Origin of the sequence: Streptomyces sp. NPDC094147, from assembly GCF_044764265.1 — a bacterium.
GTDB lineage: Bacteria > Actinomycetota > Actinomycetes > Streptomycetales > Streptomycetaceae > Streptomyces.
This window is the reverse complement of sequence record NZ_JBIWHT010000004.1, coordinates 742-113,325: the sequence shown is the minus strand read 5'-3', so window position 1 is coordinate 113,325 and position 112,584 is coordinate 742. Positions and strand designations below refer to the sequence as shown.

98 protein-coding genes and 4 pseudogenes (1 of these 102 only partly in view) are annotated in these 112,584 nt (G+C 72.2%); 35 read left to right on the top strand and 67 right to left on the bottom strand.

Annotated elements, in window-relative coordinates:
• On the top strand, positions 1 to 29 hold the 3' portion of the coding sequence (locus tag ACIQ8J_RS09585) for a DMT family transporter (protein ID WP_403265733.1). It extends 970 nt beyond the left edge of the window; only the last 29 of its 999 coding nucleotides appear in the window; its start codon lies off the left edge, out of view; it ends in the stop codon at positions 27 to 29.
• Between the two features lie 22 nt (positions 30 to 51).
• Here the strand turns inward: ACIQ8J_RS09585 and ACIQ8J_RS09580 are convergent, their stop codons facing one another.
• On the bottom strand, positions 52 to 1,131 hold the full coding sequence (locus tag ACIQ8J_RS09580) for a Zn-dependent alcohol dehydrogenase (protein WP_403265731.1): 1,080 nt from the start codon (positions 1,129 to 1,131) through the stop codon (positions 52 to 54).
• Positions 1,132 to 1,217: 86 nt separating this feature from the next.
• Positions 1,218 to 2,612: an aldehyde dehydrogenase family protein gene (locus ACIQ8J_RS09575; RefSeq protein WP_403265728.1), complete on the bottom strand. Its 1,395-nt coding sequence runs from the start codon at positions 2,610 to 2,612 to the stop codon at positions 1,218 to 1,220.
• A gap of 251 nt (positions 2,613 to 2,863) precedes the next feature.
• On the opposite strand from ACIQ8J_RS09575, the gene ACIQ8J_RS09570 reads away from it, so the two are divergent.
• Positions 2,864 to 5,740 (top strand): FG-GAP-like repeat-containing protein, encoded by a 2,877-nt coding sequence (locus ACIQ8J_RS09570; RefSeq protein ID WP_403265726.1) that lies wholly within the window; start codon positions 2,864 to 2,866, stop codon positions 5,738 to 5,740.
• 125 nt (positions 5,741 to 5,865) lie between these two features.
• Positions 5,866 to 8,946, top strand: a complete 3,081-nt coding sequence (locus tag ACIQ8J_RS09565) for an ATP-binding protein (protein ID WP_403265724.1) — start codon at positions 5,866 to 5,868, stop codon at positions 8,944 to 8,946.
• Positions 8,947 to 9,003: 57 nt separating this feature from the next.
• Here ACIQ8J_RS09565 and ACIQ8J_RS09560 read toward each other — a convergent pair whose 3' ends face one another.
• Positions 9,004 to 11,229 (bottom strand): molybdopterin oxidoreductase family protein, encoded by a 2,226-nt coding sequence (locus ACIQ8J_RS09560; RefSeq protein WP_403265721.1) that lies wholly within the window; start codon positions 11,227 to 11,229, stop codon positions 9,004 to 9,006.
• A 77-nt stretch (positions 11,230 to 11,306) separates the two neighbouring features.
• Positions 11,307 to 11,927 (bottom strand): TetR family transcriptional regulator, encoded by a 621-nt coding sequence (locus ACIQ8J_RS09555; protein ID WP_403265718.1) that lies wholly within the window; start codon positions 11,925 to 11,927, stop codon positions 11,307 to 11,309.
• A 103-nt stretch (positions 11,928 to 12,030) separates the two neighbouring features.
• On the opposite strand from ACIQ8J_RS09555, the gene hmgA reads away from it, so the two are divergent.
• Genes hmgA through ACIQ8J_RS09540 form a run of 3 tightly spaced genes read left to right on the top strand, consistent with a single transcriptional unit; the run spans position 12,031 to position 15,365 of the window.
• Positions 12,031 to 13,365: a homogentisate 1,2-dioxygenase gene (gene hmgA / locus ACIQ8J_RS09550; RefSeq protein WP_403265715.1), complete on the top strand. Its 1,335-nt coding sequence runs from the start codon at positions 12,031 to 12,033 to the stop codon at positions 13,363 to 13,365.
• A 23-nt stretch (positions 13,366 to 13,388) separates the two neighbouring features.
• Complete coding sequence (locus ACIQ8J_RS09545) at positions 13,389 to 14,141, top strand: GntR family transcriptional regulator (protein ID WP_403265712.1); 753 nt, start codon at positions 13,389 to 13,391, stop codon at positions 14,139 to 14,141.
• Between the two features lie 24 nt (positions 14,142 to 14,165).
• Positions 14,166 to 15,365 (top strand): type ISP restriction/modification enzyme, encoded by a 1,200-nt coding sequence (locus ACIQ8J_RS09540; RefSeq protein WP_403265709.1) that lies wholly within the window; start codon positions 14,166 to 14,168, stop codon positions 15,363 to 15,365.
• Between the two features lie 7 nt (positions 15,366 to 15,372).
• Here the strand turns inward: ACIQ8J_RS09540 and ACIQ8J_RS09535 are convergent, their stop codons facing one another.
• Together ACIQ8J_RS09535 and ACIQ8J_RS09530 are read right to left on the bottom strand one after the other, a co-directional pair.
• Entirely contained in the window at positions 15,373 to 15,906 is a 534-nt protein-coding gene (locus ACIQ8J_RS09535; protein WP_403265706.1) for a GNAT family N-acetyltransferase, read from the bottom strand.
• A gap of 65 nt (positions 15,907 to 15,971) precedes the next feature.
• Entirely contained in the window at positions 15,972 to 16,694 is a 723-nt protein-coding gene (locus tag ACIQ8J_RS09530; RefSeq protein WP_403265704.1) for a TetR/AcrR family transcriptional regulator C-terminal domain-containing protein, read from the bottom strand.
• 64 nt (positions 16,695 to 16,758) lie between these two features.
• On the opposite strand from ACIQ8J_RS09530, the gene ACIQ8J_RS09525 reads away from it, so the two are divergent.
• Genes ACIQ8J_RS09525 through ACIQ8J_RS09515 form a run of 3 tightly spaced genes read left to right on the top strand, consistent with a single transcriptional unit; the run spans position 16,759 to position 19,748 of the window.
• Positions 16,759 to 17,721, top strand: a complete 963-nt coding sequence (locus tag ACIQ8J_RS09525) for an ATP-binding cassette domain-containing protein (protein ID WP_403265701.1) — start codon at positions 16,759 to 16,761, stop codon at positions 17,719 to 17,721.
• The gene (locus ACIQ8J_RS09520; RefSeq protein WP_403265698.1) at positions 17,718 to 18,500 is read left to right on the top strand and encodes an ABC transporter permease; all 783 of its coding nucleotides are present in this window, start codon (positions 17,718 to 17,720) and stop codon (positions 18,498 to 18,500) included. The genes ACIQ8J_RS09525 and ACIQ8J_RS09520 overlap by 4 nt, the downstream gene beginning before the upstream one ends.
• A 51-nt stretch (positions 18,501 to 18,551) precedes the next feature.
• Positions 18,552 to 19,748 carry a CaiB/BaiF CoA transferase family protein gene (locus ACIQ8J_RS09515; protein ID WP_403265695.1) on the top strand — a complete coding sequence of 399 codons (1,197 nt, stop codon included), beginning with the start codon at positions 18,552 to 18,554 and terminating at the stop codon, positions 19,746 to 19,748.
• Between the two features lie 29 nt (positions 19,749 to 19,777).
• Here ACIQ8J_RS09515 and ACIQ8J_RS09510 read toward each other — a convergent pair whose 3' ends face one another.
• Positions 19,778 to 20,041 (bottom strand): hypothetical protein, encoded by a 264-nt coding sequence (locus tag ACIQ8J_RS09510; protein ID WP_189962000.1) that lies wholly within the window; start codon positions 20,039 to 20,041, stop codon positions 19,778 to 19,780.
• A 291-nt stretch (positions 20,042 to 20,332) separates the two neighbouring features.
• On the opposite strand from ACIQ8J_RS09510, the gene ACIQ8J_RS09505 reads away from it, so the two are divergent.
• Positions 20,333 to 21,943 carry a serine/threonine-protein kinase gene (locus tag ACIQ8J_RS09505; RefSeq protein WP_403265691.1) on the top strand — a complete coding sequence of 537 codons (1,611 nt, stop codon included), beginning with the start codon at positions 20,333 to 20,335 and terminating at the stop codon, positions 21,941 to 21,943.
• Positions 21,944 to 21,949: 6 nt separating this feature from the next.
• Here the strand turns inward: ACIQ8J_RS09505 and ACIQ8J_RS09500 are convergent, their stop codons facing one another.
• Positions 21,950 to 22,759: an SGNH/GDSL hydrolase family protein gene (locus ACIQ8J_RS09500; protein ID WP_403265688.1), complete on the bottom strand. Its 810-nt coding sequence runs from the start codon at positions 22,757 to 22,759 to the stop codon at positions 21,950 to 21,952.
• 269 nt (positions 22,760 to 23,028) lie between these two features.
• Between ACIQ8J_RS09500 and ACIQ8J_RS09495 the strand changes: the two genes are divergently transcribed.
• The 5 genes and pseudogenes from ACIQ8J_RS09495 to ACIQ8J_RS09475 all read left to right on the top strand — a co-directional run.
• Positions 23,029 to 23,457: a hypothetical protein gene (locus tag ACIQ8J_RS09495; RefSeq protein ID WP_403265685.1), complete on the top strand. Its 429-nt coding sequence runs from the start codon at positions 23,029 to 23,031 to the stop codon at positions 23,455 to 23,457.
• Between the two features lie 461 nt (positions 23,458 to 23,918).
• Complete coding sequence (locus tag ACIQ8J_RS09490) at positions 23,919 to 24,638, top strand: glycosyltransferase family 2 protein (RefSeq protein WP_403265682.1); 720 nt, start codon at positions 23,919 to 23,921, stop codon at positions 24,636 to 24,638.
• Positions 24,635 to 25,660, top strand: a complete 1,026-nt coding sequence (locus ACIQ8J_RS09485; RefSeq protein WP_403265679.1) for a glycosyltransferase family 2 protein — start codon at positions 24,635 to 24,637, stop codon at positions 25,658 to 25,660. The genes ACIQ8J_RS09490 and ACIQ8J_RS09485 overlap by 4 nt, the downstream gene beginning before the upstream one ends.
• On the top strand, positions 25,657 to 26,466 hold the full coding sequence (locus tag ACIQ8J_RS09480; protein ID WP_403265677.1) for a polysaccharide deacetylase family protein: 810 nt from the start codon (positions 25,657 to 25,659) through the stop codon (positions 26,464 to 26,466). The genes ACIQ8J_RS09485 and ACIQ8J_RS09480 overlap by 4 nt, the downstream gene beginning before the upstream one ends.
• 41 nt (positions 26,467 to 26,507) lie before the next feature.
• Positions 26,508 to 27,800 (top strand): annotated as a pseudogene (locus tag ACIQ8J_RS09475) (lipopolysaccharide biosynthesis protein); the annotation flags it as partial.
• Between the two features lie 5 nt (positions 27,801 to 27,805).
• Here the strand turns inward: ACIQ8J_RS09475 and ACIQ8J_RS09470 are convergent.
• On the bottom strand, positions 27,806 to 29,179 hold the full coding sequence (locus tag ACIQ8J_RS09470; protein WP_403265674.1) for a xylan 1,4-beta-xylosidase: 1,374 nt from the start codon (positions 29,177 to 29,179) through the stop codon (positions 27,806 to 27,808).
• Between the two features lie 128 nt (positions 29,180 to 29,307).
• Here ACIQ8J_RS09470 and ACIQ8J_RS09465 point away from each other — a divergent pair, with 128 nt between their 5' ends.
• Entirely contained in the window at positions 29,308 to 30,399 is a 1,092-nt protein-coding gene (locus tag ACIQ8J_RS09465) for a DUF5925 domain-containing protein (protein WP_403265671.1), read from the top strand.
• An 18-nt stretch (positions 30,400 to 30,417) separates the two neighbouring features.
• Here ACIQ8J_RS09465 and ACIQ8J_RS09460 read toward each other — a convergent pair whose 3' ends face one another.
• Complete coding sequence (locus ACIQ8J_RS09460; RefSeq protein ID WP_403265668.1) at positions 30,418 to 30,792, bottom strand: GntR family transcriptional regulator; 375 nt, start codon at positions 30,790 to 30,792, stop codon at positions 30,418 to 30,420.
• 77 nt (positions 30,793 to 30,869) lie between these two features.
• Between ACIQ8J_RS09460 and ACIQ8J_RS09455 the strand changes: the two genes are divergently transcribed.
• Positions 30,870 to 31,379 (top strand): DUF402 domain-containing protein, encoded by a 510-nt coding sequence (locus ACIQ8J_RS09455; protein WP_403265665.1) that lies wholly within the window; start codon positions 30,870 to 30,872, stop codon positions 31,377 to 31,379.
• Between the two features lie 61 nt (positions 31,380 to 31,440).
• Here the strand turns inward: ACIQ8J_RS09455 and ACIQ8J_RS09450 are convergent.
• Both ACIQ8J_RS09450 and ACIQ8J_RS09445 read right to left on the bottom strand, forming a co-directional pair.
• Positions 31,441 to 32,016 (bottom strand): annotated as a pseudogene (locus tag ACIQ8J_RS09450) (class I SAM-dependent methyltransferase); the annotation flags it as partial.
• A 30-nt stretch (positions 32,017 to 32,046) separates the two neighbouring features.
• Entirely contained in the window at positions 32,047 to 32,523 is a 477-nt protein-coding gene (locus ACIQ8J_RS09445) for a GNAT family N-acetyltransferase (RefSeq protein WP_403265662.1), read from the bottom strand.
• A 205-nt stretch (positions 32,524 to 32,728) separates the two neighbouring features.
• Here ACIQ8J_RS09445 and ACIQ8J_RS09440 point away from each other — a divergent pair, with 205 nt between their 5' ends.
• A complete protein-coding gene (locus tag ACIQ8J_RS09440; protein ID WP_403265659.1) occupies positions 32,729 to 33,748 on the top strand; it encodes a lytic polysaccharide monooxygenase in 1,020 nt (339 codons plus the stop codon).
• Positions 33,749 to 33,805: 57 nt separating this feature from the next.
• Here ACIQ8J_RS09440 and ACIQ8J_RS09435 read toward each other — a convergent pair whose 3' ends face one another.
• Positions 33,806 to 34,666 (bottom strand): esterase/lipase family protein, encoded by an 861-nt coding sequence (locus tag ACIQ8J_RS09435; RefSeq protein ID WP_403265657.1) that lies wholly within the window; start codon positions 34,664 to 34,666, stop codon positions 33,806 to 33,808.
• 199 nt (positions 34,667 to 34,865) lie between these two features.
• Positions 34,866 to 35,516, bottom strand: a complete 651-nt coding sequence (locus ACIQ8J_RS09430) for a TetR/AcrR family transcriptional regulator (protein WP_403265655.1) — start codon at positions 35,514 to 35,516, stop codon at positions 34,866 to 34,868.
• A gap of 101 nt (positions 35,517 to 35,617) precedes the next feature.
• Here ACIQ8J_RS09430 and ACIQ8J_RS09425 point away from each other — a divergent pair, with 101 nt between their 5' ends.
• Positions 35,618 to 36,355 (top strand): SDR family oxidoreductase, encoded by a 738-nt coding sequence (locus ACIQ8J_RS09425; RefSeq protein ID WP_403265653.1) that lies wholly within the window; start codon positions 35,618 to 35,620, stop codon positions 36,353 to 36,355.
• Between the two features lie 114 nt (positions 36,356 to 36,469).
• Here the strand turns inward: ACIQ8J_RS09425 and ACIQ8J_RS09420 are convergent, their stop codons facing one another.
• The 3 genes from ACIQ8J_RS09420 to ACIQ8J_RS09410 form a co-directional block, all read right to left on the bottom strand.
• The gene (locus tag ACIQ8J_RS09420) at positions 36,470 to 37,438 is read right to left on the bottom strand and encodes a hypothetical protein (RefSeq protein WP_403265650.1); all 969 of its coding nucleotides are present in this window, start codon (positions 37,436 to 37,438) and stop codon (positions 36,470 to 36,472) included.
• Complete coding sequence (locus tag ACIQ8J_RS09415) at positions 37,435 to 40,881, bottom strand: DNA polymerase III subunit alpha (protein WP_403265647.1); 3,447 nt, start codon at positions 40,879 to 40,881, stop codon at positions 37,435 to 37,437. The genes ACIQ8J_RS09420 and ACIQ8J_RS09415 overlap by 4 nt, the downstream gene beginning before the upstream one ends.
• 122 nt (positions 40,882 to 41,003) lie before the next feature.
• Entirely contained in the window at positions 41,004 to 41,792 is a 789-nt protein-coding gene (locus ACIQ8J_RS09410) for a VOC family protein (RefSeq protein WP_403265644.1), read from the bottom strand.
• Between the two features lie 166 nt (positions 41,793 to 41,958).
• Here ACIQ8J_RS09410 and ACIQ8J_RS09405 point away from each other — a divergent pair, with 166 nt between their 5' ends.
• Positions 41,959 to 42,975, top strand: coding sequence for a DUF3533 domain-containing protein (locus ACIQ8J_RS09405; protein WP_403265642.1), 1,017 nt, complete (start codon positions 41,959 to 41,961; stop codon positions 42,973 to 42,975).
• Positions 42,972 to 43,391, top strand: a complete 420-nt coding sequence (locus ACIQ8J_RS09400) for a GPR1/FUN34/YaaH family transporter (RefSeq protein WP_403265639.1) — start codon at positions 42,972 to 42,974, stop codon at positions 43,389 to 43,391. The genes ACIQ8J_RS09405 and ACIQ8J_RS09400 overlap by 4 nt, the downstream gene beginning before the upstream one ends.
• A gap of 66 nt (positions 43,392 to 43,457) precedes the next feature.
• Here the strand turns inward: ACIQ8J_RS09400 and adhE are convergent, their stop codons facing one another.
• Both adhE and ACIQ8J_RS09390 read right to left on the bottom strand, forming a co-directional pair.
• A complete protein-coding gene (adhE, locus tag ACIQ8J_RS09395; RefSeq protein WP_403265636.1) occupies positions 43,458 to 46,088 on the bottom strand; it encodes a bifunctional acetaldehyde-CoA/alcohol dehydrogenase in 2,631 nt (876 codons plus the stop codon).
• Positions 46,089 to 46,315: 227 nt separating this feature from the next.
• Entirely contained in the window at positions 46,316 to 47,233 is a 918-nt protein-coding gene (locus ACIQ8J_RS09390; RefSeq protein WP_403266585.1) for a slipin family protein, read from the bottom strand.
• A gap of 27 nt (positions 47,234 to 47,260) precedes the next feature.
• Between ACIQ8J_RS09390 and ACIQ8J_RS09385 the strand changes: the two are divergent.
• A pseudogene (locus ACIQ8J_RS09385) lies at positions 47,261 to 47,443 on the top strand (alpha/beta fold hydrolase); the annotation flags it as partial.
• A 70-nt stretch (positions 47,444 to 47,513) separates the two neighbouring features.
• On the opposite strand, the gene ACIQ8J_RS09380 reads toward ACIQ8J_RS09385, so the two are convergent.
• From ACIQ8J_RS09380 to ACIQ8J_RS09370, 3 genes are all read right to left on the bottom strand, one after another.
• Positions 47,514 to 48,308, bottom strand: a complete 795-nt coding sequence (locus tag ACIQ8J_RS09380) for an aminoglycoside N(3)-acetyltransferase (RefSeq protein ID WP_403265633.1) — start codon at positions 48,306 to 48,308, stop codon at positions 47,514 to 47,516.
• Positions 48,289 to 50,490 carry a radical SAM/SPASM protein FxsBH, inactivated beta-hydroxylase extension form gene (gene fxsBH / locus ACIQ8J_RS09375; protein ID WP_403265631.1) on the bottom strand — a complete coding sequence of 734 codons (2,202 nt, stop codon included), beginning with the start codon at positions 50,488 to 50,490 and terminating at the stop codon, positions 48,289 to 48,291. The genes ACIQ8J_RS09380 and fxsBH overlap by 20 nt, the downstream gene beginning before the upstream one ends.
• Before the next feature lie 140 nt (positions 50,491 to 50,630).
• A complete protein-coding gene (locus tag ACIQ8J_RS09370; RefSeq protein WP_403265628.1) occupies positions 50,631 to 50,807 on the bottom strand; it encodes an FXSXX-COOH protein in 177 nt (58 codons plus the stop codon).
• A gap of 206 nt (positions 50,808 to 51,013) precedes the next feature.
• Between ACIQ8J_RS09370 and ACIQ8J_RS09365 the strand changes: the two genes are divergently transcribed.
• Positions 51,014 to 51,910 (top strand): DUF4231 domain-containing protein, encoded by an 897-nt coding sequence (locus ACIQ8J_RS09365; RefSeq protein WP_403265626.1) that lies wholly within the window; start codon positions 51,014 to 51,016, stop codon positions 51,908 to 51,910.
• A gap of 11 nt (positions 51,911 to 51,921) precedes the next feature.
• Here the strand turns inward: ACIQ8J_RS09365 and ACIQ8J_RS09360 are convergent, their stop codons facing one another.
• From ACIQ8J_RS09360 to ACIQ8J_RS09325, 8 genes are all read right to left on the bottom strand, one after another.
• Entirely contained in the window at positions 51,922 to 52,401 is a 480-nt protein-coding gene (locus ACIQ8J_RS09360; protein WP_403265624.1) for a hypothetical protein, read from the bottom strand.
• 164 nt (positions 52,402 to 52,565) lie between these two features.
• Positions 52,566 to 53,471, bottom strand: a complete 906-nt coding sequence (locus tag ACIQ8J_RS09355) for a S1 family peptidase (RefSeq protein WP_403265621.1) — start codon at positions 53,469 to 53,471, stop codon at positions 52,566 to 52,568.
• A gap of 194 nt (positions 53,472 to 53,665) precedes the next feature.
• A complete protein-coding gene (locus ACIQ8J_RS09350) occupies positions 53,666 to 54,487 on the bottom strand; it encodes a DUF1684 domain-containing protein (RefSeq protein ID WP_403265619.1) in 822 nt (273 codons plus the stop codon).
• Between the two features lie 4 nt (positions 54,488 to 54,491).
• On the bottom strand, positions 54,492 to 55,793 hold the full coding sequence (locus ACIQ8J_RS09345; protein ID WP_403265616.1) for an LLM class flavin-dependent oxidoreductase: 1,302 nt from the start codon (positions 55,791 to 55,793) through the stop codon (positions 54,492 to 54,494).
• Positions 55,780 to 56,802, bottom strand: coding sequence for an LLM class flavin-dependent oxidoreductase (locus ACIQ8J_RS09340; protein WP_403265613.1), 1,023 nt, complete (start codon positions 56,800 to 56,802; stop codon positions 55,780 to 55,782). Before ACIQ8J_RS09340 ends, ACIQ8J_RS09345 begins: the two co-directional genes overlap by 14 nt.
• A 100-nt stretch (positions 56,803 to 56,902) precedes the next feature.
• Positions 56,903 to 57,667, bottom strand: a complete 765-nt coding sequence (locus ACIQ8J_RS09335) for an amino acid ABC transporter ATP-binding protein (protein ID WP_403265610.1) — start codon at positions 57,665 to 57,667, stop codon at positions 56,903 to 56,905.
• The gene (locus ACIQ8J_RS09330) at positions 57,664 to 59,445 is read right to left on the bottom strand and encodes an FAD/NAD(P)-binding protein (protein WP_403265607.1); all 1,782 of its coding nucleotides are present in this window, start codon (positions 59,443 to 59,445) and stop codon (positions 57,664 to 57,666) included. Before ACIQ8J_RS09330 ends, ACIQ8J_RS09335 begins: the two co-directional genes overlap by 4 nt.
• Positions 59,442 to 60,296 (bottom strand): amino acid ABC transporter permease, encoded by an 855-nt coding sequence (locus ACIQ8J_RS09325; RefSeq protein WP_403265604.1) that lies wholly within the window; start codon positions 60,294 to 60,296, stop codon positions 59,442 to 59,444. The genes ACIQ8J_RS09330 and ACIQ8J_RS09325 overlap by 4 nt, the downstream gene beginning before the upstream one ends.
• Before the next feature lie 446 nt (positions 60,297 to 60,742).
• Between ACIQ8J_RS09325 and ACIQ8J_RS09320 the strand changes: the two genes are divergently transcribed.
• Entirely contained in the window at positions 60,743 to 61,678 is a 936-nt protein-coding gene (locus ACIQ8J_RS09320; protein ID WP_403266582.1) for an ABC transporter substrate-binding protein, read from the top strand.
• Between the two features lie 14 nt (positions 61,679 to 61,692).
• On the opposite strand, the gene ACIQ8J_RS09315 is transcribed toward ACIQ8J_RS09320, so the two are convergent.
• Positions 61,693 to 62,967 (bottom strand): DUF5685 family protein, encoded by a 1,275-nt coding sequence (locus ACIQ8J_RS09315; RefSeq protein WP_403266579.1) that lies wholly within the window; start codon positions 62,965 to 62,967, stop codon positions 61,693 to 61,695.
• 323 nt (positions 62,968 to 63,290) lie between these two features.
• Between ACIQ8J_RS09315 and ACIQ8J_RS09310 the strand changes: the two genes are divergently transcribed.
• Entirely contained in the window at positions 63,291 to 63,728 is a 438-nt protein-coding gene (locus ACIQ8J_RS09310; protein WP_403265602.1) for a cell division protein SepF, read from the top strand.
• 60 nt (positions 63,729 to 63,788) lie between these two features.
• Here ACIQ8J_RS09310 and ACIQ8J_RS09305 read toward each other — a convergent pair whose 3' ends face one another.
• Both ACIQ8J_RS09305 and ACIQ8J_RS09300 read right to left on the bottom strand, forming a co-directional pair.
• Entirely contained in the window at positions 63,789 to 64,982 is a 1,194-nt protein-coding gene (locus ACIQ8J_RS09305) for an acyl-CoA dehydrogenase family protein (protein ID WP_403265599.1), read from the bottom strand.
• 73 nt (positions 64,983 to 65,055) lie between these two features.
• Positions 65,056 to 66,717 (bottom strand): MFS transporter, encoded by a 1,662-nt coding sequence (locus tag ACIQ8J_RS09300; protein ID WP_403265597.1) that lies wholly within the window; start codon positions 66,715 to 66,717, stop codon positions 65,056 to 65,058.
• Between the two features lie 508 nt (positions 66,718 to 67,225).
• On the opposite strand from ACIQ8J_RS09300, the gene ACIQ8J_RS09295 reads away from it, so the two are divergent.
• Positions 67,226 to 68,227, top strand: a complete 1,002-nt coding sequence (locus ACIQ8J_RS09295; RefSeq protein WP_403265594.1) for a phosphatase PAP2 family protein — start codon at positions 67,226 to 67,228, stop codon at positions 68,225 to 68,227.
• Between the two features lie 103 nt (positions 68,228 to 68,330).
• Here the strand turns inward: ACIQ8J_RS09295 and ACIQ8J_RS09290 are convergent, their stop codons facing one another.
• Positions 68,331 to 68,546 (bottom strand): I78 family peptidase inhibitor, encoded by a 216-nt coding sequence (locus tag ACIQ8J_RS09290; RefSeq protein WP_403265591.1) that lies wholly within the window; start codon positions 68,544 to 68,546, stop codon positions 68,331 to 68,333.
• Positions 68,547 to 69,003: 457 nt separating this feature from the next.
• Here ACIQ8J_RS09290 and ctaD point away from each other — a divergent pair, with 457 nt between their 5' ends.
• Positions 69,004 to 70,686, top strand: a complete 1,683-nt coding sequence (gene ctaD / locus ACIQ8J_RS09285; protein ID WP_403265588.1) for a cytochrome c oxidase subunit I — start codon at positions 69,004 to 69,006, stop codon at positions 70,684 to 70,686.
• A 4-nt stretch (positions 70,687 to 70,690) separates the two neighbouring features.
• On the opposite strand, the gene ACIQ8J_RS09280 is transcribed toward ctaD, so the two are convergent.
• The 3 genes from ACIQ8J_RS09280 to ACIQ8J_RS09270 form a co-directional block, all read right to left on the bottom strand.
• Complete coding sequence (locus tag ACIQ8J_RS09280; RefSeq protein ID WP_403265585.1) at positions 70,691 to 71,512, bottom strand: transferase; 822 nt, start codon at positions 71,510 to 71,512, stop codon at positions 70,691 to 70,693.
• On the bottom strand, positions 71,509 to 72,789 hold the full coding sequence (locus ACIQ8J_RS09275) for a glycosyltransferase family 4 protein (RefSeq protein ID WP_403265583.1): 1,281 nt from the start codon (positions 72,787 to 72,789) through the stop codon (positions 71,509 to 71,511). The genes ACIQ8J_RS09280 and ACIQ8J_RS09275 overlap by 4 nt, the downstream gene beginning before the upstream one ends.
• 223 nt (positions 72,790 to 73,012) lie before the next feature.
• Positions 73,013 to 73,669, bottom strand: a complete 657-nt coding sequence (locus ACIQ8J_RS09270; RefSeq protein ID WP_403265580.1) for a transglycosylase family protein — start codon at positions 73,667 to 73,669, stop codon at positions 73,013 to 73,015.
• Positions 73,670 to 74,174: 505 nt separating this feature from the next.
• Here ACIQ8J_RS09270 and ACIQ8J_RS09265 point away from each other — a divergent pair.
• Complete coding sequence (locus ACIQ8J_RS09265; RefSeq protein WP_403265578.1) at positions 74,175 to 74,951, top strand: hypothetical protein; 777 nt, start codon at positions 74,175 to 74,177, stop codon at positions 74,949 to 74,951.
• 221 nt (positions 74,952 to 75,172) lie between these two features.
• Positions 75,173 to 75,514, top strand: a complete 342-nt coding sequence (locus ACIQ8J_RS09260) for a hypothetical protein (protein WP_403265575.1) — start codon at positions 75,173 to 75,175, stop codon at positions 75,512 to 75,514.
• A 24-nt stretch (positions 75,515 to 75,538) separates the two neighbouring features.
• Here ACIQ8J_RS09260 and der read toward each other — a convergent pair whose 3' ends face one another.
• From der to ACIQ8J_RS09230, 6 genes are all read right to left on the bottom strand, one after another.
• Positions 75,539 to 76,987, bottom strand: a complete 1,449-nt coding sequence (der, locus tag ACIQ8J_RS09255) for a ribosome biogenesis GTPase Der (protein ID WP_403265573.1) — start codon at positions 76,985 to 76,987, stop codon at positions 75,539 to 75,541.
• A 70-nt stretch (positions 76,988 to 77,057) separates the two neighbouring features.
• Positions 77,058 to 77,795 carry a lysophospholipid acyltransferase family protein gene (locus ACIQ8J_RS09250; protein WP_403265572.1) on the bottom strand — a complete coding sequence of 246 codons (738 nt, stop codon included), beginning with the start codon at positions 77,793 to 77,795 and terminating at the stop codon, positions 77,058 to 77,060.
• Positions 77,753 to 78,460, bottom strand: coding sequence for a (d)CMP kinase (gene cmk / locus ACIQ8J_RS09245; protein WP_403265570.1), 708 nt, complete (start codon positions 78,458 to 78,460; stop codon positions 77,753 to 77,755). The genes ACIQ8J_RS09250 and cmk overlap by 43 nt, the downstream gene beginning before the upstream one ends.
• 121 nt (positions 78,461 to 78,581) lie before the next feature.
• Positions 78,582 to 79,667 carry a prephenate dehydrogenase gene (locus ACIQ8J_RS09240; protein WP_403265568.1) on the bottom strand — a complete coding sequence of 362 codons (1,086 nt, stop codon included), beginning with the start codon at positions 79,665 to 79,667 and terminating at the stop codon, positions 78,582 to 78,584.
• On the bottom strand, positions 79,664 to 80,026 hold the full coding sequence (gene aroH / locus ACIQ8J_RS09235) for a chorismate mutase (RefSeq protein WP_403265566.1): 363 nt from the start codon (positions 80,024 to 80,026) through the stop codon (positions 79,664 to 79,666). Before aroH ends, ACIQ8J_RS09240 begins: the two co-directional genes overlap by 4 nt.
• A gap of 180 nt (positions 80,027 to 80,206) precedes the next feature.
• Entirely contained in the window at positions 80,207 to 80,332 is a 126-nt protein-coding gene (locus tag ACIQ8J_RS09230) for a hypothetical protein (protein WP_403265565.1), read from the bottom strand.
• 43 nt (positions 80,333 to 80,375) lie between these two features.
• On the opposite strand from ACIQ8J_RS09230, the gene ACIQ8J_RS09225 reads away from it, so the two are divergent.
• Together ACIQ8J_RS09225 and ACIQ8J_RS09220 are read left to right on the top strand one after the other, a co-directional pair.
• Positions 80,376 to 80,711, top strand: a complete 336-nt coding sequence (locus ACIQ8J_RS09225) for a DUF952 domain-containing protein (RefSeq protein WP_403265563.1) — start codon at positions 80,376 to 80,378, stop codon at positions 80,709 to 80,711.
• A gap of 75 nt (positions 80,712 to 80,786) precedes the next feature.
• Positions 80,787 to 81,593: a DNA polymerase beta superfamily protein gene (locus ACIQ8J_RS09220; protein ID WP_403265561.1), complete on the top strand. Its 807-nt coding sequence runs from the start codon at positions 80,787 to 80,789 to the stop codon at positions 81,591 to 81,593.
• A gap of 24 nt (positions 81,594 to 81,617) precedes the next feature.
• Here the strand turns inward: ACIQ8J_RS09220 and ACIQ8J_RS09215 are convergent, their stop codons facing one another.
• The 12 genes from ACIQ8J_RS09215 to ACIQ8J_RS09160 all read right to left on the bottom strand — a co-directional run bounded on the left by ACIQ8J_RS09215 (position 81,618) and on the right by ACIQ8J_RS09160 (position 94,512).
• Entirely contained in the window at positions 81,618 to 82,631 is a 1,014-nt protein-coding gene (locus tag ACIQ8J_RS09215; RefSeq protein WP_403265558.1) for an ADP-ribosylglycohydrolase family protein, read from the bottom strand.
• A complete protein-coding gene (locus ACIQ8J_RS09210) occupies positions 82,628 to 83,455 on the bottom strand; it encodes an NUDIX hydrolase (RefSeq protein ID WP_403265555.1) in 828 nt (275 codons plus the stop codon). Before ACIQ8J_RS09210 ends, ACIQ8J_RS09215 begins: the two co-directional genes overlap by 4 nt.
• Positions 83,452 to 83,613, bottom strand: coding sequence for a hypothetical protein (locus ACIQ8J_RS09205; RefSeq protein WP_403265552.1), 162 nt, complete (start codon positions 83,611 to 83,613; stop codon positions 83,452 to 83,454). The genes ACIQ8J_RS09210 and ACIQ8J_RS09205 overlap by 4 nt, the downstream gene beginning before the upstream one ends.
• Before the next feature lie 120 nt (positions 83,614 to 83,733).
• Positions 83,734 to 84,885: a pseudouridine synthase gene (locus ACIQ8J_RS09200; RefSeq protein ID WP_403265550.1), complete on the bottom strand. Its 1,152-nt coding sequence runs from the start codon at positions 84,883 to 84,885 to the stop codon at positions 83,734 to 83,736.
• A complete protein-coding gene (scpB, locus tag ACIQ8J_RS09195; RefSeq protein ID WP_403266576.1) occupies positions 84,882 to 85,532 on the bottom strand; it encodes an SMC-Scp complex subunit ScpB in 651 nt (216 codons plus the stop codon). The genes ACIQ8J_RS09200 and scpB overlap by 4 nt, the downstream gene beginning before the upstream one ends.
• Complete coding sequence (locus ACIQ8J_RS09190) at positions 85,499 to 86,413, bottom strand: segregation and condensation protein A (RefSeq protein ID WP_403265547.1); 915 nt, start codon at positions 86,411 to 86,413, stop codon at positions 85,499 to 85,501. Before ACIQ8J_RS09190 ends, scpB begins: the two co-directional genes overlap by 34 nt.
• Positions 86,414 to 86,574: 161 nt before the next feature.
• Complete coding sequence (locus ACIQ8J_RS09185; protein ID WP_403265544.1) at positions 86,575 to 87,108, bottom strand: hypothetical protein; 534 nt, start codon at positions 87,106 to 87,108, stop codon at positions 86,575 to 86,577.
• On the bottom strand, positions 87,093 to 88,211 hold the full coding sequence (locus ACIQ8J_RS09180) for a ParA family protein (protein WP_403265541.1): 1,119 nt from the start codon (positions 88,209 to 88,211) through the stop codon (positions 87,093 to 87,095). Before ACIQ8J_RS09180 ends, ACIQ8J_RS09185 begins: the two co-directional genes overlap by 16 nt.
• Before the next feature lie 404 nt (positions 88,212 to 88,615).
• Complete coding sequence (ald, locus tag ACIQ8J_RS09175; RefSeq protein ID WP_403266574.1) at positions 88,616 to 89,731, bottom strand: alanine dehydrogenase; 1,116 nt, start codon at positions 89,729 to 89,731, stop codon at positions 88,616 to 88,618.
• A 163-nt stretch (positions 89,732 to 89,894) separates the two neighbouring features.
• Positions 89,895 to 91,922 carry a tetratricopeptide repeat protein gene (locus ACIQ8J_RS09170; RefSeq protein WP_403607783.1) on the bottom strand — a complete coding sequence of 676 codons (2,028 nt, stop codon included), beginning with the start codon at positions 91,920 to 91,922 and terminating at the stop codon, positions 89,895 to 89,897.
• Between the two features lie 160 nt (positions 91,923 to 92,082).
• The gene (locus ACIQ8J_RS09165; protein ID WP_403277802.1) at positions 92,083 to 92,709 is read right to left on the bottom strand and encodes an NUDIX domain-containing protein; all 627 of its coding nucleotides are present in this window, start codon (positions 92,707 to 92,709) and stop codon (positions 92,083 to 92,085) included.
• Between the two features lie 129 nt (positions 92,710 to 92,838).
• Positions 92,839 to 94,512: a CTP synthase gene (locus tag ACIQ8J_RS09160; RefSeq protein ID WP_403277804.1), complete on the bottom strand. Its 1,674-nt coding sequence runs from the start codon at positions 94,510 to 94,512 to the stop codon at positions 92,839 to 92,841.
• Positions 94,513 to 94,939: 427 nt separating this feature from the next.
• On the opposite strand from ACIQ8J_RS09160, the gene ACIQ8J_RS09155 reads away from it, so the two are divergent.
• Both ACIQ8J_RS09155 and ACIQ8J_RS09150 read left to right on the top strand, forming a co-directional pair.
• The gene (locus ACIQ8J_RS09155) at positions 94,940 to 96,745 is read left to right on the top strand and encodes a glycoside hydrolase family 15 protein (RefSeq protein ID WP_403277806.1); all 1,806 of its coding nucleotides are present in this window, start codon (positions 94,940 to 94,942) and stop codon (positions 96,743 to 96,745) included.
• Between the two features lie 189 nt (positions 96,746 to 96,934).
• Positions 96,935 to 98,569, top strand: coding sequence for a PucR family transcriptional regulator (locus ACIQ8J_RS09150; protein WP_403277808.1), 1,635 nt, complete (start codon positions 96,935 to 96,937; stop codon positions 98,567 to 98,569).
• A gap of 73 nt (positions 98,570 to 98,642) precedes the next feature.
• On the opposite strand, the gene ACIQ8J_RS09145 is transcribed toward ACIQ8J_RS09150, so the two are convergent.
• The 6 genes from ACIQ8J_RS09145 to ACIQ8J_RS09120 all read right to left on the bottom strand — a co-directional run bounded on the left by ACIQ8J_RS09145 (position 98,643) and on the right by ACIQ8J_RS09120 (position 104,816).
• On the bottom strand, positions 98,643 to 99,722 hold the full coding sequence (locus ACIQ8J_RS09145) for a glycosyltransferase family 4 protein (protein WP_403277810.1): 1,080 nt from the start codon (positions 99,720 to 99,722) through the stop codon (positions 98,643 to 98,645).
• 247 nt (positions 99,723 to 99,969) lie between these two features.
• Positions 99,970 to 100,692, bottom strand: a complete 723-nt coding sequence (locus tag ACIQ8J_RS09140; RefSeq protein WP_403277812.1) for a hypothetical protein — start codon at positions 100,690 to 100,692, stop codon at positions 99,970 to 99,972.
• A 43-nt stretch (positions 100,693 to 100,735) separates the two neighbouring features.
• The gene (gene recN, locus ACIQ8J_RS09135) at positions 100,736 to 102,481 is read right to left on the bottom strand and encodes a DNA repair protein RecN (RefSeq protein WP_403277814.1); all 1,746 of its coding nucleotides are present in this window, start codon (positions 102,479 to 102,481) and stop codon (positions 100,736 to 100,738) included.
• 274 nt (positions 102,482 to 102,755) lie between these two features.
• Positions 102,756 to 103,670: an NAD kinase gene (locus ACIQ8J_RS09130; RefSeq protein ID WP_403277816.1), complete on the bottom strand. Its 915-nt coding sequence runs from the start codon at positions 103,668 to 103,670 to the stop codon at positions 102,756 to 102,758.
• Positions 103,667 to 104,482 (bottom strand): TlyA family RNA methyltransferase, encoded by an 816-nt coding sequence (locus ACIQ8J_RS09125; protein WP_403277818.1) that lies wholly within the window; start codon positions 104,480 to 104,482, stop codon positions 103,667 to 103,669. The genes ACIQ8J_RS09130 and ACIQ8J_RS09125 overlap by 4 nt, the downstream gene beginning before the upstream one ends.
• A gap of 49 nt (positions 104,483 to 104,531) precedes the next feature.
• On the bottom strand, positions 104,532 to 104,816 hold the full coding sequence (locus tag ACIQ8J_RS09120; protein WP_403277820.1) for a hypothetical protein: 285 nt from the start codon (positions 104,814 to 104,816) through the stop codon (positions 104,532 to 104,534).
• 42 nt (positions 104,817 to 104,858) lie between these two features.
• Between ACIQ8J_RS09120 and ACIQ8J_RS09115 the strand changes: the two genes are divergently transcribed.
• Positions 104,859 to 105,206: an SCP2 sterol-binding domain-containing protein gene (locus tag ACIQ8J_RS09115; RefSeq protein WP_403277822.1), complete on the top strand. Its 348-nt coding sequence runs from the start codon at positions 104,859 to 104,861 to the stop codon at positions 105,204 to 105,206.
• Here ACIQ8J_RS09115 and ACIQ8J_RS09110 read toward each other — a convergent pair.
• From ACIQ8J_RS09110 to ACIQ8J_RS09095, 4 genes are all read right to left on the bottom strand, one after another.
• Positions 105,203 to 106,018 carry an ABC transporter ATP-binding protein gene (locus ACIQ8J_RS09110; protein ID WP_403277824.1) on the bottom strand — a complete coding sequence of 272 codons (816 nt, stop codon included), beginning with the start codon at positions 106,016 to 106,018 and terminating at the stop codon, positions 105,203 to 105,205. The genes ACIQ8J_RS09115 and ACIQ8J_RS09110 overlap by 4 nt on opposite strands.
• An 80-nt stretch (positions 106,019 to 106,098) precedes the next feature.
• Positions 106,099 to 107,127, bottom strand: a complete 1,029-nt coding sequence (locus ACIQ8J_RS09105) for a FecCD family ABC transporter permease (RefSeq protein WP_403277826.1) — start codon at positions 107,125 to 107,127, stop codon at positions 106,099 to 106,101.
• A complete protein-coding gene (locus ACIQ8J_RS09100; RefSeq protein WP_403277828.1) occupies positions 107,124 to 108,182 on the bottom strand; it encodes a FecCD family ABC transporter permease in 1,059 nt (352 codons plus the stop codon). Before ACIQ8J_RS09100 ends, ACIQ8J_RS09105 begins: the two co-directional genes overlap by 4 nt.
• A 60-nt stretch (positions 108,183 to 108,242) precedes the next feature.
• Positions 108,243 to 109,277 (bottom strand): HAD-IIA family hydrolase, encoded by a 1,035-nt coding sequence (locus ACIQ8J_RS09095; protein ID WP_403277830.1) that lies wholly within the window; start codon positions 109,275 to 109,277, stop codon positions 108,243 to 108,245.
• A 71-nt stretch (positions 109,278 to 109,348) separates the two neighbouring features.
• Here ACIQ8J_RS09095 and ACIQ8J_RS09090 point away from each other — a divergent pair, with 71 nt between their 5' ends.
• Positions 109,349 to 110,632 (top strand): DUF1015 domain-containing protein, encoded by a 1,284-nt coding sequence (locus ACIQ8J_RS09090; protein ID WP_403277832.1) that lies wholly within the window; start codon positions 109,349 to 109,351, stop codon positions 110,630 to 110,632.
• Positions 110,633 to 110,829: 197 nt separating this feature from the next.
• On the opposite strand, the gene ACIQ8J_RS09085 is transcribed toward ACIQ8J_RS09090, so the two are convergent.
• A complete protein-coding gene (locus tag ACIQ8J_RS09085; RefSeq protein ID WP_403277834.1) occupies positions 110,830 to 111,738 on the bottom strand; it encodes a hypothetical protein in 909 nt (302 codons plus the stop codon).
• Between the two features lie 27 nt (positions 111,739 to 111,765).
• A pseudogene (locus tag ACIQ8J_RS09080) lies at positions 111,766 to 112,584 on the bottom strand (tetratricopeptide repeat protein); the annotation flags it as partial.

Below are 112,584 nucleotides of genomic sequence, written 5' to 3'. Positions count from 1 at the left end.
AGCCCAGCTCCGGGGAGAAGGTGAACTGACCGCTCGGGGCGCGAAGCCCCCTCAGAAGACGACCAGCGCCCGGCCGCCCTTGCCCGCGATCATGTTGTCGAAGGCGGCCGGGATGCCGTCCAGGCCGATCCGCTCGGACACCATCGAGCCGAGGTCGAGGCGGCCGGAGCGGATGTGCCCGGCGAGGACCGGGAGGTCGGCCGCCGGGTCGGAGTTGCCGTACACGCAGCCCGCGAGCGTGCGGCCCCAGTGGAAGATCTCCAGCGCGTTGAAGGTGACCTGCTGGTCCTTGCCGCCGATGCCGACGACCGTGGTGCGCCCGCCGCGCCGGGTGGACTCCCAGGCGGTACGGATGGTGACCGCGCGGCCCACGCATTCGACGGCCACATCGGTGCCCTGACCGCCCGTGAGCCTGCGGATGTCCTTGGCGGTGGTCTCGGAGGCGATGACGAAGTCGGTGGCGCCCGCCTCGCGGGCCATCCCCTCCTTCTCCGCGGAGACATCGACCGCGATGATCTGCGCGGCGCCCGCGATCCGGGCCGACTGGAGGGTGGCCAGACCCACCCCGCCGACGCCGAACACCGCGACCGTCTCGCCCGGTTGGACCTTCGCCGAGTGGTGCACGGCCCCGTACCCCGTGAGGACCGCGCAGCCGAGCAGCGCGGCCTCGGTGAGCGGGATGCCCTCCGGGAGCGGCAGCAGGCAGTTCTCGGCGACGACGGTCTCCTCGGCGAACGCGGCGACGTTCAGGCCCGGGTGGAGCTCGGTGCCGTCGGCGGTGCGCGCGTACACCGAGGCCGCGCCGTTCAGCGCGTTGACGCAGAGCCACACCTCGCCGAGCGAGCAGGGGTGGCAACTGCCGCAGGACGGCGCCCAGTTGAGGACGACCTGAGCCCCGGGCGCGACCGAGGCGACGCCCTCGCCGACGGCGACCACCGTGCCCGCGCCCTCGTGGCCGAGGACGGCCGGCACCGGGACCCGCATGGTGCCGTTGGTGAGCGAGAGGTCGGAGTGGCAGACCCCGGCGGCGGCCAGGCGGACCCGCACCTGGCCGGGGCCCGGCTCGGGCAGGTCGATGTCGGTGATCTCCAGCGGAGAGCCGACGGCGGGCAGTACGGCGGCGCGAACCATGGCGTGCGTGACTCCTGAACGGTCGGAACGGATGAGGCGGCGGTACGGGACGGAAGGAGCGGCGGTCGGACGGGGAGGCTCGGTGGTCAGAACTGGAGCGACTTGGTCTGGAGGTACTCGGTCAGACCGTGCACACCGAGCTCCCGGCCCACCCCCGACTGCTTGTAACCGCCGAACGGGGCAAGGGGGTTGAAGCGTCCCCCGTTGATGTCGACCTGGCCGGTGTCCATGCGCCGCGCGAAGGCCACGGCCTCGGCCTCGTCGGCCGCCCAGACCCCGCCCGCGAGGCCGTACACCGTGCCGTTGGCGATCCGCAGGGCGTCGTCCTCGTCCTCGTACTTGATGACCGAGACGACCGGGCCGAAGATCTCCTCCTGGGCGATGGCCATCTCCGGGGTGACGTCCGCGAAGACGGTCGGCGCGACGTAGTAGCCCTGCTCCAGGGGTGCCTCGGCACCGCCCGCGACGAGCCGCGCGCCCTCCTGCACGCCCTTCTCGATGTAACCGCGCACCCGCGCCAGCTGCTTGGCATTGACGAGCGGGCCCACCCGGTCGCCTACGGTGTACTTGGCGGCGGCGGCCGCGGCCAGCTCGACGGCCTCCTCGTACCGGTCGGCGTGGACCAGCATCCGCGTCCACGCGCTGCACGTCTGGCCGGAGTTGCCCATGACGTTGGCCACGCCGACGTTGACGGCCTTGGCGAGGTCGGCGGAGGGCAGGATGACGTTGGCCGACTTGCCGCCCAGTTCCAGCGCGACCCGCTTGACGGCGGCCCCGGCCGTGGCGCCGATCTGCCTGCCGACGGCCGTCGAGCCGGTGAAGGAGACCAGGTCGACTCCGTCGTGCTCGGCGAGCGCCTGGCCTGCGACCGGGCCGAGGCCGGTGACCAGGTTGAACACACCGGCGGGCAGGCCGGCTTCGTGCACCGCCTCGGCGAAGAGCTGCGCGGTCAGGGGCGTGTCCTCCGCGGGCTTGAGGACGACCGTGCAGCCCGCCGCCAGTGCGGGTGCCACCTTGTTGACGATCTGGTGCAGCGGATAGTTCCAGGGCGTGATCGCCCCGACGACCCCGGCCGGCTCCTGGAAGACCGTGGAGTTCCCGATCTTCTCCTCGAAGCGGTACGAGGCGGCGAGTTCGGCGTACGAACCGGCGACCGCGATCGGCAACCCGGTCTGCACGGCCTGGGCGAACGGCAGCGGTGCGCCCAGTTCGGCGCTGATGGTCGCGGCGATCTCGTCCTTGCGGGCGGCCAGCCGGTCGCGCAGCGCGGCGAGCTTCGCGGCGCGCTCGGCCGGCGGGGTCACGGCCCAGGCCGGGAGTGCCGCGCGGGCGGCGCGCACCGCCGAGTCGACGTCCTCGGCGGTGCCGGCCGGAACATGGCCGATGACCTGCTCGTCGGCCGGGTTCACCACCGCGATGGTGTCCTGGCCTGCGGCGGGTCGCCACTCGCCGCCGATGTACATGCCTTCGTGGGCCTTCATCGCATTCCTCCCGGGCGGAGCCACTCTCGTCCGCCACTCAAACTAGCGTTGATAGTTTTTGAGCGCCAGGGGCGCCCTGCCGAACCGGGGCCCGGCCGCCGGTAATTCCCCAGTAACGCCATCCTCCTAGCCTGCGGCAGCAGTCCGCCACGCTCCCCCGCCCTCCCCCTGCTTTTCCGGCCAGGGCGGCGGACGACCCGTACCCGCCACAAGGACAAGCCCGCGATCCGCTTCTCCGGAAAGGCCTGACCATGAGAACTCCCCAGCGGGGCCTGCGCCTCGCAGCGGCGCTCGCCGCGGCCGGGCTCGCGCTGACCGCGCTGCCCGGGACCGCCGCCCTCGCCGACGGCCGCGGCAACGGTGTGCGCACCCTCACCGACGCCCAGGCCGGACAGCTCGCCAAGCGCCTCACGCCCGATGTGTACGACGAGGCGGGCACCCCGCCGCCCGCCGCGCCCGGGACCAAGGCCGGGCCGGGCCCCGCGGCACCCCAGGCACCCGGCGCCGCGGCGGCCGGTCCGCTTCCGCTCACCTCCAAGAACGTCACCGAGACCGTCCGCGGCGTCGCCGACACCACCCAGCTGCCCGGTACCCGGGGCGACTACCTGACGGTGCACAGCCTCGGAGACATCGCGCGCATCGACCGCACCGGCACCACCGTGTGGGAGCGCCACAACTACTCGCTGTACCAGGACTGGCAGGTCAAGAACGTCCAGCCCTGGCAGCCCGACCCGTACCCGGCACGGATCCCGATGGGCTTCAACGCGATCGGGCCGTTCGCGGACAACAGCGAGAGCGGCTACAGCGTCGGCGACCTGACCGGCGACGGCGTCGCGGACGTGGTGTTCAGCGCCGAGGTCGGCGTCAACCCGTACCGCCCGTTCACCGTCCCCGGCAGCAAGCTGCGCACCGGCACCTTCGTGACCGTGCTCGACGGCAGGACGGGCCGGACGCTGTGGAGCCGGCTCTTCGCCCACGCGCAGCTGGTGAAGCTGGTCGGCACGACGCTGGTCGTCGCCGACCAGCCGTCCGCCAACCAGGGCGCCCCCAAGGACGCCCTGGGCACGCTGTACGGATTCCGCTTCAAGTATGCCGCGGGGAAGCTCACCTCGGACAAGCCCTGGACGTACAACACCGGGGAGCACAACGCCCGTTGGGCCGCCGTCGAGGACACCGGCGGCGGGCTGCTCGCCGTCTCCTGGGACCGGCGCAAGACGAAGACCGCACCGGCGGCGGGCCACACCCTGCTCATCGACACGGCCGACGGCAAGGCGAGATGGACGGCCGAAGGCGCCCTGTACTCACGGCAGTTGCGCTACGACGCCGCGCGCGGGCGGCTGCTCGCCCTGGAGCAGACCGACTACACGGACGGCCTGACCTACGAACTGGCCGCGTACGACACCAGGACCGGCACCCGCACCGGGCTCGACCGGCGCGTGAACGCGGTGGCGCTCGGCATCCGGGTCGGCGACCTGGCGGGCGGCCGCACACCGCAGTACGCGGTGGCCGAGGCCACCCTCGACAGCTCGCTCTTCGTCGACGCGAGCACCGTGCGGGTGCTCGACGGCGGCGACGGCGCGACCGAGCTGTGGTCGCACACCACCAAGCGGCCCCCGGGCCAGGAGCGGGCGAACGGCCCCGTCGACTTCGGGCTGAAGATCGCCGACGGACGGCTGTACGTCTCCTCGTTCACCGGGGAACTGAAGGGCGCGGCGGGCTACGGCGGGCTGCGCTCGGCCGCGCTCACCGCGTACGACGGGCGCAGGGGCACGGTGCGCTGGGCGCAGCGCGGACCGGTCGCATCCGATCTGTACGCCGAGCCCTTCCGCCAGGGCGGCCAGAGCCTGATCCGTACCGTCGACGGCGACCAGAACGTCCGCACCTACCGGGCCGACAACGGCCGCCAGGTCGCGCTGAACCCGCTGCCGGGCGGTCTGTCCTGGGCGGCTGCCGTCGACATCAACGGCGACGGCGTGAAGGACGTGATCGCCGGCGGTGAGTCGCACGGGCTGTGGGCCTACGACGGCAAGGCGTATCTGGCGGGCCGGGCCAAGGTGATCTGGAAGTCGGTCATGCCGGGCGCGGTGCACCGCGTCACGGCCGCCGACACCCACGGAGACGGAAGGCCCGAGCTGGTGGTCGCCGCCGAGTCCGAGGCCGTGATCGTGAACGCGCGTACCGGCCGCATCGAGCAACACCTCGACGGGCACGGGCAGTTCGTGTGGTCGGTGGCCACGGCGCCGCTCGACGGGCGGCGCGGCGCCGAGGTGATCGTGCCGACCGACAAGGTACGGGCCTACCGGGGCGACGGTTCGCAGCTGTGGGAGTACGCGGGCCCGGCGGGCACCGTGTTCTCGGACGTGTCGGTCTCCGGTGGCACGGTGTACGCCTCGTACAACACGCGCATACCGGTGGGCTCGGCCGTGGACGCGGCCGATGTCGGCGAGGTGGCGCTCGACGCCCGCACCGGCAGGGCCCGCTGGACGGCGGTGCCCACGGGCGACGACGGGGCCAAGGCGGTGGCGGCCCAGCTGGTGGACGGCGTGTTCGCCTCGCCGGGGATCCCGTACGCGGACGGGCATGCGGTGGCCTTCGCCTCGGTCGTGCGCAACGGGCGGTTCCTGGAGCAGCGGGTGGACATCCGCGACGCCCGGACCGGCCGGGCGGTCCGCTCGCAGCAGTACGGCGGGCCCTGGGTGCACGGCAGCTGGCTGACGGGACCGGAGGGCCTGACCGAGGTGCGTACCGTCGTGTACTCCACGTACGGTCCGGGCGGCTCGCTGCACGAGGTGAACACGCTGCCGACGGTCACCTCGGGGGCGTTCGTCAGCGGTCCGGGCGGCAGGCGGCTGCTGCTCGGCACCGTGCAGAACGGCGTCTACCTGTGGGACCCCTCGATCCTGACGTCCGGCGGACCCAACTACCCGCCGCAGCTTGCCAAGGCGTCCGCGTACGAGGACGGCGCGAACCTGGTCGCCGACCTGAACGGCGACGGGGTCGACGAGATGATCCTGCTCAACCGGGACGAGCGGGGCTACGACCAGACCCTGGAGCTGTCCGGCGGCCGCAACCGCGACACCTCGCAGCCGGTCCACGGAATCGGGGTGGTGTCCTTCCCGAAGCCGTGACCCGGGGAGCGGCCCGAGGGCCGGTGCCCGAGGGCTCCGCCTCCCGCTGATCCCACCGGCCTCCGTGCGCATCGGCACACGGGGGCTGGCGGCATGCCCATGACCAGTGGTTAGAGTGCGGGCACATGGACGCCGTAGCTCCGCATGCAGCCGCCGGGGACGCCCCAACCGCCCCTCCCCTGCTGCGGCTGCACCTTTTCGGCGGGTTCCGGGTGGAGCGCGACGGCGGTCCGCCGCTCCCCGAGCGCTGGCCGAGACCCAGCGCCCGCGCCCTGGTCAAACTGCTCGCGGTCACCCCGGGCCACCGCCTGCACCGCGAACAGGCGATGGCCGTCTGCTGGCCCGAGGCCGACCAGCACAGCGCCACCGGGAGTCTGCGGGTCGCCCTGCACGCCGCCCGGCGCGCCCTGGAGCCGGAGCTCGCGCCGCGCGCCGCCTCCTCCTATCTCATCGGCGAGGGCGCGCTGCTGCGGCTCGACCCTCGGACGGTGTGGATCGACGCGGACCACGCCGAGAGCCTGGCCGAGACCGCGCTCGGCGGCGGCGGCAGTTCCCAACTCGCAGCCGCGCTCGACGTGTTCAGCGGTGAGCTGCTGCCCGAGGACCGCTACGCCGACTGGGCCGAGGGCCGCCGTGCACGGCTCTCGCTGCTGCGCGGGCGGGTGCTGCTCGCCCTGGCCGAGGCCCATCTGGCCGAGGGCGATCCCGCGAGCGCCGCGGTCGCCGCGGAACACGCGCTGGTCACCGCGCCCGCCGAGGAACCGGCCCACCGGCTCCTGATGGAGGCGTATCTGCGGCAGGGGCTGCGGCGGCGGGCGGCGCACCAGTACCACCTGTGCCGCGCGGCCCTCGACGCGGAACTGGGGGTGCGGCCGGGCCCGGAGACCGAGCGCCTGCACCAGGCGGCCCTGGACGACTCGGCCCCGGCGGCCCGCACCGCGGCCCCCGTGCTCCCGCCCGCGATCCGCACCGCGCCGCCCACTCCGATGCGCGGCCGGGACTCGGTGCTCGCCGCCCTGCTGCGCCCGGCGGGGCCGCCGGTCCGGCTGGTCGTCGGTGAGGCGGGTCTGGGCAAGACCCGGCTCGTCGGCGAGGCGGCCCGCCGGTCCGCGGCGGCCGGCGCGGCCGTGCTGTGGGGCGCGGGCCACGACGCCGAGGGGCACACGCCGTACGGCGCCTTCGCGGACGCGCTGGACGGCTGGCTGGCCGACCGGCCGCCCGCCGAACGCGCCCGCACCGGCGCCGAGTACCCCGAACTCGCCGCGCTGCTCCCCTCGTTGGGCCGGGTGCGCGGCGTCTTCGACCGCAGCCCCGAGGACGAGCGCGACCGGCTGTTCCGCGCGACGGCGGGCCTGCTCGCCGAGCTGGCCGCCGAGCGCCCGGTGCTGGTGGTGCTCGACGATCTGCATGCCGCCGACACCGGATCCTTCCAGCTCCTGAGCCATCTCGCCCGGCGCACCGCGGCGAGCGGTGCGGGCCTGCGGTTCGCGGTGACGTACCGCGAGGAGGAACTGTCCGCGGCCGATCCGCGCCGCACGGGCATCGACACCCTGGTACGCCAGGGGCTCGCCCGCACCGTGCAGTTGAGCCGGCTCGACCGCGAGGCCTGTCTGGCGGTGGCGGCCGATGCGCTCCGCCTGACCACGGGCGCGGCCGACGGCGGACTCGGCCGGGTGTGGGAACTCTCCCTCGGCAACCCGCTGTTCGCCGTCGAGCTGGCCCAGGTCCTCGGCGACGGCACCCCGCCCGACCGGCTCGGCGCGCCGGAGGGGGTGCGGCAGCTGGTGGGCGGGCGGCTGGCCCGGATCGGCGGGGCCGCCCGCCGGATGGTCGAGGTGGTGGCGGTCGCGGGCGGCGAGGCCCCGCTCGCCGAGGTGCTCGACGTCGCGGCGCACGGTCTGTTCCCGCCGCTCGGCGCGGCCCAGTCCGCCGAGGCGCTGGACACGGCGGTGGCGGCCTCGCTGATCGCCGAGCGCCGGGTGGTCATCGCGGGCCGCCCGGTGGCCGGTCTGGCCTTCCGGCACCCCCTGGTCCGGCTCACCTGCTACGAGCAGCTCTCCGCCGTGCGCCGCCGGCAGCTGCACTCCGCCTGCGCCGACGCGGTGCTGCGCAACCGGCCCGACGCGGTGGACGCGCTCGCCTCGCATCTGGCACGGGCCGACGACCCCCGGGCGGCCGCCCATCTGCGCGAGGCGGCCGAGCGGGCGGCCGCGCTGTACGCCAACGACACCGCCGACCGCTACTTCCGCGAGCTCATCGCCCGCCTCGGCACGCCGGACGACGGCATCGCGGGCGATGAGACCGATCCGGCGCGCGTCCGGCTCGCACACAGCCAGGTGCTGCGCAGAATGGGCCACTTCGAGGCGGCGGCCGAGACGCTCCGGGCCGCCCTCGCCGAGTTCGGGCGGCGGGGCGAGGCGGACCACGAAGTGCTCGCCGCGGCGCTGCTCGCGGACGTGCTGGCCAAGACGGGCACGCCGGAGCGCGGGGCCGAGCTGCTGCGGGCGCATCCGCCGGGGCCCGGCACGGCGCCCGAACCGGCCGCCCAGCACCACATCGCCCAAGCCGTGGTGCACTTCGTGCTCGGCCGTTACGACGACGGCCATGCGACGGCCCGCCGGGCCCAGGCGGCGGCCGAGCGGGCAACTGGGCTTTGTGGAACGGGACTTGTGGCCCGTTCGCTCGCCATGCAGGCCACCTGCCTCGGCCTCGGCGGCCGTCCCGATCAGGCCCGCGCGGCCGCGGACCGGGCACTGGCTCCCGCCGAGGCGTACGGCGATCCGACCCTGCTCGCCGGCGTCCTGTCGATCCTGCGCGAGAACGCGCGGCGCGAGGGGCGGCTGCGCGATGCCGTCGCCATCGGCGACCGCGCGCTGGAGCTGGCCGAGCGCTCGGGCGATCCGACGGCCACCTCCTTCGAGCAGGCCAATCTCGCCGAACTCCATCTGCTCCTCGACGAGTTCGAGGCGGCCGAGCGGCACGCCGAGGCGTCGGTGCGGGGCGCCGTGCCGGACGGCGCCTGGTCGCTGCCGTATGCGCTGGCCGCGCTGGCACGGGTGCGGATGCGCGGCGGGGCGCCCGCCGCGGCCGCGGATCTCCTCGAACGGGCGGGGCGGGTCGCCGCCGCCCACCACGACCGCCAGGCGCAGCACGAAGTGCGCACCGCGCTGGCCGAGTTGGCCGATCGCACGGGTCCGGTCAGATGACGCCGAACGGGATCCCGGCGGATGTCGCCGCCTGAGCAGTGAGCGCAGAACTCCGGGTCACGAGAGGGGTACGAGTTCGACCGGGAAGCCGTTGAGCACCGAGGTCCCCGACAGCGGGTCGAGCCGGGAGCCGTCGAGCAGCTGGTTGACGTTGACGCCGGGGCGGTCGGCGGCCACCGCCAGGCGGCTGCCGGGCCGGCTGTGTCCCCAGCCGTGCGGCAGGCTGACCACGCCCCTGCGCACGCTGTCGGTGATCTCCACGGGTGCCGCGACCGCTCCCCCGTCCGCCGTGATCCGCACCTCGGCTCCGTCGGCGAGGCCGAGCCGGGCCGCGTCCTCGGGGTGGATCTGGAGGGTGCAGCGGTTGGAACCGCCGTTCAGGGCGGGGATGTTGTGCAGCCAGCTGTTGTTGGAGCGCAGATGGCGCCGGCCGACGAGCACGAGCGAGTCGGGCCGCTCTTCGAGGGCGGCGCGCAGCCGGGGCAGGTCGGCGGCGATGGGCGCGGGGAGCAGTTCGATCCGTCCGCTGCGGGTCCTGAGGACCTGCGGGAGGCGGGGTTCGAGCGGTCCGAGGTCGATGCCGTGGGGGTGGGCGAGCACCCGCTCCAGGGTGAGCCCGTCCGGGTCGGCGCCGAAGCCGTCCCCGTACGGACCGAGCCTGAGCATGAGGTCGAGGCGGCGCTCGGGGCCGCCCGCGCCGGTGAGCCGGGCGGCGAGCGCCCCGGCGTCCTGGCCGTGCACGGGCGAGTGCGGGTCGGCTATCGCGGCGGCCAGCGTGCGGTCCACGATCATCGCGTCCACCGCGCCGGGGTCGGCGCCGTGCATGCCGCTCACGGCGAGCACGAGCCGGGCGTGGATCTCGCACTCGTCCATGCGCCCCTCGGCGAGCGGCAGCGCGGGCCGGGTGTAGCGGACCTGGTTGCGGACGGCGAAGGAGTTGAAGGTGAAGTCGAAGTGCGCGCTCTGCGAGGGCGGCGGCGGGGGCAGCACGACATCGGCGTGCAGCGAGGTCTCGTTCAGGTACGGGTCGATGCTGACCATGAAGTCGAGCCCGGCGAGCGCCCGGTCGAGCCGGTCCCCGTCCGGCGCGGAGAGCACCGGATTGGCGGCGCAGGCGATGACCGCGCGGATCTGTCCCTCGCCCGGCGTCTCGATCTCCTCGGCGAGCGCCGCGACGGGCAGTTCGGACTTCGCCTCGGGGTGTCCGCCGACCCGGCTGTGCCAGCGCCCGAGCGCGAAGCCCTTGCCGGGTCCGGCCGGGCGGGGTGCGCGGTCGGTGGCGGAGAGCGGGAAGAGCACGCCTCCGGGCCGGTCGAGGTTGCCGGTGAGGATGTTGAGTACGTCGACCAGCCAGCTGGCCAGGGTGCCGTGCTCGACGGTGCAGCTGCCGATCCGGCCGTATACGGCGGCGGTGGGTGCGGCGGCGAGTTCGCGGGCGATGACGCGGATGTCGTCCGGCGCCACGTCGCAGGCGGCGGCGACGGCCTCGGGCGTGAACTCGCCGACGGCGTCGGCCAGTTCACCGAGCCCTTCGAGCCGGCCGTCGAGGCCGCCCGGTGCGGTGAGCTTCTCCTCGAAGAGCACCTGGGCGATCGAGGCGAGCAGCAGGGCGTCGGTGCCGGGCCGGACGGCGACGTGCCGGTCGGCCAGCTTCGCGGTGCGGGTGCGGCGCGGGTCGACCACGGTGAGCGTGCCGCCGCGCCTGCGCAGGGCTTTGAGCCGGCCCGGGAAGTCGGGGGCGGTGCACAGGCTGCCGTTGGATTCGAGGGGGTTGGCGCCGAGCAGCAGCAGATGGTCGGTGCGGTCCAGATCGGGCACCGGGATGGCCATCGGGTCGCCGTAGAGCAGTCCGCTGGAGACGTGCTTGGGCATCTGGTCGAGGGTGCTCGCGGTGAAGAGGTTGCGGGTGCCGAGGGCGCGGAGCAGGGCGGTCGGGTAGAGGGCTCCGGCCATGGTGTGGACGTTGGGATTGCCGAGCACCACGCCCACCGCGTTGGGCCCGTACCGCTCGGATATGGCCCGCAGCCGGGCCGCGATCAGGTCGAAGGCCTCGGCCCAACTGGCCTCCTCCAGTACGCCGTCGCGGCGCACGAGCGGCGCGGTGAGCCGGTCGGGGTCGCTGTCGACCTCCCCGAAGGAGGCGCCCTTGGGGCAGATGAACCCCTGGCTGAACACGTCGTCCGCGTCTCCCCGGGCGCCGGTGATCCGGCCGCCCTCCAGGGTGAGGCTCAGTCCGCAGGTGGCTTCGCAGAGCGGGCAGATACGCAGGGCGGTGCGGGACATTCGTCCTCCCAGGGCGGCGGCGCGCGGGCCCTTCGAGCATACCGACCGGTAGGCACGTGGGGGAGGTCCCGGCCGGATCAGTCCAGGGTGCGGGCGAGGTAGGCGTGCAGCAGCTCCCGCGTCTCCGCGACGATGTGGGGGTCGCCCTGCGGGTCCGTGCGGAAGGCGAGGCGCAGGGTGGCGTCGGCCGCCTCCACCGCGACCAGGATGACCCGGCGCAGCTCCGCGTCCAGGGTGCGGCCGAACTGGGCCGGGAGGAGTTCGGCGAGGCGGTCGGCGAGGATGTGGTTGGCGTCCGACGCCGGGTCGGGCACCGGCTGCGGGCCGCCGAAGTCGACCAGATTGAATCCGGGCACCGTCTGTTTCAGGACCAGGTACTCGTCCAGGACCGCGTCGACGGCACCCCGCCAGTCGGCCGCGTCGATCGCTGCCAGGCGGGCGTTGATCATGCCGGCGTAGCGGTCGAGGTTGCGGGCGGCGAGCGCCTCGGCCATGGCCCGCTTGTTGCCGAAGAAGCGGTAGACGGACCCGATGGGCACGCCGGCGCGCTGGGCCACGGCCCGCGTGGACAGTTCTTCGTAGCCGGTCTCGTCGAGGAGTTCGGCGCAGGCGTCGAGTATCCGGGACAGCCGCTCGGCGCTGCGCTGCTGCACGGGCGCGCGACGGAGGTTCGCGTGGACATCAGGAGCAGGAGGCACGGGCCCATCATGCCCGGCCGGTCCGGATTTCCCGTTGACGCGTCCGCATCGTAATCCTACGGTTGAGCATAGGATTCCAGCACTGCAAGCAGGAGAGCGGACGATGACGACGACAACCGGCGAACAGGCGAGGAAGACCGCGGAGGGCCTTGCCTACTCCTGCGGCTTCGGCAACGAGCACAGCTCGGAGGCCGTCCCCGGCGCCCTGCCGCACGGGCGCAACACCCCCCAGCGCGCCCCGCTCGGCCTGTACGCGGAGCAGCTCAGCGGCAGCGCCTTCACCGAGCCGCGCGCCCACAACCGCCGCTCCTGGCTCTACCGGATCAGGCCCTCGGCCGCGCACCCGCCGTTCACCCGTACCGACAACGGCCACCTCCGCTCGGCCCCCTTCACCGAGACCACCCCCGACCCGAACCGGCTGCGCTGGAACCCGCTGCCCGAGCCCCCGGCGGGCACCGACTGGCTGGCGGGCCTGTGGACCCTCGGCGGCAACGGTGACGCCACCCAGCGCACCGGCATGGCCGTACACCTCTACCACGCCAACTCCTCCATGGAATCAAGGGTGTTCAGCGACGCCGACGGGGAGCTCCTGATCGTCCCCGAGCGCGGCGGTCTGCTCCTGCGCACCGAGCTCGGACTGCTCGCCGCCCGCCCCGGCGAGGTCGCCCTGATCCCGCGCGGCGTCCGCTTCCGGGTCGAGCTCCTGGACGAGAGCGCGCGGGGCTATGTGTGCGAGAACTATGGCCGGCCCTTCCAGCTCCCCGACCTCGGCCCGATCGGCGCCAACGGCCTCGCCAACGCACGGGACTTCCGGGCGCCGCTCGCGGCGTACGAAGACCCCGAGGACACAGCGGGACCGGTCGAGGTCGTCAACAAGTTCTGCGGCAACCTCTGGACCGCGACATACGACCACTCCCCGCTGGACGTGGTCGCCTGGCACGGCAACCACACGCCGTACGTCTACGACCTGCACACCTTCAACGTCATCGGAACCATCAGCTACGACCACCCCGACCCGTCGATCTTCACGGTGCTCACCGCGCCGTCCGACACCCCGGGCCTGGCCGGAGTCGACTTCGTGGTGTTCGCGCCGCGCTGGCTGGTCGGCGAGGACACGTTCCGGCCGCCGTACTTCCACCGCAACGTGATGAGCGAGTACATGGGCCTCATCGAGGGCGCCTACGACGCGAAGGCCGAAGGCTTCGTGCCGGGCGGCGGCTCGCTGCACAACATGATGTCGGCGCACGGCCCGGACCGGGAGACCTTCGACCGGGCGAGCACCGCCGAGCTGAAGCCGCAGAAGATCGACGACGGGCTCGCCTTCATGTTCGAGACGCGCTGGCCGGTCACCGCCACCGGGCAGGCGGCGACGGCCGGACACCTCCAGCAGGGCTACGACGAGGTGTGGCAGGGTCTTCAGCGCCACTTCCGCTCCTGAGCACCACCTGATACGGATCCCCTGTGACCTCCTCCTTCGCACCCGACTCCCTGGTCCTGAACCGGAAGCTGCCGCTCTGGTACCAGGTGTCCCAGTCGCTGCGCGCCTCGATACTGGGCCGCTCCCCCGACGCCTCGCTGCGGCTGCCCACCGAGGAGCGGCTCGCCGAGCACTACGGGGTGAGCGTGCTCACCATGCGCCAGGCGCTCAAGGAACTGGAGGAGGAGGGCCTGATCAGCAGGCACCGGCGGCGCGGCACGTTCATCGAGCCTGCCGCCCGGCGGGCCTCCCCGGTCCGGCTGCTCGGCTCGATCGACGCGATCGTGGCCCAGCAGTCGGGCGAGCGGACCACGATCCTGGGCCACGGCCCGGAGCCGGTGCCCGGCGATCTCACCGAGTACTTCCCCGGACGCGAGGAGGTCGTGACGTACCGGCGGCTGCGGTGCGACGGCGAGAGCGGCGAGCCCACCAACTGGGCGCACAACGCGGTGCGTCCGGAGGTGGCCGCCCGCATCGACCTCGCCGATCTGGAGCGCTGGCCGATGACGAAGGTGCTGCGGGACGCGGTCGGGGTGGACATCAGCCGCATCACGGACACCGTGGAGGCCCGCCTGGCCGATCCGACCACCGCCGAACTGCTCCAAGTGCCGCTGCTCTCCCCGATCCTGCACTACACGGGCGTCACCTACGACAGCTCGGGCCAAGTGGTCGATGTCGCCCGGATCCACTACCGCGGTGACCGCTTCGCGTTCTCGGTGACGGTCGAGGCCAACTGATACGGGGGCATCCGGCTCACTAGCATGCTGGCTGTGAGCGATGACGCGCCTCTCCTGGCGGACCTGATGCCCTGGTCGGTGGCTCCGCTGCGGCTGGGCCGCGACTGGGTGGTGGCACCCGACGAGCGGACGCTGCGCTCGCGCTGGGATCTGCTCGTACGGTCCGAAGGGGCCGAGCGGGAGCGGTTGTTCGGCCCGAGCCGGGCCCGTACGCTCCGCTCCGCCGTCGCCGCCCTGCCCGGCCGGGCCACCGGCACCGGCCCGTTCGCGCTGGAGCGGGGCCCCTGTCCGGCGCCGGTCCGCATCCAGCACGGCCCCTTCGACGAGCAGTGGCTGATACCGGACCAGCGGCTGATCGACGCCGCCCGGCCCGAGCTGTGGCGGGTCGCGGACGAGCGGCAGCTCTTCGTGGTCGAGCTGGGGTATGTGCCGAAGGAATCCGGTCCCGCGGTGACCGTCTCGGCGGTGCTGCCCGACGGCCGCTCCCCCGCCGGGCGTCCGGGCCTCATCCGCCCGCTGCACCGTCGCCCCGGCGGCCTCGAACCGAACCTCGCCCCGGGCCTGCTCGCCTTCCTCCGCGAGACGTACGGGAGCGGTGTCGCGGCCGCCGATGTGCTCGCGTGGATCGCGGCGGCCGCCCGGCCGGGCGCCGCGGGCTGCTCCGTGCCGCTGACCGCCGACCCTCAACTCTGGTCCAGAGGCGTCGAGTTGGGGCGCAGGTTGTGCGCGGTGATGGTGCGCGGGGCGCGCGGCGGCGAGAAGCCCCGACTGCCCGGCGGCCGGCGCCCCTATGTGCGGGCCGCGCTCCCGGCCCGCCCGCGGGAGCTGCGCTACGACGCCGAGGAGGAGACCCTGCGCGTGGGCGACGGCGGCCGGATCTCACCGGTGCCGCGGCAGGCCTGGGAGTTCAAGGTGGGCGGGGTGCGAATGCTTGAGCTGTGGTTCCAGCGCCGCACGGAGCCCGCCGAGCCGGGCACGCCGGCCGCCGTCGGGCCGGCGAGCTGGCCGCAGGAGTGGACCTCCGACCTGCTCGAACTGATCACGGTGCTCGCTCTGCTGGCCGAACTGCGCCCGGAACAGGCCCAGTTGGCGAACGGACCGGCCCTCACCCGCAAGCACCTGGCCGCGGCCGGGGTGCTGCCGGTTCCGGATGCCGCGCGCCGCCCGGCCTCCGTGTTCGACCACCACGAGGAGGGTCCGGGCGGGCAGTTCGCCCTCATCTGAGGACGCGTCAGGCGGTGTATTCCGTGAGGTCGATGGTGTGGATGTGCTGCGGGGTCCTGTACACCGGGTGCGTCGTCTCGCTCGCGAGGTCCATGCCGAGCTTGCGCGAGACGTTCTCGGACGCGGTGTTGCTCAGGTGCGTGATGCTGATGACCCCGTCGAGCCCGCGGTCCTGAAGGGCGAACTCCAAGGTGGCGTGGGCGGCTTCGGAGGCGTACCCCTGACCCCAGAACGGCCGGCCCAGGCGCCAGCTGATCTGCACGTCGGGCACGCCCTCCGGCTGGAACTCGGGCACCGAGAGACCGGCGAAGCCGATCAGCTCACCGGAGGCGAGCAGTTCGACGGCGAACAGCCCGAAGCCCTCCTCGTCCCACTCCTCCTCCCAGCTCTCGATGTCCTCGGCGGTCTGCTCCAGATCGCGGACCGAGCCGTCGCCGATCCAGCGCATGACTTCCGGGTCGGCGTTGATCTCCGCCATGGGGACGAGGTCGTCGTCGGTCCATCGGCGCAGGACGAGGCGGGGGGTGCGGATCTCGGTCATGGGGCCATCCTGCACGGATCGGGGTCCGAGCCGGAAATCGGCGACCAGCGGGTGTCCGGCCATGATCAGCCGGACGCCCCCTGGCGTTCGAAACCGTCGAGCGTCCTGGCCAGCGCCCTGTCGAACACCGCGTCCAGGTCGATCGGGCCCGAGTCCTCCGCGAAGGCGGCGGCCAGACGGGGGTATCGGCCGGTGGAGACCTGGCTGAAGAGGTAGGCGATCCGCACGCCCTGCTCCTGCTCCTCGGACCACGGCAGCGAGCGGGTCCGCTCCGCCGTGGCGATCTCGTTGGCGACGTACGCGGTGACGACGCCGTTCACCGAGGCGATCAGCTCCATCTTCGTGCCGGACCTCGCCTCCAGCGGGTCGAGGCAGTCCATGCAGTGCTCCAGGTACCGCAGCGCGTTCGGGCTGAAGCCGTACACCGGGGACATCAGCCGCGGCACCCACGGGTGGCGGTGCATCAGCGCCCGGGTCTGGTGCGCGAGACCGAGCATGTCGGCCCGCCAGTCCCCCGTCGGCGCGCTCAGCTCGTACTCGGCGCTGACCGCGTCGACCATCAGCTCGTACAGGTCCTCCTTGCGCGGGACGTAGTTGTACAGCGACATCGTTCCGCAGCCCAGCTCGGCCGCGACCCGGCGCATGGAGACCGCGTCGATGCCGTCGGCGTCCGCGATCCGCACGGCGGCGGCCGCGATGTCGGCACGGCTGAATGCGGGCCTGGGGCCCCGTCCGGCGCGCTCGGGGCGCGCCCAGATCACTTCTGGTTCAGCAGGTCGCCCTGCCATGGATCATCACCTCGCCCCCCATCGTAGTTACGTACGCCGTACGTAGTGCGGTACGGTGGGCCGCATGACAACTACGTACGCTGTACTTAGTGAAGGTCTGGAGAAGCGCTTCGGCGCGGTCCACGCGCTGCGCGGCCTCGATCTGGCGGTCGCGGAAGGCACCGTCTGCGGGGTGCTCGGCCCCAATGGCGCGGGCAAGACGACGGCCGTACGGCTGCTGACGACGCTGCTCGCGCCGGACGCCGGCTCCGCGCGGGTCGCCGGGCACGACGTGGTGCGCGAGCAGGACGCGGTGCGCCGGGCGATCGGCGTGACCGGCCAGTCCACCTCCGTCGACGTCGAACTCACCGGGCGGCAGAACCTCCAGCTCTTCGCCAAGCTGCACGCGATGCGCGGCGCGGCGGTCCGCGTCCGCGCCGCCGAGCTGCTGGAGCAGTTCCGGCTGACGGACGCGGCCGACCGGGCGGCCGGCACGTACTCCGGCGGCATGCGGCGTCGGCTCGATCTGGCCGCGAGTCTGCTCACCCACCCCCGCGTGCTCTTCCTCGACGAGCCGACCACCGGGCTCGATCCGCAGAGCCGCAACCAGATCTGGTCCGCCGTGCGCGCCCTGACGGCCGAGGGCACCACGGTGCTGCTCACCACCCAGTACCTGGAGGAGGCCGATCAGCTGGCCGACGACATCGTGCTGATCGACCGGGGCCGGGCCATCGTCACCGGCACCCCCGCCGAACTGAAGGCCGGGATCGGCTCGTACGCCCAGGTGGTGGTCGCGAGCGAGGACGCACTGGCCCAAGCGGCCGCCGTACTGGACCAGTTGACCGGGGCCGAGCCCCAACTCGACCCGGCCGGACGGACGGTGGGCGCGGTGTCCGCCGACCCGACGCTCACCCTGCCCCGCATCGTCCGCGAACTGGACGCGGCCGGGGTCCCGATCCTGGACGCAAGTCTGCGCCCGCCCACCCTCGACGAGGTGTTCCTGCGCCTCACCGATGCCGCCAACTCCCGCAAGGAGGCTGTGACATGACCTCGCTCGTCCACGACAGCTCGGCCATGTTCGGCCGTCAGCTCCAGCGCATCAAGCACGCGCCCGGCGTGCTGATCCTCACCCAGACCATGCCGATCACGATGCTGCTGTTCTTCGGCTACGTCTTCGGCAGCGCGCTCGCCATGCCGGGCGGCGAGTACCGGGCCTATCTGGTGCCCGGACTCCTGGTGGCGACGGCCGCGGGCGGTCTGATGACCGGGATGTTCCAGGCCGCGCAGGACTCCCACCGCGGGGTGATGGACCGGCTGCGCACGCTGCCGATGAGCCGGGCCGCGGTGCCGGTCGGCCAGGCCGCGGCCGATCTGCTGACCACCGCGCTCGGCATGGTTCCGCTGATGCTCGTGGGACTCGCGGTGGGCTGGCGGATCGACAGCGGGCCGCTCGGCGCGCTCGGCGCCTTCGCACTGCTGATGCTGTTCCGCCTCGCGACCACCTGGACGGGCTTGTTCCTGGGGCTGCTGACGCAGAGCGAGGAGGCCGCCGGGCAGCTGGGTTCGGCCACCTTCATCCTGCCGCTGCTCTCGAACGCCTACATCCCCACCGGCAACCTCCCCGGCTGGCTGCGAGCGATCGCCGAGTGGAACCCGATCAGCGCGGTGGCGTCCGCCGTCCGCGACCTCTGCGGCACCTCCTCGCCCGCCGCGGACGCGGCCTGGCCGGTCGCCCACCCGGTCGCGGGCTCGCTCGCCTGGTGCGCCTTCCTGCTGCTCGTCTTCGTGCCGCCGGCCGTACGCCGCTACGCGAACTCCGGCCGCTGAGCTGCGGCGCGGGGTGACAAGAGCGGTCCGTACGCGATAGGTACGGCTGTCATGAGCACTCAGCCACTGCCCCTCGCGGGAATCACCGTCGTCGCCGTCGAACAGGCCGTCTCCGCACCGTTCGCGACCCGGCAGCTCGCCGACCTCGGCGCCCGCGTCATCAAGGTCGAGCGCACCGACGGCGGCGACTTCGCCCGCGGTTACGACACCGCGGCCCGCGGCCTCGCCTCGCACTTCGTGTGGTGCAACCGGGGCAAGGAGTCGGTGGCCCTCGACCTGAAGGACCCGCGCGGCCTGGACGCCCTGCACCGGCTGATCGCCCAGGCGGACGTGTTCGTGCAGAACCTGGCGCACGGGGCGGCGGCCCGGCTCGGCCTGGACGCGGCGACCCTGTGCGCCGAGCATCCCCGGCTCGTCGCGGTGGACATATCCGGGTACGGAGCCGAAGGACCGTACGCGCACAAGCGGGCCTACGACATGCTGGTGCAGTGCGAGGCGGGTCTGGTGTCGGTCACCGGGACGCCGGAGCGGCCCGTCAAGGCCGGGATCCCGGCCGCCGACATCGCGGCCGCCATGTACGCCTTCTCCGGCGTCCTGGCGGCCTTGGTGCGGCGCGGCACGACCGGCCGCGGCGGTCCGGTGGAGATCTCGATGCTGGAGGCGCTCGCCGAATGGCTCGGGCATCCGCTGCACCACGTGATGCACGGAGGCACCGAACCGGCGCGCACCGGCGTCGCGCACGCCGTGATTGCGCCCTACGACGCCTATCCGACGGCCGACGGCGGGCAGGTGCTGCTCTCGGTGCAGAACGACCGGGAATGGCGGCGGCTTGCCGAACTGGTCCTGGAACGGCCCGAGTTGGCGGACGATCCGGCGTACGCGAGCAATGCGGAGAGGGTGGCGAACCGGGCGGAGACCGATGAGCTGGTGGCGCGGGCACTGGCCGGTCTCACGGCCGCCGAAGCGGTCGGCCGTCTGGAGTCGGCGGGGATCGCCTGCGCCCGGCTCAACACGGTCGGCGATGTCGCCGGGCATCCGCAGCTGGCGGCACGCGACCGCTGGCGCGAGGTGGAATCACCGGTGGGGCCGCTGCGGGCCCTGCTGCCGCCCATCAATCTGGGCGGCGCTCAAGAAGCTCGGATGGGTGCGGTACCCGCGCTCGGCGAGCACACCCGCGCAACACTGCGAGCCCTGGGAATGACGGACGAGCAGTTGGCAGAGCTGCGCCGGGACGGCGTGATCGCCTGAGCGCGGTTCGTTGTCGTTGGGGAGTGGGTTCAGCCGCGGCTGCCGAAGAGCGAGCGGCGCAGCCGCCGCAGCGGCGCGAAGAGCGAGACGCGAGCGCTCTTGCTCTTGCGGGTGTGCGCAATGTCACGCGAGGTCAGCTCGCGCATCAGCAATGTGGCCTCGGCCGCCTCGCGCTGCGGGACGGCTGGACCGCCGAGCACCGAGAGGTGGCGGTCGAGCCGCGAGCTGGTCGCACTGCTCCCGCAGGTGATGGCAGGGACTCGCGCCCTGCTGCGCACTGTTATCTGTTCCATGTCACTCCCCACCCGTACGAGGGCACCCGGCCCCGGGCAGGGTAACCCTATCGCCCCTCCCTCACACTCGTGTATCCCGGTGGCAGGATTCACCTTGAGGGGCCCTAGGTTGACGACCACTCTCCGAATATGCCTGATTCCAGGGCGAGTTGGACAGATCCCTGACTTCCCGTCACGCAGCGTGGCGACCCGTGTTCGTACTGACTGCGGATTGCCGTTCAAGGGGGCGGCAGCGGCGCGGCCCTGAGCTAACTTGGAAGGGTTTCTCCGCCGCGGACGGGAGGCTCGCCGGTGAGCGAAGTGCCGGGCAGTGAGCAGCGATTGATCGCGGGACGCTACCGGCTCTTCGCCCCGCTGGGCCGGGGCGGCATGGGTGTGGTGTGGCGCGGGCGGGACGAGGTCCTGGGGCGCGAGGTCGCGGTCAAGGAGGTCCTGGCACCGGCCGCGCTGGACACCCCCGACGTCCGGCGGCTGTACGCGCGCCTGGAGCGCGAGGCCTGGGCCACCGCCCGGATCTCGCACCGCAACGTGGTGACGGTGTACGACGTGGCCACCGAGGACGGCCGGCCGTGGATCGTGATGGAGCTCGTGCGCGGCCTCGCCCTGTCCGACGTGCTGGACTCGGAGGGCCCGATGGGACCCAGACGCGCCGCGCACATCGGTGCCGAGGTGCTCGCGGCACTGCGCGCCGCGCACGAGGCGGGGGTGCTGCACCGCGATGTGAAGCCGGGGAACGTGCTGCTCGCCAACGACGGCCGGGTGGTGCTGACCGACTTCGGCATCGCGATGGTGGCGGGGACCTCGACGCTCACCCTGACCGGCGAGGTCGTCGGATCGCCCGAATTCCTAGCCCCCGAACGGGCGTTGGGGCGCACGCCGGGTCCGGCTTGCGACCTGTGGTCGCTCGGTGTGCTGCTGTACGCGGCGGTCGAGGGCAATTCGCCGTTCCGGCAGGAGACCCCGCTGTCCACGCTGCGGGCGGTGGTCGACGAGGAGCTGCCGCCGCCGCGCCGGGCGGGTCCGCTGACCCCGGTCATCGAGGGGCTGCTGCGCAAGGACCCGGCCGAGCGGCTGCCGGCCGGGCAGGCCGAGCATCAGCTGCGGGTGGTGGCGGCGGGCGGCACGGTGCGGGCCCCGTTGGGGCAGTCCGGGGCGACGACGGTCGATGCCGGGCCGCCGGGAGCGCCGCCGACCCGGGTGCTGCCGCTGCCCGCGGCCCCGCCCGGCGGCGGCACGGCCACCCCGGCGCGACCCCCCGGGCGGCCGCGGCACACCGGGGTCGTCCTGCTCGTCGGGATCCTGGTGCTGCTGCTCGCGCTCGGCTGGCTCGTCTACGCGCTGGTGCGGTCCAACGAGCGAGCGGGCAAGGCGAGTTCATCGACCAGCGGCTCACCCGCGCCGTCCGTGTCGCACTCGTCCGGGGTGCCGCAGACGTCCGGCGGCGGGAGCTCGCCCGCCACCTCCTCCGCCGGCACCGGCGGAAGCCCCTCGCCGTCCCCGTCCGCCCAGTCGGTGGAGGTCATCCTGCAGGCGGTGCGCGGGAGTTACGACGGGCTGTGCCCGGCGCCGAGCGCGTCGGCGCCCGCGATGGTGGCCGTCTTCACCGTGGGGCGCACGCCGGCGGACGTAGAGTACCGCTGGGTCACCCGGGACGGCCGGTCCTCGGACCCCGGCTGGAAGACGCTCTCGTTCGCCTCGGGCGGGCCGGGGACCCGGCAGGTCGCGCACACCGAGTCGCCGGCGCAGAGCACCTCCACCGAGCTCCAGGTCGAGGTGCGCTCCCCGGTCCGGATCACGTCCAACTCCGTTCCTTACACGGTCACTTGTGAGAAGAAGACCCCGACGGGCGGGGCCTCCTCCTCGCAGGGGCCGACGGGCGCGGCATCCTCGCCCGCCGGCTGAGCGGCGTCAGGCCGCGTTGGCGAAGGTGGGCAGGTAGGCGCCCGACTGTCCGGCGGCGGTGGGGTGGTAGGACTCGCTGATGTTGGTCCACACGACGCTGTTGAGCCACGGGCTGCCGGAGCAGATCTCGTGTCCGGTGAAGGCCGGAACGACGTCCGCGAAGGTGAATCCGTGGTCGGCGGCGCGCTTCGCGGTCACCGAGTTGAGCTCGTCGGCTGCGTCGTTGATCGCCGAGCGGGAGTTCTCACTGAGCCCGGCGATGCAGTTGCCGCCGATCTTGTAGAAGTGCGGGTAGCCGATGACGACGACGTGGGCGTTGGGCGCCTTGGCTCTGATCGCCGAGTACACCGAGTCGAGCAGCCCCGGCAGTGTCGAGTCCACGTAGTCGCGGGCCGACGCCACCTTGCTGAGGCAGGTGGACTCCGAGTACAGGACGCAGTTGGTCATGACGTCCGAGAAGCCGGCGTCGTTGCCGCCGATGGTGATGGAGACGAGGTCGGTGGCGGAGTCGAGCGGGTCGAGCTGGCTCGACGTCACATCACCCGTACGAGCGCCGGAGCAAGCGGTGAAGTCGAACGAGGCGGGTGAATTCGCTGCCGCCCACAGTGCCGGGTAGGCCCTCGTGGAGCGTTTGCAGCTGCCGCTCGAACTGTCGTAGCTGCCGGCTCCGACGCCGGACGAGTACGAGTCGCCGAGGGCCACGTAGTGGGATCCGGCCGTCTGGGTTGCTGCTGCGGCCACGCCGGCCCCGGTGAGGGAAAGCGCGACTGCCAGCACGAGCGCCCATGCATATGCCGCGATTCGGGACAGTTTCATGGAACCTCCTTTAGCGGGGTTTCCGCCACGGCAGTGGTACCAGCCACCACAGGCCGCGGGAAGTGTCCATGCCAAGAACGCCGGACGGACATCTGCGCGTATCTGGCGATCCGTCAGCAACCCACGAGTAATCCTTCACCGGAGCACCACACTCCGCTGACCCACCGTCAACACCCGTTCACCGCAAGCGAATCGGTGTCTTGACGGGACTGTCCGGACTGCGCCACATTGAAGCCCCGCATCCGGCGCATCGGGGGGAACCGTCGCCAATGCAGACCATCAGTGACAGACCGGCGGTACACACCTCGGTGGGTGCCGATCTGCTGCCCGTGCTCGCGGGAGCGACGCTGGCCGTCTCGGCCGCGGGCGCCGTCCTGGCCATCACCGGCCTCGACTCTCCATTGCGCGCACCGCTCGCGCTCTTCTTCCTGATCGCCGCGCCCGCCGAGGCGGCCGCATTCGTCCTGCGCCGGCTGGAACCGCTCAGTCGCGCGGTGGCGTCGATATCAGGAGCAGTACTCATCGATCTGCTGACCGCCGAAAGTATGGCGGCTCTGCATCTGTGGTCGATCCGGAGCGGCGTCACGGCAGTTGGCGTGATCAGCCTTCTCCTATTCCTGATCGGAACGGGAGCGAATCGCTCCGGATGCGATCGTGAAAGTACGGCCAAAAACACGGAAACGCCAGGCCTCGCTTGAGGTCTTGCCCTACAGTTCCATCCATCAATACCGTCTTACATCCACCCGCATCGGTCCATCAGGTATAGCGACTCTAGGGGAGGGCTCAAGCGTCGCGATGGGTGCCGGAGCGGGGCGCGGTAGGGGGGTGCCGTGCTCGGCCTTCGCCATGCGGGGACCGGAACACGGGCCGCGCGGCCAGCAAAGCCAGCTCACCCGATGAGTACGGTGTTTCATGCCGTCATGACCGGGGTGAGAACCCCCCTTTCGTAACCGGAAACTCATCCGGACCACCCGGGGGCGGGCGGTCCACCGGACGAGAGGGACAGAGACTCATCATGACTTCTTCGGTGCGCCCGGCCGTGCCGGGCCAAGATCAATCAATCTCGGATTCGCCGAATGCCCACGCGGCGATCGGCTCGGAGAGCCGAATACCAGCTGAGTACCGGCCGGTTTCGGCGAATCTCGCCATTGCACCGCCGGTGAGCGTGGTCATCCCAGCCATGAATGAGGCGGAAAATCTTCCGTATGTGTTCAAGACACTTCCGGACTGGATCCACGAAGTGGTCCTGGTCGACGGTAATTCCACCGACGACACCGTACAAGTCGCCCGCGAACTCTGGCCCGAAGTCAAGGTCGTCAAGCAGGTCGGAAAGGGCAAGGGCGACGCCCTCATCAGCGGCTTCGCGGCCTGCACCGGAGACATCATCGTCATGGTCGACGCGGACGGCTCGGCGGACGGCGAGGAGATCGTCAGCTATGTCTCCGCACTGGTCGGCGGCGCGGACTTCGCCAAGGGCTCCCGCTTCGCCAACGGCGGCGGCACCGACGACATGACGCCGATCCGCAAGCTCGGCAACGCGGTCCTGTGCGGCATCGTCAACCGCAAGTTCGGCGCCCGCTACACCGACCTCTGCTACGGCTACAACGCCTTCTGGCGGCACTGCCTGGACAAGATCGTCCTCGACTGCTCCGGATTCGAGATCGAGACCCTGATCAACATCCGGATCGTCAAGGCGGGCCTGCGCGTCCAGGAGGTGCCGAGCTACGAGTACAACCGGATCCACGGCGTCTCCAACCTCAGCGCGGTGCGTGACGGCATCCGCGTCCTGAAAGTGATCCTCAAGGAGAAGGCGGTGCCCCGCGCGCACCGCCGCACACAGGCGGTCTTCCTGAACACACGGCGGGGAGAAGTGTCTTGACGGAGCGTCACTTCTCCGTGGTGATCTGCGTGTACACCGAGGAGCGCTGGGAGGACATCCTCGCGGCGGTCTCCTCGGTGCGCACGCAGTCGCTGCCCGCCCTGGAGACGCTGCTCGTGGTGGACCACAACGAGCGGCTCCTGGAACGGCTCCGCACGGAGTTCGAGAACCTCGCGGCAGCCGGGGAGGTGCGGGTGCTCGCCAACGCGGGCCCCCGCGGCCTCTCGGCCGGCCGCAACACCGGAATCGCCGTCGCCCGGGGCGAGTTCGTGGCCTTCCTGGACGACGACGCCGTGGCCGAGCGGGACTGGCTGCGCCACTTCGCCGAGGGGTACGACGATCCGCGGGTGATGGCGGTCGGCGGCCGGACGATGCCCGCCTGGGCCTCGGGGCGCAGGCCCGCCTGGTTCCCGGAGGAGTTCGACTGGGTCGTCGGCTGCACGTACCGGGGGCTGCCACCGGGGCGGGTGGCGGTGCGCAACGTGCTCGGCGGCAACGCCTCGTTCCGCAAGTCGGCGTTCGACGCCGCGGGCGGCTTCGCCACCGGCATCGGCCGTGACGGCGACAAGCGGCCGCTGGGCTGCGAGGAGACCGAGCTGTGCATCCGGCTCAGCAAGGCGCTGCCCGGCGCCGTGCTGCTCATGGACGACCGCTCGGTGATCCACCACCGGGTGCCCGCGGCCCGCGAGCGCTTCGGCTACTTCCGTACGAGGGCGTACGCGGAAGGCCTCTCCAAGGCCCTGGTGGCCCGAAGTGTCGGAGCCGGCAAGGGACTTGAGTCCGAGCGCCGCTACACGACCCGGGTCCTACCGGCCGGTGTGGTGCGCGGGGTGCGGGACGCGGTGCTCGGCCGGGCCGGTGGCGCGGGCCGCGCGGGCGCGATCGTGACGGGCGTCGCGCTGGCGGCCGGCGGCTATCTGCTCGGCACCGTGCGGGCCCGCCGGAGCGGGGTGAGCTTCCAGGTGGCCCCCATCGAGGGCGTACGGACCGGCGAGAGCGCGAAGGAGGACGAAGCGGCATGACGGCTACGGGAACGGGGCCCGTGCCCATCCTGATGTACCACGCGGTGGCGCACAGCCCCGCGAAGGCGGCGTACGGCCTCTCCGTCTCGCCGGACGCCTTCGCCGACCAGATGGAGCTGCTCGCCGAGCTGGGGTTCACCCCCATCACCACGGCGCAGCTGGCGCACGCCTGGCGCACGGCGGGAGCGCTTCCACGCCATCCCGTCCTGATCACCTTCGACGACGGCTACGAGGGCGTGCACCGCCACGCCCTGCCGGTCCTCGCCAAGTACGGCTTCGCCTCCACGCTCTTCGTGTCGACGGGCTGGCTGCGCGGCGCGTACGACGCGGGCGGCGCCCTGGACACCATGCTCGACTGGGACCAGGTGCGCGAGCTCGCCGCGGCCGGCACCGAGGTCGGCGGGCACAGCCACAGCCATCCGCAGATGGACCAACTCAGCGACAAACAGCTCTGGTTCGAGACGCTGCGCTGCAAGGAGATCATCGGCGAGGAGCTCGGCGCGCCTCCGGTCTCCTTCGCCTATCCGTACGGCTACTCCAGCCGACGGGTGCGGCGCACCGTGCGGGCCGCGGGCTTCGCGCAGGCGCTGGCCGTGGGCAACGCGCTCGCCCGGCGGCGCCAGGGACCGTACGCCCTGGAGCGGGTGACGGTCCGGCGCGCCACCGGCATCGACGAGTTCGAGCGGCTCGTCGCGGGCACCGGTCGCGCCGTCGCGCGCGACTTCGCCGCGGACCGCGCCCTGACGAAGGGGTACGCGATGGTCCGCAGGGCCCGCCAGGCCGGGCGCAGGCTCGTCGGCGACTGAGAGTCCGGGTCCGAAGACCGACCAGAAGGTGAGCGGTACTCGTGACTGACGTGACCACCACCCGGGACCGAAGGGCACCGGCCCGGGGCAGACACCGGGGCGGCACCCCGCTCTTCCGCAACGCCTACGCGCTGATGCTCAACACGGGCATCAGCGCGGTGCTCGGCCTCGGCTTCTGGCTGATCGCGGCCCGGTACTACACCGATGACGCGGTGGGCCAGGGCTCGGCGGCGATCGCCGCGATGAAGTTCCTCGCCGGGATCACCGCGCTCACCCTGACCGGGGCGCTGGCGCGCTTCATCCCGGTGGCGGGCGCCGCCACCGGGCGTCTTGTCCTGCGCACCTATGCGCTGAGCGCGTGCGTCGTCGGCGTGGCCGCGCTGGTCTTCATGTCGACCCTGGACTTCTGGGGCCCCTCGTACCGCTTCCTGCACGGCCCGTTCAAGGGGCTCGGCTTCATCGCGGCGGTGATCGCCTGGTCGGTGCTCACCCTGCAGGACGGGGTGCTCACCGGGCTGCGCAGCGCGTTCTGGGTGCCGGTCGGCAACACCGCGTTCTCCGCGGTCAAGCTGCTGCTCCTGGTGGCGATCGCGGCCTCGCTGCCGACCAGCGGCGTGTTCGTGTCCTGGGTGGCGGCCATCGCGGTGTCCGTACTGCCGCTGGGCTGGCTGGTGTTCCGGCGTCTGGTGCCCCGCCATGTGGAGCTCACCGTGCGCACCGCGCGGCCGCCGAGCTACCGCGAGCTGGGCCGCTTCCTGGCCGGCGACTACACGGGCTCGCTGTTCGCGCTGGCCGTCGTCTACCTGGTGCCCGTGATCGTCGCCTCGCAGGTCAGCTCGGCGGACAACGCGTACTTCTACATCACCGCGACCATCGGCGGCACCGTCGAGCTGCTCGCCATCAACATGGGCGCCTCGCTGACCGTGGAGGGCGCGCACGACCCCGACCGGCTCGGCCGCAACGCGCGCGCCGCACTGTTGCGGATGATCAAGATCGTGGTGCCGATCTGCGGGTTCATCTTCGCCTTCGCCCCGCACATCCTGCGGGTGTTCGGCGAGGGGTACGCCCGTCACGCCACCGGGCTGCTGCGCTGGCTGGTGGTCGGGGCGCTGCTGCGGGTGGTGATCGAGCTGTACTTCGCGGTGCTGCGCGCGCAGAGCCGGACCGCCGGACTGGCCTGTCTCCAGGGCGGGTTGTGCGTCCTGGTGCTCGGCGCGACGTTGGCCCTGCTGGGTCCGCTGGGGCTGACCGGCATCGGGATCGCGGAGACGGGGAGCCTGGCGGTGATCGCGGCGGTCGCGGCGGTGAAGCTGTTCGGGGTGCTGCGGTCGGCCGAGCGTCAGCGGGTCAGCCAGCGCACTTCGTAGGCGGCCAGCGTCATCGGCCTGCCGTCGGCCCTGGCGTCGACGGCGCGGCCGAGGGTGTTGACGACGAGCACGTCCTTGTCGCTCGCCAGCACCCGGACGCCGGCCGTCTCGTCGGCCTCCGCGCCGAACCGGGTGCCCGGCGGGAAGGCCGCGGCGAACTTGGCGATCAGCGCGTACATGGGCAACTCGCGTCCACCGTCGCCCAGTTGGGTCGGTGTCCACAGGCATCCCGGGCACGGGCCGCTCTGCTCCTGCGGGCTCCAGTAGAACGCGGTGCTGGTGCCGCCGCGCGCCAGGGCCATCATGCCGACGGCCTGGGTGGCCACCCGCCGCTGCTCGCTCCAGCCGGACCTGTCGGGCTCCACGTAGTACTCGGCCCACCACAGCGGCAGCCCGCCGCTCGCCTCGCGCACCCATGCGCTGACGGCCGTCAGCTTGTCGGTGGCGCCGAAGGCGTCGGGGAGCAATTGGTTGTCGCGGGTGAAGCTGGCACCGTCGACGACCACGAAGTCGGCGCCCGCCTTGTGCGCGTTCCAGTAGGTGAAGGCGTCGAGCACGCGCTGGTCGACCGAACCCCAGGGGCCCTTGAGACCGGACGCGTACGACTTGTCCTTGGGCCCGTAGCTGTCCATGACCAGGTAGGGCCCGCCGACCAGATCGTCCTTGTCGACCTTCTTCACCGCTTGGTAGACCTCGTTGTAGAGCCGGGTGTAGCCCTCGTAGTCCCAGCGCTGACCGGTGTCGTCGTAGAAGCCCTTGAGCTCGTTCCAGACGATGAAGTGCCGTACGTCCGGGTAGCGTTGGGCGACCTTGGCGGCCAGCGCGGCGAAGTCCTTGTAGTGGGTGGGGAGCGGCGCCGACTCCAGGGCCTGCACGCTCCAGTCCGTCTTGCTCGCCCCGGCCCGGCCGCCCTTCATCCAGTCGGGCGCGCAGCACAGCGTGATGACGGGGGTGGCGCCGGTGGACCGGATGTAGTCGACGCGCCGGTCGAGATCCGAGAAGTCGTACGTGCCCGGCGACGGCTCGGGGTTGCCCGCGCCCCAGCCCATCAGCGCCTGGTCCTGCGGCAGGCCCGGCGCGGAGAGCAGTTTGCGGGCGCGGGCCACGGCGTCGTCGGTTCCGGTGTCGGCGCTGTACTGGGTGTGCGTGAAGCCCCAGCCGAGCGCGGGGCCGGTGGCGCTCGTACCGGAGGGGCCGCCCCGGCCGGTTCTGCCCGGACCCCCGCACATGGTCAGGACGAGCGCGAGGACGGCGAGGAGTGCGACGGCCAGCAGCGCCGCCGTCCTGACCCGGGGCGCCCTGGTGGGCCCGCTGCTCCGGACGACCGTTCCAGGATGACGTTCCATCACGGAGCAGCGTAGCGGCGGTAGTTGTCATTCCGGCGGGTTTCACCGGAACGGGTACGGAACGTCCCCCGAGCGCCAACGGGACAAAACACGTGCGCGCGCGGGCGGGTTGCCGGATCATGGGCGGCATGACTGACCCAGAGGCCGCGCTGCCGATCCGGCTGACCGTGGACGACAGCGATGCGCCGTCCGATGTCGTCGACGCGCTCTTCCTCGGCCGCTTCGCCACGGGCGAGCAGCCGTTCTCGCACAGTTCCTCCATAGACCGGGTCAAGAAGGGCTTCAGCCTGCTGCCGCCCGGTGCGAAAGTGCTGCGCGCCGCCCGCGACGACGACCGCAGTGCGACGCTCGCCGAGGGCGAGGGCTGGACGGTGCTGGTCTCGCGCTGGAGCCGGGGCGCGGACGTGACGGTGACCGCGACCAGCGAGGAACTGGCCGAGCAGATCCTGAAGCAGGCCACCGAGGGCGCGGAGGACGAGCCGGAGCCGCAGCCCGAGAACGTGACGATGGGCTTTTGGTACGTGTCGCCGCGGCGCGGCCCGCACCGCACGACCCGGCAGATCGCGGCGGGCACCTGGGAGGAGGTGCGGCCCAACTACACGGCACCGGTGGCGGAGGCGATGGACCGCCTGATGAAGCTGACCCCGGACGACATCGCGGGCCGCCTGCTGCTGCTCCACGGGCCGCCGGGCACGGGCAAGACCTCGGCGCTGCGCACCCTGGCCCGCTCCTGGCGCGACTGGTGCCAGGTGGACTGCGTGCTCGACCCGGAGCGGCTGTTCAACGACGTCGGCTATCTGATGGACATCGCGATCGGCGAGGACGACGGCACGACGAAGGGCCGCTGGCGGCTGCTGCTCCTGGAGGACTGCGACGAGCTGATCCGCGGCGAGGCCAAGCACACGGCGGGCCAGGCCCTGTCCCGGCTCCTCAACCTGACGGACGGTCTGCTCGGCCAGGGCCGCAACGTCCTGGTCGGCGTCACGACCAACGAGGACCTGGAGCGCCTGCACCCCGCGGTGGTGCGCCCCGGCCGCTGCCTCGCCCGCATCGAGGTCGGCCCGCTGACCCGGGCGGAGGCGGTCGGCTGGCTGGGCACCGAGGAGGGCGTCGCCCGCGAGGGCTCCACCCTGGCCGAGCTGTACGCCCTGCGCCGCGGCACGTCCCCGGCGTCGGTCCCGGACCAGCGGGAGCGGCCGGACGCGGGGCTGTACTTGTAGCCCGTCGCCCCCCGGGCCTCACTTGCCGTACGCCGCCCGGAGCGCGTCCTCGACCGCGGCGCGGGCGGCGTCCCGGCCGAGGCCGAGCCGCTTGGCCTCCCCCGCGTACGCCGCGGCGGCGGCCGCCGCGAGCCGCTCGGAGGCGTCCCCCGCCGCCGCGACGAACGTCCCGTTGCGGCCCCGGGTCTCGATGACCCCGTCCGATTCGAGCGCCCGGTAGGCCTTGGCGACCGTGTTCGCGGCGAGCCCGAGCTCCTCGGCGAGGCCGCGGACCGTGGGCAGTTTGTAGCCGACCGGCAGCTTCCCGGAACGGGCCCGGTCGGCGATCTGGGCGCGCAGTTGCTCGTACGGCGCGGTGGCCGCGCCCTGGTCAATCACGATCTTGAGGGTCACAGCCCGATTCTCCCCCGCTCCCCGCCCCCGCGAAAATGGGAGGCACCCTCCGTGGCGGCCGCGTACCGTGCGGCCCCATGACTGTGATCGTGCGCGGACCGGCTGAGCCCGGCACCTCCATCGATGTCGTCCTGGTCAAGGCCGGGCGTACGAAGCTGCGTTACCCGGCGTCGGTGGTGTCCGACGACGGGACGCGGCTGAGCGTGCGCGCCCCTTGGGCGGCGCCGGGCATCCGTGACTTCGGGTTTGTGCGGTTCGAGCCGGGCGATGTGTTCACCGAGCACTACTGGCGGGACCGCTGGTACGCCGTGAAGGAGGTCCGCGACGCTGGCTCGGCGCTCAAGGGCTGGTACTGCGACATCACCCGGCCCGCGGTGGTCGGGGACGGCGAGCTGATCGCCGAAGACCTGGACCTCGATCTCTGGGTCTCGGCCGACGGCGCGACCGTACTGCGCCTGGACGAGGACGAGTTCGCCGAGAGCGGCCTGACCGAGCGGGACCCGGAGGCCGCGGCCCGCGCCCTGGCCGCTCTGGACGAGCTCGAACTCCTCGCGAAAATGGGCAAGTTCACCGCGCTCATCGACTGAGGCACCAGGCATCGGGGGCACTCGGGCCGCGCGCCCCCGGTGCCCGTCGTCAGGCCCCGGGGGCCTCGGCCACCACCACGTACCGCTCGTCGTCCACTTCCCGCCCCCACAACCGGGCGTCCCCGGACAGCCGTTCATGGCGCGCCTCGGCGTTCAGCGGCGCGAGTGCCCCGGTGAGGCGGTCGGCGGGTATGCCGGTGCCGCCCCACACCCCTTCGACGAGGATCAGCCGGCCGCCCGGCCGCAGCAGTGACCACCAGTGGCGCAGGGCGGCTTCCGGGTCGGGCAGGGTCCACACCACATGGCGGGCCAGGACGACGTCGAAGGTGCGCCCTTGGACGGGCGGCCGCGATGCGTCCCCGGTCAGCACCTGGGCGCCGGTGCCGGCCAGTTTGGTACGGGCCCGCTCGGCCATCCGGGGCGACAGATCGACGGCCGTGACCCGGTGGCCCCGCGCGGCGGCCAGCAGCGACAGACTTCCGGTGCCGCACCCGAGGTCGAGCAACTCGCCCGCCCGGTCCGGCAGCCAGCCCCCGAGGCGCTCGTCCCACGCGGCCCGCACCGAGGGGTCGAGCAGCCCGTGGTCGGGCTCCTGGTCGAACGTGTCCGCGGCTTCATCCCAGTCGATGTCGTTCATGCCGTCCATCGTGCCGGGCACCACTGACAATCAGCCCCGGCCCGCCCTGTCACCGGCTTCCGGGGCGAGCACCTTGCGGTAGTGGAAGCGGTCGTACACCCCTTCCACGCGCCGCTCGACGAGTTCGTACCCGTACCGCGGATAGATCTTCTGGTTCTCCCACATCATCGCGTTGGTGTAGAGCCGGATTTCGGGCAGCCCGAGGGCCCGCGCCCGGTCGTCCACGAAGTGCAGCAGCCGGCGGCCCAGGCCCGTGCCCTTGACGTCCGGGTGGACGGAGATCGAGTCGAGGAAGAGGTGGTCCGGCTCCGGGACGAGGACCAGGACCCCGGCGACCGGATCGCCGGTCACGAAGACCCGCCCCGCCGCCACGTTCGCCGCGTGGTCGGCCTCCATGGGCACGGGCACGAGGCCGATGCGCTCGACGTAGGGGTGGTAGGCGGCATCGGTGACCTCCTTCACCCGCGGCACGTCGGCGGCGGTCGCGAGCCGTATCTCATCGTTCATGGAGACACGGTACGTGGCGGAGGGCCTGGTTCTTAATCACTGCTGAGTGGCTCCTTAACTCGACCATAAGGATCGCCATCACCCGCTCCCAGCAGGGGATTTCGGGGATTCCCGGGGCTAGCGTGCTGATCGCCGGACGGGATGTCCGGCGGGTCCGAAGCCCCCCGCGCCCCACGCCTGTGCACCATCGAAGGAGTACGCCCCGATGACCTTCCCCCAGCTCTCCACCGCGTTCGAGCAGCGGGGACCCCGTGGTCGCAAGGCCGCCGCGGTCGCCGCCCTCGGCTTCGCGCCGCTCGCCCTGACCGGGCTCGCGGCCGGGCCCGCCGCCGCCCACGGCTCCATGACGGATCCGGTCAGCCGGGTCTCCGCCTGCTATGCGGAGGGCCCCGAGAGCCCGAAGTCCGCGGCGTGCAAGGCCGCCGTCGCGGCGAGCGGCCCGCAGGCGTTCTACGACTGGAACGCGGTGAACATGGCCAATGCCGCGGGCAGGTCGAAGGAGATCATCCCGGACGGGAAGCTGTGCAGCGCCGGCAACGACAAGTACAAGGGGCTCGACCTGGCGCGCGCCGACTGGCCGGCCACCAAGCTCTCGGCGGGCAGCCACACCTTCCACTACAAGGGAACGGCGCCGCACAAGGGCTCGTTCGAGCTGTACATCACCAAGGACGGCTACGACCCCTCGAAGCCGCTGAAGTGGTCGGACCTGGAGGCGACTCCGTTCCTCAAGGTCACCGACCCGCCGATGCGGAACGGCGACTACGTCTTCGACGGGAAGATCCCGGCCGGGTCGGGCCGCCGGCTGATCTATTCCATCTGGCAGCGCTCGGACAGCCCGGAGGCGTTCTACACCTGCTCCGACGTGGTGTTCGGCAAGGACAGCGGTGGTTCGGCCGCACCGGCGCCGGCGGCCTCCGCGCCCACCGACCAGGAGATCGCGGACGGCGCGGCCAAGTCGACGGTCCAGCACCACCACGACGGGGCCGCCCCGGGTACGCGGGCGAGCACCGCCCCGGCCGGGACCGGCGGCAACGGGCCGCAGGCGGACGGGGCCGCGGCCACTCCGCTCGGCACGACCGGCACGCAGAACCTCGCCGAGACCGGGGGCGACAGCAGCACCTCGTACCTCGCCATGGGGGGCGCGGGCGCGCTCGCCGTCGGTGCCGCGGCACTCTTCGCGACGCTGCGCCGCAAGACCGCCCCGGCCGGCCGTCACGGCCGCTGACCCGCACGGCACACCGCCCCTCCCGGATCCCGGGAGGGGCGGCTTCATGACGGCGGGTCAGCCGATGACGGAGGCGCAGGTGGTCGGGGTGGCGTGCGCCGGGTCGAGCGCGTTCACCACCTCGTGGTAGGTGATGCGGTCGGCGAGACCGATCGCCACGTGCTCGGAGAGGTCGAGCACGCACTTGTCCTGGATGAGGACGTTGTTGACGTCCGGGCCGTCCAGGAACGCCGACCGGTAGGGGGTGACCACCTCGTCGTACTTGGTCGCGATGACGGTGTAGTGGATCCCGGGGACGGTGTCGCCGCCCTGGTTGAGCTTGGTGACGAAGGCCGATCCGGCCATCTGGTCGGCGAGTCCGGGGGTGGCGAGCGTCAGCAGGCTCTCGGCGCCGGGGAAGTACGGCAGCAGTTGGGTCAGGCCGTCGAGGGTGGTGCCGTGGTTGTCGGGGGCGATCCCGACGAGGGCGTTGACCTTGGCGGCGCCGCCCAGGAACTTCAGGTACCAGCGCGGCATCATGCCGCCCTGCGAGTGGCCGACCAGATCTGTCTTGGGCGCTCCGGTCGCGGCGAGCACCTTGTCCACGAAGGTGGCGAGCTGGGCCGCCGACCTGTCGATGGGGCCGAGGCCGTAGAAGAGGGGGACGCCGGGAAGCTGGCCGTAGTCGAGGGAGAAGACGCAGTACCCGCGGTCGACCAGGTAGGGGGCGAGGGCCAGCCAGTTGTCGGTCCCGTTCCCGAAGGTTCCGTGCACCAGGACGACGGGCCGGGGGTGGGTGGCGGACGGCTTGCAGGAGTAGTCGTTCCAGCCGCTGCTCGGCGCGGACCGGGCGTGCGCGGCGGTGGCGGGGGCGAGCGAGGCCGCGGCGGCGAGCAGCACCGCCGAGAGCGGTCCGAGCACACGTTTCCAGGGCAGCATCGGGGGATCTCCTTGCGGCTCAAGGGAGTTGCGATGGGGGGTTCGCCCTGCGGCCCGGACCACAAGTGAGTGCCGTACTGGGTATGTACGGGTCGTACTCACGCCAAATTACGTACCAGTAGCCTGGAAATGAAGTTACGCGTCGGTAAAACTGTTGCCCCGTCAGCCATGCGGAGTACACCGCGAGTTCGACGCTCCCTCAGCGCCGGGGCGCGGCCCCCTCGCCCGCGAGCAGCGCTCCCAGCGCGGCGGTGATCTCGCCGGCGAGCCGCTCATCGACCGGCGCGTGCCCGCTGAGCAGCCGGTACCACATCACCCCGAAGGCGAAGTCGACCGCGAGGTCCAGGGACACCGGGCCGTTCTGCCGCAACTGGCCGCGCGCCACGCCCCGTTCGAGGACCTCGCGCAGCGCCGCGCGGCGCGGACCGATCACCTCCTCCTGCAGCCTGCGGGCGAGGGAGGCATCCGCCTGCGCGTCGGCCATCAGCCCGACGACGGCCCGGCCGACACTCCCGCGGGTCAGCCGGAAGGTGTGGCCGAGCAGCTCCTCGACGTCGCGGTGCACGTCCCCGGTGTCGGGGAAGAGCTCGGCCGGGCTGCGGTGCGGGAGCTCGGTCAGCACGTCGAGCAGGACGTCCTGCTTGGTGGGCCACCAGCGGTAGACGGTCTGCCGGCCGACCTGGGCCTCGTCCGCGATGCCCTTGATCGTCAACTCCTGGTAGCCGTCACGCCGGCAGAGCTCCATCGCGGCATCGAGCACCGCGCGTCTGGCCGCCTCGCTGCGGGGGCGCCCACGGGGCGGTGAGCCGTCCGCGGACTCACCCCCGGATCCCTTCTCGATTTTCTTCATGCGGACAGTTTACAAGACACGATGCCTCGGAATACTCTTTACGAGACAGCGAGCCTCGAAAAGCACGGAGGCCCGCACAGAGGGCCTGGAAGGACTGCACAATGAACGAGCGAGTTGTGATCATCGGCGGCACGTCCGGCATCGGCCTGGCCACGGCGCGGCGCCAGCTCGGCGAGGGCAGGGACGTCGTGGTCACCGGCCGGAGCCCGGAGCGGCTGCGGGATGCGCTGGATCAACTGGCCGCGACGGACGGCGTGTTGGGCACGGCGAGCGGATCGGTCGTGGACGCCCGGGACGAGGCGGCCACCCGGGAATTCTTCGCGGGCCTCGGCCGGGTCGACCACGTGGTCGTCGCCGCGACCGGCTCCACGGCCGCCGGGCCGTTCCGCTCGGTGACGACGGACGCGCTGCGCGAGGCCGCCGAGGGCAAGCTGATCGCCCACAGCCTGACCGCGCGGGCCGCCCTCGACGTCCTCTCCCCCGGCGGATCGATCACCTTCGTGACCGCCGCTTCGGCGGGCGCCGCGATGCCCGGCACGGCCGGTCTGGCCGCGGTCAACGCATCGGTGGCGGCCATGGTCCCGGTCCTGGCGGTGGAGTTGGCCCCGGTCCGCTTCAACGCGGTGTCGCCGGGGGTGGTGGACACCCCGTGGTGGGACTGGATGGACGCGGACGCGAAGGCGGAGACCTTCGCGGCGTACGCCAAGTCCACCCCGGCCGGCCGCTGCGGACGCCCCGAGGACATAGCGGACGCGATCGCGTTCCTGGTGGGCAACAGCTTCACGACCGGCGTCGTCCTGACGGTGGACGGAGGTGCCCGCCTGGGCTCGGGCGCCTGAAGCCCGCCGGGCGGGCGGGGAGCGGGCCCTGGGTGCGCCGCCCCCACCCGCACATTGGCCCGGGGACGTACGCCCGGGGGCTGCCCCCGCCGCGCCTCGGGGGCACGGGTTCTCTCAGGCCGCGTCCGACAGTGTTCCCGGGACGATCGCCCGGGGGCCGAAGCGGGCGCGGGCCCGGTCGGCCACCGCCTCGATGCGGCGCGCCCGGTCGTCCGCCGGGTCGAACGTCAGCTGGTGCGCGGCGAGTTCGGCCGCCCCCAGCCCCTCGGCCCGCAGCGAGATGCCCCGCACCCTGGCCCGTTGCAGGCCGAGGGCCGTATAGAGGGCGTACGCCAGGTCGGTGAGCGCGGGCGAGTGGGCCGAGGGTTCGCGCAGGGTGCGGGTGCGGGTGGTGGTGGAGCAGTCGGCGTAGCGCACGGTGAGGCTGAGGGAGCGGCACACCTGGTGCGCGCCGCGCAGCCGGACGCCCAGCTCCTCGGTGAGGGAGAGCAGCGCCCTGCGATGGCGTACCGGGTCCAACTCGTCGCGGGGGAAGGACCGTTCGGCGGCCAGCGACGGGGCGGCCGCGTTCGGTACGACGGGGGTGCGGTCGATGCCGCGGGCCCGCTCCTGGAGTTCGCGGCCGGCCCTGGCGCCGAGGATCCGCTGGACGGTGCCCGGCGGGGCACCGGCGAGGCGCCCCGCCGTGTCGAGTCCGTACCCGCAGAGGGTGCGGGCCGTCGAGCGCCCCACGCCGTCCAGTGCGCGGACCGGCTTCCCGGCGAGGAACCGGTCCACCTCCTCCTGGCGCACCGTCCGGGTCGTCCCGGGTCCGGCGTCCCGCGCCGCCATCCTGGCCAGCATCGGGTTGGGCGCGAGGCCGATGGCGCAGCCCAGGCCGAAGAGGGCGAGCGCCCGCACCCGCAGGACCGCGGCGAGCTGCCCCGCGTCCCGCCCGAAGTACTTCTCGGCGCCGCCCAGGTCGGCGAGCAGCCCGTCGGGCGGGAGCGCCTGGACGACCGGGGTGAGGTCCTCGGCCAGCGCGATCAGCGCGGGAAGCGCCGCTTCGGTGTCCGCCAGGGCGAACCGTGCACAGAGGATCATCCCGCGCTCCCCGGGCTCGCGTGCCACAACTTCCGCCCGGTGGCGGCCTGTTCACCTGCCGGTCGCAGGTCGGCCCAGGGGTTCAGTTCGTAGCCGGTGGACAGGTGGATGCGGCGGCCGTTGTCGGCGGACGGCTCTGCGGACGGCTCGGCTGCCGTTTCGGAGGACGGTTCGGGCGGGGTCGCGAGGCGGGCCGAGACCGCGTCCAGGCCGCCCGTGCGGCGCAGTTCGGCCAGTTCGGCGAGGTTCCAGGCGCGGGCGCCCACCACGCTGAGGCTGCGCGGACCGCGCCGCTGCACCACGCCTCGCACGAGGAGCAGCCAGGAGTGGAAGACGGTGTAGGCGCAGGCGTCGTGGCTGTCGTCGAAGAACGCCAGGTCGACCAGGCCCGTGCCGTCGTCCAGGGTGCTGAAGACGACCCGTTTTCCGGAGCGGATCGGCGGGGTCTGGGTGGCCGCCTTGGCGCCCGCGACCAGGACCGTCTGCCCGTGCTCGGCATCCCGGAGCCGCTTGGCGCAGACCACGCCGAGTTCGTTCAGGAACTCCGCGTGGTCCTCCATCAGATGGCGGGACGCGTCCATGCCGAGGACGCCGAGTTCGGCGCTGAGCCGTTCCGCGTCGTCCAGGTCGGGAAGTCCGGCGGAAGCCGTCAACCGCCCGCCGTCCAGGGGGAGTTGGCCGCCCGCCGCGCGGCGGGCGCCGTGCAGTTCGGACAGGTGGAGCAGCAGGTCGCGCCGGTTGGCGCCGAACGCGTCGAGCGCGCCGATCCGGGCGAGCCGTTCGGCGACCGGCCGGCTGGGCCTGGCCCGCTGCCAGAAGTCACGCAGGGAGGCATAGGGGCGGCCGGCCTCGATCCGCCCGCTCTCGGCCTCGCTGATCCCGTGGACGTCCGCGAGCGCGAGCCGCACCCCCCACACACCGGACACCAGTTCGATTTTGTGTGCGACCGAGGACCGGTTCACATCCACCGGCAGGATCGGCACCCCGCGCCGCCGCGCGTCCGCGAGCAGCAGCCGCTTCGGGTACATCCCGGGGTCATGGGTGAGCAGCCCGGCGTAGAAGGCCGCCGGGTGGTGCGCCTTGAGCCAGGCCGACTGGTAGGTCGGCACGGCGAAGGCTACGGCGTGCGCCTTGCAGAATCCGTAGCTGCCGAAGGCTTCCACGATCTCCCAGGTACGGGCGATCACGTCGGGCAAGTAGCCGCGCTCCCGGGCGCGTTGGGCGAACCAGACCTTGATGCGGCCCTGCGACTCGGCATCGCTCAGGCCGCGCCGCACCCGGTCGGCCTCGCCCCGGCCGCAGCCGGTCATGATGTCCACCATCTCGATGATCTGCTCGTGGAAGACGACCACGCCGTAGGTGCCGCGCAGCGCGTCCGCCAGGTCGGGGTGCGGGAAGCGGACCGGCGCCCGCCCATGCCGGGCCTCGATGAACGGCCGCACCATGTCGGCCGCGACCGGTCCCGGCCTGAACAGCGAGATGTCGACCACGAGGTCGTGGAAGGTCGACGGCTGGAGCCGCCCGACCAGATCGCGCTGGCCCGGCGACTCGATCTGGAAGCAGCCCAACGTCTCGGTGGACTGGATGAGTCGATAGGTCTTCGCATCGCCCGGCGGCACCTGCGCCGGGTCGTCGATGTCGAGCTCCTCGCCCGTCGCGCGGCCGATCTCGGCCACCGCGTGGGCCATCGCCGACTGCATCCGTACGCCGAGGACGTCGAGCTTGAGCAGCCCGAGGTCCTCCACGTCCTCCTTGTCGAACTGGGACATCGGGAAGGCCTCGCCGCTGGTGGGCATCACCGGGGTGCGGCGCAGCAGGGACGCGTCCGAGAGCAGCACTCCGCACGGGTGCATGGCGATTCCGCGCGGCAGTGCGTCGAGGGCCTCGACCAGCTCCCAGAACCTGCCGTACTTCTCCATCTCCCCCGCCAGCAAGCGCAGTTCGGGGAGTTCCTTCAGCGCCGTGCGGGCGTCGCGGGCCCGGATGTGCGGGAAGGACTTGGCGATCCGGTCGATCTCGGCCGGGTCCATGGACAGCGCGGCGCCCACGTCCCGGATGGCGTGCCGCACCCGGTAGGTCTCGGGCATGGCGACGGTGGCGACCCGCTCGGTGCCGAAGCGGTCGATGATCGCGCGGTAGACGTCGAGGCGGCGGGCGGACTCCACGTCGATGTCGATGTCGGGCAGCACCGGCCGCCGTGTGGAGAGGAAGCGCTCCATCAGGAGCCCGTTCTCCACCGGGTCGGCGTGCGCGATGCCGAGGAGGTGGTTGACGAGCGAGCCCGCCCCGGAGCCGCGCGCGGCCACCCGGATCCCCATCTCCCGTACGTCGTCCACGACTTGGGCGACGGTGAGGAAGTACGAGGCGTACCCCCAGTGTCCGATGATGTCCAGCTCGTGGTGCATCCGCTCCCAGTACGCGCGCCGGCCCGCGTAGCCGCGCAGCACCATGCCCGCGGCGGCCCGGGAGGCGAGGACCCGCTGCGGGGTGCGGTGGGCCGCGCCGACCAGGTACGGCTCCGGGAAGTAGGCGAAGGTCTTGATGCCGAGGTCGTCCTGGGGGTCCACGAGGCATTCGGCGGCGGTCTGCTCGGTCATGGCGAGCAGCCGGTGGGCGACGTCGCGCCGCCAGCCAGCCGCCTCGGCGACCCGTTCGGCGATCTTGAACATGGCGTCCGGGTCCTTGAGCCAGCGCTCGCCGCTGTCGAACGGCGCCCGCACCGGCACCAGGCGCCGGGCCGCGTCGAGTACGTCGGCGACCGGGCCCTGGCCGGGGTCGGCGTACCGCACGGCGTTGGTCAGCACGGCGCGCACGCCCTGTTCGGCGGCGAAGCCGACGGTGCGCGCGGCGAGCCGCAGCGAGCCGGGGCCGGTGCCCCTGAGCCCGTGGTGGACGGCTTCGAGGCGGAGCGAGTCGCCGTAGATCTCCCGCCAGGGCACGAGCAGTCTCGCGGCCCGGTCGGGGCGGCCGGCGGCGAGCGCGCGGCCGATCTCGGAGGCCGGTCCGAGCAGCACGGTGAGCCCTTCGGCGGGCAGTTCGGAGCGGGCGAGCAGCGGGCGCCCGCCGGCGGTGTGCGCGGCGCTGACCAGTCGGCAGAGCTCGGCCCAGCCGGCCGCGCCGTCCCGGGCGAGGAAGGTGACCCGGGGGGCCGACTCGTCGACGAACGCACCGCCCCGTACGGGAGTGCGCCGGGCCTGCCCCCGGGCGGATCCCGCTTGCCCGAGCTGCTCCGGCACGGCGAGATCGGCCCCGAACAGCGGCCGGATCCCCGCCTTGGCGCATGCCTTGGCGAAGCGGACCGCGCCCGCGAGGGTGTCCCGGTCGGTCAGTGCGAGGGCGTCCATGCCGCGGTCGACGGCGCGCTCGGCCAGCCGCTCCGGGTGGGAAGCCCCGTACCGCAGGGAGAATCCCGAAACGGTGCGCAGATGCGTGAAACCGGGCATCCGCACCTCCTACCGATCCGTTCTCGCCTCCCCCTCCCGTCCACCATAGACCAGTTTCGAACGTACGTGCGACCAATTCGAACGACCACCTGCCGGGATGATCCGACAGACGGTCGCCGGGCTCAGACGGTGGCGCTCGCGATCACCGCGAACGGGGCCCCGAACGGGTCGAGCAGCATCGCGAGCCGCCCCACGCCCTCGGTGTCGACGGCCGGGATGATGACGGTCGCGCCCAGCTCCTGTGCCCTGGCCGCCGTGGCGTCGCAGTCCTCGACCTCGATGTACGGGTGCCATTCGGAGGCCGATCCGCGCCGCAGGTTCTCGTCCGGGAGCTGCATGATGCCGCCGTGCATGGTGCTCTCGCCGCCGCCCGCGGGACCGGCGATGGTGTAGACGATGCCCTCGCCCATGGGCATGTCCCGGGTCTCCCACGACAGGACCGCGCGGTAGAAGTCCTTCGCCGCCCCGCCGTCGGTGGTGTACAGCTCGATCCAGCTGACGCTGCCGGGCTCGTTGACGAGCTCCAGGCCGTCCATGTCCCGGGGTTCCCACACGGCGAACTCGGCGCCCGCCGGGTCGGTGAAGCCGGCCATCCGCCCGGCCGTGAAGACCTCCATCGGCGGGAAGCGCACCGTGCCGCCCGCCTGCTCGACGGCCTTGGCGGTGGCGTCGGCGTCCAGGGTGCGGAAGTACACCGTCCACGCCGAGCTCGCGCCCTCCTCCGTCAGCGGGCCGACGGCGGCCACCGTCCGGCCGTCCTTCTTCAGGAAGCCGTAGCCCCCGGCCTCCGGCCCCGCGGAGACGAACTCCCAGCCGAACACGCCCTCGTAGAAGGCGACGGCCGCGTCGGTGTCGGGGGTCCCCAGGTCGAGCCAGTTCAGCCCGCCCGGTACCTGCGTGGAGGTCAGCATGAGGTGCTCCTGTCGCGCGCGTCGTCCTCCCGGGGACGACGCCCCCGGGAGCCTGCCTCCAGCGTGGCAGCAGGCGCCCGTCCGCGCGGGCGGACGGGACGGTTCGGGTCAGCCATTCGGCCCCGCCCCAACTGCGTGAACACACGGCGCCGCCGAGCGTGGGGGCATGACTTTCGTCGACGAGGTGAAGACCGCCGTCACCGTGCGGGCCGCCCTGCTGGTCATCGGCGTACTGGGACTGATGGTCGCCTTCATCGCGTCCTACGCCGGTGCCTTCCACAGCCCGAAGCCGAAGGACATCCCCTTCGCGGTGGTCGCTCCCCCGCAGATCGCCGGGCAGCTCGCGCAGAAGCTCAACGCGCTGCCGGGCAGTCCGCTGGACGTACGGACGGCCAAGGACGAGGCCGCTGCCACCCGGCAGCTGCGCGACCGCAGCGTCGACGGGGTGCTGGTGGTCGACCCGCGGGGCACCACCGACACCCTGCTCGTCGCGAGCGGCGGCGGGGCCTCGCTCTCACAGGCCGTGGAGCTGGTCGCGACGGCCGCCGAGAAGGCGCAGCAGCGCACCGTGAAAGTGGTGGACGTCGCCCCCGCAGACCGGGACGACGCCCGCGGTCTGTCCTCGTTCTACCTCGTCGTCGGCTGGTGCGTGGGCGGCTATCTGTGCGCCGCGATCCTGGCGATCAGCGCGGGCGCCCGGCCCGCCAACCCCCATCGCGCGCTGATCCGGCTCGGGGCGCTCGCGGCGTACTCGATCGCGGCGGGCCTGCTCGGCTCGCTCATCATCGGGCCGGTGCTCGGCGCGCTGCCGGGCAGCTACCTCGGACTCGCCGGGCTCGGCGCGCTGGTGGTGTTCGCGGTGGGGGCCACGACGCTCGCCTTCCAGGGGCTGGCCGGGGTCGTCGGCATCGGCCTGGCGATCCTGGTCATCGTCGTCCTCGGCAATCCGAGCGCGGGCGGAGCCTATCCGTATCCGCTGCTGCCGCCGTTCTGGCGGACGATCGGACCCGGGCTTCCGCCGGGCGCCGGTACCTGGGCGGCCCGCTCCATCGCGTACTTCAAGGGGAACTCGATCGGCGGCCCCCTCCAAGTGCTCTCCGTCTGGGCGCTGTTCGGCGCCGTCATCACCGTGATCCTGGCCGGGCTGCGCCGGGACCGGAGCGAGACGCCGGCTGACGCATGAGCCCGGTCCCCAACCGCTCCGGGCCCGCCGAACAGGCGGTCTCCGTCAAGCGGATGGAGCCGAGCGCGCAGGCTCAGCCGGGTTCGCCCGGCCTCGACCCGTCGCTGCGCGGCGACGCGATGGGCCTGTTCACGCTGCCCTGGGTGGTCGTGGTGTTCGTCCTGTGGCCGGGCAGCTTCCGCATCCATCTGGCGCTGTTGTCCACCTTCACCTGTGTGCTGGTCGTGTTCGTGGGACTGGTCTGCAACGGCTTCACGGGCGAGGTGATCTGGAACCGGATCGCCGGATGGGCCGGTCTGTGCGCGGCGCTCGGCGCGACCTGCCTCCTCGCGGGCCAGATCCTCGCCTCGGCCTGGGGCCGCCCGGTCCTGCCGATGGGCCGCTTCCTGTCTCCGCAGGAACACCCGGAGACGTGACGCGCCCGGACGGACCGGAGGCCGCCCCGCGCTTCCCCGCGCGGGGCGGCCCGCGTCCGCGGGGGCCTAACTGCCGTAGTACGCCCGGGTCATGAGCTGCTTCATGTCGTCGATCATCGGCATCCGCGGGTTGGCGGGCGCGCACTGGTCGGCGTAGGCGTTCATCGCCTGCTGCGGCAGGGCCTCGATGAAGGCCGCCTCGTCGACGCCCTCCTCCTGGAAGGAGGCCGGGATGCCGCACTTGGCGCGCAGCTCCTCGACGGCGCGGGCGTAGGACTCGACGCCTTCCTCCGGAGTGGAGGCCTTCAGGCCCAGCATCTTGGCGATCTCCTGGAAGCGCTCCGGGGCCCGGTAGACCTCGGCCTTCGGCCACGGGGTGGCCTTGCCCGAGACATGGCCGTTGTACCGGATGACGTGCGGCAGGAGCAGCGCGTTGGTACGGCCGTGGGCGACGTGGAAGGTGTTGCCGAGGGTGTGCGCCATGGCGTGCACCAGGCCGAGGAAGGCGTTGGCGAAGGCCATGCCCGCGACGGTCGAGGCGTTGTGCATCTTCTCGCGGGCCTCGGGGTCGCCCGCCCCGTTGACGACGCAGCGCTCCAGGTTCTCGAAGATCAGCTTGATGGCCTGGAGGCAGAGGCCGTCGGTGTAGTCGTTGGAGTAGACCGAGACGTACGCCTCGGTGGCGTGGGTCAGGGCGTCGAAGCCGGAGTCGGCGGTGACGGTGGCGGGCAGGCCCATCGGGAGCACCGGGTCGACGATGGCGACGTCCGGGGTCAGCGCGTAGTCGGCGAGCGGGTACTTCTGGGCGGCCTTCGGATCGGAGATGACCGCGAAGGGGGTGACCTCGGAGCCGGTGCCCGAAGTGGTGGGAATGGCAACCAACTTGGCCTTGGCGCCCAGCGCCGGGAACTTGTAGGCGCGCTTGCGGATGTCGAAGAACTTCTCCTTCGTGTCCGCGAACTCGATCTCCGGGTGCTCGTACATCAGCCACATGATCTTGGCCGCGTCCATGGCGGAGCCGCCGCCGAGCGCGACGATCGTGTCGGGCTCGAAGTCGCGCATCATCGCGGCACCGGTCCGGACGGTCGCCAGCTCCGGGTTGGGTTCCACGTTGTCGATGACCTGGAGGACGACCGAGCCGGAGCGGGCCCGGAGGATGTCGGTGACCTTCTGGACGAAGCCCAGCCTGCCCATCGTCTTGTCGGTGACGACCGTGACCCGCTTCAGGCCGTCCATCTCACCGAGGTAGCGGATGGAGTTGCGCTCGAAGTAGATCTTCGGCGGGACCTTGAACCACTGCATGTCGGTGTTGCGCCGTCCGATCCGCTTGACGTTGACCAGGTTCACCGCCGAGACGTTGTTGGACACCGAGTTGTGCCCGTACGAGCCGCAGCCGAGGGTGAGGGAGGGCAGGAAGGCGTTGTAGACGTCGCCGATGCCGCCGAAGGTGGAGGGCGCGTTGACGATGACGCGGATCGCCTTGACGCGCTTGCCGAAGGCCTCGGCGAGCTCGTCGTCCTCGGTGTGGATGGCGGCGCTGTGGCCGAGACCGTGGAACTCGACCATCTGCGCGGAGAGTTGGAGACCGTGCTCGGTGGTGTCGGCCTTCAGGGCGGCCAGGATCGGGGACAGCTTCTCGCGGGTGAGCGGCTCGCCCTCGCCGACCTCCGCGCACTCGGCGATCAGGATCGAGGTGTCCTCGGGGACCTCGAAGCCGGCCTGTTCGGCGATCCACCGCGGCGACCTGCCGACGACCGCGGCATTCAGCCTGGCGCCCGAGCAGTTGTCGGCGAAGGCCGTGGTGCCGAAGACGAACTCCTCCAGCTTGGTCTTCTCGGCCGCGGTCACGATGTACGCGCCGAGCCGCTCGAACTCGGCGAGGCCCTGCTCGTACACCTCCTTGTCGAGGACGACGGCCTGCTCGGAGGCGCAGATCATGCCGTGGTCGAAGGACTTGGACAGCACGATGTCGTGCACGGCACGGCCCAGCCTGCCGCTCCTGGTGACGTACGCGGGGACGTTGCCCGCGCCGACGCCGAGGGCGGGCTTGCCGCAGGAGTAGGCGGCCTTGACCATCGCGTTGCCGCCGGTGGCGAGGATGGTGGAGACGCCCTCGTGGTGCATCAGCAGACCGGTGGCCTCCATCGACGGGGTGTCGATCCACTGCACACAGCCCTCGGGAGCACCGGCCTCGATCGCGGCGTCGCGCACGATCCGGGCGGCCTCGGCCGAGCAGTTCTGCGCGGAGGGGTGGAAGGCGAAGACGATCGGGTTACGGGTCTTCAGCGCGATCAGCGCCTTGAAGACGGTGGTCGAGGTGGGGTTGGTGACCGGGGTCATCGCGCAGATGACGCCGACCGGCTCGGCGATCTCGGTGATGCCGGTCAGCTCGTCGCGGCTGATGACGCCCGCGGTCTTCAGGCCGCGCATCGAGTTGACGACGTGCTCGCAGGCGAAGAGGTTCTTGACCGCCTTGTCCTCGAAGAGGCCGCGACCGGTCTCCTCGGCGGCCAGGCGGGCCAGTTCGCCGTGCTCGCTCAGCGCGGCCAGGGAGGCCTTCTTGACGATGTGGTCGACCTGCTCCTGGGTGAACGTCTCGAACCGGTCGAGAGCCGCCAAGGCCCCCTGCACCAGTCCGTCGACCGTGTTCTTGACGTTCTTGGCGTCCGTGGCCTCCGTGGCGTCCTTGGCCTCCATGGCAGGAACTCCTTCGTGTCGAGCACTGCGAGCGTTTGCGCCGCCTTTTCCGATGCCTCCATTCGACACCTGTGCGCTCCGCCCGCGAGGCCGACAAGGTCCCCTTCCGTCAGGCCCTAGGACCTTCCCGATGACCCGGCGTCACCGGAAAAGCCGCGTTGACCTGCTGGTACGGCTCGGTACGAAAGTCCCCTGCGCGCTTGTGAATGCATTCACAAGAATCGGGGTCACGCCGTCGGAGGCTCGGCGGCGGGCGCGGAGGGGGCCGAGGAGTCCGAGGCATCCGCGGTGTCCGCGGTGTCCGAGGGGACGGGCTCGACCGCGGGCGCCACGGGAGCCGCGGGAGTCCGCTCGACCACCGCGGGCTCCGCCGCCGCCGGCGCCGGCTGCTGGGCGCGCTCCAGGAAGCGGAGCAGCTCCACCGGGAACGGCAGGACCAGCGTCGAGTTCTTCTCGGCGGCCACCGCCACCACGGTCTGCAGCAAACGGAGTTGGAGCGCGGCCGGCTGCTCCGACATCACCCCGGCCGCCTCGGCGAGCTTCCGCGAGGCCTGGAGTTCGGCGTCCGCGTTGATGACCCGCGCCCGGCGCTCGCGGTCGGCCTCCGCCTGGCGGGCCATCGACCGCTTCATCGTCTCCGGCAGCGACACGTCCTTGATCTCGACGCGGTCGATCTGCACGCCCCACCCCATCGCCGGGCTGTCGATCATCAGCTCAAGCCCTTGGTTGAGCTTCTCCCTGTTCGACAGGAGGTCGTCCAGATCGCTCTTGCCGATGATCGAGCGCAGCGAGGTCTGGGCCATCTGCGAGACCGCGAACTGGTAGTCCTCGACCTGGATGACCGCGTCCGCCGCGTCGACCACCTTGAAGTAGATCACCGCGTCCACCCGGACCGTCACGTTGTCCCGGGTGATGCCGTCCTGCGCGGGCACCGGCATCGTGACGATCTGCATGTTCACTTTCCGCAGCCGGTCGGCGAACGGAAGGATCATCGTGAAGCCGGGGCCGCGCACCGAATCCCGCAGCCTGCCGAGCCGGAAGACCACTCCGCGTTCGTACTGCTTGACGACCCGAGCCGCCGCCAGCACATAGACGACGCCGGCGGATCCGACGGCGATCCCCGCCGTCACCAGTGCCTCGACCATCACGGCCCCCAAGGGTCCGAATCGGACGTGTACATCGACGGTAACTCCGCTTCTCCCCCAGGGGGAGCCCCGGTCACCGCGCGAGGGATGCGGGTCATCGCGTACGACCGGCCCGGCTGCGGCGGCTCCGGCCGGCTCAAGGGCGGCCGGGTCGCCGACGCCGCACGGGACGTCGAGGCGATCGCGGACCGTTACGACCCTGAACGCTTCGCGGTCGTCGGCCGCTTCGGCTGCGCCCCGCACGCGCCGGCCCGCGCGGCCCTGCTGCCCCGGCCACCGTTCACCGCCGCCTCTCTGCCATCCAGGCGGCCGCGTGCTCGACCGCCTCCCGGACCGGGAAGAGCCGCGCCTCGCCCTGCCCCAGCGCGCCCCGGCGTACGTGCTCGGCGGGGAAGTCGGCGCCGATGCGCGCGAAGTCGCTGTCGTCGAGCGCGGCGTCGGTGTACTCGAACCAGGCGCGGCCGCCCCGCTCGTCCCTGATCACCGCCCGGTAGGTGCGCACCGGGTGCGGCGGCACCAGGTATTCGGCGAAGTGGAAGGCGGTGCACACCGCGAAGCCCACGTTGACCAGGAGCACCTGCGCCTCGGCGGCGATCAGGTGGGCGAGCGGGGACCGCGCGCCGAAGTGGCAGTCGAGCGCGTGGCCCTTCATCAGCTCCGCGGCTCGGGCGCCGAGCGCCGCGAAGGAGGTCTGCGGATGGTCGCTGCGGGCCGCGCCCTCGGTGGTCCTGACCCGTTCGGCCAGCCGCCCCATCCCGGGGCACGGAGTGCGGTCCGGGTCGAAGGGCGCCATCGCTGCCCGGAACGCGGCCGGGTCGGGGGCGTCGCGCACGAGCGCGAGATGGGCCGGCGAGGTGTCGGAGTTCTCCGGTGTGAACGCCGGGACCACCAGCGTCCCCTCCGGGCCGAGCGCCGTGCGCAGCGCGTGGAGCAGCACGTCGTCCCGCAGTCCGGTGCCACGCAGCGAGGCGTGCGCGAGGAGGATGCCGCCCTCGCGCACCCCGAGGGCGCTCAACTGGGCGGCCGTCTCGGCCACTTCGGACTCCCGGGGGTGCTCAGCGGTGTGCTCGGCCACGCGATGCCTCTTCCCATTCCTGGCGCACGGCGGCGACCAGGCGCTTTCCGGTCACGGTGAGTTCGGCCGCCCGCTCCAGGGCCTCCAGCGCGGGCCCGAGCTCCGCCAGGGCCCGCGCTCCGCCGTCGTACGCGGCGACCGCGACCCCCTCGTACGTCTCGGCGAGCAGCCGGGAGACCGGGAGCGGCCCCCAGGGCGACGGGTGCCGCCACGCGCCGTCCATGTCGTACAGGTCCTCGACGTCGAGCAGGGCCCGCAGGGTGGCCCGGCGCAGGCCGCGCAGCAGGGCCACGGCGAGCGGTTCGCCCGCCAGGGCGACGGGCAGCCCGAGCGCGCCGAAGCCGTGCCGCCCCACCACCGGCCCCTCGCCCTGGGCGAGCGGGGTCAGCGTGGTCGGCGCTTCGGTCGCCGCGTACCGCGGGACGGTCGCCGCGAGCCGCTCGCGGGCCCGCGCCACCCGGCTCCCCCACACCTGTGCCTCGCGCGCCCCGAGCCGGGGCAGTACGGGGCTGCCGAAGCAGTCGCGGTACGGGTCGAGGTCCTCCAGGACCGGTGCGCCGCGACCGCCGGGCCTGCGCACCGGATGCCAGTCGGGGGCGGGTTCGGCGGGGCGGGCGACGTACCGCTCGGCGGTGGCGTGCCGGACCCGGAATCCGGGCCCGGCGACGACGACCTCCGCCCGACCCGCCGTGCCGGGCTCGCCGAGGCGCAGTTCGCCGAGGGTCGGCAGGTGCAGCCGGCCGTCGGACCAGCGGACGGGGACGGTCAGTTCGGCGCCGTCGCGCACCGCGGCGGCGGCCGTGTAAGCGGCCAGCCGGTGCGCCGTCGCCACCGCTTCGGGGCGCCCCTCGCGCAGTGCGCCCAGGGTGGCGAGCAGCCAGCTGCGGGCGTAGGGGTGGGCCAGCACGGTGTCGAGCCCCGCACCGTCGACAGCGGTGGTGAGTTCCCAGAGCTCGGCCCACTCGGCCCCGCCCCGCCCGTCGAGCTCGGTGTGCAGCCGGGCCAGCAGGGTGCGGTTCAACTCCAGTGCGGACAAGGCCAGTTGAGACGCGTCGGGGAGCTCGGGCACCGGTGTGCGGGACTCGATGCCGCGCACCAGCGCCATCAGGTCGGCGCAGTACACCGACGGGTTGTCGAAGCCCCGGCCGGCGCGGTAGCGGTGGGTGTAGTGCCCGCCCCCGCAGGACCGCACCACCGGGCAGCGGCGGCACTCGTCGCCGACGCCGGCCAGGCCGCGCTGGCGGGCCCGGACCCCGGGGTGGGCGGCGACCGCGTCGAAGTCGTCCCGGAACACGGAGAATCCGGTGGCGGCGGCCCCTTCGTAGGCGGACTTCAGCGAGTCGACCTGCTCCAGGGAGCCGTCGGTCTCCACGACGACGATGTCGGTCGGGGCGAGGCCGAGGGACTCGGTGAGGCTGGGGCCGCCGTGCAGGGTGGAGAGCACCGACTCGAAGAGCCGTACCGGGACCGGCCTGCCCTGTTCCTCCCAGCGGTCATGGACGGCGAGCAGCCAGTCGGCGTAGGGGGTCGCCGCCCCCTCGGGCCGCACCAGCGGGGCCTCCCAGGTCGCGTGCGGCAGGAGGTAGTCGATGCGCGGCGGATCGAGGGCGACCAGCGCGTCGTGCACGGCGACCGGGTCGTTGGCCACGTCGACGGTGCACAGCAGACCGAGGAACAGCGGCCGGTAGCGGTCCTGTTGGAGCAGTTCGACCGCGGCCAGGACCTGCGCGTGACTGCTGCGGCCGTCCGCGTAGCGCCGGTGGCGGTCGTTGGCGGCCCGGTCGCCGTCGAGGGAGATGCCCACCCTGACACCGAACTCCTCGAACAGATCGAGGTACCGCGGGCCGAGCAGCACGCCGTTGGTGTGGATCCGCAGATCGAGCCCGGCGACCGGGGTGATGGCTGCGGTCAGTTCCGCGCAGACGCGGCGCAGCCGGTCCGGTCCGGCGAGCAGCGGTTCCCCGCCGTGCAGGATCACCGAAACGGACGGCAGCGCGTGGGTGCGGGCGTGCTCGGCAAGGCGTCGCGCGGTGCGGGAAATGACGTCGTCGGAGACCGCCATCGGCTGATTGCGCCAGCTCTGGTCTGCGGCTTCGTACACATAGCAGTGATCACAGGCCAGATCGCACCGGCTGTGCACCTTCAGTACGATCTCACGAAAGGGGACCAGGGGTCCTGTCATTCCGCCAGTTTAGCGAGACGGGAATTCGGTCGCGTACAACGGGAGTTCGCCCCGGAAATGCCCCGGGGCCACGGCACTGCCCGTCCGCCGCGGGGTCCCCGCCGGGCGCACCCGGCGGGGACGGAGGCTCAACGCCCGTGTCAGAGCGACGAGTTGAAGGTGGACAGGTCCGTCGGACGGCCGTCGGGCGGGGTGGGCAGAACCCTGCTGAGCGACTTGTCGGCGTCCCTGCCCACGCCCTTCGAGACCAGCTCGGCCAGCGATACCCGGTCGTTCTTCGCAACGGCGAATGAGGCTGAATTTACGGAGGTTTTCACGTTCGCCCCTCGGTGAGTGATAACCGCACGTGGACAGTGGCCACCGGCACATGCACCGTTGCAGTGTCGGCGGGACGACTTTACTCTCATCCCCACCGGGGGATGGAGCACGCAATCGAGCGCACGACTGCCATCCCTTCGTATGAATGAAGGCAAAACCGCAGACGGGGGTGCATGTGACGGCGATTCCCGGCCCACTGCAGAGCATGGTCTTCCGGAGCGCGGATCTGCCGGGCCTCTTCCATCACGCGGACACGCTGGCGATCGGCCGGCAGCAGTCCGCCGTCAAGATCACCCGCGCCCAGCTCTCGCTCCTCGTCACTGGCGCACTCGCGGCGGCGCTGCCGCAGGTGCGGGTCGGCCAGGACTTCCAGCTGCTCAGCGCGCTGAGCGCGATCGCGTACGCGGGGGTGCTGCTCGCCGGCTTCGGGGCGGCCCGGCGTCATGCCGCCTCGCACTGGCAACTCAACCGTTCCGCCGCCGAGTTCATCAAGTCGATGTGCTGGCGCTACGCCGTCCACGGGGCTCCTTTCGATCTGGCCGCCCCCGACCCGGAGGGGCTGTTCGTCACCCGCGTCGAGGAGGGTCTGCGGGAGCTGAAGAAGGTCGGCTGGCGCGACCCCCGCGACCACGGCGAGCCGTCCTTGGGGGAACTCGTCACGCCGAGCATGCGGGCGTTACGGGGCAAGTCGTTCAGCGTGCGCAAGGAGACGTACGTACGCGACCGGCTGATCGAGCAGCGCAACTGGTACCGCCGCCGCCAGGAGACCTCGCGGCGGGCGACCAGGCTGTGGTCGACGGCGATCACGCTGCTCACCCTCCTCGCCCTGGTTTTCACCACCCTCCAAACCTTCTCGGTCGCCGAGAAGGTAAACCTGGCGGGTCTTCTGTCGGCCGCGGCCGCCGCCTGTCTCGCGTGGAGCGAGATCCGCCGCCACCAGCCGCTGATCTCGGCCCACTCGCTCGTGGAGCAGGACCTGATGGAGATGCATGTGGCGATGGAGAACATGGTGACGGAACGGCAGTGGCCGCAGGCGGTGTACGAGACCGAGCGGATCGTCTCGCCGCAGCACACGGACTGGCTCGCGCGGCTGCGGAGTTGACCGGATCCGCGTCATGCCCGGCGGGTGCCGTCGCGCCAGATGACCGTCACCGGCCGGCCCAGGCTGCGGGCGTACTGCACGATGTCGCCGGTGCCGCCGAGCCCGCGGGCCGGCAGTCCGTCCCAGACGGCGACGAGCCGGTCGCAGTTGTCCGCGATGTAGGCCCCGGCCGCGTAATAGGCCTCGTCCGTGGAGTGCGGGTAGCCGAGGGCGACCTCCTGGCTGGCGCGCCGCTTCAGGCCCCGGTAGCGGGCGAGTTCGGCCGCGTCCGCGAAGCCCGTCTCGTAGTCGCCGCTCGGGATCACCACGGTGAGGGCGGCGCCGCAGTCCAGGGCGATGGCGGCGAAGAGCTGGTCGGCGCCGGTGGCAAGGCTGGAGAGCGCCTCCAGGGAACCGTCGTGGCCGCAGAGCACCGACCGCAGCCGGTCGCGGATCTCCACGAAGGCCTCGGCCGGGATGTCCCGGTGCCCGGTCACTCCGATGCGCTTCAATGCGTCTCACCCCGTGTGTCCGGCGCCGGCCACCTTCGGACCTTTTCCGCGTCCGCCCTTGCACATCCTCTCAAATCAGCGCATCGCGTCCAGCCGGAAGCCCCCGTCCGGTTCTTCCCGGACGGGGGCTTCGGCGAGGCGGGCCGCACTTCAGTGACGTAGCGTCAGAAAAGGCTCACACCATAGGCGTTCATGGCCGCGACCACCGGCTGGAAGAAGGTCGTGCCGCCGGAGGTGCAGTCGCCGCTGCCGCCCGAGGTGAGGCCGAGGGCGGTGGATCCGGAGTAGAGCGGGCCGCCGGAGTCGCCGGGCTCGGCGCACACGGTGGTCCTGATGAGCCCGGAGACTATGTCGCCGTTGCCGTAGTTGACCGTCTGGTTGAGCGCGGTGACCTTGCCGCTGTGGACGCCGGTGGTCGAGCCGCGCCGGGTGACGCTCTGGCCGACCCTCGGGTTGGCGGCGCTGGTGATGCGCTGGCTGCCGACGGCGCTCGGGTGCGCGAGCGAGGTGTTGGTGTACTGCACGAGACCGTAGTCGTTGCCCGGGAAGCTGGTGGCGACGGTCGGGCCGATGCTCGTCGAGTGCGAGGTGCTCGTGTAGTAGTCCGGGTAGCCCTGGGTGCAGTGACCGGCCGTCAGGAAGTAGTAGGTGGAGCCCCTCTTGACGTTGAAGCCGAGGGAGCAGCGCCAGCTGTCGGTGTAGATGGCGTCGCCGCCGGAGAGCAGCTTGCTGAACGTGCCGGCGACCCGCTCGACGCGTATGGCGCCCGCGTTGGCCCCGGCCGCGCGCTTGATCTTCGCGATGCCGGCGGCCGAGACGGTCGAGTCGGTGGTGACGACGACCTTTCCGGTGGCTCTGTCCACGCTCCATGCGGTTCCGGCCACATCCGCCCCGCGCACGGCGTCGCTCGCGGCGGTCAGGGCGGCGACGCCGAAGGTCTGGTTCTGAGTGGCACTGGCGTTGGGTACGGCGATGGCCGCGGCCGCGAGCAGGCCGGTCGCGACGGCGGCGATTTTGGTGCGTCTCGCGAGCCCGGAGCGGTGTGTGGGGGTGGTGCGCTTGATCCTCACTTCTTTTCCTCCCGAGGGGAATCGAGGGGCCCAGGGTGGGGGGACCCCGTGAGGCGCAGCCAGGGACGACGGCAGCACAACATGGCGCCAGCCGTGCTCCTGACAAGCGCTGCGGAGGAAGTATTCGGTGGCCCGGCCGTCAAGCGCAAGGGTGCCTTTCGGGCCGGGCCCCCTCAAGGAGGCGTGCGCGGGGCTCAGTTGGTGCGGATGTTCCGCTCCCCCGCCGGGATGTCGACGGGGAGGGTGTTGCCCGGGGGCGGGAAGGGGCAGATGAAGTGGTCGGCGAAGGCGCAGGGCGGCAGCAGCGCGCGGTTGAAGTCGACGGTCACCGCACCTCCCCCAGACTCCGTCCGGGGGGACCCCCAGTCGGGCGCTCCGGGCCGCAGGAAGCGGAACCTGAAGGTGGACTTCCCGCTGGTCCGGTCGGCGAAGACGGCCCACAGCGAGCCGTCGCCCTCGACCGCGACCTGGAGGGTGTGCTCCTGGCCGCCGAGCGTGAAGGCGATCTCCCCGGCGAGCCCGAGCCCGCGCTCCACGCCGTCCGCGTTCGCCACCTTCACCTGCCGTGGCTCGTACGGGCGGAAGGTGCCGGGCAGCCGGAACCGCTCCTCGTACGGAGTGGCGTCGATGCCCGCGAAGGCCTGCCGGGTCCCGGCCGCCGGGTCCCAGACGCGGACCGCCCACAGCCCTTCGCGGCGCAGCACCACGAGCCGCCGCTCGCCCTGGGCGATGCGGGACTCACCGACCGGCCCGGAGTCGGCGACCAGCCGTACCTCGCCGGTCAACGGTTCGCCGTCCAGGGTCAGTTGGTGCTCGGCGTCGGCGGTCAGCACCACCTCGGCACCGTTCTCGCGCCACCGGCCGAACTCCTCGGGCACGCCGTCCGCGAGCCAGTGGGTGCCGGTCAGCGCGAGCGGTCCGTAGGGAGCGGAGACCGCCGCGACGCGCTGCTCGTGCCACTTCTTCCAGTCGAGCCGGTGGTCGGACCGGGGATCGTGCTGTGCGTCCGTGCTCATGTGATCAACCTTTCCATACCGGGGTACGCAGCCCGAGGTGCGAGCGCAGCGTGGAGCCCGTGTAGTGCGTGCGGAACGCGCCGCGTTCCTGGAGCAGCGGCACCACCCGGTCGACGAAGTCGTCCAGGCCGCCGGGGGTGAGGTGGGGTATGAGGATGAAGCCGTCGGCCGCGTCGCTCTGCACGAACGCGTCGAGCTGGGCGGCGACATCGTCCGGGGTGCCGATGAAGGACTGGCGTCCGGTGTTCTCGATGACGGTCTGCCGGATGGAGAGCCCCTTGGCCTCGGACAGGGCCCGCCACTTGGCGGCGATCTCGAAGGGGTTGGTGATTTTCACCCGGCCCTGCACGAGGACCGAGTCCGGATCCGGGTCGATGTCGGGGAGCGGACCGTCGGGGTCGTAGGCGGACAGGTCGCGGCCCCAGATCTGTTCGAGGGCGAGGATCGCGTTCTGCGGCGAGACCTGCTGGTGGCGGATCCCGGCGGCCTTCTCCTGGGCCTCGGCCGCGGTGTCGCCGAGGGCGAAGGTGACCCCGGGCATGATCTTGAGGTCGTCGGGCTCCCTGCCGTGACGGGCGAGGCGCCCCTTCACATCGGCGTAGAAGGCACGGCCGGCCTCCAGGGTGCCGTGCCGGGTGAAGATGACATCGGCGGCCGAGGCGGCGAACTCGCGTCCCTCGCCGGAGTCGCCGGCCTGGATGACCACGGGGTGACCCTGCGGGGAGCGCGGCACCCCGAACGTGCCCTCGATGGAGAAGTGCTGCCCGTGGTGGGCGAAGGACCCGGGCGCCCCGCCCGGACCCCGGGAGTCCCACAACTCCCGTGCGGTGGCGACGAATTCGGCGGCCCTGCCGTACCGGTCGGCGCGGTCGAGATAGCCGCCGCGGCGGAAGTTCTCGCCGGTGAAGGCATCGGGCGAAGTGACCACGTTCCAGGCGGCCCGGCCACCGCTGAGGTGGTCGAGCGAGGCGAACCTGCGGGCGATTTCGTACGGCTCGTTGAAGGTCGCGTTGACCGTGGCGGCCAGGCCCAGCCGGTCGGTGACCGCCGCCAGCGCGTTGAGCAGGGTGATCGACTCGGGCCGTCCCACCACGTCCAGATCGTGGATGCGGCCCTTGTGCTCGCGCAGCCGCAGCCCTTCGGCGAGGAAGAAGAAGTCGAACATGCCGCGCTCGGCCGCCGTGGCGAGGTGCTCGAAGGACGAGAAGTCGATCTGCGAAGCGGAGCGGGGGTCGGCCCAGACGGTGGTGTTGTTGACGCCGGGGAAGTGGGCGGCCAGGTGGATCTGCCTCTTACGGGCGGTCATGGCGGTCTCCCCCGGCGGTGGCGTACTGGTTGACGGGCCGTGCCAGGCCCAGGTGTTCGCGCAGGGTGGCGCCCGGATAGAAGCGCCGGAGCAGACCGCGGTGCTGGAGGACGGGCACGGTCGCGGCGACGACGAGCGGGAGGTCGCGCTCGGGGTCGGCCGGGCGCAGGTGGAAGCCGTCGACGGCACCCTGCGCGTGCCACTCGCCGAGGAGACCGGCCAGTTCCACCGCGTCGGCGGTCGTGCGCAGCGCCACCGGGACCGAGCCGAGCACCCGCAGCCGCTCGGGATCCCGGCCGTGCGCTCGGGCCCGGTCGCGCAGCTCCTCGCGGGCGGCGCGCGCGGCCAGCGGGTCCTGCGTGCGGACGAGTGCGACATCGGCGTGCCGTACGGCGGCGGCCCTCGGCCTGGCGGCGGTCGCGTCGATCACGGTGACCGGGTGGCCCTGCGGCGGCCGGGGCACGATGGCGGGGCCGCGCACCGAGAACGTACGCCCCTGGAAGTCGACGTAGTGCAGCTTGTCGCGGTCGATGAAGCGCCCTGTCGACTCGTCGCGTATCTCGGCGTCGTCCTCCCAGGAGTCCCACAACTTGGCCGCCACGTCGGCGACTTCACCCGCCTCGTGCCACGCCCCGGCCGCGTCGGCGGCCGGCCGCCGACCGAAGAGCCGCGCCTCGGCCTCGGTGGTGGACACCTCGGGGCTCCAGCCGGCCCGGCCCCGGCTCACCCAGTCCAGCGTGGCGACGGCCGAGGACACGTGGAACGGCTCGGTGTGGGTGGTGTTCACGGCCGGGACGAGCCCGAGGCGTTCGGTGGCGGGGGCGAGGCGGGCCAGCACGGCGAGCGCGTCGAGGCCGGGCCGCGCGAAGGAGTCCCCGAGCGTCACGAAGTCGAGCGTCCCCCGCTCGGCGAGCCGGGCGAGCGCGGTGAAGTGGGCGGCGTCGTAGTGCCCGCGCCCGTCGAGGGCGACGGCGAGGTGCACGGGGCTGCGGACGAGTGGTGCGGACATGGACAGACCTCTCTGAAGTGGGTGCCCGAGCTCACATGCGCCGCTGCGGGCGGGACATCCCGGCCCCTCACGGCTCTCGGCGGAAGAATCCATCCGGACGTCACAGGACCTTGGACAGGAAGGCGCGGGTGCGCTCGTGCCGCGGGGCGTCGAGCACGGCGGCGGGCGGGCCCTGCTCCACGACGGCTCCGCCGTCCATGAAGACCACGGTGTCGGCGACCTCGCGGGCGAAGCCGATCTCGTGCGTGACGACGATCATCGTGGTGCCGGCGGCCGCCAAGTCCTTGATGACGTCGAGGACTTCACCCACCAGCTCGGGGTCGAGCGCGGAGGTCGGCTCGTCGAAGAGCAGCAGCTTGGGTTCGAGGGCGAGCGCGCGGGCGATGGCGACGCGCTGCCGCTGGCCGCCGGACAACTGCTGGGGGTACGCGTTCGCCTTGTCGGCCAGACCGACCCGGGCGAGCAGCTTCCCGGCGGCGGCGACCGCGTCCTTCCTCGGCCGTTTCAGGGCAGCGACGGGCGCCTCGACGATGTTGTCGAGCACGGTGAGATGGGGGAAGAGGTTGAAGTTCTGGAAGACGAAGCCGATCCGGGTGCGCTGCTTGAGCACCTCGCGCTCGGGCAGCTCGTAGAGCTTGTCGCCGGAGCGGCGGTAGCCGATGAGCGTGCCGTCGACGGTGATCCAGCCGCTGTCCACCTTCTCCAGGTGGTTGATGGTGCGCAGCAGCGTGGACTTCCCGGAGCCGGACGGCCCGAGGACGACGGTGACCTCACCGGCCCGGACGTCGAGGTCGATGCCGCGCAGGACGTCGAGGGAGCCGAAGCTCTTGTGCACGGACCGGACTTCGACCATGGAGGTGCTCATCGGGTGGCCCCCTTCGCGTAGTGGTGTTCGGCGCCGCGCAGGAAGCTCAGCGCGGCGCGGGCCGTGGCGTCGTTCTGCCGGAAGGCGGGGCCCGCGGTGCGCGGCCTGGTGAACGCCCCCGCCGCGCGGGCGACGGTGAAGGGCCCGAGCGCGAACCGGCGGGGGTGCGGCCGGCCGTCGCGTCCGGTGATCCGGCCGTCGACGGGGTCCACCTGGAGCAGCCCGGTCGCGGCCGCCCCGGCCCCTTCCTCGTACAGCGAGCGCAGCAGCGGGCTGCCGGCCCGTTCGGCGGTGGGCTCGGGCAGCCGCGCCTCGACGAGGGCGGCCGCCTCGACCCACTGCCCCGGCACGCTGGCGCTGCCCGCGCGGAAGACGCCCTTGGATTCGTCCGTCTCTACGCTGATCCCCGCGCCGAGGAAGCGCACCACCCCGGCGTCGGAGAGCGCGAGCAGCTGCCGCAGACGGGGTCCGGGCGGGCCGGAGGCGAGGTGGCTGAAGAACCCGTGCCACCAGCCGCCCACGTCGCCGATGCGCAGCAGCTGGCCGTAGACCGAGAGCAGCCCGAGGAAGACGGCCAAGTCCTCACTGTGGGACGGATCGTGACGCCTGGTCAGATCCGCCCGGATGTGTGAGCGCAGACCGTCCTGGAGGCTGTCGTACGACGTGAAGCGGACCCCGTCGAGCGGGTGGTCGAGGGCTTCGAGGTCGAGGCGGTCGGCGGCGTCGGGGACACTGGCGGCGATCAGGGTCTGGAGCTCGGGGCTGCCGGGGTCGGCGGCGGCGTACTTCTCCTCGAAGTCGGTCCAGTTGACGGCGGTGCGCTCCGGGTGGGCGGTGAACAGCCGGTGGTAGTGGGCGAAGCCCAGTTCCTTCTCGATCAGGGGCCAGATGTCGCGGCGGAAGTCGGGCCGGTGCGGGCGGCGCAGGAGTCCGTCCACCTCGGCGGGGCCGAAGAAGCGGGGCAGCGGCGGACGTTCGCCCTGCCAGGTGTAGCCGAGCTTGGAGTGGTAGGGCACTCCGCGCCGGGAGCCGACGTACAGCACGGGCTCGCGGCCGGAGGGGTGGTAGGTGCCGTCCGCGTCGTAGCGGCCCCCGCGGCCTTCGGTGAGGAGCGCGAAGAGGTCGACGAAGGCGAGTCCGAAGCCGCGGACGATCACGGGTTCGCCGGGGCGCAGCGGCGACAGGTCGCTGTCGGCGGTGAAGGCGGGCGGCAGGTGCACAAGGCCGTGCCGCTCGGCGAAGTCCGCCAACTGGCCCTGCTCGACGTCGAGTTCGGCTTCCAGGTGGCCGATGGTGAGCACGACCACGTCGGCGGTCAGGGGTTCGGTGCGGCCTTCGAGCCACACCTGCTGGCGGCCTTCGCGCGGGCCGCCGACGCGGCGGGCCCGCGTGCGGTGCTCGTGCACGGCGACGGTGGCCGGCAGCGCGGCCACGGCGTCCTCGTACACCCAGCGCAGGTACTCGCCCTGCGCCCGCCGGGTGGGGAAGCTGCGGGCATCCGCGCCGGACCATTCGGCGAGGGTGGGGCCGGGGCGTACCGGGCCCTCCTGCTGGACGGTGTCGTCGGTGAACATGGTGACGTCCTCGGCCATGGAGTTCATCCACAGGAGCGGGGACTGGTCCGCCCGCCAGATCCGGCCGCCGCCCGCCGGATACGGGTCCACCAGATGGATGTCGAGAGGCTCGTCCCCGTACAGGGAAGGGATGTTGGCGGCGAGCCGCTCCAGGAGTCCGGTCCCCCGCGGACCGGCTCCCACGACGACCAGGGACGCGCTCACCGGGCACCCGCCGAGCCGCGTGCGTAGTACCGCTCGACGTAGTACTGGCCGACGGACAGGAGGGAGGTCACCACGACGTACCAGATGGTGGCGACGAGGAGCAGCGGAACCACCTGGTAGGTACGGTGGTAGACCAACTGCACCGTGTACAACAGGTCGTTGACGGCGATGATGGAGACGATCGAGGTGCCCTTGAGGGTGCCGATCAGCATGTTCCCGGCGGGCGGCACGATGGAGCGCATGGCCTGCGGCAGGACGATGCGGCGCAGTCTGCGCCACCGGCCGAGGCCGAGCGACTGGGCGGCCTCCAGCTGGCCGCGTTCCACGGAGAGGATGCCGCCGCGCACCACTTCGGCGGCGTACGCGGCCTCGTGCAGGGTGAGTCCGACGACGGCGACGGTGACCGGGCCCATCAGGTCGACGGTGCGCACGCCGAGGATCTGCGGGTACAGCGCCCCGATGTTGAACCAGAAGAGCAGCTGCATCAGGATCGGCGTCGACCGGAACAGCCAGACGTAGCCCCAACTCACCGCCCGCAGAACGGGGTTGGCGGACAGCCGCATGACGGCGAGCAGGGTGCCGAGCGCGAAGCCGAGCGCCATCACGACGGCGGTGAGCCACAGGGTGAGCCAGAGTCCGCGCAGCACGGCGGTGGTGGCGAAGTAGTCGGCGACCACGCCCCACTGGAAGGCCTGGTTGCGCACGACGGAGGCGAGCGCGAGGCCGAGCAGGACGAGGACGGCAACTGCCGCCGCCCATTGGCCTGTTCGGCGGACCGGCACGATGCGGGGCCGGTCGGGAAGGGCGTCTTCGGGAACCGCGGACGGCCGCTTGGAGAGGGTGAGGGACATGCGAAGGCTCCGTGGATGCAGAGATCGAACACGGGAATGGCCTTCACGAACACACGGCGCACAACACTGCGGAACCGAGCCCCTCAGCACGGCTTCCGTTCCCGAGGCTATGCGCCGCATGCTGGAGGTTGTCAAGCTCGTCCGCACTGTGAGCGGTGCGTCTTTGCGCGGTTGACGCGGAAACGGATGCCTGTTCCACTTGGGCCATGCATTCGCAGCAGTGGCTGGTCACGCGCTCCCACATCGACTTCGGTCGAGTGTGGTCCTCTTCCTGTTGAGCTGACCCCCTGCCCGGATTCTCCGGCGCGCTCTCGCACCGTTCTTCCGCGCCTTCACATCTCTGATCACTCGCGCACCCCTCCCCTCGCCATGTCCCGTACCACTCTTGCCACTTCCGCCTGCCCGAAATCTCTGGAGCGCACCCCATCATGAGCAGGTCACGCAGTCTGAGCAGATCGCGTAACTACGCGGCGTTCGCCCTGATCACCGCCGCGGCACTCGGTCTCACCGCCTGCGGATCCGGGGAGCCGGCCGGCGCGGGGGCGGCGGGCGCCGGGCAGAAGGGGAGGATCCCCACCGCCGATGTGGTGTCGGCCGTCCGGAAGGACGAGGCCGCCGCCGCGCTGCTGCCCGAGAGCGTCCGCGAGTCGGGCACGCTCACCATCGCCATCGGCGTCGGGACGCCGCCGGGTGCCACCTACCTGGAGGACGGGAGGACGGTGGCCGGACAGGACGTCGACTTCGCGGACGCCGTCGCCAAGGTGCTCGGGCTCAGGCTGAAGCACGAGGTGGCCGCCTTCGAGGTGATCCTGCCCGCCCTCGACAGCGGCAAGTACGATCTGGGCGCCGGCAACTTCGGAGTCACCGACGCCCGTCGCAAGAGCATCGACTTCGTCACCTACATCAACGACGGCCAGGGCTTCGCCGTCCGCAAGGACAGCAAGCTCGGCGAAGTCACCGACCTCGCCCAGCTCTGCGGGCTGAACGTGGCGACGGCCGCGGGCACCACGTTCGAGGCGACCCTGGAGAAGAACAAGTCCGCGTGCGGGGCCGCCGGCAAGAAGCCGTACGAGGTGCAGACGTACGGCGACCAGGGGGCGCTGTGGATCTCGCTCCAGCAGGGTCGCAGCGATGTCGTCATGTCGACGATCAACGGGCTGCGGTACGCGGTGGGTCAGCAGGAGGGACTGAGGTTCCTCAACGAGTTCCACCGCCTCGACGTCGGGTTCGCCTTCAAGAAGGGCACCCCCCTGGCCCCCGCCTTCCAGGCCGCGGTGAACAGTCTCAAGAAGGACGGGACGTACGACCGGATCCTGGCCAAGTGGGGAACCACCCGGTCCGCGATCGAGCGGTCCCAGATCTCACCGCCGGAGCACACGTAGCAGCGGACGGTCCGTCAGCAGTCGCAGCAGCTGGCGCACTCGCAGCACTGGCACACCTCACAGCAACTGCAGCAGTCACAGCAGTCGCAGTCACAGGCGTTGCAGCAGCCCTCGCGCTTCTTGCGCGACCAGGGGCCCTCGTACTCGTCGGCGCAGCACATCTTGCAGGTGCAGCAGAGCCCGACGAAGGCGGCGCAGCCCGCGAAGAAGCCGCGCGGCTGGGGGCGCGGCGGCTCGGGCGTGAAGCCCGGCCCGTGGCCCCCCGGCCCGAACCCGCCGGGCCCGCCGCCCCCGTAGGGATTGCCGCCGCCGTACGGATTCCCCGGCGGCACCTGACCACCGCCGTAGGGGCCCTGGTACGGGTTGCCGCCACCCTGCTGGGGCGGCTGCTGCCCGTAGGGGCCGTACGACGCCTCGTGTGGATGGGCACAGCTCGTCGTGCCGAACGAGCGGTTGACGGACTGGCTCAGTTCGTGTGCGAGCAGGACGTGGGCGAGCTTTCCGTCCACGAAGTCGACCTCGCGCAGCGCGAGCCGGATGCCGTGCACCGCGTCGTCGGCGAGCCTGCGGGCCTCGGCGAGATCGGTGCCGGTCGCCGCCAGCGGGTTCCAGGCACCCGACGCGGCGTCAGTTTCCCGGTCCTCCAAGGCATCCAGGAGATGCGCGAGCCGCCCGAAGAGCCGGCCGGCCTCCGCGAGCGGCTCCGCGTTGTGGGGCCTGCCCGCGAGGACGGCGGTGTGCGCGAAGGCGGCCGCGGTGGCCGTCTCGGTCGGCTCGGTGACCGTCAGGAGCGAGGTGCCGGGGCCCGCGAGCGCCTCGATGCCGCTCTGCCGGTCGACCGCGTCGACGAGCACGGCGGTGTCGAAGCCGAGCGTGGCGCCGGTGCGCGCCCCGGCCCGGTCCCAGCTCCTGGCGACCCGGCGGGCGGCGAGCGCGACCGGCCTGCGCGCCAACAGGCCGTCCCGGTCGGCCACGTGGTCGCGGACCTTGGCCGAGGCGAGGACCAGCGAGACGGCCGCCGCGAGCCGGGCCCCCTCGCCCTGTGCCACCGGAGCCGTACGCATCGCGCGCAGCGGGCAGGGTCCGGCGGTGCGCCGCCAGCCGGTGCTCCGCTCGGCCTGAGCCTCCGTCAGAACCGAGACGATCAGGCCGTCGTAGTTGGTCACGACCCGGGCGAGCTGCCCGTGGTCGGAGCGAAGTGCCAGGCAGAGGCCGCAGAGATGGGCCATCCACTCGGTCTTCAGCCCCTCGCCGAGCCGGTGCGAACAGGGCCTGACGATTCCGAACACGGCTCTCCCCCACGTGCCGTTGGGCACCGCGCCCAACGCGTCGTTCTTCAGTGCGGCAGGCATCGTATCGAGTGATCCGTTCACCCGTACGACCCCTGCATCACTCATGTGGAGGGACATACATATTTTTGTTACACCGGATCTCCCGTACCGCCCCAGCCCTAGAGGATTCCTGACGAATCGCCACATGTTCTGTGCCAGTACCGTCACGAATCAACCGCGCGGCGACTATCCACTTGGCGCGGTATCCGCATCATGGACGACCATAGGGATGCGGAACGGAAGATGTAGCAAGAAGAAGTCCGCTGTGAGAGGAGGCGTCCATGGGATCGGTGCGCAAGGCCAGTGCCTGGCTGGGACTTGTCGAGGACAACGACGACCGCTACTACGACGACGAGTACACCGAGGGTGCCGCCGAGCCCGGCGAGGCCTGGGTGACCGACCCGCGGGTGCGGGTGGCCTCCGAGGCGGCCGAGGAGCAGGGCCGCCGGATCGCCACCGTCACGCCGGACGGCTTCCGGGACGCGCGGGGTATCGGCGAGCTGTTCCGGGAGGGCGTCCCGGTGATCGTGAACCTGACGAGCATGGACGCGGGTGACGCCAAGCGCGTCGTCGACTTCGCGGCCGGGCTCACCTTCGGCCTGCGCGGCTCCATCGAGCGCGTGGCGACGAGGGTCTTCCTGCTGACCCCCGCCGACACCCAGATCGTCAGCGGCGAGGCCGCGGGCCGCCAGACCGGCGGCTTCTTCAACCAGAGCTGAGTTGCCGATGGCTCCCGGCCACGACCACCGCCGAGCCAGGCGCTCACCGGACACCCGCTCCTAGCGGAACGCGTCCAGCCCGGTGAGCGCCTTGCCGAGCACCAACTGGTGCATCTCCACGGTGCCCTCGTAGGTGAGCACCGATTCCAGGTTGGTGGCGTGCCGCATCACCGGGTACTCCAGCGAGATCCCGTTGGCACCGAGGACGGTGCGCGAGGTGCGGCAGATCTCGATGGCCTCCCGTACGTTGTTGAGCTTCCCGAAGCTGACCTGCTCGGGGCGGAGCCTTCCCGCGTCCAGGCGCCGGCCCAGATGGTGGGCGAGCAGGATCCCCTTGTGCAGTTCGACGGCCATGTCGGCGAGCTTGGCCTGGGTGAGCTGGAAGCCGCCGATGGGCTTGCCGAACTGCTCGCGGGTCTTCGCGTAGTCGAGCGCCGCCTCGAACGAGGCGCGGGCCGCGCCCATCGCGCCCCAGACGATTCCGTACCGCGCGTGCGAGAGGCAGCTGAGCGGGCCCTTGAGCCCGGTGACCTCGGGGAGTACGGCGTCGGCGGGCAGCCGCACCTCGTCCAGGACCAGCTCGCTGGTGACGCTGGCGCGCAGCGACCACTTGTGCTTGATCTCGGGAGCCGAGAAGCCCGGGGCACCGGTCGGCACCACGAACCCGCGGATGCCTTCGTCGGTCTGGGCCCACACCACGGCGACGCCCGCAACCGAGCCGTTGGTGATCCACATCTTGCGGCCGCCCAGCACCCAGTCGGTGCCGTCCTTCTTGGCGTACGTGCGCATACCGGCCGGGTCGGAGCCGTGGTCGGGTTCGGTGAGGCCGAAGCAGCCGATGATCTCGCCCGCCGCCATCCCGGGCAGCCAGCGCTGCTTCTGCTCCTCGGAGCCGAACCGCCAGATCGCGTACATGGCGAGCGAGCCCTGTACGGAGACGAGCGAGCGGATGCCGGAGTCGGCGGCCTCCAGCTCCAGGCAGGCGAGGCCGTACTGCACGGCGGTGGCGCCCGCGCAGCCGTAGCCGGTCAGGGACATGCCCAGCGCGCCGATCGAGCCGAGTTCGCGGGCCAGTTCGCGGATGCCGGGCAGTTCGCCGTTCTCGTACCACTCGGCGATGTGCGGCAGGACCCGGTCGGCGGCCCAGGAGCGCACGGTGTCGCGGATCGCGAGGTCCTCGGCGCTCAGCAGGTCGTCGATGCCGAGCGGGTCGGCCGGGTCGAAGGGGGGCAGCTTGGAGGAAGGAGCGGACATGAGGGCGCCTCCGCGGCTCTCGCTCACCTAAAACTAGCAGTGTTAGTTATTACCTGAGCGCTGACGTTACGGGTCAGTGTCCCGCGCGTCCAGACTCCGCGGTCGCCACATCGACGGCCCGCGCCGGGGACGGCAGCTTCACGCCGAGCGGCTGCACCTGCTGCGGCTCCACCTCGGGCTCCAGGTCCTGCCCGGCGACCGAGCAGTCCATGACCCGCGGCAACCGCAGCCCCGCCACCGCGCCCAGGAGCAGGAGTGCGGCGCTGACGAACAGGGTCACGTGCAGACCGTGCACGAAGGCGTTCCGGGCCGCGCCGCGCAGCGCCTCGCCCGCCGGGCCGCCGAGGCGCCCCGCGACGTCGTACGCCTCGCCGAGCGAGTTGGCCGCGGCGGCCGACGCCTTGACGGGGACCCCGCCGACCGAGGCAAGACCGGGGGCGTAGGCGGCGTTCATGACGCTGCCGAGCAGGGCGATGCCCATGCCCGCGCCGAGCTGGTAGGAGGTCTCGCCGATGGCGGCCGCGCCACCGGCCCGCTCGGCCGGGGCCTCGCTCAGCATCGATTCGTACGCCGCGAACAGCGTGGTCTGGAAGCCGAAGCCGAGCAGGACGAAGGAGACGAACATCAGGGCCGGCCAGTCGGTCTGGCCCATCAGGGCCAGCAGCAGCACGGCGACCGCGGTCAGCACGAAGCCCGTAGAGACCATCCGGCGCGGTCCGAGCCTGCGCAGCGTGTACGAGCCGGTGGCGCCCGCCGCCATCGCGGCGAAGGTGAGCGGCAGCATGCGCAGTCCGGTGGACAGCGGGGAGAGCCCGAGGACCAGCTGGAGGTACTGGACCGCGATGAGTTCGAGGCCGACCAGCGCCAGCATGGCCACGATGATGCAGCCGACCGAGGTGGCGAACGCGGGCCGGGAGAACATCCGCATGTCGATGAGCGGATGCGTGCGGCGCCGCTGTCTGCGGACGAAGAGGACGAGCAGCGCGGTGCCGACGCAGAGCGCCGCGAGGGTGCGGTCGTCGAGGATGCCGGAGCCGCTGCCGAGCCGCTTCACGCCCAGCACGACGGCGAGGATGCCGCCCGCCGCCATCAGCGCGCCGAGCACGTCCCAGGGTCCGTCGGAGCTGCCCTTGGACTCGGGCAGGATCCAGCGGCCGAGCGGCAGGATCAGCGCCATCAGCGGGATGTTGACGAGGAAGACCGAGCCCCACCAGAAGTGCTGGACGAGGAAGCCGCCGAGCACCGGTCCGGTGGCGGCGCCGATCGCGGCGACCGCCGTCCAGATGCCGATGGCGGTGGCCCGCTCGCGGCGGTCGGGGAAGACGACGCGGACGATGGAGAGCGTGGCGGGCATGATCATCGCGCCGCCGATGCCGAGCAGCGCGCGGGCGGCTATGAGCACCGGCGCCGATTCGGCGAGCGCGGCGACCGCCGAGGCGGCGCCGAAGATCCCGTACCCGAGCAGCAGGACCCGGCGCCGGCCCACCCGGTCGCCGAGCGTGCCGAAGAGGATGAGGAGGGCGGCGCAGACCAGGGGGTAGGCGTCGACGATCCAGAGGAGTTCCACCGAACCGGGCCGCAGGTCCTCGGTGACCGAGGGGATCGCGACGTGCAGGACGGTGGCATCCAGCGCCACGAACAGCAGGCTCACGCAGAGGACGAGGAGGACGACCCAGCGGTTGGCACCGCCGGCAGCAGCACGCGTTCGTGCACCGGCCGTGGTCGTCCCTGTCATGTACGTACCTCCCAGTACTGCGGGCCGCGCCGGGCCCGGGACGGGGCGGCCGCATCGGACCGTCCGTCGCCACTCTCGCGGTCGGCGGGCCCGGCGGACCAGTGACCGGCCCTGAATCGGGCCGGTGTGCCCGGGAGCCCGGCATCGACGGGCGAGTGGTTCGTCAGCGTACGCGAGTTCACGCCGGTGGCGCGTGGTCCACCTCTCACCGCGAAGACCGCAGGAGTGTGGCGTGCGCCACGCCGCGACGGGCCCCGAGATGATCTTTACGCTCCGTACCGGACCGGTGACCGAAGGGTGAATTCCGCTCCCCCGCCCGGCAAACGGAATTCCATGGGATACAAACAGGCCTTCCGGAGGCGAGTCGAATGAATAGAGCGCAAGGCCGCGGGGTATTCCCGAGGGCCCGGGAATAACGGCGGGCGTGAGACATACTCCACATCACATCGTCATCACAAAGACCCCGGATCGGCCTGGACCGTCACTCACTCGCTGTAACGTCGATTGAGTGCGTACTGACCGAATCTTCGCCCGCCTGGACCGGGAGCCCGAGCCACCGAAGATAGAGATCCCGCGGATGAGCCGTCACCGCGTGGTCCTCTTCGGCGCGACGATGGTGTTCTACCTCGCCATCGTCGTGGCCGTGCTGACCTCGTCCTGGCTCGTCGAGCTGGACTGGAAGGTCATGCTGTTCCGGCCGTACGAGCACTGGCCGCAATGGCACGCCTTCCTGGACTACTTCGTGGTCCTCGGCCAGCGCGGGCCGACCGCCGTGATGGTCATGGCCTGGCTGGGCTGGCGCTCCTGGCGTCAGCACACACTGCGGCCGCTCCTCACGCTCGGGGCGGCCCTGCTGCTGCTCAACATGACGGTCGGTTCGGTCAAGCTCGGCCTCGGACGGCTCGGCCCGCACTACGCCACGCAGATAGGGTCCGCCGAGCTCTTCGCCGGGGGCGACATATTTCCCTCGGGGCACACCGCCAACGCGGTCGTGACCTGGGGCATCCTGGCCTACCTCGCCACCACTCCGCGCGCCCGCCGCTGGCTCTCGGTCATCTCGGCCATGGTCGCGCTCGGAGTCGGCGCGACCACCGTCTACCTCGGTACGCACTGGGTGAGCGATGTGCTCCTCGGCTGGGCGGCCGGGCTGCTCATCCTGCTCGCCCTGCCCTGGGTGGAGTCGCCGATCGCCCGCGCCGAGGCGTTCGTCTTCGCGGTGCGCGAGAAGGTGCGCGAGCGCCGGCGGACCCGCGGCGCGACCGCCCCGGTCCCGGTGCCCGCCCGCACGGTCCCCGCGATGCTGCCCCAGCGGGGCCACGACGAGGACGGGGCCCCGGAGCGCGAGCCGGTCGGCGCGACGAGCGGGCGCGGCAGCACCAGGCCGCTCCCGGCCAGGCCCTACCAGCCGGCCCGTTCGGAGCGGCCGTCGGTCGTCCCGGCGGGCACCCGGCGCCCGCCGCACACCGAGCGGTCGCCGCGCACCGCCCCGGCCCGCCCTCTGGGCGGCTGACGGCAGAGACGGCGGGGACGGTACGCACAGGCCAACCCCCGCGTGACGAAGGCCCCCGGTACGGACCGGGGGCCTTCGTCGTTGTCGCGCCGCAGGAACCGGCTCAGCCGTGCCAGCAGCGGATGACCGTGCCGTCCTCGACCTCGAAGTTCAGCCTGCCCACCAGGTACTCCATGGTGATGATCGAGCCCGGCGGCAGCGACCTGACAGTGGACCAGCCGCGCTCCCTGGCCAGCCGCTCGGCGCCTTCGGCGTCGAGGCCGACATAGGACTCGGGGGCGTCGTCGGGATGTGCGGAGTGGGACGGTATGGGTGCCATGCAGCCCACCGTAGGCGGGTCGGCCCGGCGACGGAAGCCGGGGCCGCCAGAGGCCCGCCGACCTGGTGCGAACCCGCTGGTTGTCCGCCTCCGGTGCCCCACCAGTCACACTTCTGTCACAGGATCGGGGCTCGGGCTTGCCTCGAACTACGTCACTCATACGGGCAGTTCCTGACCCCTTGCCCAGTTATCGCACACGCCGCTTCCAGCCACTCGAACGCATTCCTGGAATTGACAGAATTCTTACGCGTGACACGATGGGAATTCCCACTCGGCAGCGCTCCCAATGGAATTGGCGACGCATAGGTAATTCACCGCACCTTTACACGATCCCTACCCGGAACCCCTTGGCCGGGGCCGTCGATGCTCGGCCAGATGGCCCACGCCCTCTGTTGCGCCGGGCCGGGCCGCGCGCATCATGGCCCCTGGCCTGACGCCGGACACCTCTGGGGGCGCAATGGGTACGGAGACGGCGACAGCGGTGGCGGAACCTGCGCGGGCCGCCCGGCCCGGCGCGTTGATCATCGACTGGCTGACCACCACCGACCACAAGAAGATCGGGCACCTCTACCTGATCACGTCGTTCGTCTTCTTCCTGATCGCCGGTGTGATGGCGCTCCTGATGCGGGCCGAACTCGCCCGTCCCGGGCTCCAGATCATGACCAACGAGGAGTACAACCAGCTCTTCACGATGCACGGCACGATCATGCTGCTGCTCTTCGCGACGCCGACCTTCGCCGGATTCGCCAACGCGATCATGCCGTTGCAGATCGGCTCCCCGGACGTGGCCTTCCCGCGGCTGAACATGCTCGCGTACTGGCTGTTCCTCTTCGGCGGTCTGATCGTGCTCGGCTCGGTGCTGCTGCCGACGGGCCCCGCGAGCTTCGGCTGGTTCGCCTACGCCCCGCTCAACTCGCTGACCCGCTCCCCCGGCGCGGGCGCCGACCTCTGGATCATGGGACTCGCGCTCTCCGGCTTCGGCACGATCCTCGGCTCGGTCAACTTCCTGACCACCATCGTCGCGATGCGCGCGCCCGGCATGACGATGTTCCGGATGCCGATCTTCACCTGGAACGTCCTGTTCACATCGATCCTGGTGCTGATCGCGTTCCCGGTGCTCGCGGCGTCGCTGCTCGTTCTGGAGGCGGACCGCAGGTTCGGCTCGGTGGTCTTCGAGGCGCAGAACGGGGGCGCGCTGCTGTGGCAGCACCTCTTCTGGTTCTTCGGCCATCCCGAGGTCTACATCATCGCGCTGCCGTTCTTCGGCATCATCACGGAGATCATCCCGGTCTTCGCGCGCAAGCCGATCTTCGGCTACATGACCCTGGTCGGAGCGACGGCGGCCATCACCGGCCTGTCCGTCGTGGTGTGGGCCCACCACATGTTCGCGACCGGAGCGGTGCTGCTGCCGTTCTTCTCGTTCATGTCGTTCCTGATCGCGGTGCCGACCGGGGTGAAGTTCTTCAACTGGACGGGCACGATGCTCAGGGGCTCACTGAGCTTCGAGACCCCGATGCTGTGGGCGGTCGGCTTCCTGGTGAGCTTCCTGTTCGGCGGCCTGACGGGCGTCATCCTGGCCTCCCCGCCGCTGGACTTCCACGTCACCGACTCGTACTTCGTCGTGGCGCACTTCCACTACGTGGTGTTCGGCACGGTGGTGTTCGCGACCTTCGGCGGCTTCTACTTCTGGTGGCCGAAACTCACCGGCAAGATGCTGGACGAACAGCTCGGCAAGATCCAGTTCTGGACGCTCTTCGTCGGCTTCCACACCACCTTCCTGGTCCAGCACTGGCTGGGGGCGGCGGGCATGCCGCGCCGGTACGCGGACTACCTGGCGGCGGACGGCTTCACGGTGCTGAACACGATCTCGTCCATCGGCGCGTTCCTCCTCGGCCTGTCCACGCTGCCCTTCTTCTACAACGTCTGGAAGACGGCGAAGTACGGCAAGAAGGTGGAGGTGGACGACCCATGGGGGTTCGGCCGCTCGCTGGAGTGGGCGACGTCGTGCCCGCCGCCCCGGCACAACTTCGTGGCCATCCCCCGGATCCGCACCGAGGCCCCGGCCTTCGACCTGCACCACCCGGAGTTCGCCCCGTTCCGCGACGACCTGCGGCCGGAGACCGGCGGGGAAACCCGCTGACCCCCTAACCCGCCGCCGCGTCCACTCGTACGCTCAGATCGTTGGCGCCCGTGTAGTACGGCCGGACCACTCCCGGGCCCACCCGCGACCCCGGGTACACGAAGATCACCTGCTTGAGGGGGACGTCGTCCAGGATGCGGGCGAGGCGGACCGCGGCGGTGCCGGTGAGCAGCCACAGGTCCCAGAGCCACTCCTTCGCGTCGAGCCCCTCCGCGAGCGGCGCGTAGGGCAGCGTGAAGGTGAAGCCGTCGCCGTCGGCGGTCGCGGGCACCCGGTGGACCCGGCCGCCCCCGCCCCGCAGCCGCGCCTCCACGACCGCCTCCGGGCCGAGCCCGGATCCGTACAGCCGTCCGTGAACGGTGACCGCGCCCGCGTCGAAGCCGATCGTGCCGGTCTCGGCGTGCGGCTTGCGCAGCCAGCTGCGGACGATGAGCTCGCCGGACCGCCCGGCGTACGGAATGCGCACCGCGACCCGGTCGGCGTCCGGACCGGGCTCCCGGTCGACCAGCGCACGCAGGTCCCGGGTCCCCGGCTCCAGGCGCTGCTCCCCCTCCTCACCGGCGCGCAGGTACGCGTCCCACAGGCCCTCCGCGAGCTCGACCGTGCTCGGCAGCACCGCCCGGAGCAGGCCTTCGGCGGCCGGGGTGAGCGGCAGCAGCACATCGGGGCCCGGGTCGCCGCCGCGCCGGCGCAGGACGAGCGTGGCGCCCGGTCGGCCGGCCCCCGTGACGTCGAAGGTCACTCCGCCCGCGGAGTCTGCGATGCAGTCGGCGCGCGGCGTGGCGGATGCGCTGCCCGTGTCCGGGGACTCGGCGGTGGTGGTCATGCGGTCTGCCCTTTCCGGAGCACTCTGGCGGCCTTGTGGCGCAGGGCGTAGGCCCCGTCGAGGGCGGTGCTGCGGGCCCGGTGCAGCGAGTCGCTCAGTACCCCGGCGGAGCGGCTGCCGCCGCCCTGGGCGTGCAGCTCGGCGAAGATCGCCTCGTGGCGTTCGCCGATCCGGGCCGGGTCGAAGCGCTCGGAGTTGTGCAGCGCCGCCTTGGCCATGCGGTGGCGCAGTTCGTCGTCCTGGATCAGTTCGAGCAGGGCGGCGGCCACCGCGTCGGCGTTGCCCGTTTCGACCAGCCGGCCGTCCACCCCGTCCTGGATGATTTCGCGTGGCCCCTGTGGACAGTCGGTGGAGACGACGGGGAGTCCGCAGCGCATCGCCTCGACGATGGTCATGCCGAAGGACTCGTGGCTGGAGGTGACGGCCGCGACGGAGCCCTTGACCCACTCGCTCTCAAGATGGCCTGCCAGGCCCATAAGGAACACATTGTTGTAGAGGCCAAGATCGTCGATGAGGTTGCGCAGGGCTTCACGTTCGTTCCCGAAGGCGTCGCCGGAGCCGTAGATCCGCAGCCGCCAGTCCGGCCGCACCGCGACCACTCGCGCGAAGGCCCGCACCAGCAGGTCGTACCGCTTGACGGGGGTGAGCCGCCCGGCCGCGACGACCAGTTTGGCGTCGCCCGAGGCGGGCTCGATGCGGGACGCGGGCACGCTGTTGGGCACCGCGTCGACGCGTACGCCGGGGAGCCGCAGCTCCTGGTAGGCGGCCGCGTCGGCGCTGGTGACCGTGGTGATCGCGTCGAGCAGCGGGTAGTAGTGGGCGATCTCGCCGCGCAGCCGGTAGCTGTGTCCGGCCAGGGTCAGGTGTTCCTGGCCGACCCGGACCACGCCGGGCCGGGTCTCGCGCGCGATGTGCACGTTGAGTCCGGGCCGGGTGCCGACGACGACGTCCGCCTCGATCGCCCGCAGATGGGCCGCGATGCGGTCATCGGTGAGGCGGCTGTATTGGCTGTGGCGTCCGTCGCCGCGCGGGAAGACCTTGGCCGGCTGCTGGTGCCGGGGGTGGTCGCCGTCGTGTCCGGCGCTGTTCTTGCGGAGATCCACGAGGTGCCTGAGGCGGACGCCTTCGGGCGCGGTGAGGGTGGGCTCGTCGTGGTGGCGGAAGACGGAGACGATCTCGACGTCGTGCCGCCGGGCCAGCTCACCGGCGAGGTTGAAGGTGGACCGGATGGTGCCGCCCAGGCTGTACGCGTTGTGCAGCAGGAATGAGATGTGCATGCGCCACGCGTCCCCTTGGGTCGTTCGACCGATCGGTCGATCATCCGCTTGATCGTCCGGTCGGCCGGGTCGGTCGGGACCGGATGCCCGGTCAGCAACGGACTGTACTTGGCTCGGCCGTCACCCGTACCCCAGGGGCGGATCACCGCTCGTCCACCCGGGGACCAGGCGTGGAGAGCGTCGGGGAGAGCCCCGTCCGGGCGGCCGGACGGGGCTCGGTGCCTCAGACCCTGAGCTGCTGTCCGGGCACGATGAGGTCCGGGTCGCCGCCGATGACGGCCCGGTTGGCCGCGTACAGCGCCTCCCATCGGGTGCCGTGCGCCGCCGCGATGGCGGAGAGCGTGTCACCGCTCCTGACCGTGTAGGCGCCGGCGATCGGCGCACTCCCGGTGCGGACCGGGGCAGCCGGCGCGGACGGCTTCGGCGCGGCCTTCCGTACGCTCGGGGCCTTCTTCGGCTTGACGGGCTCGGCCCGCCCGGCGGCAGGTGCCTGCGCCGCGGGAGCGCCGCCGTACGCGCCCGCCGAGCGCGAGCAGGACGGCCAGGCGCCCCAGCCCTGCGAGTGCTGGACCCTGGTGGCGACGGCGATCTGCTCGGCCCTGCTGGCCCGGTCGGCGGTGGAGGCGTACGCCCCGCCGCCGTGCGCCCGCCAGGTCCCGGCGTCGAACTGGAGCCCGCCGTAGTAGCCGTTGCCGGTGTTGATGTGCCAGTCTCCGCCGCTCTCACACTGCGCGATGCGGTCCCACACACCACCGTCCGCCGCCGCGGCCGGACCGGTGGCGACACTGAGCAGGGCGACCGGGGCCGCGATCGCGGCCCCGATCAGCGCTGCCGTCCCACGACTTCGCAGCGAGCTGGAACCACTGGTACCAACAGACATGAAATCCCTCTCGAAGCACCCGGGGTCCCCCTGAGCGGTGCGGACTCCGGCGCGTCGGGCGCCTCGTTCCGCACTGCCCCCGCCCGCCGGAAGGTCGTCGTTCACTGATGCGGCGGCGGGCGTTCCCGGGCGGTGCTCGGTGCACACGGCGGTGGAATCTAGGGACCCGCACGCTCCCGTATCAACCAAAGCCTTGTCATTCCAGGCCAGTTGACTGTTACCGGGAGTATCAGCGATTTCCGGTCACCCACTTGATTCGCAGATATCGGTATTTGTCGATCTGTCATCGAAGTGATCTGTGACTCGGCTCACCCGGCCAACTTCCATGTATCCCGCAGGTGTTGACAGGGAGTGAAGGGTTCCGGAGGTGTGTTCACCCTCCGCTGGGGATGGTTCGATTCCGTTCGCCTTCGCGCGTGACTCCGGCCACAGATCGTCCGTTGTCGTTTGTACGAGAGAAGCCGGGAACCGCCCGGCGCATCCACTCAGTTCCTAGGAGCCACCCGTGCCGCGCATGCTCGACGTCAGTGAGGACGTCCGCGCCGAGATCGGCGACGAAGAAGCCGAGCGGCTGCTCGCCGGCGAGAACGCCCCGGGCAGCTACGACTGCACCTCCTGCCGCACGCCGGGCGACTCCGAGCAGGAGCGCACCAGCACCGTCCTGTTCGTCGGCGAGGAAACCGCGGTGCTCGCCTTCGCCCACGCCAGCTGCATCCCCTCCCAGGTCGTCCAGGTCGCCGAGGAGCAGCTCCAGGGCGCCGTACGCGCCATCACCGGCGAGGAGCCGGCCGGCGGCGGCGCACCCGAGCAGGCGGTGCTCGGCATCACCAGCGGTCTGGTGCTGATCGAGGGCGACCTGCACCCGGCGCTCGTCGTCGAGCCGACCGTCCCGATCGCCCGTCCCGGGTCGGGCGGCTCCACCGACGAGTTCCTCCCGCTCCTCATCGAGCAGGGCTTCGTGCCGGTCACCGACATGGCCCGGCTGCCCTCGGTGCTGTCCGGCTGGTCGGTGCTGCTCGCGATGGGCCAGCTGCACGCGATCCTGCAGCCCGGCACCGGGGGCGGCAGCAGTTCGGTCTCCTGGTGGCAGGCGCACCAGCCGCTCCAGGTGACGGACGGCTGGCGCGCGGCGGCCAACAAGTCGCAGCGCGTGCTGGTCTTCGCGGCACCGGTCGGCGTGATCGGCCAGCAGCCGCGCGAGGACCTGCTCAGGGACGCGCTGGAGAAGGCCGCCGCCGACGGCCGCCTGGTGGCCGCCGCCATGCCCCTGGCGGGCACCTGAGGTTGCCCCCGGCCCCTTCCCGAAGCGCCCCGGACGGCCGCGCCCCCGGCGGCCGAGCGGCGCGCCCCGCCCCCCGGCGCGCACGGAAGGGGCGTGGGGCACCTCGCCGCGCGCTACCGATAAGCCGAAACACCCCGCATCCCCCACCCCGCGGGATCGTTGGCACATACGTGCACTCATACGACCCTTCCCGCGAGACGTACCACTCCCAGATCCCTGCCATGCGCGCCTCAAGCGACGCATCGGGAGCCCACTCCGCCACGCCGATCTACGACGCGCTGTACTCGGAGTACCGCAGGTCCTTCCGCGCCCTGCCCGGCGACCGGTCCGGCGAGGAGGATCTCGGCTTCCGGGGGTTCGGCGGCTTCGGCGGTTTCACCGGAGTGGGTACGGGGTCGTACGGCGCCCGGACCGGCCACCAGTCGGGCCAGACCCAGCACTTCCCGGTCACGTACGCCGGGAACTGGCACGTGCACCCCGCGATGCACGCGAACGGGCGGCAGCACACCGGGCACCATCATCTCCCGGCAGCACTGCCGCCCGGCCCCCGCAGGGGGCTCTAGCTCCAGGCCTCCCCCGTAAGGGGGTTACTTCTTGCGGCCGCGCTTCTCGCGCACCCGGACCGAGATGTGGATCGGGGTGCCCTCGAAGCCGAACTCCTCGCGCAGCCGGCGCTCGATGAAGCGGCGGTAGCCGGCCTCGATGAAGCCGGAGGCGAAGAGCACGAACCGGGGCGGCTTGGTGCCCGCCTGCGTACCGAACAGGATGCGCGGCTGCTTTCCGCCGCGGATCGGGTGCGGGTGCGCGGCGACCAGCTCGCCGAGGAAGGCGTTGAGACGGCCGGTCGGGACCCGGGTCTCCCAGCCCGCCAGGGCCGTCTCGATCGCCGGGACCAGCTTCTCCATGTGGCGGCCGGTCAGCGCCGACACATTGACCCGGGGCGCCCAGGAGACCTGCTGCATCTCGGTCTCGATCTCGCGCTCCAGGTAGTAGCGCCGCTCCTCGTCGAGGGTGTCCCACTTGTTGTACGCGATGACCAGCGCGCGCCCGGCCTCGACGGCCATCGTGATGATGCGCTGGTCCTGTACCGAGATGGACTCGCTGGTGTCGATGAGGACGACCGCGACCTCCGCCTTCTCGACGGCGGCGGCGGTGCGCAGCGAGGCGTAGTAGTCGGCGCCCTCCTGGAGGTGGACGCGGCGGCGGATGCCCGCCGTGTCCACGAACTTCCAGGTGACTCCGCCGAGTTCGATGAGCTCGTCGACGGGGTCGCGGGTGGTGCCGGACAGCTCGTTGACGACGACCCGCTCCTCCTTCGCGACCTGGTTCAGGAGCGAGGACTTGCCGACGTTGGGACGGCCGATGAGGGCGATCCGGCGCGGGCCGCCGACCGCGGTGCCGAAGCGCTGCGGCGGGGCGTCGGGCAGGGCCTTGAGGATCTCGTCGAGGAGGTCGCCGGTGCCGCGGCCGTGCAGGGCGGAGATGGGGTAGGGCTCGCCGAGGCCGAGCGACCACAGGACCGCGGCGTCGGACTCGCCGGACATGCCGTCGACCTTGTTGGCGGCGAGCACGACGGGCTTGCCGGCCCGGCGCAGCAGCTTGACGACGGCCTCGTCGGTGTCGGTGGCGCCCACGGTGGCGTCGACCACGAAGACCACGGCGTCCGCGGCCTCGATGGCGTACTCGGCCTGGGCGGCGACGGAGGCGTCGAGGCCCAGGACGTCCTGCTCCCAGCCGCCGGTGTCGACCACCTTGAAACGGCGGCCCGCCCACTCGGCCTCATAGGTGACGCGGTCACGGGTGACGCCGGGCTTGTCCTGGACGACGGCCTCGCGGCGGCCGATGATGCGGTTCACCAGGGTCGACTTGCCGACGTTCGGGCGGCCGACGACGGCGAGGGCCGGAAGCGGGCCGTGACCGGCCTCGTCGATGGCCTGCTCGACGTCCTCGACGTCGAAGCCCTCTTCGGCGGCAAGCTCCATGAACTCCGCGTACTCGGCGTCGCCGAGCGCTCCGTGTTCGTGCTGGTCGTTCATGAAGTCCGTACCTCGTTCATCGTGGTGATCGGTGGACCGCGATCGGGCGGTCCACTACTGAAAGTCTGGCCTAGCGCCCGGTCAGGCGCCTGGCGTTCTCCAGGTGGCCGGTGAGCCGGTCCTGGATGCGGACGGTGGCCTCGTCCAGGGCTTTGCGGGTGCTGCGTCCGCTGCCGTCGCCCGCCTCGAACGGGTCGCCGAAGACCACGTCGACCCGGCTGCGCAGCGGCGGCAGCCCCTTTATCAACCGTCCGCGGCGCTCGGTGCTTCCCAGCACCGCGACCGGGACGATGGGTGCCCCGGACCGTACGGCGAAGTAGGCGAGGCCGGCCCGCAGCGAGGCGAAGTCGCCGTCGCCCCGGGTGCCCTCGGGGAAGATCCCGAGGACGCCGCCCCGGTCGAGCACGGCCAGCGCGTCGGTGATCGCGGTGCGGTCGGCGACCGCCCGGTCCACCTTGAGCTGGCCGATGCCTTCGAGGAACGGGCCGAGCGGCCCGACGAAGGCTTCCTTCTTGATCAGGAAGTGGGTGCCGCGCGGGGCGGTGCCCATCACCATCGGGCCGTCGATGTTGTGGGAGTGGTTGACGGCGAGGATCACCGGACCGCTCGCCGGAACCCGCCAGGCGCCGAGCACCCGCGGCTTCCACAGCCCGTACATCAGGCCGACGCCGATCCGGCGCCCGATCTCGGCACCCCGCCCCGTGACGGGCAGGTGCGGCGCGAAGCGTCTCGACGAGGGGCGGTGGCCGGGCGACGGGAGGGCGGTCACTTGGCGGCCTGCTTCTCCTCGATGAGGGTGACCACGCATTCGATGACCTGGTCGAGGGTGAGCTCGGTGGTGTCCACCTCGACCGCGTCGTCGGCCTTGGCCAGCGGGGAGGTCTTGCGGCTGGAGTCGGCCGTGTCCCGCTTGATCAGGGCTTCCCTGGTGGCTGCCACGTCGGAGCCCTTGATCTCGCCGCTGCGGCGGGCCGCGCGGGCCTCGGGGGACGCGGTGAGGAACACCTTGAGGTCGGCGTCGGGCAGCACGGTCGTGCCGATGTCCCGGCCCTCGACCACGATGCCCTGTGCGGCGGAGGCCGCTATGTCGCGCTGGAGCTGGGTGATGAGCGCCCGCACCTCGGGGACGGCGCTGACCGCGCTCACCTTGGAGGTGACCTCCTGGGTGCGGATCGGGCCGGCCGCGTCCTCGCCGTCCACGGTGATCGTCGGCGCCGACGGGTCGGTGCCGGAGACGATCACGGGCTTGGCGGCCGCGACGGCGATCTCAGCCGGGTCGTCGGTGTCGATCCCGTTGCTGATCATCCACCAGGTGATCGCCCGGTACTGGGCGCCGGTGTCCAGATAGCTCAGCCCCAGCTTGGCGGCGACCGCCTTGGAGGTGCTGGACTTGCCGGTGCCGGAGGGGCCGTCGATGGCGACAATCACAGCTGCCGGAGCGGTCCGGGCGGCGCTTTCCACGGTGACGGACACCTTCCTGGTACGGGGCGGGGCTTGCTCGGGGCGCAAATCCGCCCCGTACAAGGTTACTGGCTCGTGCGAGCCCCACGTCCCGCCCGTCTCTCCCCGGGCCCCCCGGGCCCTCAGAGCCTCCTCACTGCCGGATCGACCAGCCCCGCTCCCGCAGCGCCGCCGTGAGGCCGGGGGCCGCGGCCGGCTCGACCATCAGCTGGACCAGGCCCGCCTGCTGGCCGGTCGCGTGCTCGATGCGGACGTCCTCGATGTTGACCCCGGCCCGGCCCGCGTCCGCGAAGAGCCGCGCGAGACCGCCCGGCTCGTCGCTGATGAGCACGGCGACGATCTCGTACGTGGCCGGCGCCGCCCCGTGCTTGCCGGGCACCCTCACCCGGCCCGCGTTCCCGCGCCTCAGCATGTCCTCGATGCCGGCCGCGCCGCCGCGCCGCTTCTCCTCGTCGGCCGAGTCGAGCGAGCGCAGGGCACGCACCGTCTCGTCCAGGTCGGCGGCGATCCCGGACAGCACGTCGGCGACGGGGCCGGGGTTGGCGGAGAGGATCTCGACCCACATCCCGGGGTCGGAGGCGGCGATGCGGGTGACGTCGCGGATGCCCTGGCCGCACAGCCGTACCGCGGTCTCGTCGGCCTCTTCGAGGCGGGCCGCGACCATGGAGGAGACCAGTTGCGGGGTGTGCGAGACCAGGGCGACGGCCCGGTCGTGGGCGTCGGCGTCCATGACGACCGGCACGGCACGGCACAGCGCGACCAGCTCAAGCGCCAGGTTGAGCACCTCGGTGTCGGTGTCCCGGGTCGGCGTGAGCACCCAGGGCCGGCCCTCGAAGAGGTCGGCGGTGGCGGCGAGCGGGCCGGAGCGCTCCTTGCCCGCCATCGGGTGCGTACCGATGTAGGAGCTCAGGTCGCAGCCGAGGGCGAGCAGCTCGCGCCGCGGGCCGCCCTTGACGCTGGCCACGTCGATGTACGCGCGGGCCACGCCGGCGCCGATCGCCTCGGCCAGCGTCGCGGCCACGTGGGCGGGCGGCACCGCGACGATCGCGAGGTCGACCCTGGCCTCGGGCGGTTCGTCCGTACCGGCACCGAGGGCGGCCGCGGTGCGGGCCTGGCCCGGGTCGTGGTCGGCGAGGTGCACGGTGACCCCGCGGCCGGCGAGGGCCAGCGCGGCGGAGGTGCCGATCAGTCCGGAGCCGATGACGAGCGCGGTTCTCACTGGGCGATGTCCTTGCGGAGTGCGGCGGCGGTGCCGAGGTAGACGTGGGCGATCGCGGACTTGTCGAGATCGGTCTCGACATGCGCGAGGATCCGCACCACGCGGGGCATGGCGCCGGCTATGTCCAGCTCCTGGGCGCAGATCAGCGGTACGTCGGTGATGCCGAGCTGGCGCGCGGCGGCGGCCGGGAAGTCGCTGTGCAGATCGGGGGTGGCCGTGAACCAGATGCTGATCAGGTCGTCCGGGGCCAGCCCGTTGCGCTCCAGGATCTCGGTGAGCAGCGCGCCGACCTGCTCGTCCATGTGTCCGGCCTCGTCCCGCTCCAGCTGGACTGCCCCACGGACCGCTCGTACCGCCACGACGTGCTCCTAGCCTTGAACTTTTCTTCCCGTTCAGCGTAGCCAGCCGCACTGACACACGGACGCGGCGACCGCCCTCCGGGACGAGGGCGGCCGCCGCGCACGGTCCGCGCTACAGGCTCTGCTGCTTGACCAGGTCCTCCAGCGAGGTGCCCGACCGCGGCAGGTCGCCACCCGGGGTCAGCTTGTCGACGGCCTGCGCAGGGTCCGCGCGATCTGGTCGGCGGCCTCCTGCGGGGAGACTCCGGCCTGGTCGGCGACCTTCTGGAGGGTGTCGCCGGGCCCCGAACGGGACGGCGCCGCCACTCGGACCCACCCGGCCGGTCCGGGGCTGCGGTAGAACCGACGGATGATCCTTCACGTGGTTCCCCTGGACGAGTGGTCCGCCGATCCCGCACTGCCCTACTCCCCGCCCTCCCTCGCCGCCGAGGGCTTCGTGCACTGCTCGGCCGACGAGTCCGCGGCACTGGCGATCGCCGACTCCCATTACCGCGACGCGCCCGGCCCGCTCCTGGTCCTGTGCGTCGACGAGTCGGCACTGTCCGCCGAGCTCCGCTGGGAAGGCACCCGGGACACCGTGTTCCCCCACGTGTACGGGCCGATCGAGCGGGCGGCCGTGACGGCGGTGCTGGAAGTGCGCCGGGACGGTGACGGGCGGGCGCTTGCCCTCACCCCCTGGAGGTGACCGGCTCCACTTCCCCACCGGCCCACCGTCGAAAAGGGTTGGATCCGGCCGGTCCGACCCGCCAGAATCACCGCCATGACGCCCGAACAGCCCAGACGGCCCAAACGGCATGAACTGCCCGAACTGTCCGAACACCTCGTCACCGACCACACCGTCTACTCCTGCGTCATGGGCTCGCGCGCGTTCGGCCTCGCGACCGAGGACAGTGACAGCGACGTACGGGGCGTCTACCTGGCGCCGACCCCGCTGTTCTGGCGGTTCGCGAAGCCCCCGACCCATGTCGAGGGCCGATGGGGTCTCCCCTGCTCGAACGAAGTTGAGAGCTTGGGGAACGACGAGCAGTTCAGCTGGGAGCTGGAGCGCTTCTGCGAACTGGCCCTGCGCTCCAACCCGAACGTCCTGGAGTGCCTGCACTCCCCGCTCGTCGAGCGGATCGACGACACCGGCCGGGAACTCCTCGCCCTGCGCGAGGCGTTCCTCTCCCGTCAGGCCGAGCAGAGCTTCACCCGCTACGCGCTGGGCCGGCGCAAGAGGCTCGACGCGGATGTGCGCCTGCACGGCGCGCCGCGCTGGAAGCACGCCATGCATCTGCTGCGGCTCCTGATGAGCTGCCGCGACCTGCTGCGAACCGGGGTCCTCACCATCGACGTCGGTGCCGAACGCGACCGGCTGCTCGCGGTGAAGCGCGGCGAGGTCTCCTGGCCCGAGGTCGAGTCATGGATGGCCCGCCTGGCGGCCGAGTCCGAACGGGCGGCCGCCCGCAGCCCCCTGGCACCCGAGCCCGACCGGGCCCGGGTGGCGGACTTCCTGTTCCGGGTTCGCCGCGAGTCGGCGCTCAAGGCGGACGAGCCGAGCGCGGCGCGGAGCTCCCTCAACTCGTAGAGCAGCGGCTCCAGTTCGTCACCCTCAGGAATCCCAGAGCGCCCCCAGCGTCAGGAGTTCACTGCGGTACTCGATGCGCTCGGTCCACTCCTGCGGCCAGGCGGCCGCTCCCAGGTGGGCGCCCGCGAAGGCGCCGGCCAGGCAGGCGATGGAGTCCGAGTCGCCCTGGGTGCAGGCGGCCCGGAGCAGTGCGGTGAGCGGCTCGTCGGGGAACAGCAGGAAGCACAACAAGGCCGTGGCGAAGGCCTCTTCGGCGATCCAGCCGTCGCCCGTCTCCAGGCAGGGGTCGGTCTCGGGCGACGGGTCGCGGAGCGCCTTGAGCACCCGGTCGAGGGCGTCGAGGCAGTCGTCCCAGCCGCGGGCGATGAAGTGGCCCGGCGTCGGGTCCTGCGCCCGCGTCCACAGGTCGCCGAGCCAGCGGTCGTGGTAGCGGCTGCGGTTCTCGTACGCGTACGACCGCAGCTGGCCGACCAGGCCCACCGGGTCGGCGCCCTGCGCGAGCAGGAACACCGCCCGCGCGGTGAGGTCGGACGCGGCAAGGGCGGTCGGGTGGCCGTGGGTGAGCGCGGACTGCAACTGGGCGGCGCCCGCCCGCTGTTCCTCGCTCAGTCCCGGCACGAGGCCGATGGGCGCCACCCGCATGTTGGCGCCGCAGCCCTTGGAGCCGATCTGGCTGGCCTGCTGCCAGGGCAGCCCGCTGTCCAGGCGGGCGCACGCGACCAGGCAGGTCCGGCCGGGCGCCCGGTTGTTCTCGGGCGAGTGGTACCAGTCGACGAACTCCGCGCGGACCGGCCCCTCAAGGCGTCGCGGGCCGAGCAGGCCGCTGTCCATGGCGCTGCGGATGCCGCGCCCGAGGGCGAGCGTCATCTGGGTGTCGTCGGTGACGATCGCGGGCTTCGGCAGCGCCATGTCGCGCCACGGCCCGCACTTGGCGAGGATCGAGGGCACATCGCTGAACTCGGTGGGGTAGCCGAGTGCGTCACCCAGCGCGAGGCCGAGCAACGCGCCGGTGGCCGTCTGTTTCACGGGACGGTTCATGTCTGTCGTCCTTCCGGGCGCAGCAGGGGCGGATGCAGCGCGGTCGCCGGACCCGCCCGGTAGAGCGCGGCCGGCTTGCCCCGGCCGCCGGTCAGCCGCGAGGCGCCCGCCACCTGCTCGACGAAGCCGGGCGTGGCAAGGACCTTGCGGCGGAAGTTGGGGCGGTCCAGGGCGGTGCCCCAGACCGTCTCGTACACCTGCTGGAGCTCGCCGAGGGTGAACTCGGGCGGGCAGAACGACGTCGCGAGGCAGGAGTATTCGAGCTTGGCGCCGATGCGTTCGTGCGCGTCGGCGAGGATCTCGGCGTGGTCGAAGGCCAGGCGCCCGTACGTGCCGAAGGCGACCCACTCCGCGTGGGCCGCGTCGCCGCCGCCGTGCGGTTCGGGCAGATCGGGCACGAGCGCGGTGTACGCCACCGACACCACCCGCATGCGGGGGTCGCGGTCCGGCTCGCTGTAGGTGCGCAGCTGCTCCAGGTGCAGCGCGGCGACGATCTCGTCGGAGAGGCCGGTCTCCTCGGCCAGTTCGCGCCGCGCCGCGAGCTCGGCGGACTCGCGCGGCAGCACGAACCCGCCGGGCAGCGCCCACGCGCCCGCGTACGGCTCCTGGCCGCGCCGGATGAGCAGCGCGTGCAGGGCGCCGTCGCGGACGGTGAAGACGGCCAGGTCGACGGTGACGGCGAACGGCTCGAAGGCGTGCGGGTCATACCCTTCGGGCACCCGGCCCACCCGCTCGTCGTCCCCGGACGCCCGGCCCGCCCTCTCGTCGTCCGCGGGCACCCGGGCGCACCCCTCCGGCACCCGGGCCCCGCCCGCGGCGGTCATCGTCCCTCCGGCAGCGGGACGGCGAGGTCCCGGCCGCGGTCGGGCAGCACGTCGACGGAGGAGGCCGCGGCGGCGAATGGACCTGATCCACCCCCGTGGGCCCAGGTCCACCCGCCGCACACGGTGAGGGCAGTGCCCTCGCTCCAAGCCAGGCTCACGCCCGCACCTCCTTAATGGTCATCCTGACTATAAAGGTGTTCGGCGTACGGGCACAAGAGAAGAGCCCGGCTCCCGTACGGACACGGGAACCGGGCTCTCGCCGAGAAGTGGGGCGGTGTCTAGAGCTCGACCTCGCGCATCAGCATGCCGACCTCGGTGTTGGTGAGGCGGCGCAGCCAGCCGGACTTCTGGTCGCCGAGCCCGATCGGACCGAAGGCGACCCGGACCAGCTTCTCGACCGGGAAGCCGGCCTCGGACATCATGCGGCGCACGATGTGCTTGCGGCCCTCGTGCAGCTCGATCTCGACCAGGTAGTTCTTGCCGGTCTGCTGGACGACCCGGAAGGCGTCGGCGCGCGCGTAGCCGTCCTCCAGCTGGATGCCCTCCTTGAGCCGCTTGCCGATCTCGCGCGGCAGCGGGCCCGTGATGGCCGCCAGGTAGGTCTTCTTCACGCCGTACTTCGGGTGGGTGAGACGGTGGGCCAGCTCGCCGTGGTTGGTGAGCAGGATGATGCCCTCGGTCTCCGTGTCGAGCCGGCCGACGTGGAAGAGCCTGGTCTCGCGGTTGGTGACGTAGTCGCCGAGGCACTGGCGGCCGTCCGGGTCCTCCATGGTGGAGACGACGCCGGCCGGCTTGTTCAGCGCGAAGAACAGGTACGACTGGGTGGCGACGGTCAGGCCGTCCACCTTGATCTCGTCCTTCTCGGGGTCGACGCGCTTGCCCTGTTCGAGCACGATCTCGCCGTTGACCTCGACACGGGCCTGCTCGATCAGCTCCTCGCAGGCGCGGCGCGAACCCATGCCGGCTCGGGCGAGCACCTTCTGCAGCCGCTCGCCCTCCTGCTCGGCGCCCGGGAAGGTCTTGGGGGTCTTGACGTCCGGCTTGTCCGCGTACCGGTCGCGGTTGCGCTGCTCGATCTTCGCGTCGAGCTCGCGCGGGCGGGCCTGGCCGAGGCGCTGGCCGTGCGGGCCGCGGCGGACCGGGGTGCCGCCCTGCGGGGCCTTGGGGCCGCCCTTCGCACCGCCGCGCGCGGAGGCGCCGCGGCCGGAGCGGGGCGACTCGGGGGAGCCGCCCACGTCGTAGGTGCGCTCCTCGGGGCGGGGACGGCGCGGGTTGCCGCCGCCGCCCTTGCGCTGGTCGTCGCGGCCGCCACCGGCACCCCGGTTGCCGCCTCGGCCACCGCCGCCACCACTGCTGCCGCGGCCGCCGCTGTTGCCACCACGGCTCCCGCCGTTGTTTCCGCTGCTGTTCCTGCCGCTGCTTCGCATCAAAGTTCCGTCTTGTCGTCTGCGTGGGTTTCCGGCGCGTCCGGCGCGTCCGGGTCGAACGACGGGACGCCTTCCAGGGTCTCGGCTTCGATCGCGTCCGCCTCGGGGAGGAAGGGCGCGAGCTCCGGGAGCTCGTCCAGGCCGCGCAGGCCCATCCGCTCCAGAAAGTAGTTCGTCGTCGTGTACAGGATCGCACCTGTTTCGGGTTCCGTGCCCGCCTCGTCGACCAGACCCCGCTGAAGCAGGGTCCGCATGACCCCGTCACAGTTCACTCCGCGCACCGCGGAGACCCTCGACCGGCTCACCGGCTGGCGGTACGCGACGACCGCGAGGGTCTCCAGGGCCGCCTGGGTGAGCCGCGCCTGCTGGCCGTCCAGGACGAAGCCCTCGACGGCGTCCGCGTACTCCGCCCGGCTGTAGAACCGCCAGCCGCCCGCCACGAGCCGCAGCTCGAAACCGCGGCCCTGGACGGTGTACTCGTCGGCCAGCTCCCGCAGGGCGTCCGCCACGGCCCGCCTGGGCCGGTCCAGGACCTTCGCGAGGTGCTCCTCGGTGGCGGGCTCGTCGACGACCATGAGGACGGCTTCCAGGGCCGGCTTCAGCTCCAGTTCCTCGCTCACGCCTTCTCCTCCGTCACCACTCGGTCGAATTCGTCGGTCACCGTCGGCGTCCCGTCGCCCTCCCCGCCGCTCCAGCGCACCATCAGCTCGCCCAGCGCCTCGTCCTGGTCGAGGACGACGGCCTTCTCGCGGTACAGCTCCAGCAGGGCGAGGAAGCGGGCCACCACCGTGAGCGTGTCCGGGGCGTCCTCGGCCAGCACCCGGAAGCTGGCCTCGCCCGACTCCCGCAGCCGCGCCACGACGATCTCGGCCTGCTCCCGCACCGAGACCAGGGGGGCGTGGATGTGGTCGACGTACACCTGCGGCTTCGCCCTGGGCTGCATGGCCTTCACTGCCAGTTTCGCGAAACCCTCGGCGCCGATGCTGATGACGACCTCGGGCAGCAGCTCGGCGAGGTGCGCCTCCAAGCCGACGGTACGGGGGTAGCGCCGCGCCTCCGCGTCGAGCCGCCCGCTGAAGATGTCCGCGATCTGCTTGTACGCCCGGTACTGGAGCAGCCGCGCGAACAGCAGGTCCCGCGCCTCCAGGAGCGCGAGATCGGCCTCGTCCTCCACCTCGGCGGCGGGCAGCAGCCGGGCGGCCTTGAGGTCGAGCAGGGTGGCGGCCACGACGAGGAACTCGGTGGTCTGATCCAGATCCCAGTCGGGCCCCATGGCCCTGATGTGCGCCATGAACTCATCGGTCACCTTGGACAGCGCGACCTCGGTGACGTCCAGCTTGTGCTTGGAGATGAGCTGGAGCAGCAGATCGAAGGGCCCCTCGAAATTGGCGAGCCTGACCTTGAACCGCCCGTCGTCGGGCTCGTCGGTAACAGCTTCAGTCCTGGCCGGCAAAAACCCAGCCCCTCCGGCATTTGAGGAGCGGGGGTCTGGGGGCAGAGCTCCCTCCGCGGCGGAGCCGCTGAATGTCACAGCGGGAAGGGGCGGGGTGGGGAAGGGATCGTCCGCCCCACCCGGACCCCGCCCTAGAGCACGGCGCGGAGCACGCGCAGGGGCGACAGAGTCGTCGGCAGTCGACAAGGGGCGGTCCAGGGGGTCGTCAAAAAGGGGCAGAGCAAGCCGCAGGCTAGCCGCTACCGGCCCCGAAGACGCCGTACGAGAATGCTCGCGTCGCCCCGCGACTCCAGATCCGCGAGGACCACGGCAACGGCCTCGCGGACGATCCGCCCGCGGTCCACGGCGAGCCCGTGCTCACCGCGCAGGACCAGGCGCGCGTGCTCCAGGTCCATCAGCTCCTCGGCGGAGACGTACACGGTGATCTTCTCGTCGTGCCGTTCGCGCCCGCTGGGGCGCCGGTTGGCGGCCCGCTGACGGCGGCGCTGCTGCGCGGTGCCCGAGCCGCCCTGCGCGGGCGTGCGCCGGGTCTTGGCGGCCTCCGCGTCGGCGGCGCCCCGGCTGCGCGGCTCGGCCGGGTTGGAGTCCTCCTCGGCGGCGGTGTGCTCCGCCTCGGGCGCGGGCTCGCCGGAGGCCGGCTCGCTCTCGCCCGCCGGACCCGGCACCCTCGCCTCGCCGTTGGCCCCCCGCCTCGGGGTGGACGGCGAGAGCGCCATCCCCCCGGTCGTACGGAACAGTTCGTCGGCCCCGGGCAGACTCACTCGGCGTGACACCGGGCGAGCACCTCCCTGGCGAGCTGACGGTAGGCGGCTGCGCCGACGGAGTTGGAGGCGTACGTCGTGATCGGCTCACCGGCGACGGTCGTCTCCGGGAAGCGCACGGTCCGGCCGATCACCGTGTGGTAGACGTGGTCGTCGAAGGCCTCGACCACACGGGCCAGGACCTCACGGCTGTGCACCGTGCGGGAGTCGTACATCGTGGCGAGGATGCCGTCCAACTCCAGGTCGGGGTTGAGGCGCTCCTGCACCTTCTCGATGGTCTCCGTCAGCAGGGCCACACCGCGCAGCGCGAAGAACTCGCACTCCAGCGGCACGATCACCTTGTGGGCCGCCGTGAGGGCGTTGACGGTGAGCAGGCCGAGCGAGGGCTGACAGTCGATCACGATGTAGTCGTAGTCCTGCATCAGCGGCTTCAACGCCCGCTGGAGCGTGGACTCGCGCGCGACCTCGCTCACCAACTGCACTTCGGCGGCGGACAGGTCGATGTTGCTCGGCAGCAGGTCCATGTTGGGGACCGCGGTCTTGAGCAGCACCTCGTCGGCCGACATGCCCCGCTCCATGAGCAGGTTGTAGACGGTGAGGTCGAGTTCCATCGGGTTGACGCCGAGGCCGACCGACAGGGCTCCCTGCGGGTCGAAGTCGACGAGCAGCACGCGGCGTCCGTACTCGGCGAGCGCGGCACCCAGGTTGATGGTCGACGTCGTCTTGCCCACGCCGCCCTTCTGGTTGCACATCGCGATGATCTTCGCGGGACCGTGGTCGGTCAGCGGACCCGGGATCGGGAAGTACGGCAGCGGCCGTCCGGTCGGGCCGATCCGCTCGCGGCGCTGGCGGGCAGCGTCGGGTGCGAGGGTGGCCGCGTACTCGGGGTCGGGCTCGTACTCGGCGTCGGGGTCGTAGAAGTGCCCCTGGGGCACCTCGTCAAAGTCGGCGAGAGCGGCGGTGTCCCGGCCGCTCTCGTTGCCGGCCGTGGCGTTCACGTGTAGGCCGTCCATCATCCGTGGGGCTGTCGTCATGTGCTGGGTGGTTTCGAAGGTGCGGACCGCGACGGAGCCGACAGCCTCGGGCCCCGAAGGGCTCTGGCCCCGTACGGACATCCCCGCAGGGATTCCTGACTGACCACCTCCGGGAGTAAATGTCGACTCATTCACAAGTCGTCTTACCTCCTTGGACGTGACCAGGAAACTTTATCGATAGGTCAGCGTGGCACCATGCCGACGGTTGGCGACTCTATGGCGTGTCACCGGTCCGCAGCAACACAATCCGCCGGACCCGGCCCGATGTGTCGGCAACCGAACACCACTCTGTCAAGGGCGTACGGGCGGTCAAGCGCGCATTTCACCAGTGCGCGAAACGGTTAAAGGGTTACGTTCGAGGCGAGTTGAGCGAGCCCGTCACAGGTGGGCAGAAGTGTCGCGATACACATCCGGCCGGACCTTGGTCATCAAGGTCCGGCCGGATGTATGAGGTTGACGGTCCGCGTTGACGAACCGGCTCTTCGCTAGCCGAGAAGCGTGTGCAGGTCGACGTGCTCCAGGCCGTGGGCCTCGGCGACGGAGGCGTAAACGACCTGGCCGTCATGGGTGTTGAGGCCCTGCGCGAGCGCGGCGTCGCGGCGCAGCGCCTCGACCCAGCCATTGTTCGCCAGCGACACGATGTAGGGCAGCGTGGCGTTGGTGAGCGCGTAGGTGGAGGTGTTCGGAACCGCGCCCGGCATGTTGGCGACGCAGTAGAAGACCGAGTTGTGGACCATGAAGGTCGGCTCGGTGTGGGTGGTCGGACGCGAGTCCTCGAAGCAGCCGCCCTGGTCGATCGCAATGTCGACAAGGACACTTCCGGGCTTCATCTTGGCGACGAGCTCGTTGGTGACCAGCTTCGGGGCCTTGGCGCCGGGGATGAGCACCGCGCCGACGACGAGGTCGGCCTCGACGACGGCCTTCTCCAGCTCGTAGGCGTTGGAGACGATCGTCTGCACCTTGGTGCCGAAGATCTTGTCGGCCTCGCGGAGCTTGTTGATGTCCTTGTCGAGCAGGGTCACGTGGAAGCCCATGCCGACGGCGATCTGGGTGGCGTTCCAGCCCGAGACGCCGCCGCCGATGACCACGGCCTTGCCGGCGTGGGTGCCGGGGACGCCGCCGGGCAGCACACCGCGGCCGCCGGCCGAGCGCATCAGGTGGTACGCGCCGACCTGCGGGGCGAGCCGGCCCGCGACCTCGGACATCGGGGCGAGCAGCGGCAGCTGGCGGCCGGCCGTCTCGACGGTCTCGTACGCGATGGCGGTGGTGCCGGACTCCAGGAGCGCGTCCGTGCACTCGCGGGAGGCGGCGAGGTGCAGGTAGGTGAAGAGCGTCTGGTCCTTGCGGAGGCGGTGGTACTCCTCGGCGATGGGCTCCTTGACCTTGAGCAGCAGGTCGGCGGTGGCCCAGACCTCGTCGGCGGTGGCGAGGATCTCCGCGCCGGCGCCGATGTACTCGGCGTCCGTGATCGAGGAGCCGACGCCGGCGTTCTGCTCGACGAAGACCTGGTGGCCGTGGCGCACGAGCTCGTGCACACCGGCGGGGGTGATGGCCACCCGGAACTCGTTGTTCTTGACCTCGCGGGGGATACCGACCTTCACGTCGATCACGGTCCTTGGCTCAGGGGTAAAGGGGGGCAATGCCATACATACCCGGATGCACACCGGCACACCGGGAGACACCGCAGGAAGTTGCGGCGGAGCCAGTCTAATGAAGGTTTTCCCGCTGTCTACCCTTACAAAGCTCCAATCTTTGGCTGAAGCGCTACGGATTTCGCAGGTCCCCTGCCTCTGCTGCCTCATCTTCCAGAAGCCGGTCGGCCGCGGCCCGGTGCAGCCGGGCCGCGGCGGGGTCGCCGAGCCGGTCGAGAGTGTCGGCGAGCCGGAGCTGGAGCGCGGCCTGCAACCGCAGATCACCGGCCCTGCGCGCCTGCTCGACCGCCTCCCGGCAGGTGCGCAGCGACTCCTCGGGGCGCCCCGCGTACTCCTGGACCCGGGCCGCCTCGCTCAACGCCCTTGCCTGGCTGGGGAGATCACCCAGCCGCCGGTATCCGGCCACCGCGGCCCGCCAGCCGCGCAGCGCCTCGCCGTAGCGGCCCGCGTAGGTGTGCACGGTGGCGAGCCGCCCGTACAGCCGGGCCTCGTCCGCGCGCTCGCCGCGTGCCAGGCGCTGCGAGAGGGCCCGCCCGTACCAGTCGGAGGCCCGCTGCCAGTCCCCCAGCTCCTGGTGGGCGCCGCCCACGGATTCCATCGCGCGGCCGGTTGCGTAGGGGTCGTTCGCCGCGCGGCCCGCGTCCAGCGCGGCCCGGTAGCGGGCCAGCGCCTCGGTGGTCCGCCCGGTCTGCGCGTCCAGATCGCCCAGGTTGAGCAGGGCCGCGGCCTTCTCCCGGTGCAGATCGCGGCGCTCGGCGACATCGAGGACGAGCCGGTGCAGCCCGTACAGCTCGGGGGCCGCGGCCTCGGCGCCCCGGTGCGCGGCGAGCGCCCGCACCAGCGCGGCCACCAGACGGCGGGCCAGCGTGTCGAGCCCGCCGTCCTCCACCGCGAGCCGGGCGGCGGCCAGCAGCGCGGACTGGCGGCCGCTCAGCCAGCGGTCGGCCGCCGCGGCGCTGGGGAAGCGCAGGGCGCGCGGGAGCCCGGCGAGCCTCTTGCGGGCGGGCGAGCCCTCCGGCTCGGTGACCGCCCGGCAGGACTGGAGCAGGCGTACGGTGCGCTCCAGCATCCGGGCGCGGGCCAGCTGCACCTCGCCGGGCCGGTCGACCGCCTCGCACAGCGCGCGCAGCAGCGGTGCGAGGGAGCCGGGGACCCGGTACTGGTCGGGCACCGCGCCGTCTTTCCGCAGCAGTCCGTACGCCACGAAGTCGGCGAGCGCGTTCTGGGCGCCGGAGACCGAGCAGCCGGCCAGCGCGGAGGCGGTGTGGGCGTCGGCGATCCCGGCGGGGGCCAGCGCGAGCAGTCGCAGTATCCGCGCGGACGGCTGCGAGAGGGACTCGTACACGAGCTGGAAGGCGCGCGCCAACGGCCTTTCCGCGCTGGGGAGTTCGGGCCCGTCGTCGGACATGGCGCGCAGTTGCCTGGCCACGTCGACGACGGCCGCCTTGGGGCGGGCCGCGAGCCAGCCGCCGACCAGGACGAGGGCGGCCGGCTGTGCGCCGCACGCCTCCACCAGGGTCTCGGCGGCGCGCGGGTCCACCGTGACGCGCACCGAACCGGTGTAGGTCTCCAGGAGTTCGACGGACGACTTGACGTCGAGTCCGCCGAGGGTGCAGGGGCGCACATCGGGGATCCCGGTGAGCGGGCCCTGGGCGGTGGCCACCACCAGGCAGGCGGAGGTGTCGGGGAGCAGCGGGCCGACCTGTTCCGCGTCGGCCGCGTCGTCGAGCAGCACGATCGCCCGGCGGCCCGCGAGGGCGGCGCGGACCAGTTCGGTGAGTTCGTCCTGGCCGGCCCCGGGCGGCGCCGGGACCGCCAGGGCGTCGAGCAGGTCCCGGGCGACCCGGTCGGCGGGGATCCTGGCCCCGCCCGGCTCGGTGAGACCGACCCGCAGCACCCCGTCGGGGTAGTCGCCGGCCACCTGGCGGGCCAGCTCCTCGGCGAGCGCGGTGCGTCCGGAGCCGGGCCGGCCCGCGATCAGCAGGACCCTGGCCCGGGGCGACTTCTTTCCTGACAGCGTGTCAAGTCCGGCCCGTGCGATGTCGTCCCGGAGTTCCTTCAACTCCCGCTGCCTGCCGAGGAATTGACCCGTGCGCTGCCCGGCGGCAGCGCCGCCCACGTCCACCGCCTGATCCGTCACGGGCCACGCTCCGTCCGCCTGCGCACCTGGAGACCGCGCGGGTATCCGCACGGTCGGTCCGAGCGTAGTTCACGCTTCGTGACCGTTCGGGCGGAGCGCGGCGGGGATGTCGCCCGATCGGATCAGCCGATTTTCAGATCGGGTGGACGGGGGCTCCGGCTCACTCCTCGAAGGGCCTGGCCGGCCAGGGCGCCCCGGCCGGGCGCAGCGCGTCGATGCCGTCCCCGTTCTGGGCCGCGGCCAGCGAGAGAACGCCGACCGCCAGGCAGTTGTTGTGCAGCTCGCCCGCCAGCACACCCCGTACGAGATCGCCGAGCGGCACCCGGGCCAGCTCCATGTCGGCCTCCTCCTCGGCGACTTCGAAGCGCTCGCCGTCCGCCTCGGAGAGGTCCCGCGCCAGGAAGATCCGTACCGCTTCGTCGCATCCGCCGGGAGAGGTGTAGACATCGGTCAGGACGTGCCACTGCTCGGCCTTGACGTGCGCCTCCTCGTACAGCTCGCGCTGGGCGGCGTGCAGCGGGTTCTCGCCGGGCACGTCCAGGAGTCCGGCCGGGATCTCCCAGAGCTTGTGGCGTACGGGGTGGCGGTACTGGCGCAGCACCAGGACCCGGCCCTCGTCGTCCAGGGCGAGGACCGCCACCGAGCCGGGGTGGACCTGGTAGTCGCGCTGGTGGACCGAGCCGTCGGGCATCACGACGCCGTCGGTGCGGACGCTGGTCTTGTTGCCGGTGAAGGGGGTGGCACTCGCCACGACCTGCCACTGTTCGGCGGTGTCCTCGATGGCCATGTCGGCGTCCTCCCACGGTGCGCACACAACAGAAACCGGGGCACGGGCCCGTGTTGAGGACCCGTACCCCGGCAACGATCGGGGTCTCCCCTGCTTGAGCGTAGTCGAGAGCTCGGGGAATGCCGGCGACTACTTGCCGGACTTACCCGCCTTGTGCGCGTCTTCCTGCCGCTGCACGGCCGCCTTGACCAGGCCCGCGAAGAGCGGGTGCGGGCGGGTCGGGCGCGAACGCAGCTCCGGGTGCGCCTGGGTGGCGACCAGGTAGGGGTGCACCTCGCGCGGGTACTCGACGTACTCGACCAGCTTGTTGTCCGGGGAGGTGCCCGAGAAGACGAGGCCCGCCTTCTTCTCCAGCTCCGCGCGGTAGGTGTTGTTCACCTCGTAGCGGTGGCGGTGGCGCTCCTCGACGTAGGGCTGGTCGTCGTAGACCTCGCGGACGATCGAGCCCTCGGCGAGCTTCGCCGGGTACATGCCCAGCCGCATGGTGCCGCCCAGGTCGCCCGCGCCCTCGACGTACGCCAGCTGCTCCTCCATCGTGGAGATGACGGGGTGGGAGGTGGCGGCGTCGAACTCGGTGGAGTTGGCGTCCGGGATGCCGGCCAGGTTGCGCGCGGCCTCGATCACGATGCACTGCAGGCCCAGGCAGATGCCGAGCAGCGGCACCTTGTTCTCGCGGGCGTACTGGATCGCGCCGATCTTGCCGTTGACACCGCGGTCGCCGAAGCCGCCGGGGACCAGGATCGCGTCCACGTCACCGAGCTGCTTCTTGGCCCCGGCCGGGGTCTTGCAGTCGTCGGAGGTGACCCACTTCACCTTGACGCGGGCCTTGTTGGCGAAACCGCCGGCGCGCATGGCCTCGGTGATCGAGAGGTAGGCGTCGGGCAGGTCGATGTACTTGCCGACCAGAGCGACGGTGACCTCGTGCAGCGGGTTGTGGACCCGGTCGAGCAGGTCGTCCCACTGGGTCCAGTCCACGTCGCGGAACGGCAGGTCCAGCTTGCGCACGACATAGGCGTCCAGGCCCTCGGTGTGGAGCACCTTGGGGATGTCGTAGATCGACTTGGCGTCGATGGCGGCGACCACGGCGGCCTCGTCCACGTCGCACATCAGCGAGATCTTGCGCTTGATGGACAGCGGCACCTCACGGTCGGCGCGCAGCACGATCGCGTCGGGCTGGATGCCGATGTTGCGCAGGGCGGCGACCGAGTGCTGGGTCGGCTTGGTCTTCAGCTCGCCGGAGGGGCCGATGTAGGGCAGCAGCGAGATGTGCACGACGAAGACGTTGTCGCGGCCGACCTCGTGGCGGACCTGGCGGACCGTCTCCAGGAACGGCAGCGACTCGATGTCGCCGACCGTGCCGCCGACCTCGGTGATGACCACGTCGACGTCATCGGTCGCCATGCGCCGGATGCGGTGCTTGATCTCGTTGGTGATGTGCGGGATGACCTGCACGGTGTCGCCGAGGTACTCGCCGCGCCGCTCCTTGGCGATGACCTGCGAGTAGACCTGGCCGGTGGTGACGTTGGCCGAGCCGTCGAGGTCGACGTCGAGGAAACGCTCGTAGTGGCCGATGTCCAGGTCCGTCTCGGCGCCGTCGTTGGTGACGAACACCTCGCCGTGCTGGAACGGGTTCATCGTGCCCGGGTCGACGTTCAGGTACGGGTCGAGCTTCTGCATCGTGACCCGAAGGCCCCGAGCCTTGAGGAGCGCACCCAGGCTGGAGGCAGTCAGACCCTTGCCGAGGGAAGAGGCGACACCCCCGGTGACGAAGATGTGCTTGGTCGTCGTGGATTTGGGCTGCATGGCCAAGAGGGGGCTCCCGTGGTCGCTGTGTGGAGTGCGTACCGGCGTTCCCTTTTCGGATCGCGTACGCAATGCCGTACGCGTTTCCGGGGGGTGCCGTCGCTGCGGTTCGGGGCTTTTTTCAGCACCCGGCCACGGGCTACCAGGGTATCAGCGACAACGACAGACCGCGCCCGGCCACGCTCTGTATGCGGCCGGACAGCCCTGAGTGCAGGGCTCACCCATTCGGCCCAATGGCGTTCAAGGAACGCTCCAGCGGATCACTAAGGTGCGTCGTATCCTGCTCGGACACTCGCTTGCCGAGCCACCTGGTAGCACGGCACCACCCCGTCCGTCATCCGGAACATGCGCTCGTTGGCGAACCCTTGACCGCTGTCGCTGTAAGCGCCCCGAGGGGGCGACGTGGCCGTTCGACTGGAGATTGCACGTGGCCGGGCGCATCGAGGATTACGCACTCATCGGAGACATGCAGACCGCCGCACTGGTCTGCCGGGACGGCACCGCGGACTGGCTGTGCCTGCCGCGCTTCGACTCGCACGCCGTCTTCGCCGGACTGCTCGGCACCGACGAACACGGCTTCTGGCGGGTCGGCCCGGCGTACGGCACCGACGACCCGCCACCGGTCGCCGACCGCCGCCGCTACCGGGGCGACTCGCTCATCCTGGAGTCGGAGTGGGACACCCCGCGCGGCACGGTCCGGGTGACCGACTTCATGCCGCCGCGCGACGGCGCCCCGCAGCTGATCCGCATCGTGGAGGGCGTCAGCGGCCGGGTCCCGATGCGCAGCGCCCTGCGCATGCGGTTCAGTTACGGCCGCATCACACCCTGGGTGCACAAGGTGGACTCCCGCACGGTGGCCGTCGCGGGCCCCGACTCGGTGTGGCTGGACACCGAGGCGGAGACGTACGGCAAGAACCTCACGACGTACTCCGACTTCACGGTGTCGCCGGGCGAGCGGGTCGCGTTCACCCTCAGCTGGCAGCCCTCGCACCGGGAGCCGCCCGCGCTGCCGGAGCCCGAGGCCTCCCTGGAGGCGACCGAGGACTTCTGGCGGGAGTGGGTGGAGCACTGCACGTACCACGGTCCCTACCGCGAGGCCGTGGTCCGCTCCCTGATCACGCTGAAGGCGCTGACCTACGCCCCGACCGGCGGCATCGTGGCCGCGCCCACCACCTCGCTGCCCGAGCACATCGGCGGCGAACGCAACTGGGACTACCGCTACACCTGGCTGCGGGACGCGGCGATCACGCTGTCCTCGCTGCTGCGCACCGGCTACCGCGAGGAGGCCCGCGCCTGGCGCGAGTGGCTGCTCCGCTCGGTCGCGGGCGACCCCGAGAACCTCCAGATCATGTACGGGATCGCGGGCGAGCGGGAGTTGGGCGAGACCGAGCTCGACTGGCTGCCCGGATACGAGAACTCCACGCCGGTCCGGGCCGGCAACGGCGCCGCCCACCAGCTCCAGCTCGATGTGTACGGCGAGGTCACCGAGGCGCTGCACCTGGCGCACATGACGGGCCTGGCCCGCAACGACTACGCCTCCCTGCTCCAGCTCAAGCTGATCCGCTACCTGGAGAGCCACTGGGACCTGCCGGACGAGGGCATCTGGGAGGTGCGCGGGCCGCGCCGCCACTTCGTGCACTCCAAGGTGATGGCCTGGGTCGCCGTCGACCGCACGATCAAGCTCATCGAGTCCGGCGACGCCGACGGCCCGCTCGACAAGTGGCGCGAGCTGCGCGACGAGATCCACCGGGACGTCTGCGAGAAGGGCTACGACCCGGAACGCAACACCTTCACGCAGTCCTACGGCTCGCAGGAGCTGGACGCGTCCTTGCTGCTCATCCCGCAGATGGGCTTCCTGCCGCCGGACGACAAGCGGGTGATCGGCACCATCGAGGCGATCCAGCGCGAGCTGTCCACGCCGGACGGGTTCATCCTGCGCTACCCGACGACGGGCGGCGACACGGACAATCTGGACGGTCTGGCGGGCGAGGAGGGCGCGTTCCTGGCCTGCTCGTTCTGGATGGCGGACGACCTCGCGATGATCGGCCGGGTCGACGACGCCCGCAAGCTCTTCGAGAAGCTGCTCGCCCTGCGCAACGACCTGGGGCTGCTCGCGGAGGAGTGGGATCCGCACCTCCAGCGCCAGGTCGGCAACTTCCCGCAGGCGTTCAGCCACGTTCCGCTGATCGACACCGCCCTGCGGCTCACCGCCTCGGGCGCGTACGGCGGCTGATCCCCGGGCCGAAGACCGTCCTCGCGTTCCGGCGCGGCCGCGAGGACGGCCACCCGACGCCCCGCGACAGCCGGAGTGACGTACGCCACAACGGGCGGGCTCCGGAACGTAACCGCAGGTAGCGTCCGGCAGATGCGGTGTCGTCCCGGGGCCGGGCGCCGGATCCCGCAGGACGAGAGGTGGGTCGCAGTGGAGACGCAGGGCGGGATCACCGTGCAGCGGGCGCTGGAGCTGCCGGGGCTGCGCGGCGGTCTCCCGGAGGTCGTCGCGGGCGCCGAGCGGCTCAACCGCACGGTGCGCTGGGTGCACGCCGGCGAGGTGCCGAACATCGCCTCGCTGCTCAAGGGCGGCGAGCTGCTCCTGACCACCGGGCTCGGCCTCGGCACGCGCCCCGCCGAGCAGCGCGCCTTCGTCCGCCGGCTCGCGGACCGGGGCATCGCCGCGCTGGTCGTCGAACTCGGCCCGCGCTTCGCCCGGCTGCCCGCCACCATCGTGGAAACCGCACGCACCGCGGGGCTCCCCCTCGTCCAGCTGCACCGCGAGGTGCCGTTCGTCGCGGTGACCGAGGAGATCCACACCGAGATCGTCAACGGCCACTACGCCCTGCTGCAACGCGCCGAGGAAGTGCACCGGCGGTGCACGGGCGCGCTGCTCGGCGGCGGCGGCATCCCCCAAGTCCTGCGCATCCTGGCCGACTTCACCGCCAACCCGGTCTTCCTGGAGACCCCGGACGGCCAGCTCCTGTACGCGGCGGCCTGCGAGGCGGGCGAGGCGGCCGCCGATCCGCTCCAGGTCTGGGAGGGGCTGCGCGGCCAGCGCGAGGCCCGAGCGTCCGGCCCGCCGACGGGTGCGGTCCTGGTCGACGTGCCGGGCGGCGGCCACGGCGTGGGCGCGGTACGGGCCCGCCTCGCGCTGCTCGCGGTCGGCCCGCCCCTGCTGCCGGTGCACCGCATGGCGGCCGAGCGGGCCGCGGGCATCCTGGCGGTCGTCCTCATGCAGGCCCGCCAGGAGGAGGAGCTGGCCGCGCGCGGCCGCGGCGACTTCCTGACCGATCTCGCCGAGGGCCGCATCACCCCCGAGGACGCGCCCGGCCAGGCCAAGGTCCTCGGCTTCAGACCCGGCGAGGGCCCGCTGCTCCCGGTGGTGATGCGGCTGGCCTCCGAGCTCGCCCCGACGGGCAACTGGGCGGTCCTGGCGCGGGCGGTCCTTGAAGAACTGTCCTCGGTGGGCGTGCCCGTCCTGCTCGGCGTACGCCCCGTCGAGGGCCGGGTGCCGCTCCTGCTCGGCCTGCGTTCGGAGTCGGAGCGTACGGCGGTGGCCGACCGGGTCGCGGCGGCGCTGCGGGCGGGCGTCGAGCGGGCCGGTCTGATGGGGGCGCGGGCCGGGGCCCAGCCGGTGGTCGTGGTCGGCGTCGCGGGCGGCTGGGCGGCGGCGGGCGCCGGGCTGCGGCACGCGGCGGAGACCGCGGCGGCGGCCCGGGGACTGCCGGAGCGCGCCTGGTACGACGCCCGGCGCCTCGACATCGATCTGCTGCTGTGGCGGCTGCGCGAACACCCCGATCTGGCGGCGTTCGTGGAGCGCGCGATCGGCCCGCTCCAGGCCCACGACCGCGCGGCCCGCCCGGCCCTGATGCCCACCCTGGAGACCTATCTGGCCCACGCGGGACGCAAGGCGGAGACGGCCCGCGAACTCCACCTGAACCGCCAGACCCTCTACAACCGCCTGGCCCGCATAGCCGACCTCCTGGGCACGGACCTGGACGACCCGCAGACCGTCCTGGCGCTGTCGCTGGCGCTCCGGGCGCGCAGGCACGCTTCGGGCTGACGTAGGAACGTTTCGCGCCAGGGGGTGTCCGGTGGGTCAGGGTCGGACCCGGCCATGATCCGCCGGACACCCCCTAGTTGCCCGCCAACTCGTCGTAGACGGCGAGGACTTGAGCCACCGTTTCGTCCTCGGTGGGCCAGCTCCCGGCCTGGGCGTGCCCGGCCGCGGCCAGCGCACGACGCGACTCCGGGTCCCCGAGCAGCCGCAGGACCGCGTCCGCGAGCGCCCCGGCGTCCCCGTACGGCACGAGCACGGCCGCCTCCCCCACCAGCTCCGGCACCCCGCCCACCGCCGTGGCGACCAGCGGCACCCCGAGCCTCAGCGCGTCCTGGGCGAGCAGCGAGCGGGCCTCCCAGCGGCTCGGCAGGACCGCGATGTCGGCGGCGGCGAGCAGTTCGGTGATGTCGTCGCGCCGCCCGACGAGCCGGACCGGCAGGGACTCCGCCTCGATCCGCCGTTGCAGCGCGGCCCGCCCGCGCCCCTCCCCCGCGATGACGAGCAGCGGCGCGGGGTCGAGGTCCCGCCAGCTGCGGGCCGCGTCCAGGAGCACGTCGTAGCCGCGGTGTTCGACCAGGCTGCCCACCGCCATGAGCAACGGGCGCTCCACGGCGCCGAGTTCGGCCCGCGCCTTGCCGTCGGGCAGGCCGGGCGCCAGGCGCGGCGCGGGCACCGCGACGGGGGCGAGCCGGGCGTCCCTGGCGCCGCGCCCGCGGGCCCGGTCGACCAGGTCGGAGGAGGCGGCGAGCACCACCGCGGCGGCCTTCGAGACCCGGCGCTCCAGCAGCGCGAGGACCTGGCCGCGGGCGCCCTCGGCGTGCGAGCGGGTGTGCCAGCTGACGACCAGCGGCACGCCCTTCCTGCCGCGCAGCGCGAGGGCGGCCCGGACGGCGGCGTGCAGCCCGTGCGCGTGGACGACGTCGGCACCCGCGCAGGCGGCCCGCAGCGCGCCGACCGCGACCGGATCGCCCCGCCGTGAGACCGGCACGAAATGGGCGCCGACCGCGGGGAAGTCGTACTCCCGCTCCAGTTCGGCGGGGGCGCAGACGGTGACGTGCACGCCCCGCGCGGCCAGGCCCGCCGCGAGCGACCTGACATGCGCGCTGCTGCCCGCGCTGCCGCCGCCGAGCACTTGGACCGTACGCAGCTGTGACACGTGAACAGGCTCCCGGAGCGGCCGAGTCGGCGGTGGAGGTCGATGGTTCCAGGCCAAGGATGCCAGTCCGTACGGGCGTTCCGGGACCGTCCGGAGGTTCCTTCCGTGTCGCGCCCGGCGGATTCCCGCACCCGAAGCACCCACACGGGTGAACGAACGCACACGCTGAACGCCCGGTCGGGTCCGGAACGGTACGCGCCCGGCCACCTACCGACCGCAGCCGAATCACCACCCGCCCGCGGAGCGCTCAGCGCGGAATGCGGGACTCCGCCCAGGCCGCCGCGGCGAGCAGACCGGCGGCGTGCACGGCGAGGCCGGTCCGCCCGTTGCCGCCGGCGATGGCGACGCCGAGCGCCGCGCCCAGCGCGTGCGCGCCGCTGTCGCCGATCATCGTGCGCTCGCCGAGGTCGTCGGCGAGCACGGCGGCCGCGGCCCCCATGGGGACGGCCGCTTCGGGCCCGCGCAGCAGCCCCGGGGCGCCGAGCGCCAGTACGGCGCCGGTGGCGCGGCCGGGGCGCACGTCGAGGAGGTTGACGAGGTGCGCGGTCCCGGCCACGACCACCCCGGCGAGCACCTTGTCGACGGGCCGCTCCTTGAGCAGCGCCCCGGCGACCAGACCGGCTCCCCCGATCCCGATCAACTTGACGGCGCCGCTGGTGACTTCGCCGCCCCGCAGCGCCGCGAGATGGGCCCGGAACCCCCGCCGGTGGTCCTTGCGGACATCGTCGTACGCCCCGCACAGCGCGCCCGCGCCGACGGCGACGAGCCCGGCCGCCCGGGTCCGCAGCGTCGCCGCCCCGGCGAGGGCGCCGAGCGCGACGGCGGGTCCGGAGTACAGGTCGACGGTCCGCCCGGCGTAGTTCTTGCGCTCGAACCGCTCGTCCCGCCGCGTCCCGAGCCCCGCGTAGACGCCCCGCGCCACCGCCCCGGCCACACCGAACGCCCTGATCCCCCGCGTCACTTCAGCCATACGGGTCACCCTACGAGAGCCGCCGGGGTGACCCGTCGCCCGGCTATCCGTCCGCGCGGGCCGCGGCGAGGAGTTCCTCGGCGTGGGCGCGGGCCGTTTCGGAGTCCTCCTGGCCCGCCAGCATGCGGGACAGCTCGCGCACCCGGTCCTCGCCCTCCAGGACCGTGACGCCGGACCGCGTGACCGTGCCGTCGTCGGTCTTCTCGACCAGGAGCTGGCGGTCGGCGAACGCCGCCACCTGCGGCAGGTGCGTCACCACCACGACCTGTGCCGACTTGGCCAGCTTGGCGAGCCGGCGGCCGATCTCGACCGCCGCCTTGCCGCCGACGCCCGCGTCGACCTCGTCGAAGAGGTACGTCGGCACCGGGTCCGTGCCCGCGAAGACGACCTCCACCGCGAGCATCACGCGGGAGAGCTCACCGCCGGAGGCGCCCTTGGCGATGGGCCGGGGCGGCGCGCCGGGGTGCGGGGCGAGCAGCAGCTCGACCTCGTCGGCGCCGGTCGGGCCGTACGCCACGGTCCGGCCGCCGACCTGGACGCCCGAAGCCTCGTCGACGGACTCGCTCTGGCCGACCGCGAACGACACCCGGGCGTGCGGCATCGCGAGGGAGGCGAGCTCGGCGGTGACGGCCTCGGCGAACCGGGCCGCGGCCTCGGTCCTGGCGTCCGTCAACTCCTGGGCCAGGACGGACAGTTCGCCCCTCAGCCCGTCCCGCTCGGCGGTGAGCTCCTCGATCCGGCCGTCGTCGCCGTCGAGCTCGGTCAGCCGTGCCGCACCCTGCTCCGCCCAGCCGAGCACGGCCGTGATGTCGTCGCCGTACTTGCGCGTCAGGGCGGTCAGGGCCGCCCTGCGCTCCTCCACGGCGGCGAGCCGCAGCGGGTCGGCGTCCAGGTCGTCGGCGTATCCGGCGAGTTCGCCCGCCACGTCGCCGAGCAGGATCGCGACCTCGCCGATGCGTTCGGCGAGCGCGGCGAGCGCCGGGTCGTGGGAGCGTACGGCCTCCAGGGCCCGGTGCGCGCCCGCGACCAGCGTGGCCGCGTCCACGCTCTCCGGGTCCTCGGGATTGCCGGCCAGCGCGGCGTGCCCGACGGCTGCCGCCGAGGCGAGCGCCTCGGCGTGTCCGAGCCGTTCGGCCTCGGCCGCGAGCTCGGCGTCCTCGCCGGGCAGCGGCTCGACGGCGGCGATCTCGTTCAGGCCGAACCGCAGTAGATCGGCCTCCTGCGCACGCTCGCGCGCCCGCGTGGTCAGCTCCTCCAGCTCCACGGCCACGGCCCGCAGCCGCCGGTAGGCCCCGGCGTACTTGGCCAGCGGCCCGGCCACCGCGTCACCGGCGTACCGGTCGAGGGCCTCGCGCTGTCTGGCCGGGCGCAGCAGGCCCTGCTGGTCGGTCTGGCCGTGCACCGCGACGAGTTCGTCGGCGAGTTCGGCGAGCACCCCGACCGGCACCGAACGCCCGCCGAGGAACGCCCGCGAGCGGCCCTCCGCCGAGACGGTGCGGCTCACCAGGAGCGCACCGTCGTCCAGCTCGGCCCCGGCCTCCTCGGCCCGGAGCACCGCCGAGGTGCCGGGCCGCAGCGCGATCCGCCCCTCGACCACCGCCGCCTTGGCGCCGATCCGCACCAGCGCGGGGTCGGCACGCCCGCCGAGCAGCAGCCCCAGGCTCGTGACGACCATGGTCTTGCCCGCGCCGGTCTCGCCGGTCACCGCGGTGAAACCGGGCGACAGCTCGACCACCGCGTCGTCGATGACCCCGAGCGACCGTATCCGCATCTCCTCCAACACGGACATGACCTTACGAGGTCCGGGGCCCTGTGTGCGACGCCCCCCGTGCCGTCACCCTCTCGTGGCGCCCGAACCCTCGCTGCGGGGAGAGCCCCGGCGGGATCCGGCACCGGGAGCCGGCGCTGGTCCTGGTCACCGGATTCGGCCTCACCAAGATCGCGACGCATACGACGGCGGCCCACCGCACGGGGTCGGCGGGCACCCCCTGCCGGCCACGGGGTTTCCGGTGCGGGCGATCACGGCGCCGCCCGCGTCCTGGGACCCGCCGCGCCCGGATCCGTCAGTGCGGCGCGCCGCGCCAACCCGACACCGGCAGGGCGAACTTGGCCACGAGCCGGTCGGTGAAGGAGGCGTGGTGCAGCCGGGCGAGCCGGACGGGAACGGCGCCCCGGCGCACCTCCACCCGTGCCCCCGGCGGGAGTTCGACCGTACGCCGCCCGTCGCACCAGAGCACGCCGTGCGGCGTGTGCGGCTGCACCTCGACCGCGAGCACCGAAGTGGGCGAGGTGACCAGGGGCTTGGCGAACAGCGCGTGCGCGCTGATCGGCACCATGAGCAGCGCCTCGACCTCGGGCCACACCACGGGCCCGCCCGCCGAGAAGGCGTACGCGGTCGAGCCGGTCGGGGTCGCGCACACGATGCCGTCGCAGCCGAAGCCGGTCACCGGGCGGCCGTCGATCTCCAGGACCACCTCCAGCATCCGCTCGGGCGAGACCTTCTGGACGGCGGCTTCGTTCAGCGCCCAGTCCTGGTGCACCACGTCACCGTTGTTGCGCACGACGACATCGAGGGTCATCCGCTCCTCGACCTCGTAGGCCCGGGTCACCACCCGGTCGACCACCTTGTCCAGGTCGTCGCGCTCGGCCTCCGCCAGGAAGCCGACCCGGCCGAGGTTGACGCCGAGCATGGGAACGCCGGAGGCGCGGGCGAGCTCGGCGCCGCGCAGCAGGGTGCCGTCACCGCCGAGAACGATCAGCAGCTCGCAGGCGTCGAGGCACTCGGGGGTGGCATCCTCGACGATCTCCGCCTCGGCGGGCAGCGGCAGATCGGCCGCCTCCGCCCGCAGGACGCGCACGCCGATGCCGCTCCGCAGCAGGCCCCGTACGACCAGTTCGGCACTGCGGATGGCGGCCGGCCTTCCGGTGTGCGCGAGCAGGAAGACAGTGCGTGCCGCTGTGTTCTCCGACGAGCTCAACGAGGTCCCTCCGCCACTGCGCGGTCGACGTCCGCGGGATCGAGCGCGGGCGCCCCGGCCCGCAGCCACAGAAAGTACTCGACGTTGCCCGAGGGTCCGGGCAGCGGGCTCGCGGTGACACCGACCACCCCGAGCCCCAGCGCGGCGGCCTGCGCCGCCACGGTCCGTACGGTCTCGGCACGCAGCTCGGGGCTGCGCACCACACCGCCGCTGCCGAGCCGCTCCTTGCCGATCTCGAACTGCGGCTTGACCATGAGGACCAGGTCCGCGTCGGGCGCCGCGCACCGCACGAGGGCGGGCAGCACCAGGCCGAGCGCGATGAAGGAGAGGTCGCCCACGACGACGTCCACGGGCTGCCCGTCGATGTCGTCGAGCGTCAACTCGCGTACGTTCGTACGGTCCTTGACGGTGACCCGGTCATCGCTCTGAAGAGACCAGGCGAGCTGTCCGTAGCCGACGTCGACGGCGACGACGTGTCCGGCTCCGGCGCGCAGCAGCACATCGGTGAAGCCGCCGGTCGACGCCCCGGCGTCCAGCGCCCGCCGGCCCTCGATCTTCAGCCCCCGCGGAACGAAGGCCGCCAGCGCTCCGGCCAGCTTGTGGCCGCCGCGCGAGACGTAGTCCGGATCGTTGTCGTCCTGGACGACGACGATGGCGGCGGCCGTCTCGACCTGGGTGGCGGACTTGGTGGCGACGGTCTTGCCGACGGTCACCCGCCCCGCGGCGATCAGCTGGGCGGCGTGCTCGCGCGACCGCGCGAGCTTCCGGCGCACCAGCTCGGCGTCGAGGCGGCGGCGTGCCACTCCTGCCACGTTCGGTTCAGCTCCTGTTGTCGTAGTGTCACGGCGGCCCGGCGGGCCGCTAGGGGCGGTGGTCCGCCAACGGGTGAGCGGGCGCGGAGGTTCCCGGCACTCCCGGGGCGGGTGGCCCCTGGCGGGCGTCCAGCGCGGTCAGTGAGTCGCGCAGCCCCCGGTGTACATCCTCGTACACCTCCAGATGGCCGTCCGTACCGAGGTGGTCGACGTCCCCGAGCCGCTGGATCAGGGCGTCGATCCCGGCGTCGCCGGTGGGGGTGCGGGGTACGTCCAGGGGCGAGGGGCCGGCCACCTCGGGTTCCGCCGCGGGGCCCGGCATCGAGTCGCTCATGCCAAGACGCTACCGCGAAGCCCTGAGGTACGGTCCATCACGATGGCGACCATGGAGGAGCGCCGCAGCGCACTCGACAAACTTTCGGACAATCTGGCGCGGGCCGAGGGCGACGTTCACGCGGCGGCCGCGCTGGACCGCTCGCTGAGCTGCCACATCACGGATCTGGACAGCACGTTCGCGGGCCGCCTCCATGGCGGCCGGATCGAGGTCCGCACCACCGCGCCCGGCCCGCCCCGCGAGAAGGCCCAGATCCGCCTCGCGATGAAGGGCGACGACCTGGTGGCCATGGTCAACGGCGAACTGAACTTCGCGAAGGCGTGGGCGTCGGGCCGGGTGAAACTGGAGGCGGGCCTGAGAGACTTGCTTCGCCTGCGAACCCTGCTTTAGGGGTGTCCCGCGCCCACCGGCTCGGAAACCCGCCGCCGAGCCCCCGGCACCACCAGCGGAGTCCCCGTCTCCGGATCCGGGATCACCTGGCACCGCACCCCGAAGACCCGCTCGACCAGCGAAGCCGTGACGACCTCCGAGGGCGGCCCCTCGGCCACCACCCGCCCGTCCCGCATCGCGATGAGATGCGAGGCGTAGCGCGCCGCCTGGTTGAGGTCGTGCAGCACCGCGACCAGCGTCCGCCCCTGCTCCTCGTGCAGCTCCGCACACAGGTCGAGCACCTCGATCTGATGCTGGATGTCGAGGAACGTCGTCGGCTCGTCGAGCAGCAGCAGCGGCGTCTGCTGGGCCAGCGCCATGGCGATCCAGACCCGCTGGCGCTGCCCGCCGGACAACTCGTCGACGTACCGCTCTCCGAGCCCCCCGACGCCGGTCGCGTCCATGGACTCCTGGACGATCCGCTCGTCCTCGGGCGACCACTGGCGCAGCAGCCCCTGGTGCGGATAGCGGCCGCGCGCAACGAGGTCGCCCACCGTGATCCCGTCCGGCGCGATCGAGGACTGCGGAAGCAGCCCGAGCGTCTTGGCGACCTTCTTCGCGGGCAGCGAGTGGATCGACTGCCCGTCCAGCAGCACCCGCCCCAGGCTCGGCTTGAGCATCCGCGAAAGCGCCCGCAGCAGCGTCGACTTGCCGCAGGCGTTGGGCCCGACGATCACCGTGAAGGAGCGGTCCGGGATCTCGACGGACAGGTCCTCGGCGATCACCCGCTGGTCGTAGCCGAGGGTGACCGATTCGGCACTGAGTCGCTGCATGCTCGTACTCCTGGAAGAGGAACGGGACGAAGAACCGCAATCCGCAAGGGAGTTGGGGTTCGCGGACGAGGTGCGGCCGCTCATATCCGCCCCGCCCTGCGCTCGGTGACGAGGAGCCACAGCAGATAGACACCGCCGACCATCCCGGTCAGCACCCCCACCGGCAGCGTGCTCTCGCCGAACAGCTGCTGTGCGGCCCAGTCGGCGACGACCAGAAGCGCGGCCCCCATACAGGCGGAGGCGAGGATGTTCGGCCCGCTGGCCCGGGTCAGCCGGCGGGCCAGCTGCGGCGCGGTCAGCGCGACGAAGGAGATGGGCCCGGCCGCCGCGGTCGCCGAGGCGTTGAGCAGGACGGCGGCGAGCATCAGCACGGTACGCGTCCGCTGCACCGGCACCCCGAGCGCGTACGCCGCGTCGTCGCCCATCTCCAGCATCCTCAGCGGACGTCCGTACGCGAGGACCACCGGCAGCAGCACCGCGAACAGCGCGAGCAGCGGCCAGACCTGCGCCCAGTCGCGCCCGTCCAGCGAGCCGGTGAGCCAGACCATCGAACGGGTGGCGTCGACCAGACTCGACTTGGTCAGCAGATAGTGGATGCAGGCGGTGAGCATCGCGGCCGCGCCGATGCCCACGAGCACCAGGCGGTAGCCGTGCACGCCCTTCTTCCACGCCAGCAGATAGACGGCGACCCCCGTCGCGAGCCCGCCGGCCAGCGCACCGAGGGAGACGGCGACCGCGCCGCCGTGGAAGAACACGATGACCGTGAGCGCGCCGACCGAGGAGCCCTGCCCGAAGCCGATGACGTCCGGACTGCCCAGCGGATTGCGGGAGATGGACTGGAAGAGCGCCCCTGAGATGCCGAGCGAGGCACCCACGAGCAGCGCCACGAGCACGCGCGGCAGCCGCAGTTCGTTGATGATGAAGTCCTGCGCGGGCGTGCCGGATCCGAACAGGGTGCGCACGACGTCGGCGGGCGCGATCGTGAAGTCGCCGGTGCCGACCAGGACGACACCGGCCGCGAGCGCCAGCACGGCGAGCCCGCCGACCACGGCCAGCGCACGCGGCTCGGCCCGGAAGGAGAGCCCGCCGGGGGTACGTATCGCCTTCACAGCTGGGCCATCCTCTTGCGCCGTACGAGATAAATGAACACGGGGCCGCCGATGAGCGCGGTGACGATGCCGACCTGGAGTTCGGCGGGCCGGGTGACGATCCGCCCGATCACGTCGGAGCCGAGCAGCAGCACGGGCGAGAGCACGGCCGCGTACGGCAGGATCCACCGCAGGTCGGGTCCGGTGATGGCCCGGACGATGTGCGGAACCATGAGCCCGATGAACACGATCGGCCCGCAGGCGGCGGTCGCGGCCCCGCACAGCAGCGTGATCACGGCCATGGACGTGATCCGGGTCCGGGTGAGGTGGGCGCCGAGCGCGCGTGCCGTGTCGTCGCCCATCGCCATCGCGTTGAGCGGCCGGGCGAGCAGCAGGGCGACGACGAGCCCGACGAGGATGAACGGCGCGACCTTGCCGACGGTGGCCATGTCCGCCGCGGCGAGCGAGCCGACCTGCCAGAACCGCAGCCGGTTCAGGGCGGCGGAGTCGGTGAGCTGGACGGCGTTGATGTAGCCGTACAGCGCGGCGCTGGCCGCCGTCCCCGCGAGCGCGAGCCGCACCGGCGTCGCGGCCCGGCTGCCGCCGAGGAGGTACACCGCGGCCGACACGACGCCCGCGCCGAGAAACGCGAACCACACATATCCGGTCAGCGAGTTGACGCCGAGGAAGCTGATGGCGGAGACGACGGCGGCCGCCGCTCCCGCGTTGACCCCGAGGATGCCGGGTTCGGCGAGCGGGTTGCGGGTGAGCGCCTGCATGACCGCTCCGGCGATCCCGAGCGCGGCCCCGACGAGCAGACCGAGCAGCGTCCGCGGCACCCGTACGTCATGCACGAGTACGTCGTTGGCAGTTCCGGAGGCGTGGAAGAGGCCGTGCCAGACATCGCCGAGGGGCATGGGTTTCGCACCGACCGCGATGCTCGCGACGGCGACGAGCGCCAGCGCGCCCACGGACACGAACAGACCGGCGGCGCGCAGCGTTCGACGCTTCGCGGCCGGGGCCGAGGGCGCGGAAGTGGTCCCGTCGCGCGGCTGAGGAGGACTGTCTACCAACACGCAACTTAGGTTAGCCTACCCTGCGCTAACCCGAAGTCGCCCCTCGCCCGGCCCCCGCGCTCAAAGCCCCAGCCGCGCCAGCGCCTTCGCCGGATCCAGCGCACACACCCCGTCCCCGGCATGCGTCCAGGCCGCCGCGCACAGCGCCCGGAGCCCGTCCAGCGCCTCCCCGTCGCCGTCGAGCACCAACTCACCCGACTCCGCCCGTACGGAAGCGACCCACCCGCCGCACGCGAACCCCCGGTCATTTTCGGCCACTTCGGGCTGCCCGGTGAGCAGGCCCCGCAGATCCGCGTCGACGAAGGTCGGCCGGTGCTCGGGCCGCGCGGCGAGGAGCTGGGCGCCGTCCGTCACCCCGGTCAGCACGAGCAGCGAGTCGACACCGCCGTTGAACGCGCCCTCGATGTCCGTGTCGAGCCGGTCCCCGACCACGAGCGGCTTCCGCGCCCCCGTCCGCAGCACCGTCTCGCGGTGCATCGGCGGCAGCGGCTTCCCCGCCACCTGCGGCTCGGCGCCCGTCGCGATGCGTACGACCTCGACGGCCGCGCCGTTGCCGGGCGCGATCCCCCGCCCGCTCGGAATCGTCAGATCGGTGTTGGACACGAACCACGGCACCCCGCGCGCCACCGCGTACGAGGCCTCCGCGAACCGCCCCCACGTGATGTCGGGCCCGCCGTACCCCTGCACCACGGCCGCCGGATCGTCATCGGCGGACTCCACCGGTACCAGCCCGCGCTCGATCAGCGCGACCCGAAGACCCTCGCCGCCGATCAGCAACACCCTTGATCCCTGCGGCAGTTGCTCGGACATGAGCCGGGCCACCGCCTGTGCCGAGGTGATCACATCGCCCGGCTCCGCGGGCACCCCGAGCTCGGTGAGGTGGGCGGCCACCGCGTCCGGCGTCCGCAGCGCGTTGTTGGTCACATACGCCAGGTGCATCCCGCCGTCCCGGGCCGCACCGAGCGCCTCCACGGCATGCGCGATCGCGGCACCGCCCGCGTACACCACCCCGTCCAGATCCAGCAGAGCCGTGTCGTACACCTCGCTCAGCGCCTCCGCGCTGCCGCGCGGCATGGTCCGGCCGGTCTGGCTCATCTTCATCCACTCCTCGTTCGATGCCTTCCCCCGATCATCGCGCATGCCCGCACCCCACTTACCATGCACAGATGAGCACAACTGGGCGTGCGGACCTCGGGCTGCGCCTGATCCCGTTCCGCGGACTGCGCTATGTTCCCGAGCGGGTCGGCAGCCTCGCCGCCGTGACCTCCCCGCCGTACGACGTGGTCGTACGCCCCGACGGACTGCTCCACCTGGAGTCGGCGGATCCGTACAACATCGTCAGACTGATCCTTCCGCAGGCCGCCTCCCCCGCGGCCCGCAACCAGCAGGCCGCCCAGACCCTGGGCGACTGGCTGGACAAGGGCGTCCTCGCCCCGGATCCCGAACCCGCCCTGTACGTCTACGAGCAGGAGGGCGACGGCATACTGCAACGCGGTCTCATCGGCGCCCTGGCCCTCTCCGAACCGGCCGCCGGCGTCGTCCTGCCCCACGAGGACGTGATGCCGCACGTCGTGGAGGACCGCGCGGCCCTCATGCGGACCATCGCCGCCCACCTCGAACCCCTGCTCCTGACCTACCGCGGCAGCAGCGCCCCGGCCGGCGCGACCGCCGTCATCGACCGCACCGTCCAGCGCGAGCCGCTCCTGCGCACCACCACGGAGGACGGGTTCCACCACCGCCTGTGGGCGCTCACGGACCCGGCCGATCTCGCGGAGGTCCAGTCGGACCTGGCGGCCCACCAGGCGGTCATCGCCGACGGCCACCACCGCTGGGCCACCTACCTGCGCCTGCGCGGCGAGCAGGCCTCGCCGGGCCCCTGGGACTTCGGCCTCGTCCTCCTTGTCGACACGGCCCGCTACCCGCTGCGCGTCCGCGCGATCCACCGCCTCCTGCACCGCCTCCCGGTGTCCGAGGCCCTCGCCGCGGTCGCCGAAGCCGGGGCGTTCCGCATCCGTACGCTCGAAGTCCCGCTCGCCCGCGCCCTGGAGACGCTCGCGGAGGCGGCATCCGAGGGCAACGCCTTCCTGCTCGCCGGCGACGGCCGCTTCCACCTCCTGGACCAGCCGGACGAGACACTGCTCACCCGCACGATCCGCAAGGACCGGCCGTCGGCCTGGCGCTCCCTGGACGCCACGGTCCTCCACTCGACCCTGCTCGACGCCATCTGGCGCATCCCTGACACGCCGGACGACATCGCGTACATCCACGACACGGCGGCCGCCGTCGAACAGGCGGAACGGCACGGCAAGACGGCGGTTCTGATGCATCCGGTACGCGAGGAGGTCGTACGGGACCTGGCCCGACAGGGCGTGACCATGCCCCGCAAGTCGACCTCCTTCGGCCCGAAACCGGCCACGGGCCTGGTCCTGCGCAGCCTGACGGTGAGCTGACGGGCGACCGCGACCGGCGACAAAGAAGGCGACAAAAAGAGGCGGCACCCCCGGTGTGGGGGTGCCGCCTCTTTCAGAAATCAGACGCCAGCGATCAGACTTCAGACGTCAGCCCTGAGATTTCAGATCTCAGATCAGATCTGGGACTTCGGATCTGGGACTTCGGATCTGGGACTTCGGATCTGGGACTTCGGATCTCAGACGTCCTTGTGGGCCGGCGGGAGGGGTTCGTCCTGCGCGGGGCCCTCAAGGTCGACGTCAACGACCTCGGCCTGGACCTCGGCCTCGCGGACGACATCGGCGTCGTCGCCCTCGAAGTCGTCCTCTTCTTCGCCCTCGTCGTCAAAGTCGGGCTCGTCGTCACGTACGTCCGCCTCGCGAGGCGCTGCCGCGTCCTCATCCAGGTCGGCGACATCGGCGACGTCCTCGACCATGGCGTCCACGAAGTCGACACCGTCCAGCTCGGCGAGCCGGTCGGAGGCGTCGGTCGAGCCGTCCTTGTCCGCTTCGAGCGCCTTGGCGAACCACTCACGGGCCTCGTCCTCGCGGTCGGCGGCCAGCAGTGCGTCGGCGTACGCGTAGCGCAGTCGCGCGGTCCACGGCTGTACGGAGTTCGACGCGAGCTCCGGGCTCTGGAGGGTCACGATGGCGGCGTCCAGCTGCCCCTGATCCCGGCGCGCCCCGGCCGCGACCAGCCGCATTTCGACCTGGCCGGCCTTGTCGAGCTTCTGCACCTCGGGCTCGCCGGCCATCGCCAGCGCCCGCTCCGGACGGCCGAGGCCGCGCTCGCAGTCGGCCATGACGGGCCACAGCTCGACGGAGCCGGTCATCCGACGCGCGGCACGGAACTCCGCCAGCGCCTCCGAGTACTTCTGCGTCGCGTACGCGGCGAACCCTGCGGCCTCGCGAACGGCGGCCACACGGGAGGCGAGCCGCAGCGCGATGCGCGAGTACGCGTATGCCTGCTCGGGCTCCTCGTCGATGAGCCGCGCCACCATCACCAGGTTGCTCGCCACCTCTTCGGCGAGACCCTTGGGCAGGCTCATCAGCTCCTGGCGCACATCCGCGTCGATCTCGTCGCCGGTGACGTCCTCGTCGATCGGCAGCCGCTTGACGGGCTCGCGGTCACGGTCCCGGTCGTCCCGACGCCCGTAGCCGCCGCGGTCATCACGACCCCGGTCGTCCCGCCCGCGGTAGCCACCCCGGTCACCCCGGTCGTCGCGACGGAAACCACCACGGTCGTCATCGCGACGCGGCGCCGGACGGTCATCACGACGCCCGTAGCCCCCACGCTCGTCGTCACGACGCGGCGCGGGCCGCTCATCGCGACGGAAACCGCCGCGGTCATCGTCACGGCGCGGCGCCGGACGGTCGTCCCGGCGGAACCCACCGCGGTCGTCATCACGACGCGGGGCCGGACGGTCATCGCGACGCCCGTACGAGCCGCCACCACCGCGATTGTCGTCCCGACGGAAACCGCCCCGGTCGCCCCGGTCGTCGCGACGGAAACCGCCGCGGTCGTCATCGCGACGGGGAGCCGGACGGTCGTCACGACGCCCGTACGAGCTGCCACCACCACGGTTGTCGTCCCGACGGAAACCACCGCCGGAAGAACCGCCACGGCTGTCATCACGACGGAAACCACCGCCACCGCCGCGGTTGTCGTCCCGGCGGAAGCCACCACGATCGTCATCACGGCGCGGCGCGGGCCGCTCATCACGACGGAAGCCACCGCGGTCATCGTCCCGGCGCGGAGCCGGACGGTCGTCACGACGCCCGTAACCACCGCTGGAAGACCCACCACGGCTGTCATCACGACGGAAACCGCCGCGGTCGTCATCGCGACGCGGGGCCGGACGGTCGTCACGACGCCCGTACGAGCTGCCACCACCACGGTTGTCGTCCCGACGGAAACCACCGCCGGAAGAACCGCCACGGCTGTCATCACGACG

What these genes read in the sequence shown, in the direction of transcription:
- ACIQ8J_RS09425 (WP_403265653.1), top strand. Translation starts at nt 35,618, where the DNA reads ATGAACGAGCGAGTTGTGATCATCGGCGGCACGTCCGGCATCGGCCTG.
- fxsBH (WP_403265631.1), bottom strand. Translation starts at nt 50,490, where the DNA reads ATGACAGGACCCCTGGTCCCCTTTCGTGAGATCGTACTGAAGGTGCAC.
- ACIQ8J_RS09500 (WP_403265688.1), bottom strand. Translation starts at nt 22,759, where the DNA reads ATGAAACTGTCCCGAATCGCGGCATATGCATGGGCGCTCGTGCTGGCA.
- ACIQ8J_RS09325 (WP_403265604.1), bottom strand. Translation starts at nt 60,296, where the DNA reads ATGTCCCTCACCCTCTCCAAGCGGCCGTCCGCGGTTCCCGAAGACGCC.
- ACIQ8J_RS09520 (WP_403265698.1), top strand. Translation starts at nt 17,718, where the DNA reads ATGACCTCGCTCGTCCACGACAGCTCGGCCATGTTCGGCCGTCAGCTC.
- ACIQ8J_RS09160 (WP_403277804.1), bottom strand. Translation starts at nt 94,512, where the DNA reads ATGCAGCCCAAATCCACGACGACCAAGCACATCTTCGTCACCGGGGGT.
- ACIQ8J_RS09565 (WP_403265724.1), top strand. Translation starts at nt 5,866, where the DNA reads ATGGACGCCGTAGCTCCGCATGCAGCCGCCGGGGACGCCCCAACCGCC.
- ACIQ8J_RS09455 (WP_403265665.1), top strand. Translation starts at nt 30,870, where the DNA reads ATGACTGTGATCGTGCGCGGACCGGCTGAGCCCGGCACCTCCATCGAT.
- ACIQ8J_RS09275 (WP_403265583.1), bottom strand. Translation starts at nt 72,789, where the DNA reads ATGCACATCTCATTCCTGCTGCACAACGCGTACAGCCTGGGCGGCACC.
- ACIQ8J_RS09365 (WP_403265626.1), top strand. Translation starts at nt 51,014, where the DNA reads ATGGTCTTCCGGAGCGCGGATCTGCCGGGCCTCTTCCATCACGCGGAC.
- ACIQ8J_RS09280 (WP_403265585.1), bottom strand. Translation starts at nt 71,512, where the DNA reads ATGACCACCACCGCCGAGTCCCCGGACACGGGCAGCGCATCCGCCACG.
- ACIQ8J_RS09120 (WP_403277820.1), bottom strand. Translation starts at nt 104,816, where the DNA reads ATGAGCGACTCGATGCCGGGCCCCGCGGCGGAACCCGAGGTGGCCGGC.
- adhE (WP_403265636.1), bottom strand. Translation starts at nt 46,088, where the DNA reads ATGGAGGCCAAGGACGCCACGGAGGCCACGGACGCCAAGAACGTCAAG.
- ACIQ8J_RS09165 (WP_403277802.1), bottom strand. Translation starts at nt 92,709, where the DNA reads ATGGCCATCGAGGACACCGCCGAACAGTGGCAGGTCGTGGCGAGTGCC.
- ACIQ8J_RS09525 (WP_403265701.1), top strand. Translation starts at nt 16,759, where the DNA reads ATGACAACTACGTACGCTGTACTTAGTGAAGGTCTGGAGAAGCGCTTC.
- ACIQ8J_RS09575 (WP_403265728.1), bottom strand. Translation starts at nt 2,612, where the DNA reads ATGAAGGCCCACGAAGGCATGTACATCGGCGGCGAGTGGCGACCCGCC.
- ACIQ8J_RS09400 (WP_403265639.1), top strand. Translation starts at nt 42,972, where the DNA reads ATGAGCCCGGTCCCCAACCGCTCCGGGCCCGCCGAACAGGCGGTCTCC.
- ACIQ8J_RS09345 (WP_403265616.1), bottom strand. Translation starts at nt 55,793, where the DNA reads ATGACCGCCCGTAAGAGGCAGATCCACCTGGCCGCCCACTTCCCCGGC.
- ACIQ8J_RS09250 (WP_403265572.1), bottom strand. Translation starts at nt 77,795, where the DNA reads ATGCGTGGTCACCCTCATCGAGGAGAAGCAGGCCGCCAAGTGACCGCC.
- ACIQ8J_RS09180 (WP_403265541.1), bottom strand. Translation starts at nt 88,211, where the DNA reads ATGTCCGTACGGGGCCAGAGCCCTTCGGGGCCCGAGGCTGTCGGCTCC.
- ACIQ8J_RS09270 (WP_403265580.1), bottom strand. Translation starts at nt 73,669, where the DNA reads ATGTCTGTTGGTACCAGTGGTTCCAGCTCGCTGCGAAGTCGTGGGACG.
- ACIQ8J_RS09570 (WP_403265726.1), top strand. Translation starts at nt 2,864, where the DNA reads ATGAGAACTCCCCAGCGGGGCCTGCGCCTCGCAGCGGCGCTCGCCGCG.
- ACIQ8J_RS09415 (WP_403265647.1), bottom strand. Translation starts at nt 40,881, where the DNA reads ATGCCCGGTTTCACGCATCTGCGCACCGTTTCGGGATTCTCCCTGCGG.
- ACIQ8J_RS09540 (WP_403265709.1), top strand. Translation starts at nt 14,166, where the DNA reads ATGCTGGCTGTGAGCGATGACGCGCCTCTCCTGGCGGACCTGATGCCC.
- ACIQ8J_RS09095 (WP_403277830.1), bottom strand. Translation starts at nt 109,277, where the DNA reads ATGAGCCAGACCGGCCGGACCATGCCGCGCGGCAGCGCGGAGGCGCTG.
- ACIQ8J_RS09495 (WP_403265685.1), top strand. Translation starts at nt 23,029, where the DNA reads ATGCAGACCATCAGTGACAGACCGGCGGTACACACCTCGGTGGGTGCC.
- ACIQ8J_RS09390 (WP_403266585.1), bottom strand. Translation starts at nt 47,233, where the DNA reads ATGGTCGAGGCACTGGTGACGGCGGGGATCGCCGTCGGATCCGCCGGC.
- ACIQ8J_RS09335 (WP_403265610.1), bottom strand. Translation starts at nt 57,667, where the DNA reads ATGAGCACCTCCATGGTCGAAGTCCGGTCCGTGCACAAGAGCTTCGGC.
- ACIQ8J_RS09300 (WP_403265597.1), bottom strand. Translation starts at nt 66,717, where the DNA reads ATGACAGGGACGACCACGGCCGGTGCACGAACGCGTGCTGCTGCCGGC.
- ACIQ8J_RS09420 (WP_403265650.1), bottom strand. Translation starts at nt 37,438, where the DNA reads ATGATCCTCTGTGCACGGTTCGCCCTGGCGGACACCGAAGCGGCGCTT.
- ACIQ8J_RS09470 (WP_403265674.1), bottom strand. Translation starts at nt 29,179, where the DNA reads ATGGAACGTCATCCTGGAACGGTCGTCCGGAGCAGCGGGCCCACCAGG.
- ACIQ8J_RS09225 (WP_403265563.1), top strand. Translation starts at nt 80,376, where the DNA reads ATGATCCTTCACGTGGTTCCCCTGGACGAGTGGTCCGCCGATCCCGCA.
- ACIQ8J_RS09110 (WP_403277824.1), bottom strand. Translation starts at nt 106,018, where the DNA reads ATGCAGCGACTCAGTGCCGAATCGGTCACCCTCGGCTACGACCAGCGG.
- ACIQ8J_RS09290 (WP_403265591.1), bottom strand. Translation starts at nt 68,546, where the DNA reads ATGGCACCCATACCGTCCCACTCCGCACATCCCGACGACGCCCCCGAG.
- ACIQ8J_RS09535 (WP_403265706.1), bottom strand. Translation starts at nt 15,906, where the DNA reads ATGACCGAGATCCGCACCCCCCGCCTCGTCCTGCGCCGATGGACCGAC.
- ACIQ8J_RS09530 (WP_403265704.1), bottom strand. Translation starts at nt 16,694, where the DNA reads ATGGCAGGGCGACCTGCTGAACCAGAAGTGATCTGGGCGCGCCCCGAG.
- ACIQ8J_RS09560 (WP_403265721.1), bottom strand. Translation starts at nt 11,229, where the DNA reads ATGTCCCGCACCGCCCTGCGTATCTGCCCGCTCTGCGAAGCCACCTGC.
- ACIQ8J_RS09260 (WP_403265575.1), top strand. Translation starts at nt 75,173, where the DNA reads ATGCGCGCCTCAAGCGACGCATCGGGAGCCCACTCCGCCACGCCGATC.
- ACIQ8J_RS09310 (WP_403265602.1), top strand. Translation starts at nt 63,291, where the DNA reads ATGGGATCGGTGCGCAAGGCCAGTGCCTGGCTGGGACTTGTCGAGGAC.
- ACIQ8J_RS09340 (WP_403265613.1), bottom strand. Translation starts at nt 56,802, where the DNA reads ATGTCCGCACCACTCGTCCGCAGCCCCGTGCACCTCGCCGTCGCCCTC.
- ACIQ8J_RS09115 (WP_403277822.1), top strand. Translation starts at nt 104,859, where the DNA reads ATGGCGACCATGGAGGAGCGCCGCAGCGCACTCGACAAACTTTCGGAC.
- recN (WP_403277814.1), bottom strand. Translation starts at nt 102,481, where the DNA reads ATGTCCGTGTTGGAGGAGATGCGGATACGGTCGCTCGGGGTCATCGAC.
- der (WP_403265573.1), bottom strand. Translation starts at nt 76,987, where the DNA reads ATGAACGACCAGCACGAACACGGAGCGCTCGGCGACGCCGAGTACGCG.
- ACIQ8J_RS09440 (WP_403265659.1), top strand. Translation starts at nt 32,729, where the DNA reads ATGACCTTCCCCCAGCTCTCCACCGCGTTCGAGCAGCGGGGACCCCGT.
- ACIQ8J_RS09580 (WP_403265731.1), bottom strand. Translation starts at nt 1,131, where the DNA reads ATGGTTCGCGCCGCCGTACTGCCCGCCGTCGGCTCTCCGCTGGAGATC.
- ACIQ8J_RS09215 (WP_403265558.1), bottom strand. Translation starts at nt 82,631, where the DNA reads ATGAACCGTCCCGTGAAACAGACGGCCACCGGCGCGTTGCTCGGCCTC.
- ACIQ8J_RS09435 (WP_403265657.1), bottom strand. Translation starts at nt 34,666, where the DNA reads ATGCTGCCCTGGAAACGTGTGCTCGGACCGCTCTCGGCGGTGCTGCTC.
- ACIQ8J_RS09445 (WP_403265662.1), bottom strand. Translation starts at nt 32,523, where the DNA reads ATGAACGATGAGATACGGCTCGCGACCGCCGCCGACGTGCCGCGGGTG.
- ACIQ8J_RS09140 (WP_403277812.1), bottom strand. Translation starts at nt 100,692, where the DNA reads ATGGCTGAAGTGACGCGGGGGATCAGGGCGTTCGGTGTGGCCGGGGCG.
- ACIQ8J_RS09480 (WP_403265677.1), top strand. Translation starts at nt 25,657, where the DNA reads ATGACGGCTACGGGAACGGGGCCCGTGCCCATCCTGATGTACCACGCG.
- ACIQ8J_RS09090 (WP_403277832.1), top strand. Translation starts at nt 109,349, where the DNA reads ATGAGCACAACTGGGCGTGCGGACCTCGGGCTGCGCCTGATCCCGTTC.
- ACIQ8J_RS09515 (WP_403265695.1), top strand. Translation starts at nt 18,552, where the DNA reads ATGAGCACTCAGCCACTGCCCCTCGCGGGAATCACCGTCGTCGCCGTC.
- ACIQ8J_RS09405 (WP_403265642.1), top strand. Translation starts at nt 41,959, where the DNA reads ATGACTTTCGTCGACGAGGTGAAGACCGCCGTCACCGTGCGGGCCGCC.
- ACIQ8J_RS09465 (WP_403265671.1), top strand. Translation starts at nt 29,308, where the DNA reads ATGACTGACCCAGAGGCCGCGCTGCCGATCCGGCTGACCGTGGACGAC.
- ACIQ8J_RS09510 (WP_189962000.1), bottom strand. Translation starts at nt 20,041, where the DNA reads ATGGAACAGATAACAGTGCGCAGCAGGGCGCGAGTCCCTGCCATCACC.
- ACIQ8J_RS09220 (WP_403265561.1), top strand. Translation starts at nt 80,787, where the DNA reads ATGACGCCCGAACAGCCCAGACGGCCCAAACGGCATGAACTGCCCGAA.
- ctaD (WP_403265588.1), top strand. Translation starts at nt 69,004, where the DNA reads ATGGGTACGGAGACGGCGACAGCGGTGGCGGAACCTGCGCGGGCCGCC.
- ACIQ8J_RS09210 (WP_403265555.1), bottom strand. Translation starts at nt 83,455, where the DNA reads ATGACCGCCGCGGGCGGGGCCCGGGTGCCGGAGGGGTGCGCCCGGGTG.
- ACIQ8J_RS09305 (WP_403265599.1), bottom strand. Translation starts at nt 64,982, where the DNA reads ATGTCCGCTCCTTCCTCCAAGCTGCCCCCCTTCGACCCGGCCGACCCG.
- hmgA (WP_403265715.1), top strand. Translation starts at nt 12,031, where the DNA reads ATGACGACGACAACCGGCGAACAGGCGAGGAAGACCGCGGAGGGCCTT.
- ACIQ8J_RS09430 (WP_403265655.1), bottom strand. Translation starts at nt 35,516, where the DNA reads ATGAAGAAAATCGAGAAGGGATCCGGGGGTGAGTCCGCGGACGGCTCA.
- ACIQ8J_RS09410 (WP_403265644.1), bottom strand. Translation starts at nt 41,792, where the DNA reads ATGCTGACCTCCACGCAGGTACCGGGCGGGCTGAACTGGCTCGACCTG.
- ACIQ8J_RS09350 (WP_403265619.1), bottom strand. Translation starts at nt 54,487, where the DNA reads ATGAGCACGGACGCACAGCACGATCCCCGGTCCGACCACCGGCTCGAC.